Origin of the sequence: Hoyosella subflava DQS3-9A1, assembly GCF_000214175.1 — a bacterium.
GTDB classification, from domain to species: domain Bacteria; phylum Actinomycetota; class Actinomycetes; order Mycobacteriales; family Mycobacteriaceae; genus Hoyosella; species Hoyosella subflava.
In genome coordinates this window covers 4,067,791-4,183,133 of sequence record NC_015564.1, presented here as the reverse complement: position 1 = coordinate 4,183,133, position 115,343 = coordinate 4,067,791, and the positions used below count along the sequence as shown (strand labels likewise).

Annotated in this window: 82 protein-coding genes (2 of these 82 only partly in view); 64 read left to right on the top strand and 18 right to left on the bottom strand. The window is 62.7% G+C overall.

What is annotated here, in order from left to right:
* From AS9A_RS19540 to AS9A_RS19530, 3 genes are all read left to right on the top strand, one after another.
* Positions 1 to 4,019, top strand: the 3' portion of a protein-coding gene (locus AS9A_RS19540; RefSeq protein WP_041451233.1) for a hypothetical protein. 8,980 nt of this gene lie to the left of the window's left edge; 4,019 of the gene's 12,999 nt are visible here — the last part of the coding sequence; its start codon lies off the left edge, out of view; it ends in the stop codon at positions 4,017 to 4,019.
* 120 nt (positions 4,020 to 4,139) lie between these two features.
* The gene (locus AS9A_RS19535; protein ID WP_013808867.1) at positions 4,140 to 5,969 is read left to right on the top strand and encodes a dynamin family protein; all 1,830 of its coding nucleotides are present in this window, start codon (positions 4,140 to 4,142) and stop codon (positions 5,967 to 5,969) included.
* 6 nt (positions 5,970 to 5,975) lie between these two features.
* Complete coding sequence (locus AS9A_RS19530; protein ID WP_041451232.1) at positions 5,976 to 7,454, top strand: dynamin family protein; 1,479 nt, start codon at positions 5,976 to 5,978, stop codon at positions 7,452 to 7,454.
* On the opposite strand, the gene AS9A_RS19525 is transcribed toward AS9A_RS19530, so the two are convergent.
* Positions 7,451 to 8,032, bottom strand: coding sequence for a hypothetical protein (locus AS9A_RS19525; RefSeq protein ID WP_013808865.1), 582 nt, complete (start codon positions 8,030 to 8,032; stop codon positions 7,451 to 7,453). The two genes, AS9A_RS19530 and AS9A_RS19525, sit on opposite strands and share 4 nt — an antisense overlap.
* A 182-nt stretch (positions 8,033 to 8,214) precedes the next feature.
* Between AS9A_RS19525 and dnaK the strand changes: the two genes are divergently transcribed.
* From dnaK to pyrE, 9 genes are all read left to right on the top strand, one after another.
* On the top strand, positions 8,215 to 10,065 hold the full coding sequence (dnaK, locus tag AS9A_RS19520) for a molecular chaperone DnaK (protein WP_013808864.1): 1,851 nt from the start codon (positions 8,215 to 8,217) through the stop codon (positions 10,063 to 10,065).
* Positions 10,062 to 10,766: a nucleotide exchange factor GrpE gene (grpE, locus tag AS9A_RS19515; RefSeq protein WP_013808863.1), complete on the top strand. Its 705-nt coding sequence runs from the start codon at positions 10,062 to 10,064 to the stop codon at positions 10,764 to 10,766. Before dnaK ends, grpE begins: the two co-directional genes overlap by 4 nt.
* Before the next feature lie 47 nt (positions 10,767 to 10,813).
* Positions 10,814 to 11,998 (top strand): molecular chaperone DnaJ, encoded by a 1,185-nt coding sequence (dnaJ, locus tag AS9A_RS19510; RefSeq protein ID WP_013808862.1) that lies wholly within the window; start codon positions 10,814 to 10,816, stop codon positions 11,996 to 11,998.
* Positions 11,995 to 12,420, top strand: a complete 426-nt coding sequence (locus AS9A_RS19505; protein ID WP_013808861.1) for a heat shock protein transcriptional repressor HspR — start codon at positions 11,995 to 11,997, stop codon at positions 12,418 to 12,420. Before dnaJ ends, AS9A_RS19505 begins: the two co-directional genes overlap by 4 nt.
* 124 nt (positions 12,421 to 12,544) lie before the next feature.
* On the top strand, positions 12,545 to 13,252 hold the full coding sequence (locus AS9A_RS19500; RefSeq protein ID WP_013808860.1) for a TetR/AcrR family transcriptional regulator: 708 nt from the start codon (positions 12,545 to 12,547) through the stop codon (positions 13,250 to 13,252).
* 129 nt (positions 13,253 to 13,381) lie between these two features.
* Complete coding sequence (gene clpB, locus AS9A_RS19495; protein WP_013808859.1) at positions 13,382 to 15,937, top strand: ATP-dependent chaperone ClpB; 2,556 nt, start codon at positions 13,382 to 13,384, stop codon at positions 15,935 to 15,937.
* A 105-nt stretch (positions 15,938 to 16,042) separates the two neighbouring features.
* The gene (locus AS9A_RS19490) at positions 16,043 to 16,714 is read left to right on the top strand and encodes a type III secretion system chaperone family protein (protein ID WP_013808858.1); all 672 of its coding nucleotides are present in this window, start codon (positions 16,043 to 16,045) and stop codon (positions 16,712 to 16,714) included.
* 59 nt (positions 16,715 to 16,773) lie between these two features.
* Positions 16,774 to 17,544 (top strand): SDR family NAD(P)-dependent oxidoreductase, encoded by a 771-nt coding sequence (locus AS9A_RS19485; RefSeq protein ID WP_013808857.1) that lies wholly within the window; start codon positions 16,774 to 16,776, stop codon positions 17,542 to 17,544.
* Between the two features lie 41 nt (positions 17,545 to 17,585).
* A complete protein-coding gene (gene pyrE, locus AS9A_RS19480) occupies positions 17,586 to 18,140 on the top strand; it encodes an orotate phosphoribosyltransferase (protein WP_013808856.1) in 555 nt (184 codons plus the stop codon).
* 132 nt (positions 18,141 to 18,272) lie between these two features.
* Here the strand turns inward: pyrE and AS9A_RS19475 are convergent, their stop codons facing one another.
* Positions 18,273 to 18,725 (bottom strand): hypothetical protein, encoded by a 453-nt coding sequence (locus AS9A_RS19475; RefSeq protein WP_013808855.1) that lies wholly within the window; start codon positions 18,723 to 18,725, stop codon positions 18,273 to 18,275.
* Between the two features lie 398 nt (positions 18,726 to 19,123).
* Between AS9A_RS19475 and AS9A_RS19470 the strand changes: the two genes are divergently transcribed.
* From AS9A_RS19470 to AS9A_RS19450, 5 genes are all read left to right on the top strand, one after another.
* The gene (locus AS9A_RS19470; RefSeq protein ID WP_148262513.1) at positions 19,124 to 41,275 is read left to right on the top strand and encodes a non-ribosomal peptide synthase/polyketide synthase; all 22,152 of its coding nucleotides are present in this window, start codon (positions 19,124 to 19,126) and stop codon (positions 41,273 to 41,275) included.
* A 6-nt stretch (positions 41,276 to 41,281) separates the two neighbouring features.
* A complete protein-coding gene (locus AS9A_RS19465) occupies positions 41,282 to 42,112 on the top strand; it encodes a crotonase/enoyl-CoA hydratase family protein (protein WP_013808853.1) in 831 nt (276 codons plus the stop codon).
* 21 nt (positions 42,113 to 42,133) lie between these two features.
* Positions 42,134 to 42,652, top strand: a complete 519-nt coding sequence (locus AS9A_RS19460) for a hypothetical protein (RefSeq protein ID WP_049793795.1) — start codon at positions 42,134 to 42,136, stop codon at positions 42,650 to 42,652.
* Between the two features lie 87 nt (positions 42,653 to 42,739).
* On the top strand, positions 42,740 to 43,450 hold the full coding sequence (locus AS9A_RS19455) for a DsbA family protein (RefSeq protein ID WP_013808851.1): 711 nt from the start codon (positions 42,740 to 42,742) through the stop codon (positions 43,448 to 43,450).
* On the top strand, positions 43,447 to 44,022 hold the full coding sequence (locus AS9A_RS19450) for a vitamin K epoxide reductase family protein (protein ID WP_013808850.1): 576 nt from the start codon (positions 43,447 to 43,449) through the stop codon (positions 44,020 to 44,022). The genes AS9A_RS19455 and AS9A_RS19450 overlap by 4 nt, the downstream gene beginning before the upstream one ends.
* Here AS9A_RS19450 and AS9A_RS19445 read toward each other — a convergent pair.
* Positions 44,017 to 45,270 (bottom strand): YibE/F family protein, encoded by a 1,254-nt coding sequence (locus tag AS9A_RS19445; RefSeq protein WP_041452253.1) that lies wholly within the window; start codon positions 45,268 to 45,270, stop codon positions 44,017 to 44,019. The genes AS9A_RS19450 and AS9A_RS19445 overlap by 6 nt on opposite strands.
* A gap of 139 nt (positions 45,271 to 45,409) precedes the next feature.
* Here AS9A_RS19445 and AS9A_RS19440 point away from each other — a divergent pair, with 139 nt between their 5' ends.
* The 3 genes from AS9A_RS19440 (at position 45,410) to AS9A_RS19430 (ending at position 50,189) form a co-directional block, all read left to right on the top strand.
* Positions 45,410 to 47,788 (top strand): glycerol-3-phosphate 1-O-acyltransferase, encoded by a 2,379-nt coding sequence (locus tag AS9A_RS19440; RefSeq protein ID WP_013808848.1) that lies wholly within the window; start codon positions 45,410 to 45,412, stop codon positions 47,786 to 47,788.
* The gene (locus AS9A_RS19435) at positions 47,775 to 49,208 is read left to right on the top strand and encodes an HAD-IB family hydrolase (RefSeq protein ID WP_013808847.1); all 1,434 of its coding nucleotides are present in this window, start codon (positions 47,775 to 47,777) and stop codon (positions 49,206 to 49,208) included. Before AS9A_RS19440 ends, AS9A_RS19435 begins: the two co-directional genes overlap by 14 nt.
* Before the next feature lie 108 nt (positions 49,209 to 49,316).
* Complete coding sequence (locus AS9A_RS19430; protein WP_013808846.1) at positions 49,317 to 50,189, top strand: hypothetical protein; 873 nt, start codon at positions 49,317 to 49,319, stop codon at positions 50,187 to 50,189.
* Here the strand turns inward: AS9A_RS19430 and AS9A_RS19425 are convergent.
* Positions 50,161 to 50,637, bottom strand: coding sequence for an alpha-isopropylmalate synthase regulatory domain-containing protein (locus AS9A_RS19425; protein ID WP_013808845.1), 477 nt, complete (start codon positions 50,635 to 50,637; stop codon positions 50,161 to 50,163). The genes AS9A_RS19430 and AS9A_RS19425 overlap by 29 nt on opposite strands.
* A 253-nt stretch (positions 50,638 to 50,890) precedes the next feature.
* Between AS9A_RS19425 and AS9A_RS19420 the strand changes: the two genes are divergently transcribed.
* The 4 genes from AS9A_RS19420 to AS9A_RS19405 all read left to right on the top strand — a co-directional run bounded on the left by AS9A_RS19420 (position 50,891) and on the right by AS9A_RS19405 (position 54,569).
* The gene (locus AS9A_RS19420; protein WP_013808844.1) at positions 50,891 to 51,559 is read left to right on the top strand and encodes a TrmH family RNA methyltransferase; all 669 of its coding nucleotides are present in this window, start codon (positions 50,891 to 50,893) and stop codon (positions 51,557 to 51,559) included.
* Positions 51,560 to 51,600: 41 nt separating this feature from the next.
* Positions 51,601 to 52,701 (top strand): glycoside hydrolase family 76 protein, encoded by a 1,101-nt coding sequence (locus AS9A_RS19415; RefSeq protein ID WP_013808843.1) that lies wholly within the window; start codon positions 51,601 to 51,603, stop codon positions 52,699 to 52,701.
* A gap of 86 nt (positions 52,702 to 52,787) precedes the next feature.
* A complete protein-coding gene (gene fbaA / locus AS9A_RS19410; RefSeq protein ID WP_322786551.1) occupies positions 52,788 to 53,831 on the top strand; it encodes a class II fructose-bisphosphate aldolase in 1,044 nt (347 codons plus the stop codon).
* Positions 53,832 to 53,945: 114 nt separating this feature from the next.
* Positions 53,946 to 54,569: a TetR/AcrR family transcriptional regulator gene (locus AS9A_RS19405; protein ID WP_013808841.1), complete on the top strand. Its 624-nt coding sequence runs from the start codon at positions 53,946 to 53,948 to the stop codon at positions 54,567 to 54,569.
* Between the two features lies 1 nt (position 54,570).
* Here AS9A_RS19405 and mycP read toward each other — a convergent pair whose 3' ends face one another.
* Together mycP and eccD are read right to left on the bottom strand one after the other, a co-directional pair.
* Positions 54,571 to 55,992 (bottom strand): type VII secretion-associated serine protease mycosin, encoded by a 1,422-nt coding sequence (gene mycP / locus AS9A_RS19400; RefSeq protein WP_041452251.1) that lies wholly within the window; start codon positions 55,990 to 55,992, stop codon positions 54,571 to 54,573.
* Positions 55,992 to 57,437, bottom strand: a complete 1,446-nt coding sequence (gene eccD / locus AS9A_RS19395) for a type VII secretion integral membrane protein EccD (RefSeq protein WP_272942023.1) — start codon at positions 57,435 to 57,437, stop codon at positions 55,992 to 55,994. The genes mycP and eccD overlap by 1 nt, the downstream gene beginning before the upstream one ends.
* A gap of 260 nt (positions 57,438 to 57,697) precedes the next feature.
* Here eccD and AS9A_RS19390 point away from each other — a divergent pair, with 260 nt between their 5' ends.
* The 9 genes from AS9A_RS19390 to AS9A_RS19350 all read left to right on the top strand — a co-directional run bounded on the left by AS9A_RS19390 (position 57,698) and on the right by AS9A_RS19350 (position 67,921).
* On the top strand, positions 57,698 to 61,744 hold the full coding sequence (locus tag AS9A_RS19390) for a type VII secretion protein EccC (protein ID WP_041451231.1): 4,047 nt from the start codon (positions 57,698 to 57,700) through the stop codon (positions 61,742 to 61,744).
* Positions 61,744 to 63,117, top strand: a complete 1,374-nt coding sequence (locus AS9A_RS19385; RefSeq protein ID WP_148262510.1) for a type VII secretion-associated protein — start codon at positions 61,744 to 61,746, stop codon at positions 63,115 to 63,117. The genes AS9A_RS19390 and AS9A_RS19385 overlap by 1 nt, the downstream gene beginning before the upstream one ends.
* Before the next feature lie 115 nt (positions 63,118 to 63,232).
* Positions 63,233 to 63,547 (top strand): WXG100 family type VII secretion target, encoded by a 315-nt coding sequence (locus tag AS9A_RS19380; protein WP_013808836.1) that lies wholly within the window; start codon positions 63,233 to 63,235, stop codon positions 63,545 to 63,547.
* Between the two features lie 41 nt (positions 63,548 to 63,588).
* Positions 63,589 to 63,876 carry a WXG100 family type VII secretion target gene (locus AS9A_RS19375; RefSeq protein ID WP_013808835.1) on the top strand — a complete coding sequence of 96 codons (288 nt, stop codon included), beginning with the start codon at positions 63,589 to 63,591 and terminating at the stop codon, positions 63,874 to 63,876.
* A 183-nt stretch (positions 63,877 to 64,059) separates the two neighbouring features.
* The gene (gene rplM / locus AS9A_RS19370; protein WP_013808834.1) at positions 64,060 to 64,503 is read left to right on the top strand and encodes a 50S ribosomal protein L13; all 444 of its coding nucleotides are present in this window, start codon (positions 64,060 to 64,062) and stop codon (positions 64,501 to 64,503) included.
* Positions 64,500 to 65,093: a 30S ribosomal protein S9 gene (rpsI, locus tag AS9A_RS19365; RefSeq protein ID WP_013808833.1), complete on the top strand. Its 594-nt coding sequence runs from the start codon at positions 64,500 to 64,502 to the stop codon at positions 65,091 to 65,093. Before rplM ends, rpsI begins: the two co-directional genes overlap by 4 nt.
* A 147-nt stretch (positions 65,094 to 65,240) precedes the next feature.
* The gene (gene glmM / locus AS9A_RS19360) at positions 65,241 to 66,590 is read left to right on the top strand and encodes a phosphoglucosamine mutase (RefSeq protein ID WP_041451230.1); all 1,350 of its coding nucleotides are present in this window, start codon (positions 65,241 to 65,243) and stop codon (positions 66,588 to 66,590) included.
* Positions 66,591 to 66,689: 99 nt separating this feature from the next.
* Entirely contained in the window at positions 66,690 to 66,992 is a 303-nt protein-coding gene (locus tag AS9A_RS19355; RefSeq protein WP_041451229.1) for a hypothetical protein, read from the top strand.
* Positions 66,989 to 67,921 carry a hypothetical protein gene (locus AS9A_RS19350; protein WP_041451228.1) on the top strand — a complete coding sequence of 311 codons (933 nt, stop codon included), beginning with the start codon at positions 66,989 to 66,991 and terminating at the stop codon, positions 67,919 to 67,921. Before AS9A_RS19355 ends, AS9A_RS19350 begins: the two co-directional genes overlap by 4 nt.
* Here AS9A_RS19350 and AS9A_RS19345 read toward each other — a convergent pair.
* A complete protein-coding gene (locus AS9A_RS19345; protein WP_013808830.1) occupies positions 67,841 to 68,776 on the bottom strand; it encodes a poly(ethylene terephthalate) hydrolase family protein in 936 nt (311 codons plus the stop codon). The two genes, AS9A_RS19350 and AS9A_RS19345, sit on opposite strands and share 81 nt — an antisense overlap.
* A 200-nt stretch (positions 68,777 to 68,976) precedes the next feature.
* On the opposite strand from AS9A_RS19345, the gene glmS reads away from it, so the two are divergent.
* The 10 genes from glmS (at position 68,977) to groL (ending at position 79,694) form a co-directional block, all read left to right on the top strand.
* Positions 68,977 to 70,839, top strand: coding sequence for a glutamine--fructose-6-phosphate transaminase (isomerizing) (gene glmS, locus AS9A_RS19340; RefSeq protein ID WP_041451227.1), 1,863 nt, complete (start codon positions 68,977 to 68,979; stop codon positions 70,837 to 70,839).
* Between the two features lie 18 nt (positions 70,840 to 70,857).
* Positions 70,858 to 72,345, top strand: coding sequence for an NAD(P)H-hydrate dehydratase (locus AS9A_RS19335; protein ID WP_013808828.1), 1,488 nt, complete (start codon positions 70,858 to 70,860; stop codon positions 72,343 to 72,345).
* Between the two features lie 44 nt (positions 72,346 to 72,389).
* Positions 72,390 to 73,547 (top strand): alanine racemase, encoded by a 1,158-nt coding sequence (gene alr, locus AS9A_RS19330; RefSeq protein ID WP_041451226.1) that lies wholly within the window; start codon positions 72,390 to 72,392, stop codon positions 73,545 to 73,547.
* A 4-nt stretch (positions 73,548 to 73,551) separates the two neighbouring features.
* Positions 73,552 to 74,769 carry an alpha/beta fold hydrolase gene (locus tag AS9A_RS19325; RefSeq protein ID WP_148262509.1) on the top strand — a complete coding sequence of 406 codons (1,218 nt, stop codon included), beginning with the start codon at positions 73,552 to 73,554 and terminating at the stop codon, positions 74,767 to 74,769.
* A complete protein-coding gene (gene tsaE / locus AS9A_RS19320; protein WP_049793794.1) occupies positions 74,657 to 75,181 on the top strand; it encodes a tRNA (adenosine(37)-N6)-threonylcarbamoyltransferase complex ATPase subunit type 1 TsaE in 525 nt (174 codons plus the stop codon). The genes AS9A_RS19325 and tsaE overlap by 113 nt, the downstream gene beginning before the upstream one ends.
* Positions 75,182 to 75,212: 31 nt before the next feature.
* Complete coding sequence (tsaB, locus tag AS9A_RS19315; RefSeq protein ID WP_013808824.1) at positions 75,213 to 75,923, top strand: tRNA (adenosine(37)-N6)-threonylcarbamoyltransferase complex dimerization subunit type 1 TsaB; 711 nt, start codon at positions 75,213 to 75,215, stop codon at positions 75,921 to 75,923.
* Positions 75,920 to 76,381, top strand: a complete 462-nt coding sequence (rimI, locus tag AS9A_RS19310) for a ribosomal protein S18-alanine N-acetyltransferase (RefSeq protein WP_013808823.1) — start codon at positions 75,920 to 75,922, stop codon at positions 76,379 to 76,381. The genes tsaB and rimI overlap by 4 nt, the downstream gene beginning before the upstream one ends.
* On the top strand, positions 76,378 to 77,415 hold the full coding sequence (gene tsaD / locus AS9A_RS19305) for a tRNA (adenosine(37)-N6)-threonylcarbamoyltransferase complex transferase subunit TsaD (RefSeq protein ID WP_013808822.1): 1,038 nt from the start codon (positions 76,378 to 76,380) through the stop codon (positions 77,413 to 77,415). The genes rimI and tsaD overlap by 4 nt, the downstream gene beginning before the upstream one ends.
* A gap of 224 nt (positions 77,416 to 77,639) precedes the next feature.
* Positions 77,640 to 77,942, top strand: coding sequence for a co-chaperone GroES (gene groES / locus AS9A_RS19300; protein WP_013808821.1), 303 nt, complete (start codon positions 77,640 to 77,642; stop codon positions 77,940 to 77,942).
* A 138-nt stretch (positions 77,943 to 78,080) separates the two neighbouring features.
* Complete coding sequence (groL, locus tag AS9A_RS19295; RefSeq protein ID WP_013808820.1) at positions 78,081 to 79,694, top strand: chaperonin GroEL; 1,614 nt, start codon at positions 78,081 to 78,083, stop codon at positions 79,692 to 79,694.
* Between the two features lie 96 nt (positions 79,695 to 79,790).
* Here groL and AS9A_RS19290 read toward each other — a convergent pair whose 3' ends face one another.
* A complete protein-coding gene (locus AS9A_RS19290; protein WP_041451224.1) occupies positions 79,791 to 80,084 on the bottom strand; it encodes a WhiB family transcriptional regulator in 294 nt (97 codons plus the stop codon).
* Between the two features lie 484 nt (positions 80,085 to 80,568).
* Here AS9A_RS19290 and AS9A_RS19285 point away from each other — a divergent pair, with 484 nt between their 5' ends.
* The 3 genes from AS9A_RS19285 to AS9A_RS19275 all read left to right on the top strand — a co-directional run bounded on the left by AS9A_RS19285 (position 80,569) and on the right by AS9A_RS19275 (position 83,350).
* Complete coding sequence (locus tag AS9A_RS19285) at positions 80,569 to 81,429, top strand: hypothetical protein (RefSeq protein WP_013808818.1); 861 nt, start codon at positions 80,569 to 80,571, stop codon at positions 81,427 to 81,429.
* Positions 81,430 to 81,642: 213 nt separating this feature from the next.
* Positions 81,643 to 82,221: a sigma-70 family RNA polymerase sigma factor gene (locus tag AS9A_RS19280; RefSeq protein WP_041452249.1), complete on the top strand. Its 579-nt coding sequence runs from the start codon at positions 81,643 to 81,645 to the stop codon at positions 82,219 to 82,221.
* A 58-nt stretch (positions 82,222 to 82,279) separates the two neighbouring features.
* Positions 82,280 to 83,350 carry an anti-sigma-D factor RsdA gene (locus tag AS9A_RS19275; protein WP_013808816.1) on the top strand — a complete coding sequence of 357 codons (1,071 nt, stop codon included), beginning with the start codon at positions 82,280 to 82,282 and terminating at the stop codon, positions 83,348 to 83,350.
* Between the two features lie 113 nt (positions 83,351 to 83,463).
* On the opposite strand, the gene AS9A_RS19270 is transcribed toward AS9A_RS19275, so the two are convergent.
* Complete coding sequence (locus AS9A_RS19270) at positions 83,464 to 83,898, bottom strand: DUF5319 domain-containing protein (RefSeq protein WP_013808815.1); 435 nt, start codon at positions 83,896 to 83,898, stop codon at positions 83,464 to 83,466.
* Between the two features lie 412 nt (positions 83,899 to 84,310).
* On the opposite strand from AS9A_RS19270, the gene guaB reads away from it, so the two are divergent.
* The 3 genes from guaB to AS9A_RS19255 all read left to right on the top strand — a co-directional run bounded on the left by guaB (position 84,311) and on the right by AS9A_RS19255 (position 88,861).
* Entirely contained in the window at positions 84,311 to 85,843 is a 1,533-nt protein-coding gene (gene guaB, locus AS9A_RS19265) for an IMP dehydrogenase (protein ID WP_013808814.1), read from the top strand.
* 99 nt (positions 85,844 to 85,942) lie between these two features.
* The gene (locus tag AS9A_RS19260) at positions 85,943 to 87,052 is read left to right on the top strand and encodes a GuaB3 family IMP dehydrogenase-related protein (protein WP_041451223.1); all 1,110 of its coding nucleotides are present in this window, start codon (positions 85,943 to 85,945) and stop codon (positions 87,050 to 87,052) included.
* A gap of 90 nt (positions 87,053 to 87,142) precedes the next feature.
* The gene (locus AS9A_RS19255; protein WP_013808812.1) at positions 87,143 to 88,861 is read left to right on the top strand and encodes an FAD-dependent oxidoreductase; all 1,719 of its coding nucleotides are present in this window, start codon (positions 87,143 to 87,145) and stop codon (positions 88,859 to 88,861) included.
* Between the two features lie 113 nt (positions 88,862 to 88,974).
* Here AS9A_RS19255 and AS9A_RS19250 read toward each other — a convergent pair whose 3' ends face one another.
* Both AS9A_RS19250 and AS9A_RS19245 read right to left on the bottom strand, forming a co-directional pair.
* The gene (locus AS9A_RS19250) at positions 88,975 to 90,723 is read right to left on the bottom strand and encodes a sodium:solute symporter family protein (RefSeq protein ID WP_013808811.1); all 1,749 of its coding nucleotides are present in this window, start codon (positions 90,721 to 90,723) and stop codon (positions 88,975 to 88,977) included.
* Complete coding sequence (locus AS9A_RS19245; protein WP_013808810.1) at positions 90,720 to 90,998, bottom strand: DUF4212 domain-containing protein; 279 nt, start codon at positions 90,996 to 90,998, stop codon at positions 90,720 to 90,722. Before AS9A_RS19245 ends, AS9A_RS19250 begins: the two co-directional genes overlap by 4 nt.
* A 264-nt stretch (positions 90,999 to 91,262) precedes the next feature.
* On the opposite strand from AS9A_RS19245, the gene AS9A_RS19240 reads away from it, so the two are divergent.
* The 3 genes from AS9A_RS19240 (at position 91,263) to AS9A_RS19230 (ending at position 94,382) form a co-directional block, all read left to right on the top strand.
* Positions 91,263 to 91,733 carry a hypothetical protein gene (locus AS9A_RS19240; RefSeq protein WP_202798176.1) on the top strand — a complete coding sequence of 157 codons (471 nt, stop codon included), beginning with the start codon at positions 91,263 to 91,265 and terminating at the stop codon, positions 91,731 to 91,733.
* A 112-nt stretch (positions 91,734 to 91,845) separates the two neighbouring features.
* Positions 91,846 to 93,417, top strand: coding sequence for a glutamine-hydrolyzing GMP synthase (guaA, locus tag AS9A_RS19235; RefSeq protein ID WP_013808808.1), 1,572 nt, complete (start codon positions 91,846 to 91,848; stop codon positions 93,415 to 93,417).
* An 83-nt stretch (positions 93,418 to 93,500) separates the two neighbouring features.
* Positions 93,501 to 94,382: a phosphatase PAP2 family protein gene (locus AS9A_RS19230; RefSeq protein WP_049793958.1), complete on the top strand. Its 882-nt coding sequence runs from the start codon at positions 93,501 to 93,503 to the stop codon at positions 94,380 to 94,382.
* Between the two features lie 21 nt (positions 94,383 to 94,403).
* Here AS9A_RS19230 and AS9A_RS19225 read toward each other — a convergent pair whose 3' ends face one another.
* Both AS9A_RS19225 and AS9A_RS19220 read right to left on the bottom strand, forming a co-directional pair.
* Entirely contained in the window at positions 94,404 to 94,631 is a 228-nt protein-coding gene (locus AS9A_RS19225; protein ID WP_013808806.1) for a hypothetical protein, read from the bottom strand.
* Positions 94,624 to 96,033: a PspC domain-containing protein gene (locus AS9A_RS19220; protein WP_013808805.1), complete on the bottom strand. Its 1,410-nt coding sequence runs from the start codon at positions 96,031 to 96,033 to the stop codon at positions 94,624 to 94,626. Before AS9A_RS19220 ends, AS9A_RS19225 begins: the two co-directional genes overlap by 8 nt.
* Positions 96,034 to 96,185: 152 nt before the next feature.
* On the opposite strand from AS9A_RS19220, the gene AS9A_RS19215 reads away from it, so the two are divergent.
* Both AS9A_RS19215 and AS9A_RS19210 read left to right on the top strand, forming a co-directional pair.
* Positions 96,186 to 97,403, top strand: a complete 1,218-nt coding sequence (locus AS9A_RS19215; protein ID WP_013808804.1) for an ATP-binding protein — start codon at positions 96,186 to 96,188, stop codon at positions 97,401 to 97,403.
* Entirely contained in the window at positions 97,400 to 98,050 is a 651-nt protein-coding gene (locus tag AS9A_RS19210) for a response regulator (RefSeq protein ID WP_013808803.1), read from the top strand. The genes AS9A_RS19215 and AS9A_RS19210 overlap by 4 nt, the downstream gene beginning before the upstream one ends.
* On the opposite strand, the gene AS9A_RS19205 is transcribed toward AS9A_RS19210, so the two are convergent.
* On the bottom strand, positions 98,047 to 99,315 hold the full coding sequence (locus AS9A_RS19205; RefSeq protein ID WP_013808802.1) for a serine/threonine-protein kinase: 1,269 nt from the start codon (positions 99,313 to 99,315) through the stop codon (positions 98,047 to 98,049). The genes AS9A_RS19210 and AS9A_RS19205 overlap by 4 nt on opposite strands.
* A 201-nt stretch (positions 99,316 to 99,516) precedes the next feature.
* Between AS9A_RS19205 and AS9A_RS19200 the strand changes: the two genes are divergently transcribed.
* Together AS9A_RS19200 and AS9A_RS19195 are read left to right on the top strand one after the other, a co-directional pair.
* The gene (locus AS9A_RS19200) at positions 99,517 to 100,284 is read left to right on the top strand and encodes a hypothetical protein (RefSeq protein ID WP_013808800.1); all 768 of its coding nucleotides are present in this window, start codon (positions 99,517 to 99,519) and stop codon (positions 100,282 to 100,284) included.
* A complete protein-coding gene (locus tag AS9A_RS19195) occupies positions 100,281 to 101,843 on the top strand; it encodes a DNA polymerase Y family protein (RefSeq protein WP_013808799.1) in 1,563 nt (520 codons plus the stop codon). Before AS9A_RS19200 ends, AS9A_RS19195 begins: the two co-directional genes overlap by 4 nt.
* A 270-nt stretch (positions 101,844 to 102,113) precedes the next feature.
* On the opposite strand, the gene AS9A_RS19190 is transcribed toward AS9A_RS19195, so the two are convergent.
* Both AS9A_RS19190 and AS9A_RS19185 read right to left on the bottom strand, forming a co-directional pair.
* Positions 102,114 to 102,962: an alpha/beta fold hydrolase gene (locus AS9A_RS19190; RefSeq protein WP_013808797.1), complete on the bottom strand. Its 849-nt coding sequence runs from the start codon at positions 102,960 to 102,962 to the stop codon at positions 102,114 to 102,116.
* A gap of 86 nt (positions 102,963 to 103,048) precedes the next feature.
* Positions 103,049 to 103,468: an Hsp20/alpha crystallin family protein gene (locus AS9A_RS19185; RefSeq protein WP_013808796.1), complete on the bottom strand. Its 420-nt coding sequence runs from the start codon at positions 103,466 to 103,468 to the stop codon at positions 103,049 to 103,051.
* Positions 103,469 to 103,597: 129 nt separating this feature from the next.
* On the opposite strand from AS9A_RS19185, the gene AS9A_RS19180 reads away from it, so the two are divergent.
* The 3 genes from AS9A_RS19180 to AS9A_RS19170 all read left to right on the top strand — a co-directional run bounded on the left by AS9A_RS19180 (position 103,598) and on the right by AS9A_RS19170 (position 108,600).
* Positions 103,598 to 103,912 carry a MerR family transcriptional regulator gene (locus tag AS9A_RS19180; protein ID WP_013808795.1) on the top strand — a complete coding sequence of 105 codons (315 nt, stop codon included), beginning with the start codon at positions 103,598 to 103,600 and terminating at the stop codon, positions 103,910 to 103,912.
* A 142-nt stretch (positions 103,913 to 104,054) separates the two neighbouring features.
* A complete protein-coding gene (locus AS9A_RS19175) occupies positions 104,055 to 107,321 on the top strand; it encodes an error-prone DNA polymerase (RefSeq protein ID WP_013808794.1) in 3,267 nt (1,088 codons plus the stop codon).
* 37 nt (positions 107,322 to 107,358) lie between these two features.
* Positions 107,359 to 108,600 carry a hypothetical protein gene (locus AS9A_RS19170; RefSeq protein WP_013808793.1) on the top strand — a complete coding sequence of 414 codons (1,242 nt, stop codon included), beginning with the start codon at positions 107,359 to 107,361 and terminating at the stop codon, positions 108,598 to 108,600.
* 195 nt (positions 108,601 to 108,795) lie between these two features.
* Here AS9A_RS19170 and dacB read toward each other — a convergent pair whose 3' ends face one another.
* Together dacB and AS9A_RS24820 are read right to left on the bottom strand one after the other, a co-directional pair.
* Complete coding sequence (gene dacB, locus AS9A_RS19165) at positions 108,796 to 110,373, bottom strand: D-alanyl-D-alanine carboxypeptidase/D-alanyl-D-alanine endopeptidase (protein ID WP_013808792.1); 1,578 nt, start codon at positions 110,371 to 110,373, stop codon at positions 108,796 to 108,798.
* A 126-nt stretch (positions 110,374 to 110,499) separates the two neighbouring features.
* The gene (locus tag AS9A_RS24820) at positions 110,500 to 110,634 is read right to left on the bottom strand and encodes a hypothetical protein (RefSeq protein ID WP_013808791.1); all 135 of its coding nucleotides are present in this window, start codon (positions 110,632 to 110,634) and stop codon (positions 110,500 to 110,502) included.
* Positions 110,635 to 110,849: 215 nt separating this feature from the next.
* Between AS9A_RS24820 and AS9A_RS19160 the strand changes: the two genes are divergently transcribed.
* The 5 genes from AS9A_RS19160 to AS9A_RS19140 form a co-directional block, all read left to right on the top strand.
* Complete coding sequence (locus AS9A_RS19160) at positions 110,850 to 111,701, top strand: alpha/beta fold hydrolase (protein ID WP_041452246.1); 852 nt, start codon at positions 110,850 to 110,852, stop codon at positions 111,699 to 111,701.
* 89 nt (positions 111,702 to 111,790) lie between these two features.
* Positions 111,791 to 112,789 carry an adenylate/guanylate cyclase domain-containing protein gene (locus AS9A_RS19155; protein WP_049793793.1) on the top strand — a complete coding sequence of 333 codons (999 nt, stop codon included), beginning with the start codon at positions 111,791 to 111,793 and terminating at the stop codon, positions 112,787 to 112,789.
* Positions 112,790 to 112,792: 3 nt separating this feature from the next.
* Positions 112,793 to 113,743: an aldo/keto reductase gene (locus tag AS9A_RS19150; RefSeq protein ID WP_013808788.1), complete on the top strand. Its 951-nt coding sequence runs from the start codon at positions 112,793 to 112,795 to the stop codon at positions 113,741 to 113,743.
* Positions 113,744 to 113,768: 25 nt separating this feature from the next.
* A complete protein-coding gene (locus AS9A_RS19145; RefSeq protein ID WP_013808787.1) occupies positions 113,769 to 114,629 on the top strand; it encodes an alpha/beta fold hydrolase in 861 nt (286 codons plus the stop codon).
* Positions 114,630 to 114,651: 22 nt separating this feature from the next.
* On the top strand, positions 114,652 to 115,343 hold the 5' portion of the coding sequence (locus AS9A_RS19140; RefSeq protein WP_041451221.1) for a crotonase/enoyl-CoA hydratase family protein. 112 nt of this gene lie beyond the right edge of the window; 692 of the gene's 804 nt are visible here — the first part of the coding sequence; its start codon is at positions 114,652 to 114,654; the stop codon falls past the right edge of the window.

The window sequence follows — 115,343 nt, the reverse complement described above, 5'->3', positions numbered from 1 at the left end:
CGGAGGCAATTGGAGGCTTCACAGGCATGGGTGAGGCACTTGCGGGTGCAGCCGGTGATCTGGCTGGTTCCGCTGGTGCTGTCGGCGGAGTGACGGGAGCGCTCGCTGGTTCAGCGGGGGCGCTTGGTGAGGCAGCAGGAGCGGCGGGTGCCGCGATGCAGGGCGGCGCTACGGCGGCCGGCGATGTCGCGGGCGCCTTAGCGGGTTCTGCTGGCGCAGTCGGTGACGTGGCTGGCACTGCCGCCGCGGGACTCGCCGGTGGTGCGGGTGCTGTGGGCGACGTCGCGGGCAGCCTTGCCGGTTCAGCAGGTGCACTCGGCGAAGCTGCCGGTGCAGCGTCCGGGGCTCTCGCTGGTGGAGCGGAGGCTCTTGGCGGCGCCGCAGGTGCATTCAGCGGTGCACTGGAGAGCGGTGCTGATGCAGCCGCCGGTGCCGCGGGTGCATTCGCCGGGGCAGCAGGAGCGGCCGGAGATGTCGCCGGGGCAGTTGGTTCGGGACTTTCAGGTGGTGCCGCAGCGGCGGGTGCGCTTGCAGGCAGCGCTGGTGCATTGGGTGATGTCGCGGGAGCCGTTGGTGGTGCTGCAACTGGCGGGGCGGGGGCTGTCGGTGATGTCGCAGGCGCGCTCGCGGGTAGCGCCAGCGGGCTCGCGGGTGCGGCGGGCGGATTGACCGGCGCCGTCGAAGGTGGCGCTTCTGCGTTCGGCGACGCGGCAGGTGCCCTTGCGGGGAGCGCGGGTGCGCTTGGCGAGGCCGCCGGTGCCGCCACAGGCGCTTTCGCTGGCGGAGCGCAGGCGCTGGGCGATGCGGGTACGGCACTCGCCGGCTCGGCTGGCGCAGTCGGTGACGTCGCTGGTGCTCTCGCTGGTTCTGCTGGTGCTGTGGGTGACGTCGCTGGGACTCTTGCTGGTTCTGCTGGTGCTCTTGGTGAAGCTGCAGGAGCGGTAGGTGGCGCCTTCGCTGGTGGTGCGGAAGCACTCGGTGGCGCGGCAGGAGCCCTTGCCGGTTCGGCCGGTGCGGTGGGTGACGTTGCGGGAACGCTCGCAGGCTCAGCCGCGGCTTTCGGTGACGTTGCCGGTGCTGGAGCTGGTGCCCTCGCGGGAGGTGCGGAAGCACTCGGCGGAGTGGCTGGCGGACTGGCCGGGTCGGCGGGCGCAGTCGGTGATGTGGCCGGTGGACTGGCTGGTTCTGCGGGTGCTCTCGGTGAGGCCGCAGGCGGGTTCGCTGGCGCCTTCGAAGGCGGCGCCGCGGCACTCGGCGACGCTGCTGGTGGCCTCGCAGGTGTTGCTGGCGCCGCAGGTGAAGCAGGTGGTGCTCTTGCCGGTGCCGCGGGGGCTGCCGGTGACGTCGCGGGAGCCCTTGCAGGTTCCGCTGGAGCCGCAGGGGACGTGGCAGGTGCGCTGGCTGGTTCTGCGGGCGCCCTGGGCGAGGCCGGTGGTGCGCTCGCGGGATCGGCGGGCGCGCTCGGAGGTGCCGCCGGAGCCATCGCTGGCGCTGCAGAAGCAGGAGCTGGTATTGGGGGTGAACTCGGTGATACCGCGTTCGGCCTCGGTGGTGCGCTGGCAGGCGGAGCGGATGCGGCTGCAGGTGCTGCAGGTGCGCTTTCAGGCAGCGCGGAAGCCCTGGGTGGTGTCGCAGGTGGAGCTGCCGGCGCGTTTGCTGGTGGCGCTGAGGCTGTAGGTGGTGCGGCTGGTGCGCTCGCTGGGTCAGCGGGTGCCCTGGGTGGTGTCGCAGGTGGAGCTGCCGGCGCGTTTGCTGGTGGCGCTGAGGCTGTAGGTGGTGCGGCTGGTGCGCTCGCTGGGTCAGCGGGTGCCCTGGGTGGTGTCGCAGGTGGAGCTGCCGGCGCGTTCGCTGGTGGCGCTGAGGTTGTCGGTGGTGCCGCGGGAGCGCTAGCAGGTTCTGCCGGAGCCGTGGGTGACGTTGCTGGATCTGCCGCCGGGGCATTCGCTGGCGGGGCCGGCGCCCTCGGCGAAGCTGGAGCCGGACTTGCGGGATCAGCAGGAGCCGTCGGGGACGCCGCTGGTGCTGTCGCGGGCTCGGCCGGTGTGGTCGGTGACGCCGCTGGTGCGCTGGCTGGTTCGGCCGGTGCGGTGGGAGACGCAGCCGGGGCCTTCTCCGGAGCGCTGGCCGGTGGTGCCGAGGCGATAGGTGGCGTTGCTGGTGCTGCCGCTGGTTCGGCCGGTGCGGTAGGCGACGTCGCAGGTGCACTGGCGGGGTCTGCCGGTGTGGTCGGTGACGCCGCGGGTGCCGCGGCAGGAGCGTTCTCAGGCGGCGCTGAAGCACTCGGCGGTGCAGCCGGTGCGCTGGCTGGCTCGGCTGGCGCAGTTGGAGATGTGGCAGGAACTCTCGCAGGGTCGGCTGGCGCTCTGGGCGAGACGGCTGGCGCATTCACGGGTGCGTTCGAAGGTGGCGCCGGCGCAGTGGGCGATGCTGCGGGCGCCCTCGCTGGGTCCGCTGAAGTGCTCGGAGACACCGCTGGCGCGTTCAGTGGAGCGTTGCAGGGTGGAGCCGCAGCGGCAGGCAGCACAGCGGCAGCACTTGCAGGCAGCGCGGGTGCGCTAGGCGATGCAGCTGGATCTGTCGGCGGCGCCCTCAGCGGTGGCGCAGATGCCCTCGCCAGCACGGCAGGCGCGGCAGCAGGATCAGCGGGCGCTCTCGGTGGCCTCGCGGGAGCCTTAGGCGGTGCCTTTGGTGGCGGCGCCGCAGCGTTGGGCGGTGTGGCTGGTGCCGCAGGTGCGGGCCTCGAAGGTGGCGCCGGAGCCGCTGGAGGCGCAGCTGGTGCGCTGGCTGGCTCGGCCGGTGCACTCGGGGAAACGGCTGGGACCCTCGGCGGTGCTCTCGCCGGCGGCGCGGATGCGTTCGGTGGCGCGACTGGTGCCCTTGCGGGCTCTGCGGGAGCGCTGGGTGACGCCGCGGCTGCGTTCTCTGGCGCCCTCGAAAGCGGGGCAGATGCTGCAGGAGGGCTCGCTGGCTCCGCTGGTGTCATCGGTGACGTTGCAGGAGGACTGGCAGGCAGTGCTGGCGCGCTCGGCGACATGGCCGGTGCGGGCGGCGCCGCGCTCGCGGGTGGTGCCGGTGCCGCCGCAGCGGCTGCAGGGGCCCTCGCTGGAAGTGCAGGTGCTCTCGGTGACGTGGCGGGTGCAGCGGCGGGTGGCGCCGAAGCAGTCGGGGATGTCGCCGGTGCGCTAGCGGGGACCGCGGATGCCGGCGGGGCACTCGCCGGTTCAGCTGGTGCGATCGGCGATACCGCAGGTGCCTTCACCGGAGCCTTCCAGGGCGGTGCGGACGCACTCGGTGGCGCGGGTGGCGCGCTGGCTGGCTCCGCAGGTGCTGTCGGTGACGCCGCCGGCGGATTCGCTGGTGCGGTCGACGGTGGGGCCGGAATTATCGGTGACGCAGCGGGCGTTTTCGCTGGTACTGCGGGCGGCACGGCCGAAGCGGTCGGCGGAGTGACTGGCGCGGTTGCGGGTGGCGCGGATGCGCTCGGCGGTGCTGCAGGAGCCCTGTCCGGAAGCACCGCGTTCCTGGGGGACGCGACAGCGGGAATTGCTGGTGCTGGCGGGGGTGCGGCTGAGGCCGTCGGCGGCGCAGCCGGTGCTGTGAGCGGTGGTGCCGAAGCACTCGGCGGAGCCGCGGGAGCGGTATCGGGAACTCTGGATGGCGCCGCTGGGATCACTGGTGGACTCACCACTGCACCTGATTCGGTCAGTTCAACGTCGTTCTCGGACGGCACAGACGGCTTCGGCGGTGTCACGGGCACAGTCACGGACACGGTGGGTGCGGTCACTGACTACAGCACGTACAGCGCCCCCGTAACTGAATACATCGCTCCGTTGCCGGATTACACGGCTCCCGTCACGGATACCGTGACGTCGGGCGCAGAGACGCTCGGCGGAACGGCCTCAGGGCTCACCAGTGGGCTCACATCGGGTCTTTCGAGTGGCCTTTCGCAAACGTGGGATTCAGGCCTGACGTCCGCATTCGACGCCCCGGCCGGCGACTCCACCGACTTCATTGGCTGACCATCCGAAAGTCGGTCCAACTGAGTGAACCGAAGCCGGCGTGCCCCTGGAGCTGTATTGCTAACCTCCGGGGGCACGCCACTCCAGCGTTTGCCCCAATGTCCCGAAAGGACGTCCTGAATGACGGCAACCGTGCAGCAGGCCAGGCCGAAAGTTGCGGATCAGGCCAACCTACTTGATCTCATCGATGCTGCTGCAAAGGCTGTGACGAGGTCCAGCCGGGATGACCTGGCGCTGAGGTTATCCAGCATCCGGGAGCGCGTCAGCGACTCGAGGCTGCGGGTGGCTGTTGTCGGCGAACTGAAGCAGGGGAAGAGCCAGCTCGTCAACTCTCTGATCAACGCCGGCGCGTGCACGGTGGGCGACGACGAGGCCACGGCTGTGCCCACGCAGGTCCACTTCTCGGAAACAGCGTCTGCTGCGCTCGTTGTGGGGACTGGTGGAGGTGCGGTCTCACGCGTTGCGGTAGATCTGGCTGACATACATCGCATCACGCCGACAACCCCGATGGCCAAGGGGCAGCCGGTATTGCGCCTCGAGATCGGGGTGCCATCGGCAGTCTTGCGGGAGGGCTTGATGCTGATCGACACGCCGGGTGTCGGTGGCCACGGAAATCCGCATCTCGCGAGCACCCTCGGTCTGCTGCAGACGTCCGACGCCGTGTTCTTCGTGACGGATGCGAGCCGCGAACTCACTGAGCCGGAGACTGACTTCTTGCGTCAGGCTGCTGGTGTGTGTCCGGCTGCGGCGTGCATCGTCACTAAAACCGACCTCTACCCGCACTGGCGTGAAGTTGTCAATGCAGATCGTGCGCACCTGGCAAAAGCGGATATCGACCTACCGGTGCTGCCCGTTTCTGCTCTGCTCCGCGGTTACGCGCTTGAGCGGCGGGATGAAGCGCTGAACCTGGAGTCCGGCTTCCTCGAGCTGTTCAGGTTTCTGCGTGATGACGTCGCGCAGACGGTCTCAGCTGCGCTGCGTCGCCTAGCAGGGTACGAAGTGAGCGCCGCGATGGAGCACTTGATTTTGGGGGCGCGATCGGAACTCGCGACACTGCGAGATCCGGCCCGGCACGCGGAGCGGCTCGCCGAACTCGAAACGGCGCGCAGCAGGGTTGAAGAACTCCATAAACGTTCCGCGTTGTGGCAGCAAACGCTGAACGACGGGGTGGGGGACCTCGTGGCAGACATCGAACACGACCTGCGCGATAGGCTGCGCCACGTTCAGCGGGCCGCAGAGGAAACGGTGGATTCGACCGATCCTGGACCGGCGTGGGAGGAACTGGGTGAGTGGCTCCAGGACCAGGCGGCTAAGGCTGTTGGTGACAACTTCGTCTGGGCACATGAGCGGTCGCTCTGGCTAGCTGAGCAAGTGGGCGAACACTTCGCGCTCGATCACACAGTGGACTTACCCGACCTCGAAGTCAACGACGTCGAAGGACTGCTCGAGCCGGTCGCGGACCTCGCGGTGATCGAGTCAGGCAAGCTCGGAATCACCGACAAGGTGATGGTGGGGATGCGTGGCTCATATGGCGGCATCCTGATGGTGGGACTGGCGGCGACCCTGGTCGGGATGGCGCTGATTAACCCGTTGTCGCTGGGTGCCGGAGTGATCTTCGGCCGACGTGCTTACCGGGAGGACATGGAAAATCGTCTGCAGAAGCGCCGGGCGGACGCAAAGATGGCGATCCGTCAGTACGCGGATGATGTCGCATTTCAAACGGGCAAGGAATCGCGTGACAGGCTGCGGCATGTTCAGCGCCAGTTGCGTGATCATTTCACGGCGATCGCGGGCCAGACGCTTCGCTCACTGAATGAATCAGTGCGGACAGCTCAGGATGCTATCAATTTATCGAAGCGCGAGCGGGAGTCGCGCATCGCGGAACTGGAACGCGCACTGATTGACTTGTGCCAGCGGAAAGAATCTGCCCAGAGACTCGTGGCGAAGTAGGGACAAATGGCAGGATGTCAGCTTTCAGATGTCCGCGAGCTCATATCGCGAGCACTCCACATCTACCGAGGTAAGCAGTCGCTGAGGGACATGCTTGGGGAATGTGAGGAACGGACCAGGCAGCCGCTCCGCATCGCTTTCTCAGGTTCCCTGAAAGCGGGCAAGTCGACCCTCTTGAACGCCTTGGTCGGTGAGGAGATCGCTCCGGCTGACGCGACGGAGTGCACGAAAGTCGTCACGTGGTATCGGCACTCCCGCGTCCCGGTCGCTACCGCGTGGCACGATGACGACGGAACACACCGATCCTCCCCGGTCGTCTTGGACCGCAGCGGCGGCGACCTGACATTCGGTCTCGGCTCGCTCTGCGCCTCGCAGATCGACTGCATCGAGGTCGGCTGGCCGTCTGAAAGTCTCGAAACGACAATGCTGATCGACACGCCGGGGACGTCGTCGCTGTCCCGGGATGTGTCAGAGCGGACTCTGCGGCTGCTGACGCCCGAGCAAGGGCCGTCGGAGGCAGACGCGGTTATTTACCTTCTTCGCACTCTCAACGACGCTGACTTGCGTTTTCTGCGTGAAATCGGTGACCGGCTCGGTGGCAATGCGGGACCGCTGGGAGTGATAGGTGTACTCGCACGGGCGGATGAGGTGGGTGCCGGGCGGACTGACGCGCTCGCTTCTGCGCGCACGATCGCGGACAGATTCGCGCGCGAGCTAGAATCCACAGGTTTGTGTCAGGCGGTGGTTCCAGTCTCGGGCCTCGTCGCGCTGGCTGCCCGCACGCTGCGCGAATCGGAGTTCGCGGCGTTGAGCCAGCTCAGCCGAGAGGAGCCCGCCAATCTTGATCTGGCACTGCTATCTGCCGACCGATTTGTGCGCTCGCCGGAGCTGACGGTGAGCAGCGAAACGCGTGCCGCGCTTGCACACCGCTTCGGAGTTTTCGGCATCCGGGTGGCGATCGGACTGTTGCGGGAAGGTGTGGACACCGCGACGGAACTCGCATCCGCGCTGCTGACTGTGAGTGGTGTTTCAGAACTCACTGAGGCCATCGATGTGCACATACGCCAGCGTGCTGAGCAGCTTAAGGCGCACGCCGCGCTCGTTTCAGTGCAGGACATCCTGGTGCGGGCCCCGATGCAGGGTTCCACCGAGCTTCTCAGTGAGGTGCAACGCTGGCTGGCCGACGACCATGACTTCGAGGAACTCCGAGTTCTGGCGCGCTTACGTGGGGTCAGCTCTGGGTCGCTTGCCGCAAACGCGCGCGAGTTGCAGCGGATACTCGGCGGCACCGGAACCGCGTCAGAGGTGCGCCTCGGGGCACCTGCCGGATCCTCACCCGAAGCGATACGGAAGCTGGCGCTCGATTCGGTGCGGCGGTGGCGCGGCCTCGCTCAGCATCCGTTGAATGATCCCTTTGCAGCGGCAGCGTACCGTTCCGCGGCCCGGAGTGCTGAAGGGATCCTCGAACGTACGCAGCGCGGTTAGGGCCGGGCTCTGAGGCCCGCTTCAGTGCCTTCTATCCATGCGGTGACCGGCTTGGTGAACATCAGCAAGACGGCTGTGGCGGTGAAAGCCACGTGTGCTGCGAGTGCGTATTTTGCAACATCGACGCCCGTGCCAAGCTCGCCGGTGAGGGCTGCGTGGAGCATGTCATACGCGAGGTAATCCACGATGATTCCAGCAGCCGCCAGAATCGCGAGTAGCACCCGAGCTTTGGCCTTGCCTATTAGGAGGCTGCGCAGGGTCAGCAGCTGGATCAGAACTATCGCGACGCCAGCGCCCCCGATGCTCAGCACAGCGATTTCGACAGCATGGGCGACATCCGTCGCGCCTGCGCTGTCGATGAGTTGCGCAGTGCGTTCCCGTTCAGCGCTCGCGGCAATCGCGAGGACAGCATCGAGGCGGAGTGTGATCAGGAAGCAAGCGGTGAGAAATCCAGCGAAGGCGAGGAGCCAGAGCGCGAGTACGGCGGTGAGTCGGGCTGGTGCCGTGGGTTTTTCGCTGATCGGCGGCGGTGCTACGTCGAGCGAGGGGCGAGGGGGCGCGGACCGATTCTCAGGCACCCGACCATCATGGCAGTTCGACGCTGTGCGTCGGGGAACATTTCTTCAGTCTCGCACGTTAACCCTACTGAACATTGAGTGACAATGACTCAACTATGGTGGTTGAGGCCACCTGGATACCCTGAGTTGAGTCGTGTACGCTCACCTTAGAGCTGTTGACAGCCTAACTAGAGGAGGAAACTATGGCGCGTGCGGTCGGAATCGACCTCGGCACCACGAACTCGGTTGTGTCGGTACTTGAGGGTGGTGACCCGGTCGTCATCGCGAACTCGGAAGGCTCGCGAACCACCCCATCGGTGGTTGCGTTCGCCCGTAATGGCGAGGTTCTCACGGGTCAGCCCGCGAAGAACCAGGCAGTCACGAACGTTGATCGCACGATCCGCTCCGTCAAGCGCCATATGGGCACCGACTGGAAGCAGGAGATCGACGGCAAGTTCTACACTCCGCAGGAGATCAGCGCCCGTGTGCTCATGAAATTGAAGCGCGACGCGGAAGCGTATCTGGGTGAGGACATCACTGACGCTGTGATCACGGTGCCCGCGTACTTCGAGGACTCGCAGCGTCAGGCGACCAAGGAAGCCGGGCAGATCGCGGGCCTTAACGTTCTGCGGATCGTCAACGAGCCCACGGCGGCGGCGCTAGCTTACGGTCTCGATAAGGCGGGCAAGGAACAGACCATCCTCGTCTTCGACCTCGGTGGCGGTACGTTCGACGTTTCGCTGCTCGAGATGGGCGACGGTGTTGTTGAGGTGCTCGCGACTGCTGGTGACAACCACCTTGGTGGTGACGACTGGGATCAGCGTGTCGTCGATTGGCTTGTCAACAAATTCAAGATGCAGAACGGCATTGATCTCACCAAGGACAAGATGGCGATGCAGCGGCTCCGTGAGGCTGCTGAAAAAGCCAAGATCGAGCTGTCTTCAGGCCAGAGCACGACCATCAATCTCCCCTATATCACTGTTGATGCGGAGAAGAACCCGCTCTTCCTCGATGAGCAGCTGACGCGTGCGGAGTTCCAGAAGATCACCTCAGATCTGCTTGATCGCACACGCGCACCGTTCCAGCAGGTGATCAAGGATGCTGGCATGTCCGTTCAGAACATCGATCACGTCGTTCTCGTCGGCGGTTCGACTCGGATGCCGGCAGTGGCAGACCTGGTTCGCGAACTGAGCGGCAAGGATGCCAATAAGGGTGTCAACCCCGACGAAGTGGTAGCGGTCGGTGCTGCTTTGCAGGCCGGTGTGCTGCGAGGCGAGGTCAAGGACGTCCTTCTCCTGGACGTGACACCGCTTTCCCTCGGTATTGAGACCAAGGGTGGTGTGATGACCAAGCTGATTGAGCGAAACACAACCATTCCGACGAAAAAGTCAGAAGTGTTCACCACTGCTGAGGACAACCAGCCCTCGGTTCAGATCCAGGTGTACCAGGGCGAGCGTGAGATCGCGTCGCACAACAAGTTGCTCGGGTCGTTCGAGCTGACGGGTATTCCGCCCGCGCCGCGTGGTGTGCCGCAGATCGAGGTGACCTTCGACATCGACGCCAACGGCATCGTGCACGTGACCGCTAAAGACAAGGGCACAGGCAAGGAAAACAAGATCCAGATCCAGGGCGGCTCAGGCTTGTCCCAGGAAGAGATCGACCAGATGATCAAGGACGCTGAGGCGCACGCGGAAGAGGACAAGAACCGCCGCGAGGATGCCGAGGTCCGGAACCAGGCCGAGTCACTCGTCTACCAGACTGAGAAGTTCGTCAAGGAAAACGAGGATAAGGTCGCAGGCGACGTCAAGACGAAGGTCGAGGATGCGATCAAGGGAGTCAAGGACGCTCTTGCTGGCACCGATACCGAAGCGGTGAAGTCGGCCGTGGAGAAACTGGGCACCGAGTCACAGGCGCTTGGCCAGGCGTTGTACGAGTCAGCTGCTCAGGATTCAGCTGCCGGTGGCGCAGCGGGTGCTGACCAGGGTCAGCCGGGTCAGGACGATGTTGTGGATGCCGAGGTTGTCGACGAGCCAACGGATAAGGACAACAAGTGACAGAACGAGAGGCACGTGATCAGGAACCGGTAACGATCACCGACAAGCGGAAGATCGATCCAGAGACTGGCACGGTCCGATCATCTGACGCTGAGCAGGAAGTGTTTGATCCGGCCGACTCCTCAGCGGTCCCAACTGGGACCGCTGAGGGGGACGTCCCCGCCCAGGTGACCGAGGAAGACACCAGTGCGGGTGTAGATGTGGGGGAGGCTCCGTTCGAGGAACTCGCCCGCGTTGCAGCTCAGCTGGAGGAGCGGACGACAGACCTGCAGCGTTTGCAGGCGCAGTTTGCAAACTACAAGCGTCGTGTCGCGCGGGACGAGCAACTTGCGGCCGAGGCGGCACGGGCCAAGGTGCTGACCGAGCTACTGACCGTGCTCGATGATCTCGAGCGGGCTCGCGCCCACGGAGATCTCGACTCGGGTCCGCTCAAGGCCGTTGCTGACAAATTGCAGACCGTGCTCGTCGGTCAGGGCCTTGTCCCGTTCGGTGCTGAGGGCGAAGACTTCGATCCTGAATTGCATGAGGCGGTTCAGCATGAGGGCGATGGCGCAGATCCGGTGATCGGGATGGTTCTGCGCCAGGGGTATTCACTTGGTGATCGCGTGCTGCGGCACGCGATGGTATCGGTCGTGGATCGCTCTTCATCGCACGACAAGGCTGACGCTGACGTAAGAGTCAGCTCCGCAGAGGAAGACTGAAACCGCACTAAAATGGGGCGGCATTCTGGAGGAGGGAGGGACGCCCAGTGACACAGCGTGAATGGCTGGAGAAGGATTTCTACAAGGATCTGGGCGTCTCCTCAGAGGCTTCCCAGGACGAGATCAAGAAGGCGTACCGCAAGCTGGCCCGCGACCTTCATCCTGATGCCAATCCTGGTGACAAACAGGCTGAAGAACGATTCAAAGCGGTCTCCGAGGCCTACAGTGTGCTGGCTGACCCCGCCAAACGGAAAGAGTATGACGAGGCGCGTCGGCTCTTCGCGACTGGCGGGTTCCGCCGACGGGGTGGTTCGAGCGGCCGCAGCGCGTACGGCGGATTCGAACCCGGTGACACTGGAGTCAGCGGTGACTTCAACGTAGGGGACATTTTCGGGGGCGGGTCCGGGGGCCTCGGCGACATCTTCGACGGTCTGTTCAACCGCAGTGCAGCGCGGTCGAGTGCAGCGAGTCGTCCGAGGCGCGGCAACGATCTCGAACTCGAGACGCGGCTGACGTTCCGCGACGCTGTGCTGGGTGCGGTTGTCCCACTGAAGTTGACGAGCCCGTCGTCATGCACGACGTGCCACGGCAGCGGCGCGAAACCGGGTACGAGTCCACGTGTGTGCCCGAACTGCAATGGCAGCGGAATTGTCAGCTCCAATCAGGGGGCATTCGGTTTTAGCGAACCGTGCCTCGATTGCCGCGGTACGGGCTCCATCATCGACACTCCCTGCGTGGACTGCCGGGGGTCAGGGGTGTCCACGCGCACCCGAACGATCACCGTCCGGATACCTGGCGGTGTCGAAGAGGGGCAACGGATACGGCTTGCCGGGCAGGGCGAAGCTGGCATGCGGGGCGCGCCCGCCGGTGATTTGTACGTCACCGTGCACGTCGACCCCCATCACGTCTTTTCGCGCTCGGGGAACGACATCACGCTGACTGTGCCGGTTGCGTTTGCTGAACTTGCACTTGGAACGACGGTTTCGGTTCCTACGCTGGAGGGCCGTGTGCGAGTGAAGGTCCCTGCGGGTACCGCGGACGGCCGGACCTTCCGTGTTCGCGGTAAGGGCGTGCACCGCAAAAATGGCACCGTCGGCGACCTACTTGTGACTGTGAAGGTGGCCGTGCCTCCGGAGCTTGGCGCCGACGCGGTTGAGGTGCTGGAGAAGTATGCAGCCGCAGAACGTGCCAGCGGGTTTGATCCGCGCGCGGGTTGGGCAGGTGCGCAATGAACGAACGGTTAGATCCCCACGCTGGCGGTCAGCCTCACAGTGGTTCGCGAGGCTCCGCGGAATCAAACGCTGCCTTATTCGCGATCTCGGTGGCAGCAGAACTCGCGGGAATGCATGCTCAGACGTTGCGTACCTACGACCGGTTAGGCCTGGTGACCCCGCACCGCACTACTGGCGGTGGCAGGCGATACTCCGAGCGTGATGTCGAGCTGCTTCGCGAAGTGCAGCGTTTGTCTCAGGAAGAGGGGGTCAATCTTGCCGGAATCAAGCGGATCATCGAGCTCACGAACCAGGTCGAGGCCTTACAGTCGCGACTGACCGAGCTGATGGATGAGGTTGCGCGGTTGCGTCAGCGCAGAGGCGAACTCGTTCCGTTGCCCCGCAGTCAAGCGCTCGTCGTCTGGAAACGACGTAATCAATAGCGGCACTTCGTCTCGCGGGCCCGCGTCGGCTGTCATTTAGATGAACGACAGCGGTTTATGATGTGATTTTGAACTCAATCACTCCTGCTTGCCCCTAAGATTAGGGGCAAGCAGGAGGTGTGTCGTGCAAAATACCGACGTGATGAACAGTCGGGCGAATGGCAAACCGGGGCGACGAGGCCCAGGCGGAAAGCTGACGCGCGAGGCGATTGTCTCGGTAGCGCGCACTTTGATCGACGACGAAGGGCCTGACGCGCTTTCCATGCGCCGCCTCGCGGGTGTCGTCAACAGTTCGCCGATGGCGCTCTATCATCACGTCGACGGCAGGGCGGACCTATTGGCCGCGATCTTCGCACAGATCTGCGATGAAGCGCCGCGCCCTGATTTGCCAGACGACCCGCTTGAAAAGATGGTCAAGCTGACGGAGCTTGGTCAGCGTCTGCTGCACGACCATCCCTGGACGCTCGAGATTCTCAGCACAGATTTGGCGCTGTGTCGCGAGACGCTCTGGTACGTCGAAGAGTTCCTCAGCGCAGCGTGCGCGGCAGGGTGCACCGAAAAGCAAGCCGTGTCGATCTATCTGACGACCTGGAACCTGATTATTGGCAACGCGGTCATGCGGAAGAACCGGGAAGCCGTGCGGACGTCCAGTGAGGACGGATTGCCAGCACCGCTTGACGTCAGCGACTCGGCGGACTTGCCGCGATGCCAGACTTTGGTCAGTGATTGGCCAGCGCTGGCGGATTCTCATGATCTGCGGGGTGGGCTCGCACCAATGCTAGCGGCCCTGGTCAGCGAGGCGACGGCGCCAGTCGCCGCAAGGGCTGGATAGTCTTCGCCAGAATTTCCCAGAGTTGAGTGGAACAGACTCAACCTTTTGTGCGTTGGAGTTATTAGGATCGGACGCGTCACGCGCCGATCGTCTTCTGTGTAGCTTCAAAGTCACAAGGGGTGTCATCGCATGGAGTCCTTCTCGCCCACCACAAAAGTACAAGCGGCGTTGTCGACCGCGATGCAGGCAGCATCGGCGGCAGGTAACCCTGACATCAGGCCAGTACATCTTCTCGCCGCACTTTTAGACCAGGCCGATGGCGTGGCGGCGCCCTTACTCAAAGCTGTGAGTGCCGACCCGGGCAGCGTGCGGGCGGAAACTGCAGCCCTCGCCGATCGCTTGCCGGTGGTAACGGGCTCCTCGGTGGCCACTCCGCAGCTGAATCGAGAGGCGCTCGGAGCTATCACCGCTGCACAGAAGCTCGCCACCGAGCTCGACGACGAATATGTGTCCGCGGAGCATGTCCTCGTCGGGCTGGCTGAAGGTGACGGCGACGTCGCGCGGCTTCTGCAGCGCCATGGGGCGACGCCACAGGCGCTGCGTGACGCATTCACTGCGGTTCGCGGAAATTCTCGAGTGACAAGTCCGGACCCCGAGGGGACCTATCAGGCGCTGGAAAAGTACAGCACAGATCTCACGAAACAGGCTCGCGAGGGCAAGCTCGACCCCGTGATCGGACGCGACAACGAAATCCGTCGCGTAATTCAGGTACTGTCCCGCCGGACTAAGAACAACCCGGTACTCATCGGCGAGCCTGGCGTCGGTAAGACAGCGATCGTCGAAGGGCTCGCGCAGCGCGTCGTCGCAGGCGACGTGCCAGAGAGTCTGCGCGGCAAGACAGTGATCGTGCTGGACTTGGGTTCGATGGTGGCGGGCGCTAAATACCGCGGTGAGTTCGAGGAACGTCTGAAGGCTGTTCTTGATGAGATCAAGAAGTCCGCAGGCCAGATCGTTACGTTCATCGATGAGATGCATACCATCGTCGGCGCTGGCGCCACCGGCGAATCCGCGATGGATGCAGGAAACATGATCAAGCCGATGCTTGCCCGGGGCGAGCTGCGCATGGTCGGCGCGACAACTCTCGACGAGTATCGAAAGTACATCGAAAAGGACGCGGCACTAGAGCGCCGCTTCCAGCAGGTACTCGTTGGCGAACCCTCCGTGGAAGACACCGTCGGGATCCTCCGCGGACTGAAAGAGCGTTACGAAGTCCACCATGGTGTCCGGATCACGGATTCGTCGCTCGTCGCGGCCGCAACGCTTTCTGACCGGTACATAACGTCACGATTCTTACCCGACAAAGCGATCGATCTCGTGGACGAGGCAGCATCACGGCTGCGGATGGAGATCGATTCGCGTCCGGTTGAGGTGGACGAAATAGAACGCGCTGTCCGGCGGCTCGAAATCGAAGAAATGGCCCTCACCAAGGAGACGGACGAGGGATCCAAAGATCGCCTCGAAAAGCTGCGTAAGGAACTCGCCGATGCGCGTGAACGGCTTTCTGAACTCACCGCGCGGTGGCAGAACGAGAAAAAGTCAATCGAATCAGTCCGGGAAATCAAGGAACAGCTCGAGAATCTGCGCGGTGAGTCCGAGCGGGCGGAACGTGACGGCGATCTTGGCAAGGCCGCTGAGCTGCGTTACGGTCGCATTCCGGAGCTCGAGAAGCAACTCGAGGCTGCCGAGGCCGCGTCGCATGGTGGAGATTCCGGCGAGGTCATGCTGAAGGAAGAGGTCGGCCCAGACGATGTTGCGGACGTCGTGTCGGCCTGGACAGGCATCCCAGCTGGCCGTCTGATGGAAGGGGAAACCGCAAAGCTTCTCCGCATGGAGGACGAACTGCGTCACCGTGTCGTCGGTCAGGATAATGCGGTCCAGGCGGTTTCTGACGCGGTTCGTCGCGCACGCGCGGGTGTCGCGGACCCAGACCGTCCGACTGGGTCGTTCATGTTCCTTGGGCCCACCGGTGTCGGCAAAACAGAATTGGCAAAGGCACTCGCCGACTTCCTTTTTGATGACGAGCGCGCAATGGTCCGCATCGATATGAGCGAGTACAGCGAGAAGCATGCGGTGGCTCGGCTCGTGGGAGCCCCTCCCGGATACGTTGGTTACGAAGCGGGTGGTCAGCTTACTGAAGCAGTGCGTCGCCGTCCTTATACGGTGGTGCTATTCGATGAGATCGAGAAAGCGCACCCTGATGTTTTCGATATCCTGCTCCAGGTCCTTGATGACGGTCGACTCACTGATGGCCAGGGACGCACAGTGGACTTCCGGAACGCGATTCTCATACTCACGTCGAATCTGGGGTCTGGCGGATCCGACGAGATGGTTATGGCCGCGGTTCGGAGCGCATTCAAACCGGAATTCGTTAACCGCCTCGACGACATCGTCATCTTCCGGTCGCTTGCACAGGATCAGTTGGAAGCCATCGTTGAAATTCAGCTGAGGCTGCTGCGTCATCGGCTGGCTGGGCGCCGCCTCGACCTTGCGGTATCCGAGCGCGCACGCGAATGGCTGGCGCGCCGCGGATACGACCCGGTATATGGTGCACGGCCGTTGCGCCGGCTGATTCAGCAATCCATCGGAGACCAGCTCGCGAAGCTGATCTTGTCAGGGGTAATTCACGACGGCGACACCGTGCCGGTGAATGTTTCCGTCGACGGGGAAAGCCTGGTTCTTGGCTAGAGAGCGCCATTGAAAGTCTCGAAACCGCAGCGAAAGCATTTCACCCTGAGTATTTGCTGAGGAGAAACCACAGCGGCGCTCTCAGCTGCAGCTACGATTGCCGCGATGGCTGTGATGTGGTTTCTCCTTGGTGGTATGGCCCTGATCGGGGCCATCATAGTGCTGCGCATCGACAGTCGCCGGCGGGCTTGGCAGAGAAAGGTGCGAAGCATCTGGGGTGCCCGCCGGGGGCTCGAGTTCACGCGCAAGGTGCCGCGTATCGCGGTGCAGTGGCGATTTGGCACGGTCGGGCGGCATACGCTGACCGACGGCCGCAATGTCGTCCAGGGGGTGCCCCGATTGTCGCGTGACGAGGGGTGCCAGGAATTGTTGTTCGACCTCGATGATGCTGCGACGATTTTGGCATTCGAGGTGCCGATCGAAGCGGGGATCGCCTTCGAAGTAGTTCGGACTGACCCTGAAGGCCGCCCAGCACCCGCGATTGCTGCCAGGCCAGCTCCTGGCACATCGCCAGTGGCTGTCATTGGGGAGTGGACCATCTACTCGGACGACGTCGAAGCGGCGCGGCGCGCTGCTGACCTGAGGCTCGTATCGTTCCTCGACGCTGTTCCAGCGTGCGTCGACGTGATCTGGGCTGAGGCTGACTGGGTGCTCGCGAGTATGGACCCGGGAATGAGCTGGGCGGAGTGGGACGCCGCCGAAGAGTGGCTGACGAGGTTTGCGGGGCTGATGCGGGTTCTTCCGCCCGCCCGCGCAGTGGCAGTGCCCGTGGCCTGAGAACTTCCCAGCGTCTTGCCACGGGCCTCCGTGGCAAGACGCGATATCCTGGCGCAATGATGCGACCAGTAGCGCTTGTCACAGGACCAACATCGGGACTAGGTGCGGGCTTCGCACATCGACTGGCCGCCGCGGGTTACGACCTCGTGCTGGTTGCGCGCGACGAAGAACGGCTCGAGCAACTCGCTGCGGAACTCCGCGAAGAGGGAGCCGATTCGGAACTGCTGCGCGCAGATCTCTCCACCGCTGACGGCCGTGAAGCAGTGATCCTCCGGGCCCGTCAGGGCGTCGACTTTCTGGTGAACAACGCGGGCTTCGGGACCTCAGGAGAGTTCTGGACAGCGGACCCAGCCGTATTGCAGGCTCAGCTGGACGTCAACGTAACGGCAGTCATGCAACTCACCAGGGCTGTCCTCCCGGGCATGATCAAAGCTGGTCGGGGATCGATCATAAATGTGGCCAGCGTCGCTGGCCTTCTCGCTGGCAGGGGGTCCACTTACTCGGCGAGCAAGGCCTACGTCATTTCCTTCACCGAGGGCCTCGCCGGCGGTCTGGCTGATACCGGGGTCAAGATTCAGGCGCTGTGCCCGGGATTCATCCGGACGCAATTCCATGAACGCGCAGGAATCGACATGGCATCGGTCCCCGATTTTCTGTGGCTTGACGTCGAGTCTGTGGTGCGGACCAGCCTCGACGATCTCAGCAAGGGCAAGGTAATCAGTATCCCGGGGGTGCAGTACAGGGCGCTCACGGCTGTCGGCAAGGTCATGCCAAAGTCCCTCGTGCGCCGGGGCGCGGGCGTCTTCGGGAAAGGTCGCGGACGAACCTAGTACGCTCTGTTCCGCCAGGCACCAGCGTTGAGGAGAGTCGATTGGCTGTCGATCAGAAGACCCGGGATGAACTAGCAACTCTTATTCGGGACCGGGCAGTTGTGCACGGGCGGGTGACGCTCTCTTCCGGACGCGAAGCCGATTATTACATCGACCTGCGGCGTGTGACGCTGCATCATCGGGCCGCGCCTTTGATCGGGAAGGCGCTGCGTCAGCTCACAGACGACTGGGAGTTCGATGCTGTTGGTGGCCTCACACTCGGAGCGGATCCAGTCGCGGCGGCCCTCATGCATTCGCCAGGGCGGCCGGTTGACGCGTTTGTGGTGAGGAAGGCCGCAAAGGCGCACGGTATGCAGCGTCAGATCGAAGGGCCGGATGTCGAAGGGCGCCACGTGCTTGTCGTCGAGGACACGACGACTACTGGCAATTCACCACTGACCGCCGTGAAAGCTCTCCGCGCGGCTGGTGCGGTCGTGGTCGGTGTCGCCACGGTCGTCGACCGAAACACGGGTGCGCGAGAGGTCATCGAAGCCGAAGGGCTGACGTATCGGTCCCTGTTCGATCTCGAGGACATCGCGATCCCGTCACAAGGATGATTCTCGCGCCCCCGGGTTCTCCGCATGGCGCCGCGAATTTGTCACGAAAAGGCCAGTGTTCCTGTGCGGAGCCGAGCGGGTTCCTACTCTGTAGTAATGGCGAACTGTCAGCTGGAAGGTATTTCTGGGCCGCTACGGCGGCCTGAGAATGATCCGGTCTCTGTTGCTGGGGTCAACCCGCACAGGGATCGTCTCCCCAGGCGCATACAGCTTCTCCTCGCCCTCCGCTATGTCGGTGACGAGTGTGCCGCTGTACGGCTCCATCCCCGGGATAATGATATCGAGAGTGAGGGCAGTCGGACTCGTGCCGAAATGGCGTTTTGCTTCGACGGCGCGGACGCCCGCGACGGTCGCCCAGCCTTCGAGACCCTCATGCATGATCCGGCGATCCCTTCGTGTAGGGCGCTGCGCCCACGCCATGCCGGCACCGAGAGCCGCTGCGTACGCAGCGATCAGACCGCCCATCTGCCAGCCCACGGTCTCCTGAGGCGATCGTGGAGCGATGTGGGCGATCCACACGACCAGGATGACGACATAGATCGCGGTGATTGATAAGACTGTGTGGGTTACGCGCGTATGGTTCATTGGCGCCTCCGGGCCCTTGCCAACAAGATTAGTCCGAAATTACTGGGAGAAGCATCACAGGAAGCCAACCAGGAAGGCAGGTGCGACGAACGTCCAGTAGGTTCCTCAGGGCAGAGCGTGCCGTGTTGGGAGGTGTGCTGACAGGCGAGTAGCCTGTATCCGCTGAGGTGGCGGCGGTAACACGGTGAGCGAGAGCAGCGATTTATTCAGAGGGCGGCACGAGTCACTATCCTGAGCGAGAGTGGTACGCGCCCCCAGAGCGGAGAAGAGAGTTCGCAGTTGAGGTCCGCTTGGTGCGATGGACAGCAGGGAGTTGCAGTGGAGGGGGACGCTCTCTGCAAGATCATCAGTGCGTGTAGCTCGGAGAACGGAGGGGGTCCTAGGTGAGTGTGGGCGACATGTCGCAGCACGATCAAGAATCGTGGCTTGCGGGACACGCGCGCGCCTGCGAGCCTTTCCCGCTCTCACAGGCTCAGTACGGCATGTGGTTTGCGCAGCAATTGGAGCCCGAAATTCCAGTCAGCATCGCGCAATACATCGAACTGCGCGGCGACCTTGACCCGGACTTGCTTGACCTCTCGATTGACCGCGCGCGGTGTGAGATTGGCTCAGGCGCGCTGCGGATACTCCAGCAAGACGGTGAACCACTGCAGATGGTCGCCCTCGGCCCCGAGAAGCACATCGAGCGCTACGACTTCCGGAGTCATCCAGACCCCCTTTCCGCAGCTTTCGAATGGATGCACGCGGAGTACTCCACGCCCATAGACCTGCTGCGCGACCGAATCGGAATCAGCGCCCTGCTCCAGGTCGGCGACGAGCACTACCTCTGGTACGGCCGCATTCACCACGTCGCCCTTGATGGCTATGCCGCTACGCGGTGGGTCACGCGTGCCGCAGAACTTTATACCTGCGCGAAGGAAGGCCGCGATCCCGCGCCAGCTCCGTTCGCGGACCTCTACAGCCTCTACGAGGCGGACGTGAACTACCGGTCTTCAGCGCGCTACGCGGCTGACCGGGACTTCTGGCTCGACCGGCTCCAGGGTCGTGACGTCGTCTCAAGTCTCGTTGACGGAACCGCACAAGCATTGCCTCGGACGAAGCTCGAGACTGCGGCACTCTCGCCACAGGCAGCGGAGCGGCTCGAGAACTCCGATCAAGAATTCGGCGTGTCTGCCGCGGCTGTGCTCGTGGGTGCATTCGCCGTCTACCTGTCCCGGATGACGGGGGAGGAAGACGTCACGGTCAGTTCACCGATGCTGGGCCGCGTCAACAAGCAACAGCGCGATTCCGGTGGAACCTTCGCGAATACCTTCCCGCTCCGGGTTTCCGTGCACCCTGCAGACTCGATAAAACGCCTGCTGCAGTCTGTGCACTCCGAGCAGCTTGGAACACTGCGTCACCAGCGGTTCAGCGTAGAAGAGATTCGGCATGAAATAGGCCTCGGAGACTCGCCCCGCAGGCTCCTCGGCCCAATCGTCAATCCGATGCTATTCGAGCAGAACATCGTTCTTGGTGACATCGTTGGTGAATTCACCATCCTCACCTCTGGGCCAGTCGAAGACCTCCTGGTCAACATCTATCCGCGCGGCAACCCGGTGCGTACGCACGTGGATTTCCGCGCGAACCCTAACCTCTACGACGATGACCTGCTGCGCGAACATCATCAGCGCTTCATGGCTTTCCTCGAGGAGTTCCTGTCCGCAGACGTGAGTGCAGCGCTGGACACAGTCCATGCCGAGACTGCCGCCATGGGGCTGGAACGGCATCGCGCCCGAGTGCGCGGGGAGTTCTGGCAGGAGGCGCTCTCGGGCCTTCCGACCTCCCTTGAGTTGCCTGGGATGGCAACCCGAACTAATGGTCGGCGTGGCACGCTCAGCGAAACGACCCTCGCGCTGCCGCAGGGTATCCGCTCTGGGGTTGAGCGTGTCGCTCAGCGGTCGGGTGCTCAGCCACTCGCGGTCCTGGGTGCGATCACATCATCTGTCCTTGCCCGCCTCAGCTCGTCAAGTGATGTTGCGGTCGGTGTTCCGGTTGCTGGACCAGCGGGTGAGTCTTCCGCGGTTGTGCTGCGCGCAGGAATCGATCTGGCGGAATCCGTCAGTTCCCTTGCTGCCCGCGTTCAGGCGAGTTCCAGTGACATCGTGACGCGTGCGCTCGGTGGCTCGCTGAAGGACATCGCTGGCGTCATCGGCAGCGATGGTGGTTCCGAGCGGAAAGCGCCATGCCACGCGGTTATTGCCGCCGTGGACGAGGTCCTGTTCACGGGCAACGGCGACGCGACTGATCGCATCATCGGCACGTCCCTGAAGCCTGATTTCGATGCTTGTGACCTACAGTTTGTTTTCTCGCTTGCGGGGGAGACCCCACAGCTTACGATCCGCTATGCCGACGATGTCGCCTCCGCTGAAAGTGCTTCACTGATCGGCAAACGGCTGGTGCAGCTGTTCGTCCGTGCGATCGAAACCCCCGATCAGCCGGTCGGTGATCTCGACATGCTGACAGCGGCGGAGGAAGTTTCGCTTCTGCCGGTGAGCGGTGCGGACTCGATAACCACCCTGCCGCTGCCAGACGTATTAGCCCGCTCAGCATCAGTGAACCCGGATGGAATCGCCATCATCTCCGGAGACCGCCAGCTCACCTATCGTGAGCTCGATCAGATGTCGAGCCGCCTCGCGCGCCATCTGATCGATCGTACGGCCGCCCAGCCGGAGCAGCTCGTCGCGATGGGCGTCGCGAGGTCGCTCGAATCCGTCCTCGCAACCTGGGCTATCGCAAAGACGGGTGCGGGTTTCGTACCAGTGGATCCGAACTATCCGCGGGACCGCGTCGAGCACATGATCGAGGATTCAGGATCAGTGGTCGGCATCACTGTGCGCGACCAGCGCCATCTGCTTCCGGACACGATTCAGTGGATCGTGATCGACGAGCCCGCCACCCAGCAACTGACTGCCGAGTACTCCGCTGAGCCCCTCACTGACGCGGACCGCGTCGTGCCGCTGCGACTCAACAATATTGCGTACGTTATTTACACCTCAGGGTCGACGGGCAAACCGAAGGGCGTGTCTGTTACTCACCATGGCCTCGAGAGCTTTGCAGCGGAGCAGCGCGATGCCTACGCCGTGACGCCGGCTTCCCGGGTGATGGCTTTCTCTTCCCCGAGCTTCGACGCTTCAATGCTCGAGATGCTCTTCAGCCTGGCCAACAGCGCCACGATGGTGATCGTGCCCCCCACGGTATTCGGCGGCGAGGACCTCCGCGCGATTCTGCATGACCATCACGTGACCCACGCGTTCATCACCCCGATGGCGCTGGCTTCCGTGGAGCCGGAAGGCCTGGAAGACCTTCAGCGGATTGCGGTCGGCGGCGAGGCGCTGCCACGCGAACTGCTGACCAAATGGGCCCCCGGCCGCACGTTCCACAACATCTACGGGCCAACGGAAACAACGATCGTTACGGCCATCAGCGAACCGCTCGTGCCAGGCGATCCAATTTCCATCGGGGGACCGATCCGCGGCACGCGTATGGTGATTCTCGACACGCGACTGCAACCCGTTCCCATGGGTGTTGCTGGTGAGCTGTACATAACCGGCTTGGGCTTGGCCCGTGGCTACCACGATCGAGCTGCCTTGACCGCTTCCCGTTTCGTGGCAGATCCGTACGGTCCGAATGGATCGCGGCTGTACCGCACGGGTGACCTCGCGCGCTGGGCGCACGCTCCCAGGTCCGAAAACCTGACCATCGAATATGTCGGTCGCTCCGATTTCCAGGTCAAGGTCCGTGGCTTCCGAATCGAACTCGGCGAGATTGACTCGCTACTCGAGACCCACCCCTCAGTCAGCATCGCAGCGACGCTCGGACGGCCCGGGCCGAGTGGCGACACTGTCCTGGTCTCCTACGTGAAGTTCAAGGTCGGCGAAGACGTCGAGGTGTCAGAACTGAGTCGGCACCTCGAAGAATTCTTGCCGTCCTACATGGTTCCGTCGGCGATCGTGGTCCTCGACGAGATCCCACTCAATCCGGTTGGCAAACTGGACCGCAACGCACTGCCAGAACCAGATTTCGGCACCGGTACTCGAGGCAGATTCCGTGCGCCGACCAATCCAGTTGAAGAAATCGTCGTCCAGGTTTTCACCGAGATCCTGTCTCTTGACACGCTCGGTGTCGACGACAGCTTCTTCGACGCTGGCGGCAACTCACTCATCGCAACCCGTGCCGTCGCGCGGATCAACGCGGCTCTGCAGAGTGATATAACCGTCCGTGATCTGTTCGAGGCGCCCACTGCGAGCGCCTTGGCAGTGCGTGTTGAGCAGCACGGTTCTGCACAGCGCGTGGCGCTCGTTCCGTGGGAACGCCCGAATCGAATTCCGCTTTCGCTTGCGCAACAGCGGATCTGGTTTATCAACCAGTTCGACACCGCTTCGCCCGCGTACAACGTCCCCATGTCGGTCCGCCTCCAAGGAACAGTGGATACCGGCGCCCTTCAGCTCGCCCTGAGCGACGTTGTGCAGCGCCATGAGTCGCTGCGTACTGTTTTTCCGACGTCCGAGGACGGGCCCCACCAAGTTGTGCTTCCCGTCGCGGACGCCGTTCCAGATCTGACACCCTTCCCGGTGTCATCCGACACGGAACTTGCTGCTGAGGTGGCTGAATACGCAGCTCAGGGGTTCGACGTCACCAGGGACCTGCCCCTTCGGGCGCGACTGTTCCAGTGCTCTGCTGGCGATCACACGCTGGTCCTCGTGGTGCACCACATCTGCGCCGATGGTTTCTCGCTCCAGCCGCTCGCCCGCGACGTTGTCGTTGCTTACACGAGCCGGATCAGCGGGGGCGCGCCCGATTGGGAACCGTTAGCCGTCCAGTACGCGGATTACGCACTTTGGCAGCGTGCGCTCCTCGGATCCGAGGACGATCCGGAGAGCATTGCCGCTCAGCAGCTCGAATATTGGGAAGAAGTGCTTTCGGGCCTGCCCGATGTTCTCGAACTCCCGCTTGATCACCCACGCCCAGCGGTGCAATCACTGCGCGGTCGGGAACACTCGTTCACAGTCCCGGCGTACTTGCACCACCAGCTGCTCGACGTTGCGCATGCGACCGGGTCGACTCTGTTCATGGTGATCCACTCGGCGCTGTCAGTGCTGCTGGCCAAGCTCTCGGGCTCCGAAGATATTTCGGTGGGCACGCCGATTGCGGGACGCGGCGAGGCAGCGCTGGACGATCTTGTCGGGATGTTCGTCAACACGCTCGTGCTGCGGACCGAGGTGCAGCCCGATGTTGATTTCACCGGCTTGCTTGCCCAGGCCCGTGCCGTGGACATCGGGGCTTTCAGCCATTCGGATGTTCCATTCGAGCGTCTAGTCGACGCTTTGCAGCCGCACCGTTCTACCGCGCATCCGCCGCTTTTCCAGGTGATGCTCGAGTTCCAGAACCTCGGAGAAGTGCGCGTCAATCTGCCAGGTCTGCAGGTCGATGCGAAGCCGCTGGCAACCGATACCGCGAAGTTTGACCTCCAGGTCATCCTGACAGAGCAGTTCGACGAGGATGGCCGCCCGCGGGAGATGCAGGCTTCGGTCACCTACGCTTCGGATCTTTACGATCCGGAAACTATCGAGCGCTTCAGCAACCAGTTCGTTCGTGTCCTTGAGCAAGTCAGCGCTGACCCAGCCGTTCGCATCGGCAACGTGAGCCTCCTCGATACTCAAGAACGTGAACAGTTGGCCGCAGCGGGAAGTGGCGAGCTCACAGATCTCCCCGAGGTCACTCTGGCGGACCTGTTTTCTGCGCAGGCGCAACGCACACCAGATGCGATCGCGCTGGAGTTCGAAGGGGACGTGCTTACCTACCGTGAGTTCGAAGCACGGAGCAGTCAGCTTGCCCGCTATCTCATCGCACGCGGAGTAGGTCCGGAAACAACCGTCGCGCTGTCGATGCACAGGTCGATCGAACTGCTGGTCGGCATGTATGCGGTAACTCTTGCGGGCGCTGCCTACGTTCCGGTCGATCCAGATCACCCAGTGGACCGCAATGACTACGTGCTGCGCACCGCGGATCCGGCGTGTGTCTTGGTCACGTCGTACGACGACCTCGCTGTCGAGGTCACGGCCCCAGTTCTGGTGCTCGGGGAGATCAACCTGCACCGCTACTCCTCGAGTCCGGTGACCGAGTCCGATCGCATCGTGGCACTCCGCCCCGACCACACGGCGTATGTGATCTTCACGTCCGGATCCACAGGACGGCCGAAGGGCGTTGCCGTCACACATCGCGCGATCGTGAACCGGCTTATCTGGATGCAGGCCGAATATCGTCTGAGCAATGATGACGTCGTTCTGCAGAAGACTCCGTACACCTTCGATGTGTCTGTGTGGGAGTTCTTCTGGCCGCTGCAGACCGGAGCGCGTCTCGTAATAGCAAAGCCCGATGGGCACCGCGACCCTGCCTATCTTGCCAGCCTTATTCAGAACTCTCAGGTCAGCGTGCTGCATTTTGTGCCGTCTATGCTGGCGACGTTCGCCGCCGCGTCAGACCGGAGGCAAGCAGAAGCGCTGCGATCACTGACGAAGGTGTTCTGCAGTGGTGAGGCGCTGCCGCCTGCTGTGGTGAACGATTTCCGTGCATTGACTAGCGCGGAAGTTCACAACTTGTACGGCCCGACGGAAGCGGCCGTCGACGTCACCTACCACGAGTACAGCGACGCTGACACGGTGTCGGTACCGATCGGGGCGCCGGTATGGAATACGCAGGTATTCGTTCTTGATTCTGCGCTGCGGCCAGTGCCGATGGGAGTCCCAGGCGAGCTTTATCTCGCTGGAACTCAACTCGCCCGTGGGTACATCACGCGAGGTGATCTGACCGCTGACCGGTTCGTCGCGAATCCGTTTTCGGGGTCCGGGGCACGCATGTACCGCACTGGCGACCTTGTCCGTTGGAGGGCAACGCCGAACGGTGGTCTCGAACTCGATTACATCGGTCGCACAGATTTCCAGGTTAAGCTGCGCGGCCTGCGGATTGAGCTGCCGGAAATCGAGTCGGTTCTCCTTGAACAGACGGAGGTGACGCAGGCTGCCGTCGTCGTCCACCAGGACAGGCACACCGGTGACCGGCTCATCGCGTACCTCGTGGGCGCAGCGGGCTCAGAACCTGATACGGATCAGCTCACGAAGGCGGTGGCTTCAGCGCTGCCGAGCTACATGGTGCCCGCGCAGTTTGTGGTCCTTGACGAATTCCCCCTTGGCGCGACTGGGAAACTCGACCGTAAGGCGCTCCCTGTTCCCGACCTCGTATCGGTCATTGGTGACTTTGTCGCCCCGCGTACCCCAGTTGAGCAGATCATCGCGGAGATCTTCGCCGAACTGCTCGGAACTGAACGCGTAAGCGTCAACGAGAGCTTCTTCGACCTCGGCGGTAACTCGCTGGTGGCAGCACGGTTGGTCGCCCGGATCAACGCGGCGCTCGGCACTGATATTGGTGTGCGTGACCTCTTCGACGCCCCCTCCGTCGCGGCGCTCGCATACCGCAGCGAAACCGCGAAAGGCCGTGGGCGGCCACCGCTGGTCGCAGTGGCGCGGCCGGAGATCGTGCCAGTATCGCTTGCGCAGCAACGTATGTGGTTTATCAACCAGTTCGATACCGCGTCAGCGGCGTACAACGTACCGATGCCGATCCGGCTGACTGGTGCCGTGGATCGGGTTGCGCTAGAGCAGGCCTTGCGTGACGTCGTCGAACGCCACGAGTCGCTGCGCACGGTCTACCCTGCGACGCAAAATGGGCCCATCCAGGTGGTGGTGCCCACCGCTGACGTGCTGATCGACCTGACACCGCAGAAGGTTGCCGGGGAAGCCCAATTGCGCGAGGTGCTCGCAGAGTGTGCCTTCGCTGGTTTTGACGTTGCCACGGCAGTACCGCTGCGCGCTAAGCTCTTTGAGCTTTCGTCCACAGATTTCGTTCTGCTCGTGGTCGCGCACCATATCGCCTCGGATGGATTTTCCCTTGCGCCGTTAGCGCGTGACGTCGTCATCGCCTACACGTCACGAGCGAACGGGGCCGAGCCTGACTGGTCGCCACTTGCTGTTCAGTACGCCGACTACGCGCTATGGCAGCGTGAACTCCTCGGAGAGGAAGACGACCCGGACTCGCTGGCGCATGCCCAGCTCGAGTTCTGGCGGAAGGCGTTAGCAGGCGTCCCCGAGGCTCTGGAGCTTCCTTCCGATCGCCCGCGTCCAGCCGTGCAATCGCTGCGCGGGGCTGTCGAAGAGTTCGCGATCAATGCGGATCTCCACGCGCGGCTCGCCGACCTCGCCCGGGTAAACAACACCAGTGTGTTCATGGTCATGCATGCGTCAATTGCGCTGCTGTTGGCGCGGCTCACGGGGTCTACGGACATCCCTGTCGGCACACCCATCGCTGGCCGCGGCGAAGCGGAACTCGACGACCTTGTCGGCATGTTCGTCAACACGCTGGTACTCCGCGCACAGGTGGACCCAGACAGGTCGTTCACGGACCTGCTGAAGGACGTCCGGTCATTCGATCTAGTCGCGTTCGGGCAGTCCGACTTGCCGTTTGAGCGACTGGTCGAAGTTCTCAATCCGCAACGTTCGCAGGCACATTCACCGCTGTTCCAGGTGATGCTCGAGTTCCAGAACAACGAGAAACCACGGCTCGAACTGCCGGGACTGACAGTCGAGCCACTCGACATCGATATCGACATCGCGAACTTCGATCTGCAGTTCGTGATGTCAGAGATCAGTCGCGATGCCGAGACGGGCGGGATGGCGGCAGCGATCCGGTACGCTACCGACCTTTTCGACGGTACGACGATCCGGACGTTCATCAAGCGGTTTGTGCTGCTACTCGAAGGTGTGGTTGCGCAGCCAGAGATGCCGGTCAGCCGGATCAGCATCATGGACGACGCCGAGCGGGCTGACATCACCTCAGTCAGCGGGGGTCCCGGAAATCGGCTGGAAGTCCTTCCGGACCTCTTGACGATGGGGATCCGCGACTATGACGCCCCGGCAGTAATCGACGGTGACAACCAGCTCACGTACCGGGAACTAGACGAACAGTCGAACAGGATCGCGCGGATTCTGATCGAAGAGGGTGTCGGACCTGAGAAGTTCGTTGCGCTTGGCTTTTCCCGCTCATTCGAATGGCTGATCTCGCTGTGGGCCGTAACGAAAGCGGGCGGGGCGTTCGTTCCCGTTGACCCGACCTATCCCACTGAGCGCATTGAGCACATGCTCAGCGATTCGGGAGCGATTGTCGGGCTGAGCACCCAAATGCATTCCGAGGCACTGCCCCAACTCGTACCCTGGAGCTATCTCGATTCGCCTGAGTTCCGCGCGCGCGTTCAGCAAACCTCCGCGGCGCCCGTCACGGATGCCGACCGGCGTGAAACGCTGCGGTTAGAGAACTCCGCGTACCTGATTTACACGTCAGGTTCAACCGGTAAACCGAAGGGCGTCGTTGTCCCGCACACGGGCCTCGACAACTTCACCCCGGCGATGGTGGCGCACCCCTCGGTGACGAAGGACTCGCGTGTTCTTTCGTTCGCGTCACCGAGCTTCGACGCGTCGCTGCTCGAAGTGCTGATGGCGTTCGGAGCCGGAGCATCGATCGTGCTCGTGCCGCCCAATGTGTACGGCGGCGAAGAATTAACCGCGGTCATTCGTGACCACCGAGTCACCCATGGATTTATTACCCCGCTCGGCCTCGCCTCGGTTGATCGCGACCAAGTGGAGCATTTCCAGTTCGTCGTCGTTGGTGGCGAGGCGGTTCCACCCGACGTCGTGGACCACTGGGCTGGCGGGCGTCGTTTGTTCAACGGCTACGGACCGACAGAGGCGACGATCGTCGCGACGATGAGCGACCCGATGACACCGGGCGAACCGGTGCGAATCGGCAAGTTGTTCAACGGAGTCACCGCTGTCGTTCTCGACCAGCGCCTCCAGCCAGTGCCGAAGGGGATTTCCGGAGAGCTTTACATCTCGGGTCTGGGGCTTGCGCGCGGATATCACGATCGCTTCGGTTTGACGGCGAACCGATTCGTTGCCAACCCGTATGGTGAGCCGGGTGATCGGATGTACCGTACCGGTGATGTCGTGCGGTGGTCCGATGACTATCAGCTGGAATATCTCGGGCGTTCCGACTTCCAGGTGAAGGTGCGCGGTTTCCGCATCGAACTCGGCGAGATCGATGCGGCCCTGAACAGCCATCCATCAATCGACTTCGCCGCGACTCTCGGAAAGACGGGTCCGTCTGGCGCAACCGTTCTCGTGTCCTATGTGCGCGAGGCGCCGGGACATGTCGCGAGCTCTAAAGAGCTGACCGATCACATTGCGGCCTTCCTGCCCGCGTACATGGTGCCTTCAGTCATCATGGTCATCAACGAGATCCCGCTAGCGGTCACCGGCAAACTTGACCGCAATGCGCTGCCGGAGCCCGACTTCAGCTTCGCCGCGTCCGAGTTCCGGGCGCCGTCGAACCCCGTAGAGGAGATCCTCGCGGGCATCTTCACCGACGTGCTCGGCCTGACACGCATCAGCGTGGGTGAGAACTTCTTTGACGTTGGTGGCAATTCGCTTGTCGCGACGCGACTGGTCGCGCGAGCGAACGCGGCGTTCGGTTCGCACATCGGAGTCCGGGATCTGTTCGAAGCGCCCACGGTCGAGTCGCTTGCCGCTCGAATCGAACAGTACGGGGCGCGCGGGGCTGACCGGCCCGAGCTCCGCGCACGGACCCAATCGGAACGGCCTGCGCGAATCCCGCTTTCGCCTGCCCAGCAGCGCATGTGGTTCATCAACCAGTTCGATCCGGACTCACCGGCGTACAACGTACCGATGGCGATCCGGCTTTCCGGCAGGCTGAACCTGGCTGCCCTAGAAGGCGCGATCAGCGACGTGCTGGACCGGCATGAGTCGCTGCGGACATTGTTCCCGGAAACACTCGACGGTCCTGTCCAGGTGATCCTTCCGGCCAGTGAGGTCAATTTCGACCTGACACCGGTCCCGGCCGACGCGTCCGAGCTCATCGAGAGGATTCAGGACTTCGTGTCCGGCGGATTTGACGCGACGTCTGCGGTACCGGTTCGTGCCCGCTTACTTCGTTTGCACGACCGCGAGCACGTGCTCGTTATCGTTGTGCATCACATCGCAGCTGACGGGTTCTCGATGGCTCCGCTAGCGGCTGACGTCATGGTTGCGTACTCAGCGAGGCTGCTGGGGCAGGAGCCCGAGTGGGCTCCGCTTCCCGTGCAGTACGCGGATTTCGCGCTCTGGCAGCGGGAGCTGCTCGGCGAGGAATCTGATCCGGAATCAGTCTCTGCGCGCCAGTTGGAGTACTGGAAAGCTACGCTGGCAGGCTTGCCAGATGTGGTCGACCTACCGGCTGATCGGCCACGCCCGGTCACGGCGTCGCAGCGCGGCGGTCTGGTGCGCTTCGGCGTCGATGCAGACCTGCACCGGCAGCTCACGGTGCTTGCGCGCGAGCTGAACTCGACGATGTTCATGGTGATGCACGCCGCACTTGCAGTGCTGGTTGCTCGCCTGTCAGGTAAGGACGACATCGCTATCGGCACACCGATTGCGGGCCGTGGTGAGGCCGCGCTCGACCCAGTGGTGGGAATGTTCGTGAACACGCTTGTGTTGCGGACCGAGATCGACCAGGATGCCACGTTCGATGACATTCTTGCCGCGATCCGCGAAACAGACCTTGGGGCATTCACTCACGCGGATATCGCCTTCGAACGTCTCGTCGAGGTGCTTCGTCCGGAGCGATCGACGTCGCACGCGCCGCTCTTCCAAGTTCTTCTGGAATTCCAGAACAACCCGGAGGCCTCGCTCGAACTGCCTGAACTGACAGTGAGCGCCGTCGAATTCGAGGATCACATCTCGAAGTTCGATTTGCAGCTGTCTGTGCGTGAGGAACGCGACGGTTCGGGCAATCCTGCTGGCATTCACGTCGGCTTTATTTACGCCACAGATCTTTTCGATGAAGCCACGGTGCGGACATTCGGGGAACGCTTCCTGCGCATTCTCCGCGCTGTAGCTGCGACACCCGTCATTTCCGTCGGTGACATCGCGCTGCTCTCCGAGGCGGAACAGCAGCAGATGCTCACCGCCTGGAACCACCCTGGCGCGGACGTGGAGCAAGCGAGCCTGGCTGTGCGCTTCCGGGAGCGGGCGGCGGAGTTCGCCGACCGTCCAGCTGTGACATTCGCTGCAGCGGACGGATTGCGTACCCTGACGTACCGCGAGCTAGACGAGCGCTCGAACCGGCTGGCACGCCGTCTGATCGAGGCGGGCGCGGGACCCGAAAAGTTGGTTGCTGTGGCTGTGCCGCGGGACGAACAACTGATTGTCGCGCTGCTAGCCGTGATCAAGTCCGGTGCTGGTTATTTGCCGGTGGATCTGACGTATCCCGCGGACCGCATCGAGTTCATGCTCTCCGACGGCGCGCCCGTTGCCGTGCTGACCACCGCGCGGGACGAAGTTCTCCTGCCATCGACCTCAGCGCCAGTCATTTATGCTGACGCTGAGGTTTCCGGCTACAGTGCTGAACCAATCACGGACGCTGACCGGATCGCTGCACTGAGCTGGGATAACGTCGCGTACGTCATCTACACTTCGGGGTCGACAGGAAAGCCCAAGGGCGTCGCGGTTCCGCACCGTACAGTCATGACGCTGATGGCGAACACTGACGAGAAGTTCGGCTTTTCCGAGGACGACGTGTGGACGATGTTCCATTCGTATGCGTTCGACTTCTCCGTGTGGGAACTTTGGGGCCCCTTGCTCTACGGCGGCAAGCTGGTTGTTGTCGATTACTTCACCGCTCGCAACCCCGAACAGTTCCTCGAACTCCTTCGGCGGGAACGCGTCACGGTTCTCAACCAGACGCCGTCTGCGTTCTACCAGCTCGCTGAAGCCGAACGTCTCTCCGGTTCTGAAGGCAGCTCTCTTGCGCTCCGCCACATCATTTTTGGTGGTGAGGCGCTCGACCTGGGGCAGCTCGATCGGTGGTACACACGCCATGCCGACGATGCTCCGCGGCTGGTCAACATGTACGGCATCACGGAAACTACCGTGCATGTCAGTTATCTCGAACTTGATCGGGAGTTCGCGGCCAGCGCATCGGCCTCCGTGATCGGCCAGGCCTTGCCAGGGCTTCGCGTGGCGGTGCTCGACGAGCGGTTGCGGCCCGTGCCACCGGGGACGATCGGGGAAATGTACGTTTCGGGTCCGCAGCTGTCCCGTGGATACCTCGGTCGCCCAGACTTGACGGCGAGCCGGTTCGTCGCGGATCCGCACGGCGAACCTGGAGCAGTCATGTACCGCTCTGGTGACTTGGCCCGCTGGAACCGGGACGGGCAGCTTGAGTATCTGGGCCGCTCGGATTTCCAGGTGCAGCTGCGCGGCTTCCGAATCGAACTGGGTGAGATTGAAGCGGAACTGCTGCGATACCCCGGTGTCGCTCAGTCAGTGGTACTCATGCGCTCTGATTCCGGGCCGGGATCAGAACGACTCGTGGGCTACGTGGTTCCCGAGTCGGGCAGTTACCTGACCCCCGCTGCAATCCTTGATGCACTTGGTGACGCACTCGCCGCACACATGGTGCCGTCGGCAGTGGTTGTGCTCGATGCGTTCCCGCTGACCGCCAACGGCAAACTCGATCGGCGTGCGTTACCAGCACCGGACTTCGGCGCGCTTGTCCAGGAGGGGCGTGAGCCGTCCACTCCGGTCGAAGAGAAACTCGCGGCGGTGTTCGCTGAGGTTCTGGGATTGCCGTCGGTGGGCGTCGATGACTCGTTCTTCGCCCTGGGCGGCGACTCGATCATGTCCATCCAGCTCGTTACGAGGGCCAAAGCAGCGGGCATCCAGGTGTCGCCGCGTGATGTGTTCAACCTCAAGACTGTCGCTGCGCTCGCTCAGATCGCCACGGTCGTCGGTGAGGCTGAACACATATCGCTCCTCGAACTTCCTGGCGGTGGCGTGGGCAGGCTCCCACTGACACCGGTGATGGAGTGGATGCGGGAACGCGGCGGCAACTACAACCGTTATGCGCAGGTTGCGCTGCTCACCCTCCCCTCGAACATCGACGAAACGGGGATTTCGCGCACACTGCAAGCGGTCATCGATCGGCACGACCTGTTGCGCGCGCGACTCACAGGTTCGGAGCTGAGCGTCGGTGCGCCGGGTTCCGTGGATGCGTCCGCGCTGGTGAGCAGAGTCCACGTGGACCATGGACCGGGAACACCTGAGTTCACTAGAGCGGCAGAGGCGGCCCTGGATTCCGCTGCGGACCGGCTCGACCCCGATGCGGGCGTGATGCTGCAAGCGGTGTGGCTGGATGGGGGCGCCGGTGTCTCGGGCCGGATCCTGTTGGCCATCCACCATATCGCCGTGGACGGTGTGTCGTGGCGCGTCCTCGTCCCTGATCTCGCAACCGCATGGAGTCAGATCGCGTCGGGTCAGGAGCCACAACTTGCCCCGGTTGGGACCTCTTTCCGCCGCTGGGCGCATGGGCTGAAAGAATTTGCCAGCGCACGCGAAACAGAATTCGCACTGTGGCAGCGCTTCCTCAGCGGTGAGGACGCTCTCATCGGTTCACGCGAGTTCGATCCGCAGGTTGACACCAACGAGACCGTTGCGCGCATAACGGTAGAACTGCCCACTGTGGTCACGGACCAGTTGCTGACCCGTGTGCCGGAAGTCTTCCATGGTGGTGTCAACGACGGTCTGCTCGCCGGGCTGGCGCTGGCCCTGGCGAAATGGAAAGGCGCATCAGCGCCTCTGATCAGTCTCGAAGGCCATGGCCGCGAAGAAGAAGCAGTTCCAGGCGCCGACCTCTCACGGACGGTTGGCTGGTTCACCACGATCTTCCCGGTCCGCCTGGATCTCGGGGGCACGGGAAGCTCCGGAAGCTTTAGTGCCGCGGAGGTTGACGATGCGTTTGCGGGCGGCGAAGCAGCCGGTGCCGCGGTTAAAGCGGTCAAAGAGGTGCTCCGCTCGATTCCGGACCGGGGGATCGGTTACGGACAACTGCGGTACTTGAGCCCCGCAGTGGCGGAAGACCTGCGAAGGCTGCGGCGACCCCAAGTGAGCTTCAACTATCTTGGCCGCTTCACTACGAGCGACCTTCCGGAAGATCTTCGGTCCCTCGGCTGGATGCCGGTAGGCGACGATGAGGACACATCAAACCTCGCGGCCACCCAGAACCCAGACATGGCCGCGATGGCCGCGCTCGACATCAACGCCGTGACAGCAGCGACCGCAGACGGCCCCGTGTTGCGCGCGACGATCGGCTTCCCGACGGGTCTTCTCACCCATGAGGAAGTCGACGAGTTCGCTGGCCTATGGAGCGACGCTCTCACCGCGATCGCTAATCACGCCGCGCAGCCGCACGCTGGCGGGTTCACCCCGTCAGATCTGGAACTCGTCAACGTTGATCAGAACACGATTGACAGGCTGGAAACGCGTTTCCACGGCATCGATGATGTGTGGCCACTCTCGCCCCTGCAGTCCGGCCTGCTTTTCCATGCGGTGCTTGCCGAGCAATCGGTGGACGCCTACATGGTGCAACTTGTGCTGCACCTCAAGGGAGTCGTCGACGCGGAACGGATGCGTCGATCGGCTCAAGCGCTGATTAACCGGCACCCCAACCTGCGCGTGGCATTCGCTGCGGATAGTGCAGGAAATCCAGTGCAGGTGGTGGTTGATGACCTGCAGGTGCCGTTCGCGGCGACAGATCTCAGTGGGGAGAGCGACCTCGACGGCGCGCTGCAGCAGCTTCTGACAGCCGACCAAGAGCAGCAATTCGACATGGGCGAGGCGCCGCTCATCAGGTTCATGCTTGTCAGCCTGGGAGCGGGCGAGTATCGCTTCGTCATCACGAACCACCACATCTTGCTCGACGGCTGGTCCACGCCGCTGGTGCTGCGAGAGCTCATCACGCTGTACGTGATGAACGGTGATGGATCTGCGCTGCCGCCGTCCCGCTCGTATCGCGATTACCTGGCGTGGCTGCAGCAGCAGAACCCGCAAGAATCACTGAAGGCCTGGGCGGGCGCCTTGGCCGGTGTGGAAGAACCGACGACAATCGCGCCGCTCGATCGGGCCAGGCAGATGGACGTGACGTCCACCGACATTGTCGCGGATTTCACCAAGGCCGAAACCGAGCAGCTGACCGTCCTTGCGCGCGATCTTGGCGTCACGCTGAACACTCTCATCCAGACGGCATGGGGAATCCTGCTGGCCACGATGACGTCGCGTGACGACGTGGTTTTCGGGACGACCGTCTCGGGCCGTCCGCCTACCATCAGCGGTGTCGAACAAATGGTGGGTTTGTTCATCAACACGCTGCCCGTGCGCATCCGGCTCGATAGCCGGGAGACGCTCGCTGAACTGCTCGTGCGTGTCCAGGGAGAGCAGGCTGAACTGCTCGATCACCATTACGTTCAGCTTGCTGATATTCAGCGGGTCGTCGGCGCAGGGTCCACGTTCGACACACTTGCAGTGTTTGAGTCGTATCCAGTGGACGTTGCCGGCGCGACCGCAGACACCGATTTCGCAGGTATGCGGATCACTGCCCTCGACGGTGCCGACGCGGCGCATTATCCGGTGACCCTTGTTGCGCACACAGACGATGCGCTACATGTGAAGCTCAAGTACTTCCCGTCGATGTTCGGCGTTGCCGACATGACGGCGATGATCAGCCGGTACGCGCAGCTGCTGCGCGACATTGGAGCGCACCCCGAACGCCGATACGCGCAACTGACGGTGCTCGATGCATCCGAGAAGCAGGACCTCGCCCCGGTGCACGGTGATCCAGGGCGTACGGTTCTGCCGCTGCCGGAACTCCTAGCTGACGCGGTGACGCAGAACCCTGACGGTGTTGCGGTCATCGACGGTGACAGGGAAATCACCTATCGCGAACTCGACCGGCTTTCCAATCAACTCGCCCGTGTACTCATCGAGCGCGGAGTTGGTCCGGAGACGTTCGTCGCACTGGGTATTGCACGGTCACTGGAATCCATACTCGGTATTTGGGGGGTGACGAAGTCTGGCGGTGCGTATGTGCCGATCGACCCGACTTACCCGGCTGACCGCATCGAGCACATGCTCACAGATTCGGGGGTGGTGCTGGGGCTGACGACGCGTTCGCACGCAAGCAGCCTTCCCTCCGACGTGTCGTGGCTCGTCATCGACGACTCCGACTGCCTTGACGACATCGCCGCGCGATCTGACGCTCCGGTGACTCAAGCGGAACGGGCTTCGGCGGTCACGCTTGATACTGCCGCGTACGTCATCTACACGTCAGGTTCGACAGGCAAGCCCAAGGGCGTCGTGTCGACGCATCGTGGCCTCGAGAACTTCGCTATCGAGGCTCGTGAGCATTTCCAGGTCAGCAGGGAAGCGCGAGTTATGCATTTCTCGTCGCCAAGTTTCGACGCGTCAGTGCTTGAACTGCTGCAGGCGTTCGGAAGTGCCGCGACGATGGTGATCATCCCGCCCACGGTGTACGGCGGCAGTGAATTGGCTGAGATCATCCGCAGCAAGAAGGTCACGCACGCGTTCATCACTCCGCTCGCGCTCGGCTCGATGGATCCGGAAGGCCTCGAACACTTCTCGAATGTCAGCGTCGGTGGCGAGCCCGTACCCAGCGACCTCATCAACGTCTGGGCGCCGGGCCGGAACCTATACAACGGGTACGGGCCGACCGAGACAACGATCATGGTCACAATCAGTCCGCCCGCTGCTGCGGGCGATCCCGTACTCATCGGTGGTCCAATCCGGGGCACTCACGCGGTAGTGCTCGATTCCAGGTTGCAGCCCGTACCGGTCGGCGTGTCCGGGGAACTGTACGTTTCAGGTGAGGGGCTCACACGCGGGTATCACGAGCGTCGGGGGCTTACCGCGGAGCGGTTCATCGCTAATCCGTTCGGCGCGCCCGGGGGCCGGATGTACCGGACAGGTGACGTTGTGCGCTGGGTCCGCACGTCCACTGGATTGCAGATCGATTACGTGGGTCGCTCGGACTTCCAGGTGAAGATTCGTGGCTTCCGCATCGAGTTGGGGGAAATCGACGCCGCGCTGCGTTCCCACCCGGCAATCGGATTTGCCGCGACGATCGGCCACACGGGGCCGAATGGTCAGGCGATGCTGGTTTCTTACGTGCAACCCAACGAGGGTGCGCGAATCGACACCGCGGACGTGACGAAGTTCCTGGGGCAGTCGCTCCCTTCACACATGGTCCCGTCGGCGATCATTCCTATCGACGAAGTGCCGCGCACGCCGGTCGGCAAACTCGACCGCACGGCGCTGCCCTCACCTGACGTTGCGCTGCCGGAACCGGAATACGTTCCCCCGCGCAACGTAGTGGAGGAGATCGTTGCTGGGGTCTTCGCTGAAGTGCTAGGCACGGACCGCGTCAGCGTGACGGCGAGCTTCTTCGATCTTGGCGGAAACTCGCTGGTGGCCACGCGAGTTATCGCGCGGGTCAACGAGGCGCTCGGCACGTCCCTTGGTGTCCGCGAACTGTTCGATGCACCATCGGTAGATCAACTTGCGGCACGCGCGGAAGCCGCCGGAACTCCCGGCGGACCACGGCCTGCCCTGGAACCACGCCCACGGCCCGAGCATGTCCCGGTTTCGCTTGCGCAGCAGCGGATGTGGTTCATCAACCAGTTCGACACGGCATCACCTGCATACAATGTTCCGCTCGCGGTCCGTCTCACAGGTACGTTGAGTGTGCCTGCGCTCGAGATGGCGCTGCGGGATGTCATTGGACGGCATGAAGCGCTGCGTACCGTTTTCCCTGACAGCGCCGACGGTCCTTCACAGGTGGTGGTGCCAGCAGACCACGTCGTTCCGGATCTTGCGCCCCAGCAAGTACGCGACGAAACGGAACTGCGGCAGCGGATTGTGCGTCTCGCTGCGGCAGGGTTTGATGTGGCCGCTGAGGTGCCATTGCGTGCGCGGTTGTTCCGTCTCACCGATACGCAGCATGTGCTGCTCGTTGTCGTGCACCACATTTCAGCGGACGGGTTCTCGATGGGGCCGCTCGCGAAGGACGTGGTCACGGCGTACCACGCGCGTAAAGCAGGTGCGGCACCGAACTGGGCGCCGCTTAAGGTCCAGTACGCGGACTACACGCTGTGGCAGCGTGACCTGCTCGGCGACGAAACTGATCCGGCCAGTCTCGCCGCAACTCAGATCGACTACTGGAAGAGGTCGCTAACGGGACTTCCAGATCTACTCGAGCTCCCCACCGACCGGCACCGACCCGCGCAGCAGTCGATGCGCGGCGCGGACGTGCGGTTTGTCATCCCAGCGGAATTGCACGCACAACTCGAGCAGGTGGCGCGCCAACAAGGTGCGACGCTGTTCATGGTCCTGCATTCGGCTCTCGCTGTGCTCCTTTCGCGCCTTTCCGGGATGAACGACATCGCGATAGGTACACCGATCGCCGGACGTGGTGAAGCTGCCCTCGACGATCTCGTCGGCATGTTTGTCAACACTTTGGTCCTGAGGACCGAAGTGGACAGCGGAGAGACTTTCGCCGAACTGCTCGCCCATGCCCGAGAGACCGACCTTGCCGCATTCGGTCACGCGGATGTTCCATTTGAGCAGCTCGTCGAGGTCCTGAACCCGGAGCGCTCAACGGCGCACTCACCGTTGTTCCAGGCGACGATCGAATTCCAGAACATCTCACGGCCGAGCATTGAACTCGAGGGTCTGCACCTTGAGGCCCTCGATTTCGAAACATCGATCGCCAAGTACGATCTGGAACTCATTCTCGGTGGAGACGGCTCAGCCACCGGCGCTCACACCGATCTCGAGGCGGCCTTCACCTACGCCACCGACATTTTCGACGCTGGAACGGTAGCCAAGTTCGCCGACCGGTATCTGCAGATTCTGACCGCAGTCGCGGCTGCTCCCTCCGTCAAGGTGGGGGAGATCGGACTGCTGAGTGAACGCGAACGAGAGCGCTTCGCTCCAGTGCGTGGACCTGAAGGGCTTACCCCGCGACTGTTGTCAGACCTGCTCAACGATGCCGCGACCCAGAATCCGGATGCTCCAGCGCTGGTCTTCGGGAATACATCACTGTCCTACCGTGAGCTTGACGAACGGTCTAGCCAGCTCGCCCGCGTGCTGATCGCACAGGGTGCAGGCCCGGAGCGTGTAGTCGCGCTGGGGCTTTCACGCTCGATCGAATCCGTGCTCGCTGTCTGGGCGGTAGCGAAGACTGGTGCCGCGTTCGTGCCCGTGGATCCGAACTACCCGTCGGAACGTATCGAGCACATGCTCACCGATTCAGGTGCCGTAGCGGGGCTGACGGTTTCCGCGCACAAGCACGCCCTGCCCGATCTGCTGCCGTGGCTGGAGCTCGATAGCCAAACCCTCGCTGGGCTCGTGGGACGGGAAGCCACAACGCCGGTCCTCGACAGCGAGCGCATCAGGCCGCTTCATTTGGCGAACCCGGCTTACCTGATCTACACGTCAGGTTCGACAGGTAAACCGAAGGGCGTGGCGGTGACGCACCGCGGCCTGGCCAGCCTGGCGGCTGAAGAACGCGATCATTTGCAGGTCACACATGAATCTCGAGTTCTGCATTCAGCGTCACCGAGTTTTGATGCGTCAATCTTCGAGATGCTGATGGCCTATTGCGGAGGGGCGACGCTTGTGGTGGCGCCGCCCGAGGTTTATGGCGGTGCGCCTATGGCGGAACTGCTGCGTGAGCAGCGGATCAGCCATGCATTCTTTACCCCTGCAGTGCTCGCGTCGGTCGACGAAGGTGAGGTCGGCACACTGCGTTCGATCCTGGTCGCGGGCGACGTGTGTCCACCAGAACTCGTTGCGCGGTGGGCCCCGGGGCGCGCCATGGTGAATGCGTACGGCCCGACGGAAACAACGATCATGAGCAGCATCTCCGCGCCCATGGCGGCTGGTGCGGCTGTCACCATCGGCGCTACTACTCGCGGCTTCACCGCGATGGTGCTCGATGCCCGGCTGCAACCGCTGCCTGCCGGTGTGGCTGGCGAACTTTATCTCGCAGGCCCTGCTCTTGCGCGTGGATATCACGGCAGGTTTGCGCTGACTAGTGAGCGTTTCGTGGCTAGCCCGTTCGGCGCACCCGGTGAGCGGATGTACCGCACCGGCGACGTGGTTCGCTGGATCGACCGCGCTGGGGAACCCGAACTCGAGTTCGTCGGCCGCTCGGACTTCCAGGTGAAGATCCGGGGCTTGCGCATCGAACTTGGCGAGATCGATACGGCGCTGGCGAGCCACCCGCGCGTCAGCTTCGCGACCACCGCTGGCGTGAGCGGCCCAGCCGGTGAAACTCTCCTGGTGTCGTATGCGGTACCGCACGAGGGTGACGCGGTCACCCCTGCGGAACTGGCCGCGTACCTCGGCGAGTTCCTCCCTAGCTACATGGTGCCCTCGGTGATCATGCTTATCGACGAGATTCCGCTGACCCCGGTCGGCAAGCTGGACCGCAAGGCGCTGCCGGTGCCGGACCTCGCCGGGTTGAAGAAGGAGTTCGTCGGTCCGCGCAACGACAATGAAGCGGCTGTCGTCGCTGTCTTCGCTCGCGTGCTTGGAGTCGACCAGATCAGCGTCCACGACAGCTTCTTCGACCTCGGTGGAAATTCGCTGAGTGTCACCCGCGTGGTCTCGGAGTTGGAGAAGGAAACGGGACGGTCGGTCCGGCTTCAGGCGGTATTCCTCAACCCGACCCCAGCGGGGCTAGCTGACCGACTCTCACACCCGGACGACGCACCGAGCGAGCTTGCCGGCCAGCTTCTTGCCCCCGTCATCAGGCTGCGACAGAACGGCCGGAAAGCGCCGGTCTTCTGCGTGCATCCTGGTGTGGGACTGTCATGGGCATACACCGGCCTGACGCAGCACATCCCGGAGGAGCACCCGGTTTACGGGCTGCAGTTGCCTTCACTCACGGGTGCGGAGCCTGCCCAATCCATTGAGGAACTCGCGGCAACATACATCGATCACATCCGCACACTGGCTCCGGAAGGGCCATACCATCTTCTCGGCTGGTCGCTCGGCGGTGTGATCGCACAGGAGATGGCGGCTCAGCTCCGCAGCGATGGAGACGAGGTCGGTGTGCTCGCGATGCTCGACAGCTACGTGGCCGCAGATACCGATGTGCCTGACATGGCTGAGCTCATCAGAAGCTTCGGCGTGGAAGTTCCTGAAGGCACCGAACTGAGTTATGAGTCCGCTGTCGGGCTGATCGACGCCGAGTTCGGGCAGCCGACCGGACTCACCGGTGCGTACATGGAGCGGATACACAACGGGTTCGCTGACGCCGCCCGCATCATGCGCTCCTTCACGCCGCATGACTTCGCTGGTGAGACAGTGTTCTTCGCGGCCGACAACACTGTCGATCCGGCCGGGAAAGTGCGGACACCGCAGGAGTGGGAAGAGAACCTGCCGGCGATGACTGTCTACGATGTGCCTGTCCGGCATCAGCGGATGGTGGAGCCCGACGCGCTGGCCGTGATTGGGCCAATCCTGCGCCGTTACCTGCAGCAGGGAGACTGATCCGGCATGGGTGCAGGCGAGCGAACCAGCATCACCTACCGCGCCGACAGCGCTATTGCCGAAGTCACGCTGGCCCGTCCAGACAAACTGAACGGTCTCACGCTCGATATGCTGTCGGAACTTGTCGACGCGGCGGCAGAGGTCCGCAAGAATCGGGAGATCCGCGCGGTCATTCTGTCAGGAGAGGGCACATCTTTCTGTGCAGGTCTCGACTTTCCGTCAGCGACCAGGCAACCGCAGCGGATTGCGCGATACTTCGTTCCCGTCCCCTCGTTCGTGCCCTTGCCCGGGCGGGGCACGAATATGTTCCAGCGCGCGTGCTGGGCCTGGCGTGAACTTCCCGTTCCAGTCATCGCAGTCATCAATGGACACTGCTATGGGGGTGGGCTACAGCTCGCTCTTGCAGCTGACTTCCGTTATGCGTCACCCGAAGCGGAGCTCTCCGTGCTGGAAGCGAAGTGGGGAATGATCCCGGACATGACCGGGACAGCGACGCTGCGGGAACTTGTCGGCATCGACATTGCGAAGCTACTCACGATGACCGGCAAGATGGTGAGCGGGTCTGAGGCAGCGCAGATCGGATTGGTGACTGGCGTGGCTGATAGCCCAGCCGCCGCCGCTCGCGAACTCGCCGAGGCGCTATGCAAGCAGTCCCCGGATGCGGTGGCCGGCGCGAAGAAGCTCTTCAACACCACGTGGTCAGAATCCCCCAGCCGCACTTTCGCCGCTGAACGACGGACCCAATTGAGGCTGCTTGCGGGGAGCAATACGAAAATCGCGCGGAAAGCACGCATGAAGGGTGCGGATCCGGAGTACAAGCCGCGCAGCCTCGACTGACGCGAGCGGTATCGTGGTGACGTGACCCGACGACGATCCGTACAGCGCCTTCGGGGGCTCTTCGCCGGATCGTCCACGGCCGCTATCGCCATCTCCGCGCATGCGGCCGCCGGCGGCGGGGCGCCGCCCGTGACTCTGGCGCTCCTGGTCTTTCTCGTGTGCGCGGCATTGGGTGCCGCGGCGACGGTGCCTCAATCACCCTCACGTGCTGGCCTGTTCGGAGTGCTCGCGGTGGGGCAAATCGTGACCCACAGCGTGGTTGCGCTCGGCAGTGCTCACGGTGCCAGCGACGGGCACCACGATGCGGCGATGGTCGCCGCGCACATCATCGCCATTGGTGTGGGGTCAATTGTCATTCACTCCGCTGAACGGGCCTGCGCTGCAGTCAGTTCCACGGTCAAGAGTCTTATCAGTCTCATCGTCATGAGGCCTATGCGCGCTGCGGCAGCGCCGTCACTGCGCAGCGGTGGCGCGCCGCCTCGGGTGGGCCGGAGTCTCGTGTGCGCCTCCGGCGGAGGTACGCGCGGACCCCCTTGGTGAACATCGCAGACGTGAGAGTCTGCTGACTGCACACCTGATTGGAAGCGGCCCAGTGGCCACCTTAGGCACACACGCAAGGAGCAAGAAGTGAACCAGCGTCCCAAACCGGGATTTGTCACGCAGCAACAGTTAAACGACAAGCGTCGAGGATTCCTGATCCGGGCTGCGTTGACAGCGCTCGTCGTAGTGATCGGTATTGTGATCGTGGTCGTAGTGATCAACCAGCGGTCAGGGGAAGACACCCCGCCTGTGACGGATAATGTCAGCACAGAAGGCGGGATCGCGTTCGGTCCCGACGATGCGGCGGTGACGCTATCGGTCTACGAGGACTTTCAATGTCCTGCTTGCCAGCAGTTCGAAACGCTGTCTGGCGAAACACTGCGGGATTTAGCCGACTCCGGCGAGGCTCGAGTCGTCTACCATCCCATCGCCATTCTCGACCGGGTCTCGACGACGCGGTATTCGACGCGCGCTGCTTCTGTGGCGATGTGTGTTGCCGAGTATGCGGAAGATTCATGGCTGGATTGGCAAGCTGCGATGTACCAGCAGCAGCCGAGCGAGGGCGGCGCGGGACTCACAAACGAGCAGATGCTTGAACTAGCTGCAAACGCGGGAGCCGAGTCGGATGAACTGACTGAATGCGTCAATGACGTTCGATATGGGGACTTCGTTGCGTCGACCACGCGTCAGTCCTCTGAGGCGGGAGTCGCGGGAACACCGACTGTGCTGCTCAACGGCGAGCCGGTGGAGAACATCATGCCGGACGGGCTGCGCACCGCAGTCCAGGAGGCCCAGTGAACCAGCGTGTTCTCGCTGGCTGGGCGCTTGTCGTGCTCGGGGGGCTTGGCCTCCTGAGCGCGGCAGCGCTCGCCTATGAGCGCTTCCGGCTCTTCGTGGAGCCGGACTACGTTCCGTCGTGCAGCATCAATCCGATCATTTCCTGCGGATCGGTGATGACTACCGACCAGGCCTCGGTCTTCGGGTTTCCCAATCCGCTGCTCGGGCTTGTCGCGTTCGCGGTAGTGCTCACGTCCGGCGTCGTCCTGATCGGGGGAGCGCGCCTGCCACGCTGGTATTGGGGCGGTCTCGCGGTGGGGTGCGGGTTGGGTCTCCTCTTTGTACACTGGCTGATCTTCCAGAGCCTGTACCGCATCGGCGCTTTGTGTCCCTACTGCATGGTCGTCTGGGCCGTACAGTTGCCGTTGTTCGTCGTGGCCTTGCGCCATGTGGGGAGGCCGGGGGCCGCTTCGCGGTCGCGGTTTGGCGGTGCGCTGTACCGGTGGCGCTGGAATCTCGTCGCGTTGTGGTACGCCGGTCTTGTTCTGCTTATTCTCGAACGTTTCTGGGACTATTGGCGGACGCTTCTATGACGCTTCCACGGTGGCAAACCCAGGTGGCCGCGCGAGAAGTACCGCGATAAAGCTGGTCAACGGCACGGAGAGCGTCAACGCGATCCCGCCCACAAATGACCGCGCGAGTTCGATCGCGACGATCTCACTGGTGATCACATCGCCCAGAGACCGGCCGGCGACACTGAACAGCAGAAGCAGCGGCAGCGCGCTGCCTGCGTATGCGAGAACAAGGGTATAAACCGTACTCGCGATGTGGTCCCTGCCCACGCGCATCGTGGCTCCAAAGACTTGCGAGCGCGACGCTTCAGGTTCGAGGCGTGAGAGTTCGAATGCTGTCGCCGCCTGAGTAATGGTGACGTCATTGAGGACACCCAGGGATCCGATGATGAATCCGGCGAGTAGCAGCCCGCTGATACTCACGTGCTGCAGGTAGGCCTGAATTTGTGTGTTCTGTTCCTCGGAGAGGCCGGTCAGCGTGAGTGCCTCGATCGCTACCCACGACAGAATGGCCGCGAGCGCAAGTGACGCGAGCGTGCCGAGCAGTGCGGAGCTGGTCCGCAAATTCACCCCATGTGCGAGGTATAGGGCCGCGTAGAGAATCATCGCGCCGCCGACGAGTGCCACAGGTACCGCTGACTTTCCGTCCAGTAGCGCGGGCAGCACGAACATCACGAGAACGAGGAACGCGACCAGAATCCCGAGCAAGGCACGGAACCCGCGCCAGCGTGCAACGAGGATGACGATTGCGGCGAAGGCCAGTGCGAGCAGAGTCAGAGGCACCCCGCGCTCGTAATCGTAGAACCCGTACCGTGTGAGTCCTGTCGCGTCGGTGCCGCGTACTAGTCGCAGCGAATCGCCCGGCTGGAGATTTGGCTGGCCCGGTCCTGGAACATGCTCAAAAAGGGTGAGCATCCCCGCATCGCCCCCGGAATCGATACTGATCAACGCGCGGAAGCACTCGTAACCCACCCCGGGGGGCGGCTGGGGGCCGCCACTGAACACCATGGTGGCGTCGGGGGATCCGCACGGCCCGATACCTGAGTCGAGTACCGTTCCCGCTTCTGTCTCGACAGCTTCACCAGTGGCGGTCTGGAACGGAAGCGGGACGTCGACCCGTTGCGGCCCCGGCCACAGCACGGCTGCGCCTATCGCGACGAGGATCGCGATCAGGACGAGAAGCGCGACCACGACGCGAGCGGCCAGTGGCCCGAGGGGAGCGGGCCCACCGCTGTGCCCGTGACTGTGCCCATGGCCGTGCTGGAACATTTGCGGAGATGCGTCGGTACCCGATTTGTCAGGCTCAGATTCTTCGGAGCCAGATTTCTCGGGCTCGTGACCTGGTGTGGAGTCGCTGCGCACGAGTGACAGCGTAGTTCTCCCACGCGCAGCGCGGGCATTAAGCAGAATGAATGGTGTGGATAGTGATTCCGCACCTAGTGCTGAAGTAGGCCCTGTTGTATTCCTCGCCGATGTGCGCACGCGCGTCGAGCGGGAACTCGTCGAACGCTGGCTTGACGAGGGAAATTGGGAGAAGCTCAACGGCACGGTTAGCGAACGGCCGTCGCGATTGCTGCTCGAAACGGCGAAAATCGCTGGTGCGCTGGCAGGCCGTACAGACGACCCGCTCGTCGTGCCAGTGCGCGTCGCGTGGTTCCCGCCGGAGCGCGAAGACGGCCGCTACGCCAGGTGGTCGGATCTCCTGACATTCACGAACCCGCGCAACCCGAATGTGGTGGCGCAGCGAAAGATCGTGCAGCGCTCGCCGGAACGGGTCCAGGTCCTGACGGGGGAACCTGCTCGACTGAGTGAACTGCGGCGGCGGCACCGCCGGGAGGCGGGAGAGGCCGGGCCGCAGTCACTGGCCAGGTACATTCACCGCTCGGCGGTGGTGGCGCTGGAGCGCTCGGAGCGACTTCTCATCGGCGATCGTTACAAGGTGCCGCGCCTTGTCGCCGAACAGATCCTAGATTCAGCGGCTTTCCAGCGCCGGCTCAAAGGCGTCGCAGACAATACCGGTATCTCTTTCAAAGAGGCATTCGATCACGCCCGTGACTGCTTGCGCGAACTCGTGGCAGTGCAAAGCCGACTCGCGACTGATCTCTTCTCCCAGACGATGCGGCCGCTGCACGCGAGCGCGTGGACCGTGCATGCCGACAGTTCGCAGCTAGAGACACTGCGCAAGATCAACCGTGAGTTGCCTCTGATTTTCCTTCCCTCACACCGGTCGTACGCTGATGCGTTGGTCCTGAACGACTTTCTCGCCCGGCATGACTTTCCGCGAAACCATATTCTGGGCGGTGCGAATCTTTCCTTCTGGCCGGTCGGCCCGCTCGCGAAACGGGCAGGAACGGTGTTCATCCGGCGGAGCTTTGGTGACGACGAGATCTACAAGGCCTGCGTAGAAGAGTATTTTGCCTATTTGCTGTCCAAACGATTCAACCTCGAGTGGTACTTCGAAGGTGGACGCTCCCGGACTGGCAAATTGCGCCCGCCACGCTACGGGCTGCTGAACTATGTCGCCTCCGCGCTTCGCGTGGGTCGTGTCAAGGATGTGGTGATCATTCCGGTTTCGATCGCCTACGAGCGTCTGCACGAACTTGATGCCATTGCAGACGAGCAGCGCGGCGGGAAAAAGAAACCGGAAGGGCTCACGTGGCTTGCCAAGTACGCAAAGGCCCAGCGACTGCTCGCCGGCAGTGTTTACATTCGGTTCGGCGCCCCGCTGTCGATGCGTGAGCGGCTTCTCTCAGCTGGCGATTCACTTGAAGCAGTCCAGCCTCGGGGCGAGGAAGGCCCAGGTGAACGCAGTGGGGCTAAGCGGAAAGCGCTGCAGAAGTTAGCTTTCGAGGTGGCAGTTGGAATTAACCGGGTAACGCCGATTACTGCGAATTCCCTGGTAACGCTCTCACTGCTGGGAGTCCGCGACCGCGCGCTCACAGTAGGTGAGGTCAGCGCGGCGATCGAGCCTGTACTGAGTTACATTTCCCGGCGCAACATACCGACTGGAAACGTGGGGGTGCTGCGGTCACAGTCGGGTTTGCGGGCAGTGCTCGCTGAACTTACCGCGGCCGGCGTCGTCACCACATACAGCGAAGGTCTCGAGCCAGTTTTCTCCATAGAGCCCGGGCAGCATCTTGTCGCAGCTTTTTACCGGAACAGCGGGATTCACTGGTTCGTCAATCGGGCGCTACTGGAACTCGCCATTCTTGACGCGGCCGAGGCAGGTTTCGTAGACCCTATCCGGGACGGCTGGTCCTATGCGAACAATCTGCGGACCCTGCTGAAGTTCGAGTTTTTCTTTCCTGAGCGCGACAACTTCGTGCAGGAGATGACGGAAGAAATGCTCATCATCGACCCGCGGTGGAAAGAGAGGAAACCACCAATCGAGGAGATCCTCGAACGACTGGAGCAGTCTGGATTCATCATGGCGCACAGGGTGCTTCGATCGTTCTTCGACGCCCAGCTGGTGGTTGCCGAGCGCCTCGCCGCACGTAATGCATACGATCGCATCGACCGCGACGCACTCCTCAACGAGTGCGTGAAGGTGGGGCAGCAGATGGTTTTGCAGGCCCGCCTCCATGGGCCCGAGTCCATCTCAACCGAGTTGTTCTCGTCAGCGCTTAAGCTTGCAGACAACCTGGGCCTTCTCGAGAGCGACAGCGCCGAAGTGGGCAGTGACCGCCGCAGATTCGCGGCTGGTCTCGGCGCCATCGTGGAACGCATACGTGTCGCAGAGGCGCTGGATCCGTCGAACAGAAAGGTGCTTCCGGGTGAATATCCGTGAGGCGGTGGACCGCATACGTCAAGGGCCGTCTGGTGAAAGCGTCGGCGCGTTTTTCGACTTCACCGGAACAGTGCTGCAGGGATACTCGCCGCTGCGGCCGGTCCGTGCGAAGAGGGTCACACAGCACGGGCAAAACGCCGCTATCGCGAGTGACCTGATGAAGACGCTGCGGACGTCGAAAACCGAAGAGTCGTTTCAGCACATGGTGCGGACCATCTATCCCAACTGGGCGGGTCAGGCTGACGAGGACGTCGACACAATCGCGCGGCAACTATTCGAGAGAACGATCGCCGGCCGCGTGTACCCGGAGGTATGGCACCTGGTCCATGCTCATCTCAGTAAGGGGCACACGGTAGCGATTGTGACGTCAGGGCCCCGCTATCTAGCTGAGGCTGCGGCGAGGGCTTTCGGTGTGCCGCACGTTCTCGCAACCGCGCTAGCGGCCAAAGAAGGGGTTCTCACCGGCGAACTTGAGGGCGCACCGTTGTGGCGTCGCGAAAAGGCGGCCGCAGTAAGGCGATTCGCATCATCGCACGCGCTCGATCTCGAATCGAGCTACGGCTACTCGCACGGAAGCGAGGACGTGGACGTCCTGTCCGCGGTTGCCAACGCGGTAGCGATCAACCCGGACACGGTACTTACTCGAGTAGCCGATCAGCAGCACTGGCCGGTTCTGCGGTTCGCGCCGAGGGGCGCGGTGAACCCCGTGCAAGCTGTCAGGACCGTCGCCGGTTATGGCGGTTTTCTCGGTGCCGTGGGCGCAGGTCTCAGCCGCGGTGTCCTCAAAAGAGATCACCGGCTGGGAGTTGATGCCGCTATTGGAAGCAGTGCTGACGTGGCATTGCGTATCGCCGGGATCGACGTTCACGTCCGAGGTAAGCGGAACATCTGGTCCGACCGGCCCGCCGTGTTCATCTTCAATCACCAAAGCCAGCTCGACACACTCATCCTCGCGAAGGTGCTGCGCGGCGGGTTCACCGCGATCGTCAAGAAGGAGATGGCGGCACACCGCGTCTTCGGTCCCATTCTCCGGACAGCTGACGTCGTATTCATCGACCGCGCAGACTCGGCGCGCGCACGCGAGGCTCTGCGCCCGGTCGAGGAGACGCTCCGTAGCGGGTTGTCGATCGTGATAGCACCTGAAGGCACTCGATCGCTGACGCCGAAGCTTGGCCCCTTCAAGAAGGGCGCGTTCCACATCGCCCGCCAGGCGGGGGTCCCTGTTATTCCCTTCATCATCCGCAATGCTGGTGAGCTGATGTGGAAGCACGGCAAAGTGCTGCGGGACGGAGTGGTTGACGTCGTCGTCGGTGACCCCATTGACGTTTCTGCATGGAGCGATCAGGACTTCGACGCCAACGTCGAGTCGGTGCGATCGATTTTTGTCCGGACTTTGGAAGAGTGGCCTCAGACGGAATAAGGCTGCTGTCGCGCGGCTGATCTCCACTAGTCTTCAGGTGATCAGCAGGTGATGTGCCGGTAATACCGTGTCAAACGGCAGGTTACGCCTCAGGTAGCATGCCCGGTTATGGTGAAATCCGATGAGGCGCGGCGCGCAGACCGCTGGCCGGGGCTGCTCCGTGTACCAGCGCACCTAATCTTCATCGGAGCCGTCCTCGTTGTGGTTGGCGCGTGGTTCACGGTGTACGCCGTCGATATCTGGGGCTGGGGCAGCCGCGGCGAAAACCTGTTGCCGATGTGGTGGGAGCTGTTCAACGACGGCGTCGTCGAAGTCGCCCAGTGGGTTTGTATCGCGCTTTTCGTGGTCGGTGCTGGATACGTTGCGGGCCGCTTGCGTGAGGCGCCGCACGCAGGTTTTGCGTCCTTCTTCTTCGTTATGTCGATCGGTTTTGCCTTCATCCTCATTGAAGAGGCTGGCGACGTGCGACTGATTCTTGCTGAGGCGCTGGGACGCTGGCTGGGGTACGAGATTCTCGGCATGCACTACCACGTGATCGGCACTCTGCCAGTTATGGCGTTTCTCGCGTTCTTCCCGCTCTATGCGCTAGTTCGCTACGCCAAGCACGTCTGGCGAGCACCCAGGTCACGTGTTTATCTGATCGCGCTGTATGGTTTGTACGCAGTTTCACAGTTGGGTGCGCAGACTTCGCACATCGAGGGCTGGTACGCGCATTTCGGCAACTGGATCAACTCGGTGTTCTTCGATTGGCGCCTGCCGGCGATGCCAGGCATCGACCCTGGAGCAAACTCGTACTTCATCATCGACAACGTCGTTGAAGAGAGCTTCGAGATGCTCGCTGCTGGCGCGCTCCTTGCGCTCCTTCTCGCTGCGGTGGCGGATATTCGTGCGGGCTTGGTGCCACCCGAGAAGGCCGCTTCCGAACCGTCGGACGGAAGCGGCGTTCAGGCAGTCACAGACGATTTGCCGCAGCCACGATAGCCAGAAGCGACGATTCGACGGGGTCCTCGTTGATCGCCATGCTCCACGCTCGCCGCTCGTCACGCTCCGCGTGCAGAAACGTAGCAGTACGGTTACCGATCTTGCGCTGGTGCAGTCCAACTATCTCGATATTGCATCCGAGCTCGTACAGCATTCCGGTGAGTGCCGCGATCGGTCCAGATGCCACAGCCGTCGACGTATGGGGCACCTCGTCAACCCGGACCGACGCTTCGAAAACGGCCTTGCCTGAGCCGAGATGGTGCAGCCGCCAGTGTTCCAGTCGGTAGTGGCCGCGGCGTGGTGAGTAGATTTGGTCAAACATGTCCCAGGACATGCCCGCCGCCTCGTCCCTCAACCCCAGCGGCAGTGGTGCTCCGAACCGTGCCTCGAAAGGATCGCGGCGCGCATGGGAGCGGTGAAAAGTCGGCGAATGATGAAGAATGTTCATGGGGTTTCCTTTGGAGCAGTGAAGAGGGACTGGCATCGCGAAACCCCGCAGCGAGGGGCCAGTCCGATCAGGCCCCGCTGCGGCGATTTACTACGCGCACCCGCTTCATAACTACGCAATCTACCCTCGTTAACGTGGACGTTACAACTGGAAATTGGTGAAGTGAGGGCTAACAGCGGCCGAACAGGCCCCAAAACTGCATGGAGCAGCCCCAGTTGGGGAAAGCTGAGAAAATTCGGAGAAATCAGTCAGGGTGGACGTGGGGACGCAGGAAGCAGCAGGCCCAACGGAGTGGGGTCAATCGGTCGGCGTGGGACCCTGGGCGGATGAGTTCGGCACCGCGCCGCCTCCCGATCCGCGTTTCGACCCAGAACTCCTCGAGAACGGTGACCGCCGGAATGTAGTTGACCAATATCGCTATTGGACACGCGACGCGATCATGGCGGACATCGATGCCCGCCGCCACCCACTCCATGTGGCCATCGAGAACTTCGCGCATGACGCCAATATCGGAACGGTGGTCCGGACGGCGAATGCGTTCGCCGCTGCTGCAGTGCACATCGTGGGCAGGCGGCGATGGAACCGGCGCGGTGCCATGGTTACCGATCGCTACCAGCACATACACCATCACGCGAGTGTGGACGAGTTGCTCGGCTACGCGCGAAGCGAAGGGCTCACGGTAGTTGCAGTAGACAACACCCCCGGGTCGGTGCGCCTCGAAACAGCGACATTGCCGAGGGCATGCATGTTGCTCTTCGGGCAGGAAGGCCCTGGGATCAGCGAGCGTGCACGTGATGTGGCCACCATGACGGTATCCATTGCGCAGTTCGGCTCTACACGCAGCGTCAACGCTGGAGTTGCCGCCGGGATCGCGATGCATGCGTGGGTTCAGCAACATGCTGATCTTTCACGAGCCTGGTAGTTCGCTGAACGAGGAGTCGGCTTTAGGGGCACGATGAGAGAATGAAGCAGGATTGGGGTCACCGGGCGGACGCAGCTGAGCAAGCTATTCTCACCCGGCACGTCCGCCCCCTCTGGATGCTTCCAGCGACCGCACTAGGCGTCATCGCTTGGCCATCACTTCTGCGGGACAAGGGTTTTCTGCGGTGGCATTATTGGTGGCAGGCCCATTTGCTGGACTGCATGGTCGACGCGGCAGTCCGTTCGCCTAATCCCGACCGTCGCAGACGCATTCGTGCACTCATTCGCGGCCACAGGGTGCGGAATGCTGGCCGTTGGACCAACAGCTACTACGACGATATGGCGTGGCTTGGGCTCGCGCTGGAACGAAGTAGCCGTTTAGCTGGGGTCTCCCGCAAGGACAAGGCGATCGAAACGCTCACCCGCGAGCTTACGGAAAGCTGGAGTCCCGAGAAGGGTGGCGGACTCCCATGGCGGCGGAAAGACGACTTCTTCAATACACCGGCGAATGGCCCGGCGGCGATTCTGCTTGCGCGCACCGGAAACGTGGACCGTGCCGAAGAGATTGCAGACTGGATTTACGCCAATCTGGTCGACATCGAGCGCGGGCTTATCTACGACGGGGTTCGCGGCGACGGCACTGTGGAAAGAGCGATCTACACCTACTGTCAAGGCGTCGTCCTCGGTGCCGGGACTGAACTGGCCATCCGTACCGCCGCGCCGCGCCACTCCGAGCGTGTCCGCACCCTCGTCGCCGCCGTCTCCACGGAACTAGCGCCACGCGGAGTTATCCGCACTGCGGGAGGCGGTGACGGCGGACTTTTCCAGGGAATTCTCGCGCGGTACCTGGCTTTCGTTGCGACGTCGCTGCCGGCGCACCACGAACACGATCATCAGACGCGTCGCATGGCCCGCGGGATCGTCCTTCGATCGGCCGAGGCGGCATGGCGCAATCATCTCGATGCCCCAGGGGGCCCACTATTTGGAGCGAACTGGGCCGCGCCGCCGACCTTTCCGGATGCTCGCAGCGCCCCATCGAAGATGAAGGACGGTGCGGTGCGAGCATCGGCGGTTCCGGAGCGGGACCTGTCCGTCCAGTTGTCCGGGTGGATGCTGATGGAAGCGGCCGCGTCCGTGTCGTGAGGACCTGTTTGGGCGACAGCAGCAGGTGCCATACTGGGAACCAGCGATACTTCGTAACTGACCGCTAATCGTCGATCTGGAGGGCCATCCCAATGCCAATCGCAACGCCGGAGGCGTACGCCGAGATGCTGGACCGCGCGAAAGAATACTCGTTCGCGTTCCCCGCCATCAACTGCACGTCGTCGGAAACCATCAATGCTGCTATCCGTGGATTCGCGGAGGCGGGGAGCGATGGGATCATCCAATTCTCCACCGGGGGAGCTGAGTTCGGATCCGGCCAGGCGATCAAGAATATGGTTACGGGTTCCGTCGCGCTCGCCGAGTTTGCCCACGTCATCGCCGACAAGTACGACGTGACGATTGCACTGCACACCGATCACTGCCCCAAGGACAAGCTTGACGGCTTCGTTCGGCCGCTGCTTCAGATTTCACAGGAGCGCGTGAGCGCCGGGAAGAACCCGCTCTTCCAGTCACATATGTGGGACGGATCCGCGATTCCGATCGACGAGAACCTCGAGATTGCCCAGGAACTCCTCGAACTGTCGAAGGCCGCGAAGATCATCCTCGAGGTGGAAATCGGTGTCGTCGGCGGCGAGGAAGACGGCGTCGAGAACGCGATTAATGACAAGCTCTACACAACCGCTGAGGACTTCGAAAAGACTGTCGACGCGCTCGGCGCCGGGGAGAAAGGCCGCTACCTGCTCGCGGCGACATTCGGCAACGTGCACGGCGTGTACAAACCAGGCAATGTGAAGCTCCGGCCAGAGGTGCTGAAAGAAGGGCAGACGGTCGCCGCTCGCAAGCTCGGACTCGCGGCCGACGCCAAGCCCTTCGACCTGGTGTTCCACGGTGGGTCCGGTTCTCTCAAGTCGGAGATCGAGGATTCACTGAACTACGGTGTGGTCAAGATGAACGTTGACACCGACACCCAGTACGCATTTTCTCGTCCGATCGCGCACCACTTCTTTTCCAACTACGACGGTGTGCTGAAGATCGACGGCGAGGTTGGAAATAAGAAGTTCTACGATCCGCGCAGCTACCTTAAGGCTGCGGAGGGTGGCATGGCGGCTCGCGTAGTTGAGTCATGCAACGATCTAAAGTCCGCGGGACGCTCCATCACCGCGCGTTAATCGGTGTTAGCGCAAGTGTGCCCGCCAGGATCGTTCTGGCGGGGACACTGCCTTTTAGGGGTGTCGCGCGGGGCTTCTATGGGTCTGCCGCTCCGAGGCATATGATCGGATCTCGTGACCGCGGGGGAAGGGACGGGACGGCGCCGGACCCAGCAAGAGCGGCGAGGCACCACGATAGCGGCGCTTGTCGATGCTGCGATCGAGGTGCTCGCTGAGGTGGGGTACGCGCGCGCGTCGGTGCAGCAAGTTGTCGACCGGGCGGGACTTTCGCAGGGTGCGCTCTTTCGGCATTTCGCCACCAGGCTCGACTTGTTTGCCCATGTCGCTGAAGTTGTGGCGGATCGCCAGATCGCGGAGTTCCGAAGCGAACTCGGTGACAAGGACGGCCGTGGGGTGCGTGACTTCACAGCCATCCTTTCGACCGTCCGGCGGATTACCCGGTCGCGAACGAACATGGTGTGGCATGAGCTGATGTTCCACGCCCGGACTGACGCGGAGTTGCGTGCGCGCATGGCTGAGCTTTCAGTCCAGTACTTGGATGCGATGGAAGAGCTCGTCGAGTCGATTCCGGAGACTCAGGTGTTTCCTGACATGATTCGCCGTGCGCTCCTCGAATTCGTCATCGGTTACTTCACAGGCGAATCAATCGGGAGGCAGGTCGTCCCGGATGCCGACGCCGATCAGCGGCAACTCGAGCTACTCGGGTACATTGCCGGGGTTCTGGCCACAGAGGCGTAGATCAGTTCGTCCGGCGGCGAGAAGTGAGCAACAGGATAATTGTTCCACCCGCCAGGCAGGCGAATACAGTGAACGCTGCGATTGCCCTGGGCAGCGGATCCGGCTCGACTTGTTGACCTGGCGCCGCGATGGCAGTACCGGCGCGTTCGGGTGGACCTGCCCTCTTCGCGAGTGCCACAGCGTAGCCCTGCGATCCGCGCCGCCCCTCTGGGTCGAGATCCGCGGTCACCGCCGCAACTGGATCTATGACACCGAATCCGACATAAGGGTCCCAGCCGTGCGCTGGTGGATGTGCGGTCGCAATGATGCGGTCCATTGTCTGGCGCGCGCTGAGATGCGGGAATCGTGCGCGAACAAGCGCCACCGTTCCCGAGGCGTAAGGCGCGGCGTAACTGGTACCCGCAATCGGGGTCACCGCTTCACCGTGGGATGTAGCGTTCACCAAGCCTGTTCCTCCTGGCTGCGCATCAAGTGACACAATCCCCGTGCCCGGCGCCGCGACGTCGACCCAAGGTCCGCCAAGCGTGAAAGCCGACGGCTGGCCGTCTGAATCAACCGAACCCACAGTGAGAACGTAATCGTCGTACCAGGCTGGCGTCGCAACCGTTGCGATTCCGAGCCAATCTGGAGTTCTGCTGGCATTCCTCGGGTCGGGGCCGGGATTCTGGTCGCGACACGAGCTGGAAGCGTTCACATTCCCGGCTGCCGCAACGACAACAGCATCTTTGACATCGACTGCGTATCTGAGCGCGGCACCGAGTTCGCGGTCGTCGAGACTTTCACCAGCCGGAGAGCAGCCAACCTCAGAAACATTGATCACCGTAGCGCCAAGGTCAGCGGCGCGGCGAACTGCCATCGCAAGTGTGCGCACGTTGCCGTAAGAATTCTCCGACTGGTACTCGCCGGGTGTGCTCGCTGCCCGAGCGAACTTGAGACTGGACTGCCTGATAGCAACGATCTGAGCCCTCGGTGCGACACCGGCGAAATCATCAGACGAGTCAGGTCGCGCGGCGATCAAACCGGCAACGAACGTGCCATGGGCGTCACAGTCGTCAGTGCCGTCACCGAAGCTCACATAGTCGCCGCCAGGTATAACCTCACCGAGTCTCGGGTGCGGCGTCACCCCGGTGTCGATCACGGCGACTACTTGCCCGTCTCCCCGAGTCAAGGGCCACACGCTAGTGAAACCAAGCGAGTGCTGCGCGTCAGGCGCGCGAAGCGCAGCGCCCGGAGGTTCAGCTAATCCGCGAGAACAGGCCTCTCGCTGGCTCGTCAGCTCCAGCGGCGCCGCCGGGCCAGGCCTCGGCAAGTACGCATCATCCACTACAGGTGGTGCCGCTGCGGACACACCATGCAGCGTAAGGAGTCCCGCGACCACTCCGCTCACCAGCACTGCCGCGATCGTGGTAGATCGAGCGCGCATCACAGACCCCGGATTGCGGAGTAAACCCCCAGCGCCCAGCATGCGACCGGAACGATGGCCGCGAGCAGCCCGTACTCAGTGAGCTCCGCAAGGCGGTATTGCAGCGGAGTGTAGGACCGGCCAGGCGCGAGCGTCCCGAAAACGAACGCCAGCACGAGCACTAGGATCGCGGCCAGAAACAATAGGTCTGGAGGAACTTGGGCGCTCAGTGTAGCCGCGATCAGGACGCTCACCGCCATGAAAGCCCCGGTTCCAGTGACCAGGAGAGCGGGAACCGTGGCGGCGATGCTCCTGCCGCGCAACGAGAGCGCCGCCGCCACTATCGCGGTAAGTATCGCCAGGGGAAGGGGCAGTTCCCCTGACATCACCGCCAGTGAAGCGATCACAATGGCAGAGGCAGCGCCAACTGCAGTGACAGTGGCGATGACACCGGTCACGAAGCGCTCTGCGGCTTGTGCCTTCTGGCACAACGTGACGTGTGGAGTGTCGTTGCTTCCGTCTTCGTGAATCGCATCAGCCACGTCCAGGGCAGTGCCGGGTGCCGGAACAGGCGGAATTGGCAGGCGGGCGCCCAACATAGCGAGGCGAGGGGCAGCCGCGACGGCGAACGGAGTGGCCGCGATCAGGGTGGCGGCGATCGTCGCTGGGCCCAGCCCCGCGACAAGATTCAGCATGGCAGCGAAACCCACAGTCACTGCGGTTCCGAAGGCAGGGAGGAGTAGAGCGGCTGCTAGGGGAAACGTGCGCAAGCCCAGAAGTGCCATGGTCGCGCCTACCGCACCACCCGCGATGAGATGAGGCGCTCCCATGTTGCCCGGGATGAGGTGCGCTACGGAGGCGGCAGCGACCGGAATGGCCGACAGCAGAAGGACACCGGATGCGGTCGCGCCGCAATGACGCTGGGCTGCGACGGCGAGCGCGAAGAGCACTGGGCTGAGGAACACACCAGCAAGTGCGAGCTGCAGATGAGCCAGCGGTTCCGAGGTCGCAAGGACCAGGCTGGCTGCGAGCGCAGCACCGAGCATCGCGCTGTAGCTGAGTTTCCGTCCGCGCCCCACCGTCCAGGTGGCATCCTTCGGCGCGGAGTGTTCCGCGACGGCTTCGATGACGTCGTCGAACAGCGGTGCGGGTGGCGCTTCGCCGACGGGACTGAGCACAAGCACCTCGCCGCTGCGGACACCCAGGCGAGCGAGGGAAAGATCGAGATCGAGCGGACCTTCTCCAAGGCGCGACAGAGTCCACTGAGCTGCGCTGGCAGTTGTTGATGGGGTGTCGGGCCCCGATGCCCGGCAATGAACGATCTCGCTGAGTCGCGGCAGAATCAGCAGAAGCGGGACGCTGTCGGGTAGGGCCAGGTCGACCTGGGTATGGCCGGTCACTACGCAGACATGGCACAGTGTTGGGCCACTCGCTGCCTGTAGTGATTCGGATAAGAGCTGAACCACCGAATTCCCCCCAATATTCACATGGCCGCTGTACTAGCCATCATTTGCGCCCGAACTGAGATTCCCCCATCATCAGTACCGAGCATGTCCAGTATGCGGTGATCGACCTGTATTCAAAAATCCGGGTTCCTCCTTCGACGGACGGCTTGTTGGTGCTGAAATCTGTCAGAGGCGCCCGGTAGTTTCGGGCTCTGACAGTCGGGCAGCTGGGGGGCTGCCCGGTCTCACGGTGTGAGGCGTGAATTCAGGGGGGCGTGCTGATGAGCACAGTTCAGGTGTTTCGTGGTGTGCGTGCAGATCAACCGCGCATGCCCGGCGGCGAGCTCGGCCTGCAGACGCCGCCTGAACTGCCACGCGCGGTGCCGGGCAATCTCCTGCAGAAGCTGTTACCGCTCGTGATGGTGCTGGCGATGCTCGGCATGGTTGCGCTGCTCTTCACCTCGGGGATGGCGGCCAATCCGATGATGCTGATGTTCCCGCTCATGATGGCGGTCTCGATGCTCGGTATGCTCGCGACTTCTGGTGGACGCGGTGGCGGTGCTCGCACCGCTGAACTGAACGAGCAGCGCAAAGACTACCTCCGGTATCTCAGTGACACGCGGAGGGAAGTGGCGTGCGCGGCCGCGGAGCAGCGAGTTTCGCTCGAGTGGCACCATCCCGACCCCGCCACTCTGTGGACCGTCACGGGAACTCAGCGGATGTGGGAAAGACGGCCCGACGACGCTGAATACCTCTCCGTGCGCATCGGAAAGGGTGCCCAGCGGCTCGCGATGAGGCTAGTACCTCCAGAGACCGGGCCCACTGATGACCTCGAGCCTATTTCGGTCGTCGCGCTCCGCCGGTTCGTGCGCACGCAGTCCGTTGTTCCTGACTTACCCGTCGCCCTCGCGCTTCGGGGGTTCGCGTCGATCACCCTCCTCTCCGAGGAGCCTGGTCATGAAGACTCTGCTGCCCTCGTAAGGGCCGCACTGTGCCAGCTTGCCACCTTCCACGGTCCGGATGATCTGCTCGTGGTAATTGTCGCGGGCACGGACCAATCACCACGGTGGGAGTGGGTGAAGTGGCTGCCGCACGCCCAGCATCCGACTGAAAACGACAGTGCAGGCCAATTGCGACTAGTCGTCGACACATTGCACGCTGCAGGTGAACTAATTGCGCCGTTCATCGCGGATCGACCGCGTTTCATGCGCAACGCCCCCGTCTCGGCAGGGAACCCGCACGTAGTGCTCATCATCGACGGGGGCACCGTGGACGGCGACGAGAGCCTATTGACCGGCGACGGAATCGATGGCGTCACATTGATCGATATCGGAGGCTCGTGCACCGATTTTTCCGCACGCAAGGGCATCGTCCTGGTGTTGCGCGGGGGCCAGATTGGTGCCGATGGCCCATCGGGTACGGAAATGTTCGCCGGGGCAGATGGGATCAGTGCCACCGCGGCAACGGCCTTCGCGATGACAATCGCCAAGTACCGGCTAGCGTCGCCCGGCAGTGCGCCACTCGGTACGGACAGCGACGGCGTGTTATTCCCCGATTGGCCAACCATGATCGGCGCAGGTGACGTCGCGTGCTTCAACGCGGAGACAATGTGGCGCCCGCGCACAGGACGGGACCGGCTACGAGTCCCAGTCGGTTTCAGACTGGACGGCACCACCGTCGAAATCGATCTCAAAGAATCAGCGGAGGGAGGCATGGGGCCGCACGGTTTGTGCGTCGGCGCGACAGGCTCCGGTAAGTCGGAGTTTTTGCGGACGCTTGTCCTCGGCCTGATTGCGACGCATTCGCCGCAATCACTGAATCTCGTTCTCGTCGACTTCAAAGGCGGAGCAACGTTTCTCGGCCTCGAAGGTGCGCCTCACGTCGCGGCAATCATCACCAACCTCGCTGACGAACTCACGATGGTCGACCGGATGCGAGATGCGCTAGAAGGGGAGATGAATCGGCGTCAACAGTTGCTGCGGGCAGCGGGAAACTTCGCGAACGTAGGCGAATACGAGCGTGCCCGAGCCGGTGGCGCCCACCTCGAACCGCTTCCAGCGCTGTTCATCGTGGTCGATGAGTTCTCCGAACTGCTCAGCCAGAAGCCAGATTTCGCGGACCTGTTCGTGGCGATCGGCCGGCTTGGTCGATCACTGCACATGCATTTACTTCTCGCTAGTCAGCGACTTGAAGAGGGGCGGCTGCGCGGACTGGAAAGCCACCTTTCGTACCGGGTGGGTCTCAAGACATTCTCGGCGCAGGAGTCGAGAGCGGTATTGGGAGTTCCCGATGCGTATCATCTGCCCCCGGTGCCCGGGTCGGGATACCTGAAGATTGACGCTGCCGAACCGGTCCGTTTCTCGGCATCGTACGTTTCAGGGAAGTACGTCCCGCCCCCACTCGTGGGTCAGGCCAGTGTGCGCACGCTCTCGTCCGACCTTCGCGTCAGACCGTTTCTCGCGCAGCGCGTCGAGTTGTCCGACGAGGGTGCTCCAGCGCGAGCAACGCCACATATGGAAGCCAGTACCGGACAAGAACCTGCACTGATGGAACGGGCCGTACTCGAACTTGTCTTGGCTGGTGTGCGCGGACGCGGGCCGCAGGCGCACGAGGTCTGGTTACCGCCGCTTGATAAGTCGCCAGCGATCGGGCAGTTGGTACCACCGGTAAACCGAATCTCCGCGGGACAACCTAGCCGCGTCCGGGCGCACCTGCGGGTACCCCTCGGCCTCATTGATCGTCCTTACGACCAGCGCAGGGAGCCGCTGACCGTCGATTTGTCGGCGGGGCAGGGAAACATGGCGATTGTAGGCGGTCCTCAGGCTGGCAAGTCCACAGCGGTGGCCGCGATGATTATGGCGCTCTCGGCGACTCACACGCCCCGTGAAGTCCAGTTCTACTGCCTCGATTTCGGTGGCGGATCACTCAGAGGGATTTCGGCACTACCCCATATCGGTTCAGTGGCCAACCGTCTTGAACCGGACCGGGTGCGAAGGACGATCTCTGAGATCACCGCTATCGCGCGACAGCGCGAGCGGGAATTTAAAGAGCACGGAATCAGTTCCATGGCAGCGTATCGACGCCTGCGGGCACAAGCACATGAGCATGGTTCTGTGGCGAGCGCTGGCATACCCGGAGGCGGGCCGTACGGCGACGTCTTCTTGATCGTCGACGGGTGGGCGACGGTACGCCAAGAATTCGAATCGCTCGAGCAACCGATCACCGCGCTCGCCGCGCAGGGCCTGTCGTTCGGTGTGCATGTCGTGCTCACAGCGGCACGCTGGTCGGACTTCCGTGTTGGCCTCAAAGACCAGCTAGGTACGCGCATCGAGCTCCGCCTGGGTGATCCGAGTGACTCGGAGATGAATCGCCGTGCTGCCAAATCCGTCCCCGAGAACCAGCCGGGCCGTGGATTGACCAGAGAGGGGCTGCACATGGTGGTAGCCGTGCCCGCGATTGATGCGCGGGAGTACCACTCTGATGACTTGGCCAGCGTTGCTCAGGCAGCGGTAGCGGAACTCTCGCAACGGTGCGGCAACATGAGCGCGCCACCCGTCCGGATGCTCCCCACGGAGTTGCCACGTGAAGAGATCATCGTCGGTCAGCCTGGCCCTGAGGCTGAATCGAGCGACAGGCTACGGGTCCCAATTGGTATCGATGAGGCTGAACTGGGCACTGTCTCAATTGATTTCAGCTCACAGTCGCACCTGGTTGTGTTCGCCGACGCGGAGTCGGGCAAGACGACGCTGCTACGGTCAATCTGCGCGAGCATCATGGCGCAGAACACCCCGGCACAAGCAAAGATTCTGCTCGCCGACTTCCGGCGCACGATGCTGGGCGTGGTTGATACCGAACATCTCGCCGGGTACGCCGTCTCGGCGGCGAACTTGCAGGCAATGGTCGCCGAACTTGGCTCGCACCTGCGTGCGCGGTTGCCTGGCCCAGAAACGACTCAGCAGCAATTACGCGACCGGTCGTGGTGGTCGGGGCCGGAGGTCTTTGTCATCGTTGATGACTACGACCTCGTCGCGACTAGCGGTGGCAATCCCTTGAGCGGGCTGCTCGATCTGCTGCCGCAAGCGAAAGATGTGGGCCTGCACGTCATCGTTGCCCGCCGCGCCGGCGGCGCCTCCCGGGCGCTTTTCGAGCCGGTGATGGCGGCGCTGCGCGATCTGTCGCCCGTCGGCCTGGTCATGAATGGAAGCCGTGACGAGGGCGTGCTCCTGGGTACCGTGCGTCCTTCGGCGCTGCCCCCCGGGCGGGGCACCCTGATCACGCGCAGCGGGGGCGAACAACTCGTCCAGCTTGCGTCCTTACCGCCGCTGTGATGAACGGACAAAGCGTCATCGCAGTCGTAATGGAGTCCGACATTTGGGTGTGCACAGCTGCGGGAACACGGAGCACCCCAGTGGGCGTGTACGACGATGCCGGGACTCTCCTCGCCGGGGCCGAAGCGTGGGAGCGCGGCCAAACGGACCTCGATCACTATGAACCGCGTCCGTGGACGTATCTCAGGGACACCCATCTTGTCCTGCGGCAGACCGCGCACACGATGAGGAACGTCGTCGCGACGGTCCTCACGCGCGCAGGTCTCGTCTCGGCGTCTGTCGATCGAATAGTCCTGGTGCATCCCACGCACTGGAGTCCGGATCAGACTGCGATGTTTGAGTCAGTCCTCCTGTCGTCAGCTGGCGAGGTGATCCTCGTTCCCTTCGCGCTCGCGCTTACTGAGGGGGTGAGCGCGCGCGGTGACGCAGTGGTGATCGAACTGCACTGGATGACCTACTGTGCGACCCTCGTCCGGCAGGCAGCGATAGCTTCCATTGACTTCGGCGCGGACGCATGTGCCTCGGACGACGGTGACGCGATACGCCGACTCGCGCGGACTATCGACGCGAATGCTGATTGCTTCGTGGTCTTTCCCAAGGACGGACCGTCCGGTGGCGACGAGCACGGAATGACAGTTGTGGGACCCGAGGACGTTAGCGCAGTTGCGGCCGGCGCAGCGGCGCTGACCCGCCCCCCGCTTCCTGCGGGGAATGGAGCTGTGCCGCTCGAGCGTTGTGGCCCGTCGGCCAGCGCGGGGCGCAAACGCAACGGCCACTGGGTTGGTGTGGCCGTTGCGGTGGTAGCCGTTCCTGGCGTGTTCGCCGCTGTTGCCGGCGGCGTTGATGCTGATGAATCGCCTGGTGTCTCGGGAGCACGGCCGCCCGTTCTGGAAGCAGATGCGCCCGAGCGGAATCATGACCGCGACAGTCGGCTTGCGGAAGAACCCAGTGTGCAGATCGGCAACGTCGTCTTCACGCTGCCGGAGAGCTGGTACGTGAGCTGGAACGACGTGGCTGGGGAGCAAGAGACGGGAGACTTCCGGGCAGAACTCCGCGCTAGAGAGAACGCCGAACCCCGGATTATGCTCGCGCTCACCTCGCTGCGTTCCGGCGCGAATTCAGATAGGGCCGTTGCTGAGCTCAGACGCGAGCTCGACGCTGACCCCAATCTCGCGGAAACTGCGGGTGGCGCGTTCCTGCCGCGTCATGTCGCCCTGGCGTACGAAGAGTCGACTGACCGCGGTCGGCCACTGCAGTGGTTCGTAGTTATGACTGAAGGCCGTCAGCTCACCGTGGGTTGTGACGGCGGACCTGACGCAGCGCCGGTGGACTATTCCTGTCTGGTGGTCCTTGAATCTCTCCAGGTTGTCTGACCGGGAAAGTGGCTTCCGAAAAAGTCGAGGATCCGCGGAACCGGTGCCGTGGTTGAGGCGTCTGATCCTTATGTGCCACAGACGGCATTAGCACCAGCCATGGGGAGGTATCTAAATGACGCAGCAGATGCAGACAACCACCGCGACAATGACGACCGCGGCCGATCGGGTCGCGCAGGTCAACGCTGATGTGCAGGCTCTGCTCAGCGCATTGCGCGGGAAGGCTGCCGCAGTGAACGGCGCATGGGAGGGCGAAGCACGCCGTGCCTTCGATGCACTGATCGTTCGGTGGGACAGCGAAGCACGAAAACTGAATGATTCACTGATCGCAATCAGTGACGCGATCCGGTCGAACAGCTCTTCCTACGACCAGACCCAGCAAAGCCACACCAGCGCGCTGAACACTGCCGGCGGGCTACTTCGCCTCTGATTTGCCATCCCTGATGCAACCAATGTCTGAGAGGACAAAGCGTGACGATTAAGTACAACTTCGGTCAGATTGAAACCCTTCGCTCCGATATCGCCGTGTCGACTGCACAGATGAACGCGAACCTAGCCGACCTGAAAGCATTTCTTGCGCCACTAGTTGCGGACTGGACCGGCAGTGCTGCCGAGGCGTACCAGGCACAGCAGCGTCGCTGGGATGAGGCTGCACAAGGGCTCAATCAGGTTCTCGAGTCCATTGGCCGGGCTGTCGGCAGCGGCAACGACCAGATGGCTGCAGCCGAGCGCGCCGCTATGAATCAGTGGGCAGGCTAAACGCGGCCATCGTGTAGCAGCCACGACCGGAAGAGTGCCGGTTTGACCAGATTTCAGGAATGCCGGTAAAGTCTTCCGTTGGCGTACAGCATTTGCAGGGTTCCGGGTCTCAACCGGCCGCCGGAGCAACCCCGCTGGATCGCCTGGCCGGCAGCAGACAGAACATGAAGACGAGGAATAACCGTGTCCACGTACAGCCCTAAGGCTGGCGACGTCACGCGCACCTGGTACGTCATTGACGCTACCGATGTTGTGCTCGGGCGGCTCGCAGTGCAGGCCGCGACATTGCTTCGCGGTAAGCACAAGCCTACTTTCGCCCCGAATACCGATGGTGGTGACTACGTGATCATCATCAACGCGGAGAAGGTTGCCGTCAGCGGCAACAAGCGCGAAGACAAGATGATCTACCGCCATTCCGGGTTCCCCGGCGGCCTGAAATCCCGCACGCTCGGTGAAGCGCTGGACACTCGTCCGGACCGCCTTGTTGAGCAGGCAGTTTATGGGATGATCCCGCACAACAAGCTTGGCCGTGAGGTCCGCAAGAAGCTCAAGGTCTACGCAGGCCCGGATCATCCTCACGGAGCTCAGCAGCCCGTTCAGTTCGAGATCAAGCAGGTGGCCCAGTGACGACGCCAGAGGAACAGAACGTGACAGCGCCTGAATTTGAGAATGTTGACGAAGGCTTCGAAGGTGTTGAAACCGCAGAAGCGACTGAGGCCCCTGAGGCTGCAGCTCCCGCAGGTGAAGGTGCCGACGAGCTCATCGTAGAAGACGTAGCTGAGGAGGCTTCGGCAGAAGCACCTGTGGCTGCGCCGGCTCCGATCGTGCTTGACCGTCCGATCCAGACTGTCGGACGGCGGAAGGAAGCCGTCGTCCGTGTTCGTCTGCTGCCTGGCTCAGGCGATTTCAAGCTGAACGGACGTAGCCTCGAGGCGTACTTCCCGAACAAGGTGCACCAGCAGATCATCAAGGCTCCGCTGGTGACTGTGGATCGTGAGGTCGCTTTTGACATTCACGCTCGCCTGCACGGCGGCGGCCCATCGGGTCAGGCGGGTGCGCTTCGCCTCGCGATCGCCCGCGCGCTGATCGAGGTCACCCCTGATGATCGTCCGGCGCTGAAGAAGGCCGGCTTCCTTACCCGGGATGCCCGTGCGACCGAGCGCAAGAAGTATGGTCTGAAGAAGGCCCGTAAGGCACCCCAGTACTCGAAGCGGTGATTCGTCACCGATACTGACCTTCACGGTGAGTACGGGGATAATGTGTGTGAGAGCAGGTGGCCGCGCGCGGCGCCTGCTCTCACTCGTCTGAGGAGGCTGTTGCGATCTTGTGAGACCGCGGCAGCGAAGAAAGGTGTGGAAGCGCGGATGAGCCGACTGTTCGGTACCGACGGTGTGCGAGGACTCGCGAATGCCGAACTGACTGTGGAACTCGCAGTTGCCCTCGCTGGTGCTGCGGCCGAGGTTCTGACCCGCGCCTCCCACGATCCACGTGGTCGCAGGCATCCGGTGGCGGTGGTCGGCCGTGATCCGCGCGCGAGCGGGGAGATGCTCGAAGCGGCGATTTGCGCTGGTCTGACCGCTGCGGGCGTGAATGCCCTGCGCGTTGGCGTTCTCCCGACCCCCGCTGTCGCCTATCTGACGAGTGCCTATGATGCTGCGCTTGGCGTCATGATCTCCGCCTCCCATAATCCGATGCCGGATAACGGCATCAAAATCTTCGGACCGGGCGGTCAGAAGCTAGACGACGCCACTGAGGATCAGATCGCGGCGGTCGTGCGTGCTGGCTCATCCTTGCCGCGGCCGACGGGCTCTGCGGTGGGTCGCATCACTGATGCAACGGATGCCCTGCCGCGTTATCTCAACCACCTGAATTCAGCTGTGCCGCAGTCACTGGCTGGCTTGACCGTGGTCGTCGACTGCGCCCACGGTGCCGCTTCGGAGGCGGCGCCTGCCGCGTATCGGGCCGCCGGCGCCTCGGTCCTACCGATCCACAATTCACCGGACGGCCTCAACATCAATGAGGGCTGCGGATCAACGCACCTCAGTGTGCTGCAGGAAGCAGTGACAGCACATGGTGCCGATCTCGGTATAGCGCACGACGGTGACGCTGATCGCTGTCTCGCGGTCGATAGTCGTGGCAATGCGATCGATGGGGACGCCATCATGGCGATTCTTGCCCTAGCGATGCGTGATGCAGGTGAATTGGCGCATAAGACACTTGTGGCCACCGTGATGAGTAACTTGGGCCTTCACCTCGCGATGAAGGATGCGGGTATTGGTCTGCGAACAACTGCCGTAGGTGACCGTTACGTGCTGGAGGAGCTCCGCGCGGGAGGGTTTTCGCTCGGCGGTGAACAGTCCGGCCACATTGTGTTGCCGCAGTTCGGTACAACCGGCGACGGGTTACTGACTGCGCTCAAGCTAATGGCCAGGATGGCGGAGACGGGGAAGTCGCTTCACGATCTGGCAGCGGTGATGACCGTACTTCCCCAGGTTCTCGTCAATGTCAGCGTGTCCGACAAGACAGCTGTGGCTGGCGATACCGCTGTGCTGGCTGCTATCGCGGAGGCGGAGCGCCAGCTGGGAGAAACGGGCCGGGTGCTGCTGCGCGCGTCAGGCACCGAACAGCTGGTGCGTGTGATGGTCGAGGCGGCATCAGCGGAACAAGCGCAACAACTCGCTGAAGGTCTCGCACGCACCGTGTCGGCTGTCTGATCTCCCAACCTCTAGTCGCTCCGGTGGAACCAATCGGAGCGCTCTTGCGTCTACTCACGGTATGCCCCATTGGGGATGAGCTGGTGCAAGGGGGATTGTGTGGGTAGCGGGATTACGGTAGGTCTACACGCTGCGATCGAAGTGCGGGCGCGGCTCGCGCGTGCGGCAAGTGCCGCGGCGGACGCCGCACTCCTTTCGCGTCACATGGAGCTTCTACAGTCTGGGGAGGCAAGCGTTGACCAGGCGTGTACAGAGCTTCGTGGCTGGACGGAAGCCTACGCTGTGGCTCGAAGCCAATTAGCGGTGAGCCTCCCAGCGGCGATGGACAGCCTCACCCGCCAGGAGCAGGACAACGCACTGCACCTCCGCGCAGTGGGGCTATCACACGGACTTGAGCTGTGACAGAGGTGGAAACTACAGGCTGTAGGTTCGCTGAGGCAGCGGTCTCCGGGGTTGCGGCTTTTGATGTCCGCAATCTGATCGGGGCTCACGCGGCTGCGATACGGATTCTCGCCCACGTCGGCGATGTCGCGGTACGGGCCGCGCAAACTGTGGGCGAGGGCTACGCGCCCACCTACCGCGCAGACGAGCTAGCCGCGCTGATGCACGCTGAAGAACGTATCGATCTCGCAGATTGCACGGCGCTCGCGACGCTGGCCAGCAGAATGGCTCAGCTTCTCACCGAAAGCGCTACGCAAGAGCAGGCGGCAGCTCAGCTCCTTGACGGTGCGGTCGCAGCGCAGCTCCTGCAGCACGCAAAAGTCTCACGGCAGGCAGGCGAGAGAGCAGCTGAAGCAACGCGTTTACTTGAGCGTGCGGCGGACGGGGTGGCAGAAGCCGTCTCTCACAAGTTTCGTTCACTCAGCGAAATGAGCAACATGTCGCTGGACGGGGTGGCCGTGCGCGACCTCTCTGCAATTGTGGAACACCTTTCGGACAACAAGCTCGTGTCGGCGCTTCTGGAGCTGGGCGTAGTGCACGACGGCGCCAGCCGATGGGTTCGTGAGCGGTTACTGCCTTTTGCGGAGGAAATCGAACGCAACGTCGTCGCGACATGCGTTTCCTGCGAGGAGACCGTCGCCGCGGAGTTCCACCGGGCGGCTGCCGCGATCACTGCCATCACCGCAGTCAACGTGAGCGTGGAGGTTGTTAGCGGGCCTGTGCCGCAGCTTCTGGCTGAAGCGACACCGGATCTGGTGTCAGCGGCTCCGGAGCAGGGCGCACAGACGAATCTGCTGTGGGAGGAGCCATCAGCGCCGGGGGAGGAGTCCTCCGGCGCGTTGCTCCATCGGGCCAGCGACTTCGGCCTGCACCGTAAACGGACCGGTTAGCGGCTGTGCCTCGGCCGGCGGGGTGAAGAGCTCGATGAACTCGTCTTCGGGCAGCGGGGCAGCAGGATCCACTGTTACTGTGCCTTTCAGTGGCACCTCGGGATCGGCGAATGCGTTGTAGGTTTTGTCGTCAGCGAGCTGGGAAAGCAGGTAGCCCGTCAGGAGGGCTCGCGTGATTCGCTGCGTCTTCCGGTTTCCTTTGCCAAGTCCAAGCCAGTTCAGCATGCTGCGACCCTCGAGGATGCCCGCAACCGTTGACTTTCCCACCAGGCGAAGCACAGCATCGCCCTTCCAGCCTGCAGCTATCGCGCGCGCGTTCGAGGAAATCGACTTTAGTTCAGCTGCGAGGATGAGGGCTGGAACGTCAAGTTTCGCCGCAGCCGTTTCCGCGGAGGGGCTAACCGGAGCGGGATACAGCGACGCAACCGTTCTGACTTGCTTCTCGGTACGAGCAGCCGCAGCGAGAATCGCAGCGCCCGCCCCGAAGCCGTGTCCGGCGAGCGCGAGCTTCGAGGGATGAACGCTGATTTCGCCAGGCCCGAGCCGTACACTCGTGCAAATCTCCAAGGTGGTGTTGAGATCGGCGGCGAAACGGTTCGCGGATGGTACGAGGCCACGTTCGGTCGATGGGGCCGCGACAACAAAACCCCATGACGCAAGGTGTTTGAAGGTTCCGATGTAACGGTCAGGACTGGTCATCCATTGATGCCCGAACGCGATCGCGGGCAGGCTGAAGCCGTTCTCCGGCGTGAAAACAAGGCCTGGCATGCCAGCCATCGCGAGATCACCGCGCAGCACGCGGTGCGGGCCGCGTCGCGACAGCTTTGCAACGAGCTTCTTAGGGTTTGACGCCACGTTGTCGACGTTAGCTCACATTCCTGGGGTCTCGGGGCAAGTGTGTGAGGCGCGCTTGAATGTCGGTGGCCGCGATCACTGCTGCGACACTCGGCCTGGGTGAGGTAAGTCGCTGGTCAACGCCCACTGTGCGCAAGTGCGCAGCGCCGATTCAGGAGACGCGCGGTTATCACTTGAAAAGGGAAGTAGGCTGTTGCGTTATGTGCGGGATTGTCGGGTATGTCGGCCACCGCGAAGCACTGGGCATACTTGTCGAGGCACTACGCCGGATGGAATACCGGGGTTATGACTCGTCAGGCGTGGCAGTGCTCGACGGGCAGGGCAGCGTAGCAATAGAAAAGCGGGCCGGCAGGCTTGTCAACCTCGAATCCGCCTTGGCGGAGGCAGGGCAGGGCGAGTTCGCAGGTACTGCGGGGATGGGGCATACCCGTTGGGCTACCCATGGGCGCCCAACGGATCGGAACGCGCATCCGCACACCGACGAAACCCGGCGTATCGCGGTTGTCCACAACGGCATCATCGAGAACTTCGCCCCGCTGCGCGGTGAACTCGAAGACGCCGGTGTGGAGTTGCTCAGCGACACGGATACTGAGGTAGCGGTGCACCTTGTTGCTCGCGCGTACGCGCAGGGCGACACGGCCGGTGATTTCGAGGCAAGTGCACTTAAGGTGCTGCGCCGTCTTGAAGGAGCCTTCACACTCGTCTTCACCCACGCTGACCACCCCGGCACGATCGTGGCTGCGCGCAGGTCCACGCCGCTGGTCGTCGGTGTCGGCGAGGGTGAGATGTTCGTTGCCTCGGATGTCGCCGCGTTCATTGAGCACACACGTGAAGCCGTCGAACTGGGCCAGGACAACGTCGTTGTGATCACCGCGGACGAATACCGCATCCTGGATTTCGACGGGAACCCCGAAGCTGGGCACCCGTTCCATATTGACTGGGACCTCGAGGCCGCGGAAAAGGGCGGCCACGATTTCTTCATGCTGAAGGAGATCGAGGAGCAGCCCCTCGCAGTCGCGGACACGTTGCGTGGACATTTCACCAACGGGCGCATCGTCCTTGACGAGCAGCGGCTCTCGGACCAGGACCTTCGCGATATCGACAAGGTCTTCGTCGTGGCGTGTGGCTCGGCCTATCACTCTGGTCTCGTTGCGAAGTACGCGATTGAGCACTGGGCTCGCTTGCCTGTGGAGGTAGAACTGGCAAGTGAATTCCGCTACCGGGATCCTGTGCTGGACCGGTCCACGCTGGTAGTCGCGATTTCGCAGTCTGGCGAGACCGCGGACACGCTTGAAGCGGTGCGCCACGCGCGCGATCAGAAGGCTCGTGTGCTCGCGGTGTGCAACACCAATGGTTCGCAGATCCCGCGCGAGTCGGATGCGGTGCTGTACACCCATGCAGGGCCAGAGATCGGTGTGGCTTCGACTAAGGCCTTCCTCGCACAGGTCGCGGCGAACTACCTTGTTGGTCTTGCGCTCGCCCAGGCTCGTGGCACGAAGTATCCCGATGAGGTCGCACGGGAGTTCAAGGACCTGGCTGAGATGCCCGCTCTGATCGAGAAACTGCTGTCGAACGTCGAGAATGTTCGTGAACTCGGCCGTGAGCTTGGCCAGCAGTCGACGATCCTCTTCCTCGGCCGCCACGTGGGGTACCCCGTGGCCCTGGAGGGCGCCCTGAAACTCAAGGAACTTGCGTACATCCACGCTGAGGGCTTCGCTGCAGGTGAGTTGAAGCACGGCCCGATCGCGCTGATCGAAGACGGCCTGCCGGTCATCATCGTCATGCCGTCACCCAAGGGACGTGCGGTGCTGCATTCGAAGCTGCTCAGCAACATCCGAGAGATCCAGGCGCGCGGGGCACAAACCATCGTCATCGCGGAGGAAGGAGACGAGGCGGTACGCCCATTCGCGGACCACCTCATCGAGATCCCCGCGTCACCGACGCTGCTCCAGCCACTGCTGTCGACCATCCCGCTGCAAGTTTTCGCGGCCCAGGTGGCTCAAACCCGAGGGTACGACGTCGACAAGCCGCGGAATCTGGCGAAGTCCGTCACCGTCGAGTAATCGGTCTGGTGAGCTGGCATGACTGTCCCGTACTTCACCGCTGAGGAAATTCGGACCGCAGAGGCGGAACTCTTCGCACGTGTTGCGGAGGGTGTGCCGATGCGCCGTGCATCGTGGGGTCTCGCGACCGAGGTGGCAGCCGAGCTCAGAAGACGGACCGGTGGCGTGACGGGACGTCGCGTCGGGGTGTTAGCAGGGTCCGGGGATAACGGTGGCGACGCGCTTTGGGCGGGTGCGTTCCTGCGACGACGGGGTGTCGCGGTCGAAGCGGTGCTGCTGAAACCGGAGCGGGCGCACAAAGCTGGACTCCACGCGTTGCTGCAGGCCGGTGGCCGTGTGGTTGCCGAACTTGGGCCTGCCGACCTCGTGCTCGATGGAATCGTCGGCATCTCAGGCAAAGGATCCTTGCGGCCCGACGCGGCTCGGCACGTAGCAGCCGTCACCGCGCCAATTGTGTCTGTCGATCTGCCAAGTGGAGTCGACCCTGACACGGGGAGTGTCGACGGCCCCGCAGTTCAGGCTGCACTCACCGTCACTTTCGGCGGGTACAAACGTGTGCATGCCCTCGCCGCACATCAATGTGGGCGAATCGGGTACGTACCCATTGGCCTTGAACTGCCCAAGTCGATGGTGCAATCGCTGACAGATAGAGAAGTTGGCGGAGCGTGGCCGGTGCCGGCCGCGGAGGATGATAAGTACACTCAAGGCGTCGTGGGCATATCGGCGGGCTCCGACGTCTATCCCGGTGCTGCCGTACTGTGCGTGGGTGGCGCGGTGGCAGCGAAGTCGGGAATGGTCCGGTATGCGGGGACCGCGCGCGAGCAGGTGCTTGCACGGTACCCGGAGGTCATCGCGACCACAGCGATCGAGGACGCCGGCCGCCTACAGGCCTGGGTCGCGGGTCCGGGTTTCGGAACCGGGAAGAAGGAGTCGAAGGCGCTCGCGGCGCTTCTCGCACAGGATCTCCCTACTGTTGTCGACGCCGACGGATTAACGCTCGCAGCGAACAACCCCAGCCTGGTGCGCGGAAGAAAGGCGCCGACCCTCCTGACGCCGCATGCGGGGGAGTTCGAGCGGCTAACGGGTGCGGCGCCCAAGCCCGACAGGCTCACTGCGACGCAGCAACTCGCATCGGACTGGGGGGTCACGGTTCTCCTCAAAGGCAGAGCGACAGTGATCGCTGATCCTTCCGGCGAGGTCCTCATCGTTGAGGCCGGAAGTTCCTGGGCGGCGACCGCCGGTTCCGGCGACGTCCTGTCCGGCATCGTGGGTGCACTTCTGGCCAGCGGCATTCCACCGCTGACCGCTGCCGCGATGGGCGCACACGCGCACGCACGCGCGGCGCTCATAGCGGCGGGTTTTCCGGGTGCACCCGCTTCCGCCTCAACGCTGATGGGTGCTGTGCGTCCAGCCATCGGCGCATTGCGATCAGCGGCGACACCCGGTGTGGCGGATGCCACCAAGCGTGCCGGATCCCGGTCGCTGATGGCAGGATCTGCACCGTGACTTCCATACATGGAACATCCACGCCGGGCACGTTCCCGTCCCCGATGCAGAGCGAGGCGCCAGCCCGCCCACAGTTCGAAGCGGCGGTCGATCTCCGGGCTATCGCCTCGAACACTGAGGTACTGAGGGACTGTGCTGGTCCTGCGGATGTCATGGTTGTCGTCAAGGCAGATGGTTACGGCCATGGTGCGGTACCAGTTGCACGTGCGGCGCTCGCTGCAGGTGCAGCGCAACTCGGCGTCGCGACGGTAGATGAGGCGGTACACCTTCGCGATGCGGGTATTGAGGCGCCGCTGTTGTGCTGGCTGCACACGCCCGACACCGACTTCGCGCCTGTGCTTTCACGGAACGTCGACATTGGTGTGTCTTCGCCGCGCCACCTTGACGGCGTTCTCCGGTCGGTGCGGCTATCTGGAATACAGGCACGCGTTGCGGTGAAGGTTGATTCGGGGCTCAACCGCAACGGCGTCTCGGCTTTCGAGTGGCCCGTCCTGCGAGATGCCCTTCGGAAAGCCGTTGCGGAAGAAGCGGTCGTGATGACCTCATTTTTCTCCCACCTCGCCCACGCAGATGAGCCCGACCATCCCATTATCGATCAGCAAGCTGCGAGGTTTCGGGAGACTGTCGCCGACGCCGAGAAGCACGGACTTGAGACTGGGCTCCTGCATCTCTCTAACTCTGCAGCGACGATGACCCGGCCGGACTTGCGCTTCGATATGGTGCGGCCGGGGATCGCACTCTATGGGCTTTCTCCCGTCCCAGAGCGCGGACAGATGGGTTTGAGGCCGGCCATGACGGCCAGGGCACGAGTAGCTCTGATCAAGCGGGTCGCGGCCGGCGAGGGTGTGTCGTACGGGCACGTGTGGATTGCGCCGCGAGACACGACAGTTGCGCTCCTTCCGGTCGGTTATGCCGATGGAGTGTCCCGCTTGCTCACCGGCAAGTTCGGGGTGCAGATCAACGGTCACCGCTACCCGGCTGTGGGTCGCGTCTGTATGGATCAGTTCGTAGTAGACCTGGGACCGGGGGGTGGCGCTGAGGGTGCTGCGGCTGTGAAAGAGGGCGATACGGCAGTGTTGTTCGGTCCAGGAGACGAGGGCGAATCGCTGGCTCAGGACTGGGCGGATGCGCTCGGCACCATTCACTACGAGGTCGTAACCGGTATAAAGGGGCGCGCAGTGCGTACCTATATGGGGGGTTAGTGTGGTGGCGGAGCCGGTTGCACAGCAGCAACCCGAATTAGCTGATGAGCCCGAACGTGAGGAAAAGCCGCCAAGGCGGCGTGGCCGGCGCAGGCGCGGCGTCGGACGTGGCGTCGGACGGCTGGTGCGGGCGGCGAAGCTAAGACGATCAGCGAAGCGCGTCGGCGGTGAGCCGGATAGCCGTTCTGGCCGAACAGCTTTCGAACACGATTTCCGTCTTATGCAGACGGACCGGGCAAGCATCGTGCTGACCGAGGACCACCTGCTGCTGAACGTACGTGAAGTGGGGCCTCCGGATGCGCCGCTGACTGTGGTATTCGCGCATGGTTTCTGTCTGCATATGGGAGCCTGGCATTTTCAGCGCATCGACCTTGAGCGCACCTTCGGTGACGACATCAGAATGGTGTTCTACGACCAGCGAGGGCATGGCCAGTCGGGTATGCCGTCAGCCGAGTCGAGCACAATCCCGCAACTCGGGCGCGACCTGGCAGCGGTGATCGAGCAAAAGGCTCCAACCGGTCCCCTGATACTCGTCGGACACTCAATGGGTGGCATGACCGTCCTGGCATTTGCGCGGCAGTATCCCGACGTGGTTCGTCAGCGCGTCATCGGAGTGGGGCTCGTTGCGACCGCGGCAAGCGGGCTCTCGGCTGCGGGTGTCGCCCGCGTGCTCGACACGCCCGCTGTGAAGGCCGCGCGGCTGGCGGTTAAGGCAGCTCCGGCAGTGGTGCAGCAGAGCCGGGATGTGATCAGGCCCATTCTGTCCCCAATTTTGAAAGTCACCTCGTACGGTGATCGCAGAATCACACCTGAGGTCGCTCGCTTCTCGGAGCAGATGACCAACGAGACCAACCTTTTCACAATGGTCAACTTTCTCGCTGCGCTTGTCGAGCATGATGAATCTCTGGCGCTTCCGGTGCTGAAGCCGATCCCGGCGCTCGTCGTCTGTGGGGACGGCGACATGGTCACCCCGTTCCGGAACTCAGTCGCGATGGCAGAAGCATTGCCGCATACGGAACTGTTGCGCGTGCCTAAAGCCGGGCACATGGTGGAAATGGAGCAGCCACAGGTCGTTTCCGAAGCGCTCGAACGGTTGATTGATCGCTCACTTGAACACGCACGGACGGAAAGGTCTCTCGCGGGTGTATTCAGAGCAGTTGCTGACCGTGCAGGACACGGAGGAGTTTGGTCAGCGTTTGGCGGCAGACCTCACCGCCGGTGATGTCGTCGTCCTGTCAGGGCCGCTCGGCGCCGGAAAGACCGCGTTGGCCCGTGGCATTGGTGCTGGTCTCGGCGTTATGGGTGTTGTAAGTTCGCCGACGTTCATCATCGCGCGAGAACACCGTGCGGGGCAGGCCCGGCGTGGTGGCGGGCCCCCGGTCGCGATGGTTCACGTCGATGCGTACCGGCTGCTCGGTGATTCAGACCGGGCTCACGATGGTGGGCGGCTGGCGCTCGATGAGCTTGATGCGCTCGATCTGGACACTGAACTCGACGATGCGGTGGTCGTCGTGGAATGGGGCGAAGGTCTCGCGGAGCGGCTTGCCGACCGGCATTTGCTCGTGCGTCTGGAGCGTCACACTGACGACGAGGTCCGCGTCGCCCATTGGCAGTGGGTCAATCACACGAAGTAAAAGAGTTCCGTGACCGGTACTCTGGACAATCGTGCTGGTAGTTGCTGTTGATACGTCCACCCCTGCGGTGACTGCGGGTGTTGTCCGGCTTGGCCGTTCAGAACACTCGACGGAACTGTGTCCGCGTGTCCTGGCAGCGCGTGTGACAGTAAATGCGCGAGCACACGCTGAGGTGCTCACACCACAGATTCTGGCCTGCCTGGAGGAAGCGAACGTCCAGCGCGGCGAGATTGATGCGATTGTCACGGGAACGGGCCCCGGCCCGTATACGGGCCTGCGTGTCGGCATGGCCACTGCGGCCGCTTTTGGCGATGCACTGGGGGTGCCGGTGTACGGGGTGTGCAGTCTCGACGCGATAGCCGCACAGGTGGGTCCGGGCCAGGAGCTCCTGGTCGTGACAGACGCGCGGCGCCGCGAGGTCTACTGGGCCCGCTACCGGGATGGCCACCGGATTGAGGGGCCAGCGGTGCATCGTCCCGCCCACGTCCAGGCGTATCCCTCGCACGTCATTGCGGGTTCGAGAGATCACGCTGCACTGTTCAGCCTGCCATACATCGATGTCCAGAGCCCGGCACCCGAAGGTCTCGTCGCTGTCGCAGCGCGAGACATTGACGATCGCCGCGTGCCCGATCCGCTGGTGCCGCTGTATTTGCGGCGCCCCGACGCGACTGAACCGGGCGCACCGCGTCGTGAGCCAGATCCGATCCCGCCGCCAGGGTTCCTCACCAGAGGGACGGCATGACGACGGTACTTCTGCGCCCGCTAGCAATGGGAGACACCAAGCGCTGCGCAAATCTGGAACGCCAGCTTTTCGCGCGCGACAATCCATGGCCGGCCTGGGCTTTCGAGCAGGAACTACGGAGCCCCGACCACCATTACGTCGCGGCGGATTGTGATGGACAGCTTGTCGGGTACGCGGGAATTGCGCTTCTGGGGCCCGCTGACGATCCTGAGAACGAGATCCACACGATCGGGGTGGACCCCAAGTATCAGCGCCGCGGCATCGGCCGGATGTTGCTCGATGACCTGCTTGCCGTTGCTGATTTGCACGGCGGGCCAGTGTGGCTCGATGTCCGGACTGACAACGAAGCCGCCCAGGAGCTCTATCGCGGTGTGGGCTTTGACGTGGTAGGTCTGCGAAAACGCTACTACCAGCCAAGCGGCGCCGACGCATATGTAATGAAGAGGGAGGGGCCGTGATTGTTCTCGGTATCGAAAGCTCGTGTGACGAGACGGGCGTCGGGATCGCTGAGCTGAACTCCGACGGTTCCGTCACGCTTCTGGCCGATGAGGTGGCATCGAGTGTCGATGAGCACTCACGGTTCGGGGGTGTGGTTCCTGAGATCGCTTCGCGTGCGCACCTCGAGGCGATCGTGCCGACGATGCGCAGAGCGCTTGATGCGGCTGGTATCTCGAAGCCCGACGTGGTGGCTGCAACAATCGGGCCGGGACTCGCTGGAGCCCTGCTGGTGGGTGTCGCGGCCGCGAAAGCCTACGCCGCTGCGTGGGGAGTGCCGTTCTATGCGATCAACCATCTTGGTGGCCACGTCGCCGTGGATGCTCTGGAGCATGGCCCACTGCCGCCGTGCGTCGCGCTACTCGTGTCGGGCGGCCACACGAGTTTGCTGCACGTTCGTTCGCTCGGAGAACCAATCACGGAACTCGGAGCCACGGTGGATGACGCAGCCGGGGAAGCGTACGACAAGATCGCGAGGCTGCTCGGGCTGGGCTATCCCGGTGGCCCTGTACTCGACCGGCTTGCTCAGACAGGCGATCGTCATGCGGTCACCTTTCCCCGGGGGATGACCGGTCCTCGAGACGCGCGGCACGCCTTCTCGTTCTCCGGCTTGAAGACTGCTGTCGCACGCCACGTTGAGCAAGCCGAGCGCGCTGGCAGACCGCTGAGCAAACCGGATGTCGCAGCGTCGTTCCAGGAAGCAGTCGCTGATGTCCTGTCCCTGAAAGCGGTGAGGGCCGCGCTGGACACCGGCGTGTCGACGCTCGTCATTAGCGGTGGCGTGGCCGCGAACTCGCGGCTGCGGGAACTGGCGGAAGAGCGCTGCGAGGCCGCGGGTCTCGAGCTTCGTGTGCCGCGGCCACGGCTGTGTACGGACAACGGCGCGATGATCGCGGCTCTTGGTGCGCATCTGGTTCATGCAGGTGCGGAGCCATCAGGGCTCGGTGCCGCGACAGATCCGGCGTTGTCGGTGACGGTGAGTCAGATTCTCGGTTAGCGAGGGCACGAGCCCCGTTCGGCGCGGCTGCGTTCGCTGCAGGCTGACCGGATATGCGAGCGTTGGCCTTGAGTGCTAGCACTCTCATGTATAGAGTGCTAGTCGACGCGGAATTGGTCCCGGCACCCGCGACGACGGGGCTCGAAGAAGTGTCGCGAATCGTAGAACGAACCAAGCCGTCCGGTCGTCAAACCGGACACCATCGCAAATGTGGAGGGTTCATCGTGGCGAGCGTGAACATCAAGCCGCTCGAGGACAAGATCCTCGTTCAGGCTAACGAGGCCGAGACGACTACCGCCTCCGGTCTGGTTATTCCTGATACCGCTAAGGAAAAGCCGCAGGAGGGCACCGTTATTGCAGTCGGGCCCGGCCGCTGGGATGAGAGTGGCGCAAAGCGCATCCCGCTCGACGTCAAAGAGGGCGACGTCGTGATCTACAGCAAGTACGGCGGCACCGAAATCAAGTACTCCGGTGAGGAGTACCTGATCCTCTCGGCGCGTGACGTCCTCGCAGTCGTGTCGAAGTGACGCATCTGCCGATCTGACACTACTGACCGCCCCGGCGCCGAAGTCATTGAACTACTGGTGCCGGGGCGGTCGGGCATCCATGGGCGGGTCTCCCACTGAGAACGTCCGCCCGCAATCTCAGGAGCACAGAGACCGATCATGTCGAAGCAGATAAAATTCAATGAAAATGCGCGTCGCGCGCTGGAGCGTGGTGTTGATGCGCTCGCTGACGCGGTAAAGGTGACCCTTGGGCCGCGTGGTCGTCACGTGGTTCTCGCCAAGGCGTTCGGTGGTCCGGTCGTCACCAACGACGGGGTCACGATTGCCAAGGACATCGACCTCGAAGATCCGTTTGAAAACCTCGGCGCTCAGCTCGTGAAGAGCGTCGCGACCAAAACCAACGATGTCGCGGGTGACGGGACGACCACAGCAACCGTTCTGGCGCAGGCGATCATCAGCGCCGGCATACGCAACGTGGCAGCAGGTGCCAATCCGATGTCGCTCGGTATCGGCATCGGTAAGGCGGCAGAAGCGATCGCGGAGCAGCTTGTAGCGACCGCGACTCCCGTCGAAGGTGAGTCGGGGATTGCCCAGGTGGCGACAGTTTCCTCGCGCGACGAGGAGATCGGCGCAATGGTCGGCCAGGCCATGACCAAGGTTGGCGTCGACGGTGTCGTCACGGTGGAAGAGTCGTCGTCGCTGCTGACTGACCTGCATGTCACGGAAGGTGTGCAGTTCGACAAGGGCTTCCTGTCGCCCTACTTCATCACGGACCTTGACGCGCAGGAAGCCGTCCTTGAGGACGTTCACATCTTGCTGTACCGGGACAAGATCAGCTCACTGCCTGACTTCCTGCCGCTTCTCGAGAAGATCGCGGGAACCAGCAAGCCAGTACTGATCATCGCGGAAGATGTGGAAGGCGAACCGCTCTCCACACTGGTCGTCAACGCGGTGCGTAAGACACTGAAGGCCGTTGCTGTGAAGGCGCCGTTCTTCGGGGATCGGCGCAAGGCGTTCCTGGAAGACCTTGCTGTGGTGACCGGCGGACAAGTAATCAATTCCGACGTTGGTCTGACACTCAAGGATGCTGGCCTCGAACTGCTGGGCCACGCGCGCCGTGTGGTGGTGACGAAGGATAGCACCACGATTGTTGACGGCGGCGGCACTGACGAAGCGATTGCCGACCGCGCGAACCAGTTGCGGCGCGAAATCGACAACGCCGACTCTGACTGGGACCGCGAGAAGCTCGAAGAGCGTCTCGCTAAGCTTGCTGGTGCGATCGCGGTGATCCGGGTCGGTGCGGCCACGGAAACTGGACTGCGTGAACGTAAGCACCGTGTTGAGGATGCTGTGCACGCCGCGAAGGCTGCGGTGGAAGAGGGCATCGTCCCAGGCGGTGGAAGCGCTCTTGTCCAGGCACGCTCTGCGCTCGCAGGCGAATTGGGTCTGACGGGCGACGCGGCAGTCGGCGTTCGTGTGGTACACGAAGCCCTCGCCGAGCCGCTCAAATGGATTGCCCGGAACGCCGGCCTCGACGGCTCTGTCGTGGCGTCCAAGGTAGAAGAGCTGCCTGTGGGTCACGGCTTCAATGCCGCGACGCTCGAATACGGCGATCTTGTCGCTCAGGGGGTAATCGACCCCGTAAAGGTGACTCGAAGTGCGGTGATCAATGCTGCGTCTGTTGCACGCATGGTGCTGACGACTGAGAGCGCCATCGTCGACAAGCCGGAGGCAGAGGAATCAGAGGCACACGGACACGGCCACAGCCACTAGGTCCCACACGATTCGTGCCCGGCCATCGCACTAGATGGCCGGGCACGTTTCTGTTTGGCTACTCGTTTGGCTACTGGCGAACTCGTCGACGCTTGGTCAAGCGATGCGCTGCGAGCGTGAGACCTTCATCACGTGCATACGTTCTGATTCGGACATGCCGCCCCAGATCCCATATGGCTCACCAACAGTGAGTGCATGCTCTCGGCATTGGGCGAGCACTGGGCATTCGCGGCAGAGCGCTTTGGCGCGCCGTTCACGCTCGAGCCGTGCTCGGCCGCGCTCACCGTCAGGATGGAAGAAGACGGAGGAATCCACCCCTCGGCACAGGCCCTGCCGTTGCCAATCCCAACGGTCATTGACCGGCCCTGGGAGCTGGTGGGGCTGCGGCATTGTGCCTCCTTGTCGTATGCGCCCGAATTGCGCCCGGGCAATCCCCGCACCCGAGTTAAAAGATTCTGTACTCGGTGAACGGATCATCACATTAGGCGCCGTTTAGAATTCTCGTCAAGCCCGGGGTGTCACACCCTGTTAGTATCCGTTCCGCCTTGTGGGATCCCCTTGTGAGATAAATCGCTGGGCGATTGTCGTCCGAATGACTGACAGGTTTTCAGAAGCTGCAGCATGCGACGTGTTTTCGCAGCTCCTGGGGCTGGAACCGCTTGATTGAGGTTGCGTGCGAACACAATTCCTGGTCGACTTCTGATTGAGGAATGTCACATCAACCAATCCGCAGTTTATGGAGTTCATTTGCCACGGGAAGATTAAACTCTGTTGACGGAAGTGTGAACATGGCGTGAAGAGAATTACTCAATAAAGACTTCTACGCGGAGTGTGTGCTCATTGCGCAGAAACGGATTTTCGGAGAGGAGGCCCGATGACACGCAGGCACGCGGCCCCTGCCAGCCTCGCCAGTGTTGCCTTCGGGGCGACGCCGGTTGTGCCTCCGTTTCCGCGCGCTGATACACCCGAACGTCAATGGCTGCGCGGAGTCGCACTGGGGGCGGCAGGCTTCTATGCGGCAGCGCAGGCTCAGTTGGTGGAGAACGTGCGCACTCCGTTGGGGGTCCGGGGGCCGTCTGTGGACCTGGCAGTCAGATCACTGAGCTTCAGCACAATGGCGTCGTTCCAGCGCCAACTCGGCAGATACTCCGCAGCCGCGACGCTCGACGGACAGGCTCTGCAACTCGCCACGACGGCCAGTGACACCACTGTCATTCGGGCGGCAGATGGTGCGGAGTCCCAAATTGCGGAAGCATGGTGTGACGCGATAACAGGCCTCGCGGCCGATGCGATCGGGGTCTGGCGCCTGGGTGTCGCGGGTCGGCTGCTGGAGCGCCTCGATGAGGAGCTGGAGCGATGTGATGTTGGCGACAGTAAACGCCTGTGGCGGCAATGGGTACGGCGTGATTGGGTGCGCTGCGAGCTTGCGCTCTACTCGGGAGCGGCTGCAACCGGACGGCGCTACGCGGAATCAGCCCGTGATCGTGCGCGGAGGTGCGCTTCGGTACGCCACCAGATCAAGTCGGAACTCATGGTTGCGGCGGCGTTGAGTGCGACGGGGGACGCGTCGGGCGCGTCCACTCTGGCCGCACGCTGCCTTTACGCGTCCGAGAGTCACGGGCTGTACCCTCTCGCCTGGGCAGCTGCATGTTTGATACCTGGCGAATCCGGCGCGGATGAACGAAAGGGCGCATTCGAACGTGTTCTTCATAGAAGAGGAGGAGTGTTCGTATGAGCGTTCGCACCGCCAAAGCGCCGCAGTGTGTGTCCCGGCCTGGCGTTCGGCCAATGGTGTCAGAGGGGGCCGGTATTGTCGTATAAGTACCGAAGCGATCTCGGCAACCACATAGCGCGGCCCTATCGAATGTCTGAAGCACACGACCTTGCCTCCGAAAAAGGCGTGAAGGAAGCCGCACAGGCCTCTGTAACGCCTTCGCCTCATCTGGCGATGAAGATGTCAGATGAGGATCTCAGCCTTGCCGTTGTGGCCGCAGGCCGTGGCGACAGGGTTGCCCTCTCGACTGTTTTGGAGGCAATACGGCCCGCGGTAGTTCGCTACTGCCGGGCTCGGGTTGGCATCGGAGAACGCGGGCATGTGTCCGCGGACGATGTGGCGCAGGAGGTGTGCATGGCGGTCATGACGGCATTGCCCCGGTATCAGGACCAGGGTCGCCCGTTCATGTCTTTCGTGTACGGCATTGCTGCACACAAGGTTGCCGATGCGCACCGGAGTTCTGCGCGGAATAGGCAAGATCCGACAGAGGATATGCCAGATTTCGCGTCGGGCGACGATGGCCCCGAGGACCATGCGCTGCTTAGCGAATCGTCCCGACGGGTTCAGGAGTTACTGAATTCACTCTCCCCAGAACAGCGAGAAATCCTCATCCTCCGCGTCATCGAAGGCGTATCAGCTCAAGAAGCCGCGGAGATTGTTGGAAGTACCGCAGGTGCTGTGCGGGTAGCGCAGCACCGGGCCTTGGCGAAGCTCAAGAAGGCGATGGGGAGAGTGGGTGACATCGATGGCTAGGCGCGACAGACATAGCGAAAGTACTGGAGACGGCGCCAGCCGTGCGAATGAGGGACTGATGAGCGGAGGCGTGCCGGGTGAGGAATCCGGTGTGCCCGACATCAGCGACTTGCTTCACGATGACGCATTTTTGGACGCACTTTCACAGGGCAGTGTCGTCGACACGGCAACTGACGACGAGCGTGAGCTAGCGGCACTCTTGCTGCAATGGCGTGATGACGTTGTCGCGGCGCCGATGCCTGCCGGACCAGACCTCGATGAGGTGCAGCGCGTTGTCAGTGATTCGGGTGTGGTTCAGGCCCTTCCCGTGCATAGGTCGCGTCGTCCAGCCCGCTGGATGACCTCGGTGGCGGGTGTTGCGGCTGCGGCTGCTTTCGTCATCGGTGGCGTCGCTGTGATCTCACAGAGTGCGCAGCCGGGTGATCCGCTCTGGGGCTTCCGTCAGGCGATTCATGGTGCCGATGAGACAACCGTGATGGTGGCGAGCCTCCGCAGCGAACTCGATCAGGCTGAACGCGCGCTTGACAGTGGCGACGTTCAGCGTGCCAAGGAGATCCTCGACTCGGTAGCGCCGCAGCTTGGCTCCGTTGGTGGACGTGACCAGGACGAACTCAGTGAGAAGTTCCAGAATCTCAGTGAGCGGGTCGACCGGCATCCCGACCGCGCCGATGTTGCACCGGTGACGACTTCACCGAAACGAACAACCGGTCCGGAATCCACTCGGGCGACAGCGCCTGCGCCAGTCGAGCTGCCCACGTTCACCTTCGATCCCGAGGTGCTCAGGACAGTTCCGCTACCGCCGATTACCGAATTCCCGCTGCCGCCGTTCATCCCGCAGCCGCAACTGCCGGCAGAGCCGCCTCCTGAAGTGACAATACCGCCAGAGATTCTGCGGCTCCCGCCGGTGGAGGTCCCGATCGAGCCGCCTCCGCCTGCGGAGACGACGCCACCGCCGACCACCACAGCGGCTCCGCCTGCGGAGCCGACCACGACGGTCCCGACAACAACCGGCCGGGTGCCGACGGCGCTGCAACCTACGGTGACGTCGGTACCAACCGTGGATGTGCCGTCGATTCTCGAGCAGCTTCCGTTGCTGCCAGATGATCCGCGATTGCGTCCCGGCAACTGACCCGATCGGCTAGTCCAGGCACGTACCTGGATTGGTTTCAAGCCAACCCACACAAACGTGGCCCCCGAATGCGAGATCCGGGGGCCACGTTTTACGTGTCATACAGGGGAGGGTCAGATCTCCCGACCGCCTTGCAGCCAAGATCGGTAAACGCCACGATTCTGGGGTGAGATGTCACTCATGACGCCGTCTGCGTAGCCGCGGCAATAGTCCCACGTGACGTAGGCATCAGGATTCGGATCGAACGCAGGCTCGTGAGGCCGCACAGTGCCGTCCGTCAGCAGCTGGAGTAGATTGGCGCGGAGCATGTCCCAATCGTGGAAGTGATCCTTCTGGCAGTCGTCACAGCACACGACGAGGCCGCGGATACCCCGATGAGCAAGCAACGCCTCATACACTGCGAGGTCCTGAAGATCTTCCTCTATCGCCATTCGTTCGTGCGGGTCAAGAGGCTGTCCAGGATCGAGGGAGTCAAGTGCCGCAGCCGGATCTTGCGGATCGTCTGCGAAAGGATCCGGCGGTAAACCAGGTGGAAGTTGATCGCGCACGTCACTACCGTACTGAGAAGTCACCCATCTTCGCCACCGGTTCGGCCGCGTTGGGGCAATCCAATGAGAAATTTTTCTTCCCGGCAGCGCTAAATCACCGTGCTGAAGGCTCGGGAAAGCGCCGCCGAACTGGTATGTGCGCGTGAACTCAGCGCGGCGTGCCTCTGGTGTGTAATTCATCATGCCATCCGCCGCGTCAGCGAGCCTCGGGCGTTCGCTATGAATTTGCTGTGGATTGGCTGAGACCAGCTCCGCTCCTTGGGTGTCAGGAGCAGTCACTCGCGCCCTCTATCATGGAGAGAAATGCAGGGCTGCCCGAAGCGGGGGTATGGTGTCCGTTTCGGCAACTCTCAGCAAGTTCCCGGGGCAAAGTCCGGCGGGGCAACAAGCACACGAAGGAAGGCCGCTCGGCATGACCACCCTGGCACAGCGTGCTCACATAGGCGGAGATGACCCCGGCAAGATCGCCATGCTCGGGCTCACGTTCGACGACGTCCTGCTCCTGCCCGCAGCGTCCGATGTCATTCCCAGTCAGGTTGACACCTCGAGTCAGCTGACGAAGCGCATCCGGCTGCGAGTCCCGCTGGTGAGTTCAGCGATGGACACGGTAACTGAAGCTCGGATGGCAATCGCCATGGCACGCGCGGGCGGTCTGGGCGTTCTCCATCGCAATCTGTCACCAGAAGCGCAGGCCGCTCAAGTCGAGACCGTCAAGCGGTCCGAAGCGGGCATGGTGACCGATCCCGTTACCTGTGGCCCGTCTGACACCCTCGCGGATGTCGACGCAATGTGTGCCAGGTTCCGCATTTCAGGTCTTCCGGTGGTCGACGATTCCGGGCAACTCCTCGGCATCATCACGAATCGTGACATGCGCTTCGAGGTGGACATGCGCCGCCCGGTGTCCGAAGTCATGACGAGAATGCCGCTGATCACCGCGCGCGAGGGGGTCACCGCGGAAGCAGCCCTTGGCCTGCTACGCCGGCACAAGATCGAGAAGCTCCCTATTGTCGACGGAGAGGGTGCACTTCGTGGCCTCATTACCGTCAAAGATTTCGTCAAGACCGAACAATTCCCCGATGCGACGAAAGACACCGATGGCCGCCTCCTCGTCGGTGCCGCTGTCGGCGTTGGGGATGATTCCTGGACGCGGTCGATGCAACTCATCGACGCGGGAGTGGACGTCCTGATTGTCGACACCGCGCATGCACACAACCGCCGAGTTCTCGAGACAGTGAGCAAACTCAAGGCTGAGGCCGGCGAGACCATCGACGTCATCGGTGGCAACGTTGCGACCCGCGAAGCCGCTAAGGCACTGGTCGACGCGGGCGCAGATGCGGTGAAGGTAGGCGTGGGCCCCGGTTCGATCTGCACCACTCGTGTCGTGGCTGGTGTGGGCGCTCCACAAGTGACAGCCATCCTCGAGGCCGTCGCAGCCTGCCGTCCCTACGGTGTTCCGGTCATCGCGGATGGTGGGTTGCAGTTCTCCGGGGATATCGCGAAGGCCCTCGCTGCGGGTGCCTCGACCGCGATGCTTGGTTCGCTGCTCGCCGGTACCGCCGAGTCTCCAGGCGAACTGATCTTTGTCAATGGCAAGCAGTTCAAGAGCTACCGCGGGATGGGCTCTCTGGGTGCGATGCAGGGCCGCGGACAAGCCGGTGAGGCACGAAGCTTCTCGAAGGACCGGTACTTCCAGGACGACGTGCTGTCTGAGGACAAGCTCGTGCCCGAAGGTATCGAAGGACGTGTTCCGTACCGTGGCCCACTCAGCTCGGTGACGCACCAGCTCGTCGGAGGTCTGCGGGCAGCGATGGGCTACACAGGTGCGAACACGATCGAGCAGCTCCAGCAGGCCCGGTTTGTGCAGATCACCGCTGCGGGTCTCAAAGAAAGCCACCCGCACGACATCACAATGACCGTCGAGGCACCTAACTACACAGTTCGCTGAGCTCAGCAGTAGTAGGTTGAGGTACGGTTCGGGGCGCAACGCCCCTCCACGCACTCGAGTAGAGAAGGGACGCGCGTGCACGACCACGTTGAGATTGGTATGGGCAGATCTGCCCGCCGCACGTACGGGCTGGCAGATGTAAGCGTCGTACCCTCACGGCGCACGCGCTCCGCGAAGGAAGTCTCCACAGCGTGGCAACTCGACGCCTACCGATTCGGCATTCCGCTGCTGGCTCACCCGAGCGATGCCATCACGTCCCCGGCATTCGCGATCGAACTGAGCCGGCTGGGTGGCCTCGCAGTTCTCAACGCTGAGGGGCTGCTGGGGCGGCACCGCGATGTTGATAGCAAACTCGAGCAGCTCACTGAGCGGGCCGCTGGCAAAGACGGCCCGGCAGAAGCGATCAGGATGTTGCAGAAGCTGCATGCTGCTCCGTTGCAGCCGGAGTTGCTCGCGGCAGCAGTCGCTGAAGTGCGTGATGCCGGTGTGACGACAGCCGTGCGGGTCAGTCCCCAGAAGGCGCGGGAACTCACGCCGATTCTGGTGCAGGCAGGCATCGACCTTCTGGTGATTCAGGGGACGATCATCTCCGCCGAGCACGTGTCGAGCAATGAGCCGCTGAACTTGAAGAGCTTCATCGCCGAACTCGACGTGCCAGTGGTCGCCGGGGGAGTGAGCGATCACCGAACGGCGTTGCACCTCATGCGGACAGGAGCGGCAGGCGTCATCGTTGGATATGGCGCCTCTGCCGCGACGACAACTCACGAGGTCCTCGGTATCGGCGTTCCGATGGCGACCGCGATCGCGGATGCCGCTGCCGCCCGCAGGGAGTATCTCGACGAAACCGGAGGCCGTTACGTCCACGTCATCGCGGATGGTGACATTCATTGTTCGGGTGACATCGCGAAGGCTATTGCGTGCGGTGCTGACGCCGTCATGCTTGGCACGATGCTGACTGCGGCAAAAGAGGCTCCGGGGCGAGGCTGGTACTGGCCAGCAGTTGCCGCGCATCCATCCGTCCCGCGGGGGTCGGTCGTCCAAATCTCTGAGCCGGATGAACAGGTTAGCCTGGAGAAGGTGCTCAACGGGCCCTCCGACGATCCGTACGGCTATCTGAACGTCGTCGCGGGTCTGCGTAGGTCGATGGCTAAGGCAGGTTACTCGGACTTGAAAGAGTTCCAGAAAGTTGGCCTCACAGTCCGCTTCTGATGGTGCGACATCTTAGGTAAGCCTTCACGCGCGGCAGGTTTCGGGTTGCGTCACACTTGAGCCAGATTCCCGTAATGCGGAGGTGGCAGCGTGGCCAGCAGAAATTCACTCGACTTCGACGTGGTGATCGTCGGCTCCGGCTTCGGTGGCAGCGTCACCGCGCTGCGGCTTGCCGAAAAGGGATACAAGGTGGCTGTCCTCGAAGCGGGCCGCCGCTTCGAAGACGACCAGTTTCCGAAGACCAGCTGGGACGTCCGCAGATTTCTGTGGGCGCCAAAGCTGGGCTGCTACGGCATCCAGCGTATGCACCTCCTGCGTGACGTCATGATTCTCGGTGGCGCGGGCGTTGGTGGTGGTTCCCTCAATTACGCGAACACGCTTTATGTCCCCGGCGACCCGTTCTTCAACGATCGGCAGTGGGCCGGCATCACCAACTGGCGTGAGGAACTTGCACCGCACTACGAACAGGCGCAGCGCATGCTGGGAGTTGTGCGCTTCCCGCATATGACCCCAGCGGATTACGTGATGAAGGAAGTCGCTGACGATATGGGTGTTGGTGGCACGTTCGTGCACACGCCCGTGGGTGTCTACCTCGGCGAACCAGGCCAGAAGGTCCCTGACCCCTATTTCGGGGGCGTCGGTCCCGAACGGACCGGATGCACAGAATGTGGTTCGTGCATGACCGGGTGCCGCGTTGGCGCCAAGAACACACTGGTCAAAAACTATCTCGCGCTCGCAGAGAACGCTGGGACGCAAGTTTTCCCGCTGACAACCGTCACCGGTCTAACTCAGCAGGACGATGGCGGATGGAGTGTGGAGACGCAGCGCACGGGCGCTTGGGTGCGCAAGCATCCGAAAGCCTTCACAGCCGGGCAGGTCGTCCTCGCGGCAGGAACCTGGGGGACGCAGAACCTGCTCTTCAAGCTTCGCGATGAGGGCCGGCTGCCGGATCTGTCACCCAGACTCGGAGTGCTGACGCGCACCAACTCAGAATCGATTGTCGGCGCGGCTAAATACAAGGTCGACCCCGAGATGGACCTGACACAGGGCGTCGCGATCACTTCGTCGTTCCACCCCACATCGGACACTCATATCGAGCCGGTGCGGTACGGCAAGGGATCGAACGCTATGGGCATGCTGCAGACGCTGATGGTCGACGGTGGCGGTCGCGTTCCCCGCTGGCTGAAGTTCGTTTTCGCGGTGCTGCGGCATCCAGTTCAGTTCGCGCGGGTGCTGACGGTGCGCAACTGGAGTGAACGCACCATCATCGCCCTAGTCATGCAGCATCTTGACAATTCGATTACCACTTATACGAAACGTGGAGTGCTGGGCCGAAAGCTTACGAGCAAGAAAGGCCACGGTGAACCCAACCCGACCTGGATTCCCGTAGGTAATGAAGCGTGTCGCCGCATCGCGAAGAAGATCGGCGGCGTCGCTGGTGGCACGTGGTCCGAAGTATTCAACATCCCGCTGACCGCGCATTTCCTTGGCGGCGCCGCAATTGGAGAGAGCCCGGACCACGGCGTGATCGATCCCTATCACCGGGTGTATGGGTATCCGACATTGCACGTGGCTGACGGCGCGGCGGTGTCAGCGAACTTGGGCGTCAACCCCTCGCTCACCATCTCGGCGCAGGCCGAACGTGCGGCGTCGTTGTGGCCGAACAAAGGTGAAGCCGACCAGCGTCCGCCGCAGGGACAGAAGTATGAGCGGATTGATCCAGTGCCGCCGCGTCATCCCGCCGTCCCCGTCCACGCGCCCGCCGCGCTCGGGTGGCCGACCCTCCCGCGGGGGGAGGGCGTCGCTTAATGCGGCACTGCTGTTGAACTGAGTAGGTCCTGCTCGCCAACGCTGAGGCCAGGGACCGCAACTCGCGAGCGGTGCACCCTGGCCCCAGACTGAATGGTGATGATTAGGCGGAGCTACTTGTCTTCTCCTGTTCGTTCCTCGAGAAGTGCCTCGTCGCCGTGAACATCCTCATTGGCAGCATGCTTCGCCACCAGTTCGGTGTGACCGGGGTAGCGGATCTCCTCGACCAGGTTCTGCATCACGAGCGTCGGCTTCGGCGTGAACATCGAGACGGCCCAGGTCACGGCGAAGTTGAGCAGCATGCCGATGACTCCGAAGCCGGTCGGTGCGATATCTGCGATCGGGTCATTCCCGAGGAAGATCGGTGCCGACTCAGTGGGCAGCGTCCAGATGAAGTAGAGCATTGTGACCGTGATTCCGGTGCCCATGCCGGCGGCGGCACCGATCGCGGTGCACTTCTTCCAGAAGATGCCAAGCAACAGCGTTGGGAAGAAGCTTGCGGCCGCTAGACCGAAGGCTAGGGCGACGACCTCGCCGGCGAAGCCGGGGGGGTTGATGCCCAGGTAACCGGCGACCAGGATGCCGACGGCCATGGAGATGCGGGCTACTAACAGCTGCTGCTTCTCGTTTGCCTTCGGGTTGATCCGCTTGTGATAGAGGTCGTTCGCTACCGCCGACGAGATCACCAGCAGGAGTCCGGACGCCGTCGAGAGCGCCGCCGCGACACCGCCGGCGGCGACCAGCCCGACGATTGGTGCCGGCAAACCGGCGATCTCAGGTGAGGCGAGGACCAAGATGTCATTGTTGATCAGCACCTCGTTGGCCCCATCGCCGCGGAAGATGGCGTCCGATCCAGCCGGGATCGGCTCCTCTGCGATGTTGGTGATCAAACCTAGGTCGCTCCAGGTGCTGAACCAGGGCTGCTCGCTCAGCGTGCCGGCGATCGAGTTTTCTAGAATGTTGAACTTCGCGAACGCCGCCACCGTGGGAGCCGTGGTGTAGAGCAGCGCGATGAAGAACAAGGCCCACAGTGCGGAGTACCGTGCCGCGCGCACTGAGCTAGCGGTGTAGAACCGGATGATCACGTGTGGCAGGCCCGCGGTGCCGAACATCAGCGACGCGGTCAGCAGGATCATGTTCATCTGGTCGGCGCCGAAGAGTGCTGCGGTGTACTCGCTGAACCCGAGCTCCGCCTGCAGCGCCTCAAGTTCGTCGAGGATCTGGCCGAAGCCGACCTGCGGCACCGGGATTCCGGTCAGTTGGGCAGATACTGCCACCGCCGGGATCAGGTACGCGGTGATCAGCACCGCGTACTGGCAGACCTGTGTCCAGGTGATGCCCTTCATTCCGCCGAGAACCGCATAGAAGAACACCACGGTCATGCCGATGAGTACACCGATGGTGGTGTCCACCCCGAGGAAGCGGCCGAATACCACGCCGGCGCCAGCCATCTGGCCGACGACATAGGTCAGAGAGACGACGAGCGCGCATCCCACGGCGATCAATCGTGCGGTCTCGTTGTAGCGGTCGCCAACGAAATCCGGGATCGTGTACTTGCCGAACTTCCGCAGGTACGGAGCAAGTAACAGGGCGAGCAGCACGTAACCGCCGGTCCAGCCCATCAGGAAAGCGGCACCGCCGTACCCATTGTTGGCGAGCGCGATCAGGCCGGCCATCGAGATAAACGAGGCTGCGCTCATCCAGTCAGCGGCGATCGCGGCACCGTTGGCCGGCGCGGGGATCCCACCCCCGGCGACATAGAACTCGGAAGTGTCCTTCACCCGGCTGCGGTAGGCCACATAGATATAGACGGCGAAGGAACCCCCAACGAAGATCAAAGTCCAGAGTTGGATATCCGTCATGAGTGGTGCACATCGCTCTCGTAGTCGTGGATCCCGAACGCGGCGTCGAGCTTGTCCATACGCCAGACATAGAACGCGACGAGTCCGAGGAAGACCAGGATTGAGCCTTGGTTCGCGAACCAGAATCCAAGGGGGAATCCGGCGATCACGATGTTGTTCAGCAGATCGGCAAAGAGGATCCCGGCGCCGAACGACACTAGGGCCCAGATCGTCAGGAGTACTGCCATTAGCCGTAGGTTTTTGCGCCAATAGGTGCGGCGCGCCTGTTCGTCCATCTTTGTCCTCCCGGGGATGGGGGTTCGTGGCGACAGAAAACCCGGGCGGAAGCACGCGGGTCAATAGAAAAGTGTGACACGAGTCACGAGTGTCGGTGGGCGGTATGGAAAATGCGTCCAACGGTGTGTGATATCGGCCGTTGCCGGGTATGCACCGTTCGCCACTGTTAACCGACCGTTCAGCGCACCTGCTCGACCATTCGTCTCACGACCGGCGGCTGCAAATGACACGATGGTGCGTGCGGAGGACCGTACAGTCGGGCCATGGCCCAGAAGACGAAACCCCACCAGACCACGGAGGCCACACGCGTGGGCAGCCAGAAACCCACTTCGAAAGGCACGGCGAAACGACCCGTCGTGCCGGGGCGCCGACAGCTGGCAGGAGCTGTGGCGATGGTGCTGTTCGGATCGTTTCTGCCGTGGGTCTCGACCGCGATCGAGAACGTGTCTGGGGCACGTGGTCCCGGCTTGTGGACCTTCTATGTGGCTCTATTAGGCCTCGCGGGGGCGGTGCTTCCAGCGGCGCTGCGGAGGGTCGCCGGCGTACAGGCCGCGCTGATGGCCGTGGTCTGCGTGGTGCTCCCGGTGTGGCAGTTGGTGCATGTGCTGAACTTGGTTGGGGTTGGCGGTTGGATGCCGGGCCCCGGACTGGTCTTCGTGTTCGGTGGTGGAGTTCTCGCGGGTGTCGCCGCCATCCGGTTACTGCGCCCAGAGAGAGATCGCGTCGATCAGTAACTGCGCAAGTCAGCCCGGCAACGGCTCTCCCTATTCTCGGCCCGCTGGAAGGTGATTCACGCGGGCAACTCGCGGGAGGGAGCGGGGTCTGAAGGTGCCTTAGACTGTCCGGGTGACTGAAACCGCCCAGGACCGTCCCGTCATCGTCATTGACTTCGGTGCCCAGTACGCGCAGCTCATTGCGCGCAGGGTGCGCGAAGCGCGCGTCTACTCCGAGGTTCTTCCGCATACGGCCTCCATCTCGGAGATTGCGGCGAAGAATCCGCGGGCGGTTGTCCTATCCGGTGGCCCATCGAGCGTCTACGCGGAAGGGGCACCCGCGCTCGACCCGGCCCTGTTTGATCTCGAGGTCCCGGTCTTCGGTATCTGTTACGGGTTTCAGGCGATGGCGCAGGCGCTTGGCGGAGAAGTGGCGCACACGGGTACCCGTGAGTATGGCCGCACCCAGTTGACGGTATCCGGCGGGGTGCTGCACGACGGCCTTCCCGTGAACCAGCCGGTCTGGATGAGCCATGGTGACGCGGTGACTGGCGCCCCCAAGGGGTTTGAGGTGACCGCGACAAGTGAAGGCGCGCCGGTCGCAGCGTTTGAGGACCGCGCGCGGAAACTTGCCGGTGTTCAGTACCACCCGGAGGTGCTTCACTCGCCCCACGGCCAGCAGGTGCTGTCCCGGTTCCTGCATGAGATCGCCGACATCGAACCAGTATGGACACCCGCGAACATCGCTGAGGCGCTCGTCGAGCAGGTCCGCGAGCACGTTGGTGATGGTCGTGCGATCTGTGGGCTTTCTGGTGGCGTCGATTCCGCGGTGGCGGCGGCACTTGTGCAGCGTGCCATCGGCGACCGGCTGACGTGTGTATTCGTCGACCACGGGCTGCTGCGTGCAGGTGAGCGCGAGCAGGTTGAGCATGACTTCGTGAAGGCCACGGGAGCGAATCTTGTGACGGTGGATGCCGCCGAGACGTTCCTCCGCGAGCTTGCCGGGGTTTCCGACCCCGAGGCCAAGCGCAAAATCATCGGCCGCGAGTTCATCCGGTCATTTGAAGGTGCCGTCTCAGAAGTGCTCGGCGAAAATGCGACGCACGGCGATACCGTGGACTTTCTCGTTCAGGGCACGCTGTACCCCGACGTAGTCGAATCGGGAGGTGGCAGCGGAACTGCCAACATCAAGAGCCATCACAACGTTGGCGGCTTGCCGGAGGATCTGCAATTCACGCTCGTCGAGCCACTGCGCCTGCTGTTCAAGGACGAGGTGCGTGCGGTGGGGCGGGAATTGGGGCTGCCTGAGGACATTGTGCAGCGTCAGCCATTTCCGGGCCCCGGGCTGGCGATCCGCATCGTGGGGGAGGTGACGGCCGACCGCTTGGCAACGCTGCGCCAGGCAGATGCGATCGTTCGTGAAGAACTCACCAGCGCCGGACTCGACCGGCAGATCTGGCAGTGCCCAGTCGTTCTTCTCGCTGATGTACGCAGTGTCGGCGTACAGGGGGACGGGCGCACCTACGGCCATCCGATTGTGCTGCGTCCCGTCAGTAGCGAAGATGCGATGACTGCGGACTGGACTCGTATTCCCTACGAAGTCCTCGAACGCGTATCGACGCGTATTACCAACGAGGTCGCCGACGTCAATCGTGTGGTCCTCGACGTGACCAGTAAGCCTCCCGGAACGATCGAGTGGGAGTGAGACCGCGGCGATAGGGCCTGAATATGACCGAACCGGCTACCGCGCAACGATCGGCGCATGTGCAGAGTGCTACCGGTCCGCCCGTGACCGGTAGCACGAAGTGGCTCGTCTTGGGGATACTGGCATTTGCGGGATTCTGGGTCACTTATGCGGTATCCGTTCTGACGTCGCGCGGCCACTACATCGAGAATGCCGCGTTGCGGGGAGCGGATCAGGTGGACGCCGCACTGGTGGTTGAGGCGGATTCTGCCCTGAACGCGATCACGGAGACGTCGCTCGCTGTTGTCTCCTTGCTGGTTGTTGTGGTGGCCTTGTTGCGCCGACGCGTTGACCTCGCGATCGCGGCGTCAGCAATCATCGTGGGCTCGTCGCTGATTACACAGGTGCTCAAGCGATTTGTGCTGCCGCGACCAGAGTTGATCGAAGTCACTGGCCCCTACACGATCAATAGCTTTCCTAGCGGGCATACAACGATCGCCATGTCGGTGTTGTTCGCGCTGCTGATCGTCGTGCCGTTCAGGTGGCGCGGTGTGGCGATGTTCTTCGGTGCGTTTTTCGCCGTGGCGATCGGTGCGCATACGCTGACGTCGAAATGGCACCGATTCAGCGACACGCTCGGTGCCGACCTCGTCGCCTTTGGTGTCGCGTGCCTCGTCACCATCGCGCTGGTCCAGCGGGGAGCTCTGGTCCGGGTGGTTGGGGGCCGCTTTCCATTGCGGGTCCTGTTCGTGGTGGCGCCCCTAGCGCTGAGCACGGTGGTTTCGCTGGGATTGGGTGTGCTACTACTGCTGCTCAGCGAACTCCCCACCGCGCCTGACGAAGTGCTGGATTACAACATGTATCTTGCGCTGCACGGTCTCGCAGCAGGAGCTTCAGGGTTGACGGCCCTGGCGTTCTGGTGGTCGTGGCGGCGAATCGATGTGGGGAGCCCGCCGACCGAGCACCATGAGAGGCCCAGTCGATAACTCTGTGCCTCTCATGGTTATTCAGTTGTTCCGGCGATTAACCGGTGCTAACACGAGTACGAGGCCGATGACCAGGGCAAGGGCGATGAGGATCCAGGGTAGGGTGCGCAGGGCGCCCGCGTCACCACCAGGATCGGCCAGAGCCCAGACACTGACCATCAGTGAGCCGGCGGCTGTGAGGAGCAGCAGCGGGGAAAATCGGCTTACGGTGCCGTTGCTGTGAGAGTCGGAGTTCCGGTTTTCAGCCATGGAGGATCTCAACCTTTCCGGTCGTCACCGAGGCACTGACCGTGAGTTCGGGGGCATCTTCAGTTCCTGCGCCCAGTGAGAGGCCCTGATTGGGGCAGGCCATTTCACCCATCTGGACTGCGCATGAGGTACGCACGTTGATGTCGTCGGGGACATGGACGATCAGTTCACCCATCCCCACGGACGCATCGATAGTCGCGCTTTCCGTGAGATCGAGATCGCGGAGGTCGAGGGTGAGGCTACCCAGCCCGAGTCGATACTCGGGTTGCAGGTCACTGACCGTTGCGGGCTGGTATGTGCGCTCACCCACGCCGGCCTGGAAGTAGGAGAAGTCGATCGGAGCGGCGATTGTCGCGATGATGACGAAGCCAGCCAAGGGCGCGGCTACGGGAACAAGTCCGTGGCCGACGCCGCGGAACGCCCCGACAAGTAGTCCGGCACCAACGACGGCGAGCGTTGCCGCGCCGATACGTCCCGGAGTCAGCCAGGTCGTTCCGGCAGTGAGCGCCAGTGCGGTCAGAACCGCGGCGAGAATGATCGCGAGTCCTAAGGTCACGGCCGTCAAGCGTGAGCGCGGTTTGACTACTACGGGCAGGTGGGCGGGAGCCGGCTCGGGGAGATCCCACGCGAAGGGTGCAACGCCGAGCGGATCCCACGACGGTGGCTGGTGGCGGGTGGTGGCCGCCTCGTGCACACCAGTTCCTGCAGGGCGCGTCGTCATCGCTGAGGGCGTCACAGGGGGCGTCTGCGCCATTCGTTCAGTGTGCGCAGTCGCATCGCTGCCGGACGTCGCAGCTGGCTGGGCCGCGCGTGGTGCTGACGTCTGCTCCGGGGTGGAGGCATGCGGGGATGGCGGCGTGGTATGGGGTTCCGCGGTCTGATGGGGCGCTGTCCAGGCGCCGGGGCTGGGCTGTCCCCAGGTGTGTGGCGGAACGGTCGGCGGTGTCCACGCGGTCACGTAACCGGGCAGCGGAGGCGGGGTGGGTTGCCGCTGGTAGAGCAGCCACCAGCCGACGAGCATCAGTGCGAGGCTGACGAGCCCGGAACCGCCGGCGCCGAGCCCTACCGGTGCGAAGATGCTCACCGCGATGGCAAGGGCGACAACGAGCACGACCGTGCTTGGCTGGGATTGCGAGCTCGATCCCCGGCCAATTAATGACTCGCCAGACGAGGTCTGATCCGCATCTTTTGGAAGCAGCAGCCACCCGGCGAGGTAAAGGACGATGCCTGCGCCGCCGAAGAAGGCGGACACAATGAACGCTACGCGGACGAGAACGGGATCTACCTGGTATCGGTGGCCGAAACCAGAGCACACTCCCGCGATTTTCCCGGTGTGGCTCAGTCGTGCTGGGCGCGTGCGCCATAGGTCGTTGACCTGGTCACTGAAGCTCGTCGTGGTCATGAATTAATGATGCTCGCCGCCGCCCTCGCGCAACATCAGGTGTTTCCCTGATCTTCCACCGATTCGGATGCGACGGTGGGGATTACCCTGAGGGGGCGGATCAGGGTGGAGCCCTGATGCCGACCAGCCTCTGATCATGTCAGGATCGAACCGTGAACCCTGCCCTGCGCCCTGACCCGTCCCAGCCGGTCCTGTACCGGCGTGTTCGAGCCCGGGTTGTCGGTGGTGTCGCCGGGGGCGTCGCGGACCATCTCGGTGCCGACGAACAGAAGGTCCGGTTAGCGTTTGTCCTGCTGAGCGCCGCTGCGGGCATTGGTGTGGTCGTTTACGGTTTGCTCTGGATCCTTACCCCGCCTGGCAATGATACGGAGCCGCTGAGTCCGGAGCGGCGACGCCAGGCAATCGGTCTCGCCACCATTGGCGGCGCGGTAGCAGTCGGTTTCGGGCTGTTGTCCAGTGGTGCGCTGGGTGCAGTGCTGGTTCCGGTGCTTGTCGCAGTTGCGGGCGCGGCGCTGGTGTGGCGCGAGTTCGACACGGGAGCGCCGCGGTCGATGCTGGGCCTTTCGCAGAGACCGACAGCGCTGACGTGGGCTCGCGTGATTGGCGGCGTCACACTCGTCGTCTTGGGGCTTTCGGTCATTTGGCTGGGGCAGGTCGACTTCGGCGCGTTGAGGTCGTCATTGATGGCGGTGCTGGTGACCCTTGCTGGTGTCGCCGTCCTGACTATCCCGTTGTGGCTGCGGATGTGGCGTGCGCTGAATGAGGAGCGCGCCGCGCGCATCCGCACCGAGGAACGCGACGAAATTGCCTCACATTTGCACGATTCCGTGCTGCAGACGCTTGCTCTGATTCAGAAGCGTTCAGAACGCCCCGCGGAGGTACAAAGACTCGCCAGGATGCAGGAACGTGAGCTTCGGCGTTGGTTGTTCAGCGCAGAATCAGACAGTCCGGAGAGTCTGGCAGCGGCGCTCAAGTCGCTTGCGGGCGAGGTTGAGGACCAGTACGGTGTCACGATTCAGCCGGTCACGGTGGGGGATCTCAGAATCAGTGACTCACCGTCGCACGTGGCGCTACTCGGTGCGGCGCGAGAGGCATTAGTGAACGCCGCCAAGCATTCTGGTGAATCGAACATAGATTTGTTCGCGGAGGTGGAGCCGCAAAAAGTAAGCGTGTTTGTGCGTGACCGCGGGAAGGGGTTTGACCCTGAGGGTGTGCCATCGGACCGCCAGGGACTCGCGAAATCGGTGCGACAGAGGGTCGAACGGCGCGGCGGTTCGGTCGACATCCGCACGGCACTCGGGAAAGGTACTGAGGTGCGGATCCACCTTAAGCGGGACGACGCGAATGCCGAAGTCGAGGAGACAGAATGACTGACCGGACCTACCGTGTCTTTCTGGTCGATGACCACGCGGTTTTTCGATCAGGAGTGCGGGCGGAACTTGCCACCGAAGGCGACATCGACATTGTTGGCGAGGCGGGGGCGGTAGTGGAGGCGGTCAGCGGGATCCGCCAGACCCGGCCCGACGTGGTGCTGCTTGACGTGCATATGCCGCAGGGTGGCGGCGTCTCCGTCCTGCGCGAAGTTGACGAAGGGCCGGTGTTCCTCGCGCTCAGCGTTTCTGACGCGGCTGAAGACGTGATTGCGGTGATCCGGGCCGGAGCGAGGGGGTACGTCACGAAGACGATCTCCGGGGCCGAACTCGCCGACGCGGTACGCCGGGTCGCCGGGGGTGACGCTGTCTTTAGCCCGCGTCTCGCGGGATTTGTGCTCGACTCTTTTACCGGCAAATCGCCGGTTCCCGAGCCTCCACTCGATCCTGAACTCGATTCGCTGACGCCTCGGGAGCTGGAAGTGCTGAGACTGCTCGCACGGGGCTACACATACCGCGAGATCGCCGAAGAGTTGTTCATCTCGATCAAGACGGTCGAAACCCACGCCTCCAATGTTCTCCGCAAGACCCAGCAGTCAAACCGCAATGCATTGACCCGCTGGGCTCACCGGAGGCACATCAGTTAGATCTGGCTCACAACGATGCCCACAATGATCGCAGCACCCGCACCAAGACCGAGCAAGAGCAGTGCAACGATCAATGACAGCCGATTGGTGCTCATGAGGTCAGCAAGCTCGCCCTCGGCGTACTCCCCGTAGGTGACCGGCTCCGGTTCGCTGTCGACCACGATGGGACGCGGCTTGAACCGGGGCGCAGGTGGCTGTGAGGGTGCGGTGTTTCCGCCGGACCAGAGAGGCGCGCTTTGCGGTGCGCTCTGTGATTTCGCAGCGCTGGGTAGTTTCGCGCTGACAGCGCTGCGTTGCGTGTTGCGGGCAGGACGTTCGTGCGTGAATTGGGAGGCGGATCTTTTCTGCCAGGGGGGCGTCTCACCGGGCGGGATTTGCAGTGGTGCGGACAAGATGAAGGCGATCGTCCCATCGTCGCCAGCGGCGATTGCCGCCAGAGCATTGCGCGCCTCGCCGATGCCCGGCCTGTTCGCTGGATTCGCGTCGATCATCGATGCCACCACAGCTGAGAATTCGTCGCGGCGTGCCATCCCGCGAGCAGATCCGCTTATCGTCTGGTTGAGCTGCGAAATCGGATCATTCGAAGGCCCGAACGGGGACACCCCTTCGACAGCGGCGTACAGCGTGGCGCCCAGCGAGAAAACATCTGTGGCTGGAGTTGCGTCCGCTCCTCGCGCAATTTCGGGTGCGAGATAGCCGGGAGTGCCGATGACGTTGAGGTGGGCGAACTGGACATCGGCAGGCTGGGCAAGACCAAATCCCGCAAGCTTGACGCGTCCAGGGTTCCGGCCGTTCGTGATGAGCACGTTGCCCGGGTGGACATCACGGTGCAGAAGACCCGTTCCGTGAGCCGCGTGCAGCGCGTTCGCCACCTGGGCGCCGATTTGGGCAACAAGCATCGGGGTCAGGCGGCTGCTCAGCTGAAGAGCGTGCGTCAGTCCGATGGAGGGTACGTACTCCATCACCATCCACGGATCATCACCATCGAGTGCGACGTCATAGAGGGTGACGATGTTGTCATGCGAGAGCCGTGCGGCGGCGCTTCCTTCCCTCAGTGCGCGGGCGCGCGCCTCGGTTAGCGCGGGCCGTGGCAGGCCTGGAGTGACAATCGCTGGCTTGACGGCGACATCGCGGTCAAGGAGTTGATCTTTCGCGAGCCACGGTGCTGCACTGCCGGCGCTTCCGATTCTGGAACGCAGGCGGTAGCGGCCTGCGACCAAATAGCCAGATCCCGCAGCACGACGCGCTTGTTCCAGGTTCGTCATTCTCCAGAATGTAGTGGTAAAAGCAGTTTTCCGGCCAGTCCATCCGGGAACTGTGACCAGCGCAGTGCGAAGTTGTAATGGAGTTGATGCGGGGGCTTTTAATTGTCATACCTCTGAGGTTTACTAGCAGTATCGAACTTGTGTTCGAGCAGGTTGCGCCTTCCCCGCATCCGCGCATCACTGGGATTTCAGGGGAGTGGTATGTCTGCATGCTCGGCCAGTCTGGCGACTCTTTCCAGGCATGAGCAGATTGAGCAGCTGCGGAGCCGGATAGCAGCTGTACCAGGTCGTGTTGGCTCGGTAGCTCCGGCCGACTCACCGGTGCCCAGAGATGTGTCTGAAGAGCGTCCAGCGGATACAGAGAAATTACCCGTACCAGGTCCTTTTGAGGCAGTGCTGCCGGGAAGGCGGCTCGCGAAAGGTTCCATACTCAGTCTCACGGGAAGCCGGTTCGTTCTCTTGGGCCTGATCGCTTCAGTTACGGCAGCCGGTGGCCATGTCGCCGTGGTCGGGATGCCAGAACTGAGCCTCCTTGCTGTCGCAGAAATGGGTGGGGATTTACGGCGAATTGCAGTCATTCCGGACCCTGGCCCAGATCCGGTAGAGGTGGTGGCAGTGCTGCTCGATGGTGTGGACCTCGTGGTGCTGAGAATAGGGGGGACTCACGTGCCCTACACCCGGGCGCGAGCGCTTACTGCGCGGGCGAGAAGTAAGAAAGCTGTGCTAGTTGCCGTAGACGGCCAGTGGCCGCAGCCGGAGATAGTGCTCGAAAGCCATGTGCGGGCATATCGCGGGCTGGGCAGGGGACATGGGCGCATCCGTAGTCTCAGTCTCACCATGCAGGCGCGGGGGCGTTCCTTTCAGCCACGGCACGTGGCTATGCGGCTGACGTGCACGGCAGGACGAGTTCAGTGGGAGCATGAGGAAACCCTTGCTGACGTTGCACCGTTGAAAGTGGGTGCGCGATGAGTCACGAGTCTCGGGTTCTTGCACTGTGGTGCCCCGACTGGCCAGCAGTTGCGGCGTCGGCTGAGGCCGGTGTCGCGGCGCACCAGCCGGTAGCTGTGCTTCTGAGCAACCGGGTCATGGCGTGTTCTGCAACCGCGCGTATGCAAGGAGTGCGGCGGGGGGTGCGGCGGCGGGAAGCGCAGGCTCGATGCCCTGAACTTTACGTGTGCGTTGCTGACGAGGATCGTGATGCGCGACGGTTCGAGTCCGTGGCCGCCGCAGTGGACGCGATAGTGCCAGGCGCGGAAATCGTACGGCCAGGGCTGCTGGTGCTGCCCGCCCGGGGCGTGGCCCGATATCTCGGTGGGGAAGAAGCAGCGGCAGAAAGACTGATCGATGCGATCGCTGGCACCGGAGTCGAATGCCAGGCTGGAATAGCGGACCAGATTTTCACTGCCGTGCTAGCAGCCAGGCATGGCCAGGTTGTTCCGGGTGGGCGGGATGCGGAATACCTTGCACCATTTCCCGTGTCGGAGTTAGCCGTTGAGCCAGGTCTCGCGGCTGTGGAGCGTGCAGAACTCACTGGGCTGCTCACTCGATTGGGATTACGCACCATAGGTGATTTCGCTGCGGTCGAGGCCCGTTATGTGGCCTCGCGCTTCGGTACTGACGCTATCTCGGCTCATCGCCGGGCCCGGGGCGAACCGGACCGTCCGCCCTCTGGCCGCGCGCTGCCACCTGATCTGGAGGTAGCGCAGCGCTGTGATCCGCCAATTGAACGTGTCGACATGGCTGCGTTCGCGGGTCGCGCGCTTGCGGTGCAACTGCACGAGAAACTAGCGGGTGCGAACGTTGCGTGCACTCGGCTGCGGGTTCACGCCCGCACTGAGAATGGTGAGGAACATGCGCGTGTGTGGCGATGCGCCGAGCCATTGACGCCAGAAGGCACAGCGGATCGCGTCCGCTGGCAGTTAGATGGCTGGCTCACCGGGCATCACCAAAGCTCCCCTACTGCCGGGATCACGTGGTTGCGCCTTGAACCTGTGGAAGTCGTGAGTTCCGGTGCGCTGCAGTTGGGGCTGTGGGGAGGGGTGGGTGAAGACGAAGAACGTGCCCGCCGCGCGCTGATCCGTGTGCAGGGACTTCTCGGCGGTGACGCTGTCCGCATCGGGGTGCAAAGCGGCGGAAGAGGCACAGCAGAGCGGGTCACGCTCATTCCGCTGGGTGACGAGCAGGTTCCAGCTTCTGATCCCGCAGCGCCTTGGCCAGGGAAGCTGCCAGAACCTGCGCCATCAGAAGTTTACGATCCAGCGCCAGAAGTGGCACTGCTGGATGAGCGCCGCAGAGAGGTTCTCGTGACGGGCAGGGGGATCCTGACTGCCGAACCGCACACTCTCATGTGGGATAAGGACGAGTGCTCCATCGAAGCATGGGCGGGCCCGTGGTGCGTCGACGAAAACTGGTGGGACGCTGGTTCGGCCCAGCGCGCTGCCCGTCTGGAGATTCTCACAGAAAACCGCGGTGCTCTACTCGTCAAGTGCACCGCAGGGATCTGGAATGTAGAGGGCCGGTGGGGGTGAGGGCAGTCAGGGGAAGTAGCTGGGGATCAACTCAAGAGCCTGCAAAACCGCTCCGAAGTTCTGCCACACGAGATCACGGACGAACGCGTCGATCTGGTCGATCGGTGGAAGCATGAGAACACCTTTCTTGTCGGAGGCATATCCCACCCCAGTATGGTGAAAACACGGCTCTGTGTCTCCTGAACAATCGACAGATGACGTTCAGGAAGCCGTTATGGGGTATATGTCTTTCCTGAATCCAGGATCTGTCTCAGATAGTGGACCCTGTTGCTATGTTGCGCCGCCGGTGGCGCGTTCGATGATGATTCGCGCGAGCACATCCGGAGCTTCCTCGGGGACCCAATGGCTCACTCCTTCGATGACTTCGAGTTTGAAAGGCGCGGCGACGTACTCAGCCGTAAGTTCAGCGCTCTTCCGTCCAATTGCGGGATCCCGGTCGGACCACACGTGCGTGGTGGGAACGTGAACACGTTTGGCGGAGCCGCCTTGGCCAGCGAAAACCATCGCCCGATACCAGTTGAGGCCACCCGTGAGTGCCCCGTCCTCGACGATTTCACTCCGGAAAGCTTCGATTTGAGTGGGCGTCATGCCGGACTTCTTCAGCGCTGACTCGATAGCTGTCGGAAACTGGTTGACGGTCAGTTCGGGCAGCCAGGGCGCCTGAAAAAGCAGCATGTGGTAGGAGCGCGCCAGTTGGTCGCTGCGCAGCATGGAGGCGGCGAAAGCGCCGGGATGGGGGACCGAGACGGTCGTCAGTGTGCGGACGCGCTCGGGATGGCGGGACGCCAGGGTCCATGCGACGATAGCGCCCCAGTCATGGCCTGCAACGTGGACGTTCTCCGCTCCGGTGGCGTCAATCAGTGCGCGAGCGTCGCCCACCAACTCGCTCATCCGGTATGCCATGCGGCCTTTGGGGCGGGCGCCAGGTGAGTAACCGCGCTGATCCAGCGCATAGGTGCGGTACCCGTGCTGGTTGAGGTGATCCATCACTGCTACCCAGCAAGAGGCGCGCTGCGGAAAGCCGTGGAGCAAGATGACCGGCTCACCGCCGAGCGGGCCACTGTCGAGGACATCAAATGTGAACCCCGCGTGTGAGAACTGGCGCATCCGCTCGGTCATGTGTCCGACTTTAGGTGGCCCAGCCCACTGGGGAGTGGGCTTAGGCCACCTAAGTGGTCTCAAATCAGTTCCCGTGCCTCCATCGCTCAGGCGTTGATTGCTTGCTTGGAGGGCTGGCTGCTGATTTCGATCTTTCGGGGCTTGGCCTTCTCGGCCACCGGAATGGTTACGCGCAGCACTCCGTTCTCGTAGTTCGCTTCGATGCTGTCGGTGGCGAGGTTCTCGCCAAGGAACAGCTGACGGCTGAACACTCCCCGCGGTCGCTCAGACACGATCATTTCCTGGCCCTCGCCACGTTCTTGGCGCTCGGCGTGAACGGTGAGGACGTTCCGTTCGACGTCGAGATTGAGTGAATCTGCTGTCACCCCGGGCAGATCGAATTCGACGATGAATTTGTCACCCTCGCGCCACGCGTCCATCGGCATGACGGCGGGGCGTGCGCTGGTTCCGAGGACCTGCTGCGTCAGGCGGTCAAGTTCACGGAACGGATCGGTACGCATGAGCATGTCTCCCACCTCCTCGTTGACTGATCTCTCGAGAACACTAGATAAAACCTGTTAGTGTCTCTTATAGTTTTTTTATCACTACGATGCGATGTGCACAAGAGGGAATTTTGCCGAGGAGGGAGGTGTGTCATGGCTGACGGTCGCCTCTCTGGCCCCTTGGATCCGGGGCGTGGTGTGTACGCAATCTCGGTCGCGGCAGAGCTGTCTGGAGTGGGTGTGCAAATGCTCAGGCACTACGAGCGGCTTGGGCTGCTCGCGCCTGAGCGTACGGCTGGTGGAACGCGGCGCTATAGCGAAGCGGACCTTGCTTTGCTCGCGCGCATCGGAGAACTGGTTGGCGATGGCGTCAACCTCGCCGGGGTTGCTCAGATCCTGGCACTCGAGGAGCGCAATCGGGAGCTCGAGGCGATGATCGCCCGGTTGCGCTCGCGGAAGGGCATGTAGTTGATGACGCCTGTGGGTGCCAACTGCACGTCCTTCCGGGAATCCTCTTCCTTCGTTCGAACACATGTTCTATAGTTGACGCATCGGGCGACTTCCCCGCCCGGCAATCGTCATAGAACACCGTGTCGAGGGGAAGTGTGTCTTGAGCTGGTTCAACGGACCGCCGACGTGGTCGGAGCTGGAACGTATTCTGTCCGGTCGCCCTGGTCAGCAGTTTCCTGGAGACGGAAATGACAGTCCCGCCTGGTCACGGAAACGATCCGCATATGAGCCACCGGAACTGGCGAGAACCGTATCTCGCGTTCCGTACGCGGAACTGCACGCCCACACGGCGTTCAGCTTTCTCGATGGTGCGTCCATGCCCGAGGAAATGGTCGAACAAGCAGCGCGTCTAGGGCTGAAAGCGATCGCCGTCACCGATCATGACGGACTGTACGGGGTGGTGCGCTTCGCGGAAGCCGCTCTGGAACTTGATATTGGCACAGTGTTCGGCGCGGAATTGGGGCTTGAGGCGGTAAACCCTCGTACCGGAGAACCAGACCCGGATGGCACACACCTGCTCGTGCTCGCGAAAGGGCAAGAAGGCTACCGTCGGCTTTCCCGGCAGATCGCCGAAGCTCACCTGGCAGGCGGTGAGAAAGGGAAGCTGCGCTACGACATCGATGCCCTCGCTAATGCAGCGGGAGAGCACTGGCAGGTGCTGACCGGATGCCGCAAAGGCTCTGTCCGCAAAGCACTTGCGCAAGGTGGTTCAGAGGCAGCGGAGCAAGCTCTTATCGGTCTCATCGAACGTTTTGGCAACGTCGCGGTAGAACTCACCAAAACTGGGCTGCCGGATGACGATGAACGCAACGACCTGCTCTACGAGCTTGCCCACAAGTATCGATTGCCAGCCGTGGCAACGACGGGAGCGCACTTCGCACGGCCTGACCGGGCTCGGCTCGCTGCCGCGATGTCTGCCGTGCGGGCGAGGCGCAGCCTTGACGACACAGCTGGCTGGCTCCCACCTGCCGCGCATGGTTTTCTCCGGTCCGGTGAGGAGATGGCACACCTCTTCAGTCGTTACCCGGGCGTGGTGCATACAGCAGCTGACATAGGTGAACGGTGCAGTTTCGACCTGCGACTCATAGCGCCGAAACTTCCGCCATTTGACGTTCCAGAAGGTCACACGGAGGACACCTGGCTGCGTGAGATCACCATGCGTGGCGCCTATGACAGGTATGGGCCACACCACCCGAAGGCGTATGCGCAGATCGAACACGAACTCCGCATCATTAAACAGCTGGGTTTCCCCGGTTACTTTCTCGTGGTTCATGACATTGTGTCGTTCTGCAAGCGCAACGACATCCTCTGCCAGGGCCGAGGGTCAGCGGCGAACTCAGCGGTCTGTTACGCCATAGGAATCACCAACGTCGACGCCGTGGCGAACGGCCTGCTTTTCGAACGCTTCCTCGCGCCGGAACGTGACGGTCCGCCGGATATCGATCTCGATATCGAATCGGATCGCCGGGAAGAGGCCATTCAGTACGTCTACCAGCGCTATGGCCGCACCCACGCCGCGCAAGTCGCCAACGTCATCACCTATCGTGGCCGCTCCGCGGTGCGCGACATGGCACGTGCGCTCGGTTTCTCGCAAGGACAGCAGGATGCGTGGAGCAAACGCATCGACCGGTGGAGCGGCGTGCGAAATGGTGATGACGATTGGGGCATACCTAAGCCGGTACTCGATCTGGCTGCCCAGATAGAGGGCTTCCCACGGCATCTCGGCATCCACTCGGGCGGCATGGTGATCTGCGACCGACCAGTCGCGGACGTCTGCCCAGTCGAATGGGCACGCATGGCAAACCGGAGCGTCCTGCAGTGGGATAAAGATGACTGTGCCGCAGTCGGACTCGTCAAGTTCGACCTGCTAGGTCTGGGCATGCTGTCAGCCCTGCACTACGCCATCGACCTCGTCGCTGAACACAAAGGTGTTGAGGTGGATCTCGCGAAAATCGATCTCACTGAACAAGCCGTTTACGAGATGCTGCAGCGCGCTGACTCTGTGGGAGTTTTTCAGGTCGAGTCGCGTGCACAGATGGCGACACTGCCAAGACTCAAGCCCCGCAACTTCTTTGATCTTGTCGTCGAGGTTGCGCTGATTCGTCCTGGACCGATCCAGGGCGGCTCGGTCCACCCCTACATCCGTCGCCGCAATGGCCTCGAACCCGTTATCTACGACCACCCCTCTTTGGAGAAAGCATTGAAGAAGACACTCGGAGTGCCACTGTTCCAGGAACAACTCATGCAGATCGCCGTCGACGTCGCAGGCTTCTCGGCGTCAGAGGCGGATCAATTGCGACGGGCGATGGGATCGAAACGTTCGCCAGAGAAGATGGAACGCCTCAAGGTGCGCTTCTACGAGGGTATGCGGCAGAAACACGGCATCACCGGCGCCGTCGCTGACCGTATCTACGAAAAACTCTACGCGTTCGCGAACTTTGGTTTCCCCGAAAGTCATTCGCAGAGCTTTGCGGCGCTGGTGTTCTACTCATCGTGGTTCAAACTGCACTATCCAGCAGCTTTCTGTGCCGCGCTGCTACGTGCCCAGCCGATGGGTTTCTACTCACCGCAATCACTCGTCGCGGATGCACGCCGACACGACGTCACCGTGCACGGACCGGATGTGAACGCGAGCCTTGCCCACGCCACTCTCGAAAATGACGGCACTGAAGTGCGTCTTGGCCTGGCATCTGTCCGCGGGATTGGACAGGCAAAAGCGGAAGAGATTGTGGCGGAACGAGAGAGCGGTGGTTCGTACACGGTGCTGCTCGATCTGGCCGGCCGGGTTGAACTCACAACCTCCCAGATTGAAGCCCTGGCTACTGGTGGCGCGCTGGGCTGTTTCGGAATCAGCAGACGGGAAGGTTTGTGGGCGGCGGGGGCGGCAGCGGAGGAACGGCCAGACCGCCTGCCGGGTATGGGACCCTCACTGGACGCGCCGACACTTCCGGGGATGAGTGATGCGGAACTCGCGGCCGCTGATGCGTGGGCAACTGGCATCACACCCGACAACTACCCCACAGAATTCGCGCGTCCGGAGTTGAAGAAACTGGGGGTGATTCCAGCCGACCAGCTGCTTCAAGCGCCAGATGGTTCTCGCGTGCTGGTAGGCGGGGCGGTGACGCACCGGCAGCGGCCCGCCACAGCGGCGGGGGTCACGTTCATCAACCTCGAGGACGAAACTGGCATGGTCAATGTGGTGTGCTCAGTGGGCCTGTGGCGAAGGTACCGGGTGCTTGCCCACACGGCGCCAGCATTGCTCATCAGAGGGAAGGTGCAGAACGCGGAAGGGGTCGTCACTGTCGTCGCAGACCGTCTGGAACGCCTGGATCTTCGAGTTGCAGCGAAGTCGCGGGACTTCCATTGAGCAAGCGAGACGATCACACCATGGTTAGCGTCGGGGTATGCGAATAGTGATGTCACGGGTGGCAGCATGGCTTGCAGGCCTTTTAGCCGTAACGCTGCTCGTGCAGCCCCAGTGGCAATACGACGGCACCGTCGTGGACAGCGGGACACTCATGTCACCAGACTCCGCGCCCGGTGCAGGTGTGGCAGTTCTCGTCACGGGCGTCACCGTCGCGCAGCTACTGGCGGGGCGAAACATCTGGGCAAGTGCAGCGGCCCTCGCTGGCTCGGGTGGCTCGCTGATCGTGATCCAGGCCCTGCTCAGCGGCAGCGCCCGAATAGTATTCGGTGGCATCGCAGTAGGTGTTTTTCTCGCGGCAGTCTTCTCGGTTCGCCCCGCAGACCCAGTGCACCGAACTGCGGTGCTTGCGGGAATCGTCACTGGCTTTGTCGCGATGGTGATTGCGCGCGTTGATACGAATCGGCCGCGCCGGTACGCGGACTACCTCGGTGCGACTGACACGACGAACTGGGTCGTGCTCGGTATCGCTGGAGTCATCATCGCGACGCTGCTTGTTGCTGCGCTGGTCAAACCGGCACCGACGGTGAGCGACGGAGATCGGCGCATCGTGGCAGGCGCTGCCCTCCTCGCGCTCACAGGTGTGATCTTCAGACAGGTGGCGCCGTTCCACTCAGATTGGGTACCGATCGCAGGGATGGTCCTCGCGGTCCTGCTGACGTGTGCGATCGCGCTGTGGCTGGGCAGCGGTGCAGGCAGGTTCCTCATCGTCTCGATGGTCGTCGCCGGAACAGCGCTGCCGCTGATCAGTGCTGGCTGGATGCTCAATGTGACCAGTGCTGGGCTCCTTGCCGTTTGCGTGCTCGCCGGAGTGCTTCTGGCGCACTGGTACGGAAATATCTTCGCCGGAGTCGGCGCGCTCGTCCTCGTATCGATTGGCACTGCTGTCGCAGGAGTGGAGGACACCTACTGGGTTGTGTTCCTGTTCGCATTCGCCGCGTCAGCTGGTTACGCGGTCGCGTCGGCGATTCCCACGCGGCCGCTACCCACCGTCCTGGGGGCCGCGGCATTGTTTGCGGGACCAGTCGCAGCGGTGTTCACTCAGTTTCCACCGAGAAGCTTCGGCTGGACGGCCTATGGTGGAATCGGTGAGGTCCAGACCTCCCTGCACGTCATGCTCGAGGGCGCTGGCCAGTTCCTGCTGTTCGCTTCACCACTGGTTGCGGGGTTTTTCGGTGCACTCGTTTTACAGATTTTCACGCGCCGCGCAACAAAGAGCTAGGGCGAGGTCAACCGCTCGATGCAAGGCCAAGCTGTTTTAGGTGGCGGCTTCGAGGTCCTGGGCGGTCCACCTGGATGGATCGGTGCCCTTCGGGAAGTACCGGCGCAGCATGGTCCACTCCACAAGGCCGTTCGTGTTCGCGCGCGTCAGCGTGGCCCTTGTCGACCGGATCGCGGCGAGCAGTTGTCGCCGACGCTATTCCTCTAACTCCTGCTGGAAAGCGGCCGCCACACCCGCGACGTCTTCGTTGACCTGGAAAATCCCATCAACACTCGGGAAGAGCGCATTGGAGACCGCGACGACGAAAAGAACGTTCTTGCCGTTACCGATGTCGAGGTATCCTGCTAGCCCCTGGACTGAAAAGAAGAGCTGTTCAGTCGCGGGGACGCCCTCAGCCTTGGTGCCGGTCTTACCTCGCACCTTTCCTCTGGCAGGGCTGTCCTGTCCGGTTATCCCAAGAGATCCGCGCTCACCCAAATTTGGAAGGCCTTCGGCGAACGTATCGCCCCACTGCTGATCTTGAATGTAGTCGAGCAGCTGGACAACTGCCTCGGGCGTAGCAGATGCGGGATCGCCTCCTTGGCCATCGACGAGGACTACGTGCGACGGATCGATCCCCGCCGACTCGGCGAGCTCTCTGATCGCTGGCAAGCCGTCATCGCAGTCGGTCGATCCTGCCTCAGTGGCGAGGAGGCAGAGAAACGCGTTGGCGCCGGTGTTGTAGCTGGTGGCCAGAATCATTCCGCCCATCTGCCCTAGCGGTGCCGATTCGATCGACGCGACCTCTCGATCGTCGGAGTAGGTGGAGGCATCGGGCAACGCAGTGGCATCGTTCGCTGCCAGCGCATCAGTGCTCACCGAAATGCCCGCTCTTTCGAGCGCCTCAATGAATAGGGTTCGTGCCCAGGATTCGGCGTCAGGAATCCGGTACACAGTCAGCGCAGGGTCTCCAGGTGGTATAGATCCGCTGACCTGCAACACGCGCGAGTTTTCCGGGTCAACAGATACTTCCAGGTTGGCACTGGCTCCTTCTTCAGCGGTCTCAACCGAATTTTCGAGGGTGAAGGCCCCGGTTTCGGGGACCATGCGCAGGCTGGCTGGCTCGCCTGATGCTCCTGGATTTACTTCGATGTCAAGCAGATTGTCGTTGACGAAAATCGGCGGCACGGGTCCTTCTTGGGCCTCGAGTACCTCCCACAGCCGGGCGTCGATGAGCACGTCGCCATCGACCTCGGTGATGCCGGAGTCCGCGATCTGCTGGGCCAGGGCATCTAGTCCGGCGAGTGGATCGTCCTCCGGCAACACTGCGCCTGGGATGACGTCGGCGTACACGTGGTCGACCGCTCCTTCAGTGAATCTGAACTGCCCCTCGAGCGCTCCGCGTCCTCCCAGGGCGAGATCTCCCGACGCGACCAGAATCAGATCACCGGTGAGTGTTCCGTCGTCGGGCTCGACAGTGCTGTAGACCGGTGTTGTGAGGGTAGTGGACGAACCCAGATCATCGAATACCGTCGAGACGGTGAATTCTTTCGAGATCGATGCGAGGAAGAAAAACTCGTCAGCGAGGTTGCTGTAGATGACTCGCCCGTCATCTGGATCTAGCACGAGGTATGACCACCGCCCCGCAGCATAAGGATCGCTGGACATGATTTCGACAGCGTCGGATGGAAGGTCGGATGACGCGGGCGGCGACTCGTCGTCGGTGGTCGTGCACGACGTGGCAACGAGAGCAGAAATCAGCGCGATAAAGCCTAGCCGGTTACGAAGGCACATACGTCATCTTCGCACCGAGAGGGCTGATCACGTGCGGCTTTAACCCATCTCGGGGAAGGGCAGGTCAGTTACTTACTTGATCCAACCGTCCGCAAGCCAGCTATCGCTGACTCCGGACCAGTTACATCAGGAGAGGGGCGGCGGCACAAAGGGCACCACTCCACCGCATGGCAGCATCAGTAGCGGCCCGAACTCGCAGAGTGCCCAGGCGATGAACTGACCGAGCTGGAATGCCTGTTCGGCTGTATACGGAAAAAACATCGCCGTACTCCCATTCCCGTCAAACGGTGCCACGCCGGACCGCAGCGGCCGGATTGCCCGATACTAGCGCTCGGAGCAGGACGAAGGGTACGAATTGGTGAGGTCGGGCATCAACGGCCTGAATGTGAAATTTGCGTCATGGTGTGGGAATCTCGAATGACGTTGCACTACCGGTCGTGAAGCACTGGGTTCCTGCCGCCGATGAGGAGAACGATATGAATCGCACCGAGACCCTGGATCCGCGACCAGTCTCATTCACTGGGCATGGCGGACTCAGACTCGCCGGGGACGAGTGGGGTGATAAAGGGCGCCCACTCGTTTTGCTCCTGCACGGTGGTGGACAGACGCGGCACTCGTGGAAGGGCACCGGTGAGCGGCTAGCCGCACGCAACCTCCGGGTGATCGCTCTTGACGCGCGTGGCCACGGTGACAGTGAGTGGGCGACCGGCAGCGCTTTGTACAGTCTGGAACTGTTCGCTGCGGACGTCGTATCGGTCATCCGTCAGCTCGACGAGCCGGTGGTGATTGTCGGCGCGAGTCTAGGTGGGCTGACGGGGATACTCGTCGCGGACGAGGTGGGCAACGACCTGGTCCGCAAACTGGTACTGGTCGATATTGTGCCGCGAATGGAGCGTAAAGGCGGCCTCCGCGTGCGCGACTTCATGCTCCGCCACCTCGACGGGTTCGCGAGGCTCGAGGATGCTGCTGACGCGATCGCGGACTACATGCCGCACCGGACACGCCCGTCAAACCTTGACGGGCTCCAGCGCAATCTGCGCCAGCGTGACAATGGGCGCTGGTATTGGCACTGGGATCCGCGCTTTGTTCAGGAGCCGATGGACGACCCCGCTGAGCAGGCAAACGACATTGAACTGAAGGCAGCGAACCTTCGCATTCCGCTGCTCCTGATTCGCGGTGCGATCTCGGACGTGGTGAGCCGCCACAGCGCACGCCGGTTCCTGGAGGCCGTACCGAGCGCCCAGTACATCGAACTCGACGGTGCTGCTCACACGGCCCCAGGAGACGACAACGATTCCTTTACGTCCGTCGTGGTTGAGTTCGTCTAACGCCCTCTCGCGCCATTTGTTCGGCTCCTGGTACGAAACGCCCCTTAGACTCTCAAGTACTAGATTGTCCGGACCAAATGGTGGAACAGATGAACGATGGCATGCCACCTGGCGGCGGTCAGGCCATGCTGCATCGTCTCCTGGGTGCGTCGCAGGGCATGACGCTGGCAGAGCTGTCCGACGCTGCGGGCGTCACCGCGGAGCAAGCTTTGCGGCTCTGGCGCGCACTCGGATTCGCCGAGCCCGCAGCTGACGAACAAGTCTTCACCTCCGCAGATGTTCAAGCCCTGGCGATCCTTGCGCGCCTCGAGGCGGGTGCGAAGCCGGGCGAAGACCTCAGTTCCAGTTTGCTTCGTGCCCTCGGTCACCACATGTCGCGCCTGGCGAGCTGGCAGGTGATCGCCATGGAGGATCGCGCGGCACGGCGAAATGAGGCCGGCGCCGCTGAAAGCGTGCGAACCGCGATGGATTTCATCGCTGACCACATCAACGACCTCGACAGCATCGTGTTGTACGCGTGGCGCCGCCAACTGTCAGCGATCGCGGCGTGGCGACTCGGCCGCATGTCGGAGGATGCGCAAAAGCTGCCTCTGACCGTCGGGTTCGCGGACATGGTTTCGTTTACGTCGCTCGTAAGAACGCTGAGTGCCGACGAACTCGCGCGGCTCGTCACAAGGTTTGAACTTGTCGCTATGGATATCGTCCTGCGCAACCGGGGCCGCGTTATCAAGATGATTGGCGACGCCATCCTCTTCGCAGCGGACAGTCCAGGGCAGGGTGCTGACATCGCGACCCAATTGAGCGCCGCGATCTCAGGCCAGAATGATCTTCCCGACGTGCGGGTAGGGATGGCAACGGGTGAAGTCGTGTCCAGGCTTGGTGACATTTTCGGTCAGCCAGTCAACGTGGCAAGCAGGCTGACCGAGCAGGCAGACCCCGGTACGGTGCTTGTTGACGAGGCCACGGCTGCGGCTGTCGAGCAGACTGACATGTATACCGCTAAGACTTGTGCTCGGCGCAATATCAGGGGCGTCGGCGTCGTCACACCGAGCGTTCTCGCACGTACTGTGCCCGGAGGGTGTGAATAACTGATGAGTGCGAAGGCGGGAGCAGCGCGGCCGCTTTACGGATGTATGGGTCTCGGTGGGGACTGGAACGCGGAAGACTACGGATCAGCTGAGGTTACGCACGCTGAAGCGGCGGTAGAAGCAGCGCTCGAGATTGGCATCACCACCTTCGACCATGCGGACATCTACCGCAGAGGCAAATCAGAGGCGGTGTTCGGTGAGTTGCTGGGACGGAACCCGTCGCTGCGTGGGCAGATCGAGATTCAGACCAAATGTGGGATCCGCCTCGCGGACGCGCACCGGGCGGGCATGTATGACCTGCGGGGGAACCATATCCGCACGAGCGTCGAGGAAAGCCTGACGAGGCTCCGCACCGACGTGATCGATACCCTCCTCCTGCATCGCCCCGACCCGCTCGCCGATCCCAGCGAGATCGCCGAAACACTCACGTCGCTGCATAGTCAGGGAATGGTGCGACAGTTCGGCGTATCGAACATGGACGCTCCACAAATCGCCCTGTTGCAGTCGCACCTGGAGTTACCGCTCGTTGTGAACCAGCTGGAAATGAGCCTGCACCGCCGCGACTGGCTCGAACTAGGGGTGCTCGTCAATACCACCCACGCGACGGAAGTGGGTTTTCCGAATGGCACCCTCGAACATTGCAGGATGCACGGAATCCGGTTGCAGGCCTGGGCCTCGCTCGCCCAGGGAAAGTACAGCGGGCTTCAGAGCACGACGGCCGAGCATGAAACCGCTCAACTGGTGGAGAAGCTAGCTGAGTCGAAGGGTACGACTCCTGAAACAATCTTGCTGTGGTGGCTGCAGCGGCACCCTGCACGCATCGAGCCGGTTATTGGCAGCGCGCGTCCGGACCGGATACGCAGTTGCCGGGACGCGGTTGAGCGCGCGCCGGAGTTGAGCCACGAGGAATGGTACGAGCTGTGGATCACCGCGCGCGGCGCGCCGTTGCCGTGACGACCAGCCAGGACGGATGAGTGGTATGGAGACAGTCGGTGCTCCTGAGTGGTTCCGGCGCGCGATGGAAACGCCGGTAGATGTAGGGCAGGTCCGAGTCGACGGCATCGACATCAATTTTCGTGCGTGGGGCCCAGCCAGCGCGCCAGGCGTTCTCCTCATCCATGGGGTGGCTGCGAACGCGAACTGGTGGGATCACATCGGTCCGCTGCTGTGCGAATCGCGCCGCGTCATCGCGCTAAGTCTGAGCGGCCACGGCGATAGCGGGCATCGCCGCTCGTACAGCTACGAGATGTGGGCCGACGAGGTGCGCACCGTTCTGCGCGAGTTCGCAGCACCCCGTCCCGTGATCATTGCTCACAGCATGGGCGGCCGAGTTGCCTACCAGGTCGCCGCGCACACCGACTCTCTCGGCGGTGTCGCCTTCCTTGATTCCGGTTTTGCGAAACCTCCCTCGGCAGGCAGCAGATCAGGGTTCGCCGAAATCGCGGCAACCAACAACCGTATCTATCGTGACCAGCAGTCGGCGGTTGCGGCGTTCCAGCCGATAGGCACCTTCGACCGGATCGCGCCTTACATGGCCCGGCACGTGGGGCTCCGTTCCGTTCGTCGCGTGGAGCGAGGCTGGACGTGGAAGTTCGATCCGTCGATCTTCTCAGCGCTCGCGCGGCCGCACGATGCCAGCAAACCCCTCTCTTGCCCAGCTGCTCTTATTCGTGCAGGGCGCAACTCTGTGCTCAGCGACGAAGTGTTTCGTGCCACGCAAGAACTGCTTGGGCCGGATGCCGTCTACCAGGTGTTGGCTTCCAGCGGTCACCACGTAATGTTCGACGCGCCGCGTGAACTCGCAGAGCAATTGCAAGCGCTACTGCACACGTGGTCGTAGTCCGCAGACAGGAAGGTCAGTGATGTCGCAGCAGCCGGTCCTCTCGTCCAAGGCAGATCACATCGCCACATGGACGCTGAACCTGCCGGAGCAGCGTAATCCCATCTCGGATCAGACGGTGGTGGACCGCCTGACTGAACTGGTCGCTGAGGTCAACGCCGACATGGACACTCGGGTCGTCATCTTAACTGGGGCGGGGAAGGGCTTCTCGTCCGGCGGGAACATTAAACACATGGTTGAACGCGAAGGGATTTTCGGTGGCACGCCAATCCAGCAGAGAAATGGCTACCGATCGGGAATCCAGCGAATCCCCCTTGCGGTCTACCACTGTGAGGTCCCCATCATCGCGGCCGTCAACGGCGCCGCTATCGGCGCTGGGTGTGACCTCGCACTGATGTGTGACATGCGCATCGCAGCCGATACCGCGGTCTTCGCGGAAAGTTTCGTCAAACTCGGAATCATCCCGGGAGACGGCGGGGCGTGGCTATTGCCGCGGGCAGTCGGCAACGCGCGTGCGGCTGAGATGGCATTCACCGGCGACGCGGTCGATGCGCACACAGCACTCGAATGGGGCCTCGTCTCCAAGGTCGTCACACCAGACGAACTGATGGCCGAAGCGCGTGAACTTGCCGGACGCGTGGCGAAGAACCCACCGCAGGCACTGAGAATGACGAAAAAGCTGTTGCGTGAGGGCCAAAAGATGAGCCTAGAAAG

Coding starts and splice junctions, on each gene's coding strand:
- AS9A_RS19465 (WP_013808853.1), top strand. CDS start 41,282: ATGGGTGCAGGCGAGCGAACCAGCATCACCTACCGCGCCGACAGCGCT.
- AS9A_RS19210 (WP_013808803.1), top strand. CDS start 97,400: ATGACTGACCGGACCTACCGTGTCTTTCTGGTCGATGACCACGCGGTT.
- guaB (WP_013808814.1), top strand. CDS start 84,311: ATGACCACCCTGGCACAGCGTGCTCACATAGGCGGAGATGACCCCGGC.
- AS9A_RS19240 (WP_202798176.1), top strand. CDS start 91,263: ATGGCCCAGAAGACGAAACCCCACCAGACCACGGAGGCCACACGCGTG.
- clpB (WP_013808859.1), top strand. CDS start 13,382: ATGGAGTCCTTCTCGCCCACCACAAAAGTACAAGCGGCGTTGTCGACC.
- glmM (WP_041451230.1), top strand. CDS start 65,241: ATGAGCCGACTGTTCGGTACCGACGGTGTGCGAGGACTCGCGAATGCC.
- AS9A_RS19155 (WP_049793793.1), top strand. CDS start 111,791: ATGAACGATGGCATGCCACCTGGCGGCGGTCAGGCCATGCTGCATCGT.
- AS9A_RS19200 (WP_013808800.1), top strand. CDS start 99,517: ATGTCTGCATGCTCGGCCAGTCTGGCGACTCTTTCCAGGCATGAGCAG.
- AS9A_RS19485 (WP_013808857.1), top strand. CDS start 16,774: ATGCGACCAGTAGCGCTTGTCACAGGACCAACATCGGGACTAGGTGCG.
- alr (WP_041451226.1), top strand. CDS start 72,390: ATGCAGAGCGAGGCGCCAGCCCGCCCACAGTTCGAAGCGGCGGTCGAT.
- AS9A_RS19535 (WP_013808867.1), top strand. CDS start 4,140: ATGACGGCAACCGTGCAGCAGGCCAGGCCGAAAGTTGCGGATCAGGCC.
- AS9A_RS19185 (WP_013808796.1), bottom strand. CDS start 103,468: ATGCTCATGCGTACCGATCCGTTCCGTGAACTTGACCGCCTGACGCAG.
- mycP (WP_041452251.1), bottom strand. CDS start 55,992: ATGCGCGCTCGATCTACCACGATCGCGGCAGTGCTGGTGAGCGGAGTG.
- dnaK (WP_013808864.1), top strand. CDS start 8,215: ATGGCGCGTGCGGTCGGAATCGACCTCGGCACCACGAACTCGGTTGTG.
- AS9A_RS19445 (WP_041452253.1), bottom strand. CDS start 45,270: ATGTTCCAGCACGGCCATGGGCACAGTCACGGGCACAGCGGTGGGCCC.
- AS9A_RS19285 (WP_013808818.1), top strand. CDS start 80,569: ATGACACGCAGGCACGCGGCCCCTGCCAGCCTCGCCAGTGTTGCCTTC.
- glmS (WP_041451227.1), top strand. CDS start 68,977: ATGTGCGGGATTGTCGGGTATGTCGGCCACCGCGAAGCACTGGGCATA.
- AS9A_RS19190 (WP_013808797.1), bottom strand. CDS start 102,962: ATGACCGAGCGGATGCGCCAGTTCTCACACGCGGGGTTCACATTTGAT.
- AS9A_RS19505 (WP_013808861.1), top strand. CDS start 11,995: ATGAACGAACGGTTAGATCCCCACGCTGGCGGTCAGCCTCACAGTGGT.
- groL (WP_013808820.1), top strand. CDS start 78,081: ATGTCGAAGCAGATAAAATTCAATGAAAATGCGCGTCGCGCGCTGGAG.
- AS9A_RS19260 (WP_041451223.1), top strand. CDS start 85,943: ATGGGCAGATCTGCCCGCCGCACGTACGGGCTGGCAGATGTAAGCGTC.
- AS9A_RS19470 (WP_148262513.1), top strand. CDS start 19,124: ATGTCGCAGCACGATCAAGAATCGTGGCTTGCGGGACACGCGCGCGCC.
- AS9A_RS19245 (WP_013808810.1), bottom strand. CDS start 90,998: ATGGACGAACAGGCGCGCCGCACCTATTGGCGCAAAAACCTACGGCTA.
- AS9A_RS19530 (WP_041451232.1), top strand. CDS start 5,976: ATGGCAGGATGTCAGCTTTCAGATGTCCGCGAGCTCATATCGCGAGCA.
- AS9A_RS19160 (WP_041452246.1), top strand. CDS start 110,850: ATGAATCGCACCGAGACCCTGGATCCGCGACCAGTCTCATTCACTGGG.
- AS9A_RS19380 (WP_013808836.1), top strand. CDS start 63,233: ATGACGCAGCAGATGCAGACAACCACCGCGACAATGACGACCGCGGCC.
- AS9A_RS19250 (WP_013808811.1), bottom strand. CDS start 90,723: ATGACGGATATCCAACTCTGGACTTTGATCTTCGTTGGGGGTTCCTTC.
- AS9A_RS19475 (WP_013808855.1), bottom strand. CDS start 18,725: ATGAACCATACGCGCGTAACCCACACAGTCTTATCAATCACCGCGATC.
- AS9A_RS19430 (WP_013808846.1), top strand. CDS start 49,317: ATGGTGAAATCCGATGAGGCGCGGCGCGCAGACCGCTGGCCGGGGCTG.
- AS9A_RS19390 (WP_041451231.1), top strand. CDS start 57,698: ATGAGCACAGTTCAGGTGTTTCGTGGTGTGCGTGCAGATCAACCGCGC.
- AS9A_RS19170 (WP_013808793.1), top strand. CDS start 107,359: ATGCGAATAGTGATGTCACGGGTGGCAGCATGGCTTGCAGGCCTTTTA.
- AS9A_RS19415 (WP_013808843.1), top strand. CDS start 51,601: ATGAAGCAGGATTGGGGTCACCGGGCGGACGCAGCTGAGCAAGCTATT.
- AS9A_RS24820 (WP_013808791.1), bottom strand. CDS start 110,634: ATGTTTTTTCCGTATACAGCCGAACAGGCATTCCAGCTCGGTCAGTTC.
- AS9A_RS19275 (WP_013808816.1), top strand. CDS start 82,280: ATGAGCGGAGGCGTGCCGGGTGAGGAATCCGGTGTGCCCGACATCAGC.
- AS9A_RS19195 (WP_013808799.1), top strand. CDS start 100,281: ATGAGTCACGAGTCTCGGGTTCTTGCACTGTGGTGCCCCGACTGGCCA.
- AS9A_RS19440 (WP_013808848.1), top strand. CDS start 45,410: ATGAATGGTGTGGATAGTGATTCCGCACCTAGTGCTGAAGTAGGCCCT.
- AS9A_RS19290 (WP_041451224.1), bottom strand. CDS start 80,084: ATGCCGCAGCCCCACCAGCTCCCAGGGCCGGTCAATGACCGTTGGGAT.
- AS9A_RS19335 (WP_013808828.1), top strand. CDS start 70,858: ATGACTGTCCCGTACTTCACCGCTGAGGAAATTCGGACCGCAGAGGCG.
- AS9A_RS19150 (WP_013808788.1), top strand. CDS start 112,793: ATGAGTGCGAAGGCGGGAGCAGCGCGGCCGCTTTACGGATGTATGGGT.
- AS9A_RS19225 (WP_013808806.1), bottom strand. CDS start 94,631: ATGGCTGAAAACCGGAACTCCGACTCTCACAGCAACGGCACCGTAAGC.
- rimI (WP_013808823.1), top strand. CDS start 75,920: ATGACGACGGTACTTCTGCGCCCGCTAGCAATGGGAGACACCAAGCGC.
- AS9A_RS19425 (WP_013808845.1), bottom strand. CDS start 50,637: ATGAACATTCTTCATCATTCGCCGACTTTTCACCGCTCCCATGCGCGC.
- AS9A_RS19145 (WP_013808787.1), top strand. CDS start 113,769: ATGGAGACAGTCGGTGCTCCTGAGTGGTTCCGGCGCGCGATGGAAACG.
- AS9A_RS19385 (WP_148262510.1), top strand. CDS start 61,744: ATGAACGGACAAAGCGTCATCGCAGTCGTAATGGAGTCCGACATTTGG.
- AS9A_RS19490 (WP_013808858.1), top strand. CDS start 16,043: ATGGCTGTGATGTGGTTTCTCCTTGGTGGTATGGCCCTGATCGGGGCC.
- AS9A_RS19205 (WP_013808802.1), bottom strand. CDS start 99,315: ATGACGAACCTGGAACAAGCGCGTCGTGCTGCGGGATCTGGCTATTTG.
- AS9A_RS19180 (WP_013808795.1), top strand. CDS start 103,598: ATGGCTGACGGTCGCCTCTCTGGCCCCTTGGATCCGGGGCGTGGTGTG.
- AS9A_RS19280 (WP_041452249.1), top strand. CDS start 81,643: ATGAAGATGTCAGATGAGGATCTCAGCCTTGCCGTTGTGGCCGCAGGC.
- dacB (WP_013808792.1), bottom strand. CDS start 110,373: ATGTGCCTTCGTAACCGGCTAGGCTTTATCGCGCTGATTTCTGCTCTC.
- AS9A_RS19220 (WP_013808805.1), bottom strand. CDS start 96,033: ATGACCACGACGAGCTTCAGTGACCAGGTCAACGACCTATGGCGCACG.